Origin of the sequence: Caenimonas sedimenti (genome assembly GCF_007833165.1) — a bacterium.
Lineage (GTDB): Bacteria > Pseudomonadota > Gammaproteobacteria > Burkholderiales > Burkholderiaceae_C > Ramlibacter > Ramlibacter sedimenti.
Window position 1 is genome coordinate 54,615 of record NZ_VOBQ01000019.1, and the last position, 91,795, is coordinate 146,409.

General features: G+C 68.9%; 94 protein-coding genes (1 of these 94 running past the window's edge). 52 read left to right on the forward strand and 42 right to left on the reverse strand.

Annotated features, from left to right (window positions below):
* Positions 1-786: the 5' portion of an IclR family transcriptional regulator gene (locus FN976_RS22695; RefSeq protein WP_255440740.1), read on the reverse strand. Its footprint begins 21 nt before the window's first position; the window shows 786 of its 807 coding nt (coding positions 1-786); its start codon is at positions 784-786; the stop codon falls past the left edge of the window.
* A gap of 98 nt (positions 787-884) precedes the next feature.
* Between FN976_RS22695 and FN976_RS22700 the strand changes: the two genes are divergently transcribed.
* Genes FN976_RS22700 through FN976_RS22735 form a run of 8 tightly spaced genes read left to right on the forward strand, consistent with a single transcriptional unit; the run spans position 885 to position 7,112 of the window.
* The gene (locus FN976_RS22700; protein WP_145895357.1) at positions 885-1,892 is read left to right on the forward strand and encodes a TRAP transporter substrate-binding protein; all 1,008 of its coding nucleotides are present in this window, start codon (positions 885-887) and stop codon (positions 1,890-1,892) included.
* A gap of 16 nt (positions 1,893-1,908) precedes the next feature.
* Positions 1,909-2,355, forward strand: a complete 447-nt coding sequence (locus FN976_RS22705; RefSeq protein WP_145895358.1) for a type II 3-dehydroquinate dehydratase — start codon at positions 1,909-1,911, stop codon at positions 2,353-2,355.
* Between the two features lie 16 nt (positions 2,356-2,371).
* The gene (locus FN976_RS22710; RefSeq protein ID WP_145895359.1) at positions 2,372-3,052 is read left to right on the forward strand and encodes a hypothetical protein; all 681 of its coding nucleotides are present in this window, start codon (positions 2,372-2,374) and stop codon (positions 3,050-3,052) included.
* Positions 3,053-3,068: 16 nt separating this feature from the next.
* Positions 3,069-3,947, forward strand: coding sequence for an SMP-30/gluconolactonase/LRE family protein (locus FN976_RS22715; RefSeq protein ID WP_145895360.1), 879 nt, complete (start codon positions 3,069-3,071; stop codon positions 3,945-3,947).
* 20 nt (positions 3,948-3,967) lie between these two features.
* Positions 3,968-5,188 carry a helix-turn-helix domain-containing protein gene (locus tag FN976_RS22720; protein WP_145895361.1) on the forward strand — a complete coding sequence of 407 codons (1,221 nt, stop codon included), beginning with the start codon at positions 3,968-3,970 and terminating at the stop codon, positions 5,186-5,188.
* A gap of 45 nt (positions 5,189-5,233) precedes the next feature.
* A complete protein-coding gene (locus tag FN976_RS22725) occupies positions 5,234-5,911 on the forward strand; it encodes a Vgb family protein (RefSeq protein WP_145895362.1) in 678 nt (225 codons plus the stop codon).
* 20 nt (positions 5,912-5,931) lie between these two features.
* Positions 5,932-6,678 carry a DUF899 domain-containing protein gene (locus FN976_RS22730; protein ID WP_145895363.1) on the forward strand — a complete coding sequence of 249 codons (747 nt, stop codon included), beginning with the start codon at positions 5,932-5,934 and terminating at the stop codon, positions 6,676-6,678.
* On the forward strand, positions 6,663-7,112 hold the full coding sequence (locus tag FN976_RS22735; protein WP_222432868.1) for a hypothetical protein: 450 nt from the start codon (positions 6,663-6,665) through the stop codon (positions 7,110-7,112). Before FN976_RS22730 ends, FN976_RS22735 begins: the two co-directional genes overlap by 16 nt.
* On the opposite strand, the gene FN976_RS28995 is transcribed toward FN976_RS22735, so the two are convergent.
* The 4 genes from FN976_RS28995 to ltnD form a co-directional block, all read right to left on the reverse strand.
* Positions 7,113-7,283, reverse strand: coding sequence for a hypothetical protein (locus tag FN976_RS28995; protein WP_186511104.1), 171 nt, complete (start codon positions 7,281-7,283; stop codon positions 7,113-7,115).
* An 84-nt stretch (positions 7,284-7,367) separates the two neighbouring features.
* Positions 7,368-8,018 (reverse strand): class II aldolase/adducin family protein, encoded by a 651-nt coding sequence (locus FN976_RS22740; RefSeq protein WP_145895365.1) that lies wholly within the window; start codon positions 8,016-8,018, stop codon positions 7,368-7,370.
* Entirely contained in the window at positions 8,015-9,319 is a 1,305-nt protein-coding gene (gene otnK, locus FN976_RS22745; RefSeq protein WP_145895366.1) for a 3-oxo-tetronate kinase, read from the reverse strand. Before otnK ends, FN976_RS22740 begins: the two co-directional genes overlap by 4 nt.
* A gap of 2 nt (positions 9,320-9,321) precedes the next feature.
* Positions 9,322-10,218 (reverse strand): L-threonate dehydrogenase, encoded by an 897-nt coding sequence (gene ltnD / locus FN976_RS22750; protein ID WP_145895367.1) that lies wholly within the window; start codon positions 10,216-10,218, stop codon positions 9,322-9,324.
* A 36-nt stretch (positions 10,219-10,254) separates the two neighbouring features.
* Between ltnD and FN976_RS22755 the strand changes: the two genes are divergently transcribed.
* Positions 10,255-11,166 carry a glutaminase gene (locus FN976_RS22755; RefSeq protein ID WP_145895368.1) on the forward strand — a complete coding sequence of 304 codons (912 nt, stop codon included), beginning with the start codon at positions 10,255-10,257 and terminating at the stop codon, positions 11,164-11,166.
* Positions 11,167-11,172: 6 nt separating this feature from the next.
* On the opposite strand, the gene FN976_RS22760 is transcribed toward FN976_RS22755, so the two are convergent.
* The 8 genes from FN976_RS22760 to FN976_RS22795 are packed head-to-tail and all read right to left on the reverse strand — an operon-like array spanning position 11,173 to position 20,408.
* Positions 11,173-12,132: a Bug family tripartite tricarboxylate transporter substrate binding protein gene (locus tag FN976_RS22760; RefSeq protein WP_145895369.1), complete on the reverse strand. Its 960-nt coding sequence runs from the start codon at positions 12,130-12,132 to the stop codon at positions 11,173-11,175.
* 28 nt (positions 12,133-12,160) lie between these two features.
* Entirely contained in the window at positions 12,161-12,913 is a 753-nt protein-coding gene (locus FN976_RS22765) for an enoyl-CoA hydratase/isomerase family protein (RefSeq protein ID WP_145895370.1), read from the reverse strand.
* Entirely contained in the window at positions 12,910-13,716 is an 807-nt protein-coding gene (locus tag FN976_RS22770; RefSeq protein WP_145895371.1) for an enoyl-CoA hydratase, read from the reverse strand. Before FN976_RS22770 ends, FN976_RS22765 begins: the two co-directional genes overlap by 4 nt.
* Positions 13,713-14,906, reverse strand: a complete 1,194-nt coding sequence (locus tag FN976_RS22775; protein WP_145895372.1) for a CaiB/BaiF CoA transferase family protein — start codon at positions 14,904-14,906, stop codon at positions 13,713-13,715. The genes FN976_RS22770 and FN976_RS22775 overlap by 4 nt, the downstream gene beginning before the upstream one ends.
* Positions 14,907-14,913: 7 nt before the next feature.
* Positions 14,914-16,572: a carboxylesterase/lipase family protein gene (locus tag FN976_RS22780; protein WP_255440742.1), complete on the reverse strand. Its 1,659-nt coding sequence runs from the start codon at positions 16,570-16,572 to the stop codon at positions 14,914-14,916.
* 1 nt (position 16,573) lies between these two features.
* Positions 16,574-17,632 carry an ABC transporter ATP-binding protein gene (locus tag FN976_RS22785; RefSeq protein WP_145895373.1) on the reverse strand — a complete coding sequence of 353 codons (1,059 nt, stop codon included), beginning with the start codon at positions 17,630-17,632 and terminating at the stop codon, positions 16,574-16,576.
* 18 nt (positions 17,633-17,650) lie between these two features.
* Entirely contained in the window at positions 17,651-19,372 is a 1,722-nt protein-coding gene (locus FN976_RS22790) for an ABC transporter permease (RefSeq protein ID WP_145895374.1), read from the reverse strand.
* Complete coding sequence (locus FN976_RS22795) at positions 19,365-20,408, reverse strand: ABC transporter substrate-binding protein (protein WP_145895375.1); 1,044 nt, start codon at positions 20,406-20,408, stop codon at positions 19,365-19,367. The genes FN976_RS22790 and FN976_RS22795 overlap by 8 nt, the downstream gene beginning before the upstream one ends.
* A gap of 113 nt (positions 20,409-20,521) precedes the next feature.
* On the opposite strand from FN976_RS22795, the gene FN976_RS22800 reads away from it, so the two are divergent.
* From FN976_RS22800 to nhaR, 4 genes are read left to right on the forward strand one after another with little or no spacing between them, the layout of a single operon-like run.
* Positions 20,522-21,502 (forward strand): quinone oxidoreductase family protein, encoded by a 981-nt coding sequence (locus FN976_RS22800; protein WP_145895376.1) that lies wholly within the window; start codon positions 20,522-20,524, stop codon positions 21,500-21,502.
* Between the two features lie 13 nt (positions 21,503-21,515).
* Positions 21,516-22,274, forward strand: a complete 759-nt coding sequence (locus FN976_RS22805; RefSeq protein ID WP_145895377.1) for a glutathione S-transferase family protein — start codon at positions 21,516-21,518, stop codon at positions 22,272-22,274.
* A 17-nt stretch (positions 22,275-22,291) separates the two neighbouring features.
* Positions 22,292-23,008: a GntR family transcriptional regulator gene (locus FN976_RS22810; RefSeq protein WP_145895378.1), complete on the forward strand. Its 717-nt coding sequence runs from the start codon at positions 22,292-22,294 to the stop codon at positions 23,006-23,008.
* A 15-nt stretch (positions 23,009-23,023) separates the two neighbouring features.
* Positions 23,024-23,905 carry a transcriptional activator NhaR gene (gene nhaR, locus FN976_RS22815; RefSeq protein WP_145895379.1) on the forward strand — a complete coding sequence of 294 codons (882 nt, stop codon included), beginning with the start codon at positions 23,024-23,026 and terminating at the stop codon, positions 23,903-23,905.
* Positions 23,906-23,909: 4 nt separating this feature from the next.
* On the opposite strand, the gene FN976_RS22820 is transcribed toward nhaR, so the two are convergent.
* On the reverse strand, positions 23,910-24,830 hold the full coding sequence (locus FN976_RS22820) for a Tim44 domain-containing protein (RefSeq protein WP_145895380.1): 921 nt from the start codon (positions 24,828-24,830) through the stop codon (positions 23,910-23,912).
* Between the two features lie 148 nt (positions 24,831-24,978).
* Between FN976_RS22820 and FN976_RS22825 the strand changes: the two genes are divergently transcribed.
* Entirely contained in the window at positions 24,979-26,199 is a 1,221-nt protein-coding gene (locus tag FN976_RS22825; protein ID WP_145895381.1) for a serine hydrolase domain-containing protein, read from the forward strand.
* A 15-nt stretch (positions 26,200-26,214) separates the two neighbouring features.
* Here the strand turns inward: FN976_RS22825 and FN976_RS22830 are convergent, their stop codons facing one another.
* Positions 26,215-26,490, reverse strand: coding sequence for a YkvA family protein (locus tag FN976_RS22830; RefSeq protein ID WP_145895382.1), 276 nt, complete (start codon positions 26,488-26,490; stop codon positions 26,215-26,217).
* Between the two features lie 161 nt (positions 26,491-26,651).
* On the opposite strand from FN976_RS22830, the gene FN976_RS22835 reads away from it, so the two are divergent.
* Entirely contained in the window at positions 26,652-27,680 is a 1,029-nt protein-coding gene (locus FN976_RS22835; protein ID WP_186511106.1) for a DUF3592 domain-containing protein, read from the forward strand.
* Here the strand turns inward: FN976_RS22835 and FN976_RS22840 are convergent.
* Positions 27,610-28,221, reverse strand: coding sequence for a hemerythrin domain-containing protein (locus tag FN976_RS22840; protein ID WP_145895384.1), 612 nt, complete (start codon positions 28,219-28,221; stop codon positions 27,610-27,612). The genes FN976_RS22835 and FN976_RS22840 overlap by 71 nt on opposite strands.
* A 94-nt stretch (positions 28,222-28,315) precedes the next feature.
* Between FN976_RS22840 and FN976_RS22845 the strand changes: the two genes are divergently transcribed.
* The 8 genes from FN976_RS22845 to FN976_RS22880 are packed head-to-tail and all read left to right on the forward strand — an operon-like array spanning position 28,316 to position 35,713.
* Positions 28,316-28,975: a TetR/AcrR family transcriptional regulator gene (locus FN976_RS22845; RefSeq protein WP_145895385.1), complete on the forward strand. Its 660-nt coding sequence runs from the start codon at positions 28,316-28,318 to the stop codon at positions 28,973-28,975.
* Positions 28,976-29,010: 35 nt separating this feature from the next.
* A complete protein-coding gene (locus FN976_RS22850; protein ID WP_145895386.1) occupies positions 29,011-29,379 on the forward strand; it encodes a PhlB family protein in 369 nt (122 codons plus the stop codon).
* Positions 29,376-30,530 carry a thiolase family protein gene (locus tag FN976_RS22855; protein WP_145895387.1) on the forward strand — a complete coding sequence of 385 codons (1,155 nt, stop codon included), beginning with the start codon at positions 29,376-29,378 and terminating at the stop codon, positions 30,528-30,530. The genes FN976_RS22850 and FN976_RS22855 overlap by 4 nt, the downstream gene beginning before the upstream one ends.
* A gap of 12 nt (positions 30,531-30,542) precedes the next feature.
* Complete coding sequence (locus FN976_RS22860) at positions 30,543-31,334, forward strand: enoyl-CoA hydratase/isomerase family protein (RefSeq protein WP_145895388.1); 792 nt, start codon at positions 30,543-30,545, stop codon at positions 31,332-31,334.
* Between the two features lie 17 nt (positions 31,335-31,351).
* Entirely contained in the window at positions 31,352-32,164 is an 813-nt protein-coding gene (locus FN976_RS22865) for an SDR family NAD(P)-dependent oxidoreductase (protein ID WP_145895389.1), read from the forward strand.
* A 10-nt stretch (positions 32,165-32,174) separates the two neighbouring features.
* Positions 32,175-33,188 (forward strand): NAD(P)H-dependent flavin oxidoreductase, encoded by a 1,014-nt coding sequence (locus tag FN976_RS22870; RefSeq protein WP_145895390.1) that lies wholly within the window; start codon positions 32,175-32,177, stop codon positions 33,186-33,188.
* On the forward strand, positions 33,185-34,720 hold the full coding sequence (locus FN976_RS22875; RefSeq protein WP_145895391.1) for an AMP-binding protein: 1,536 nt from the start codon (positions 33,185-33,187) through the stop codon (positions 34,718-34,720). Before FN976_RS22870 ends, FN976_RS22875 begins: the two co-directional genes overlap by 4 nt.
* Positions 34,721-34,750: 30 nt before the next feature.
* Positions 34,751-35,713, forward strand: a complete 963-nt coding sequence (locus FN976_RS22880; RefSeq protein ID WP_145895392.1) for a Bug family tripartite tricarboxylate transporter substrate binding protein — start codon at positions 34,751-34,753, stop codon at positions 35,711-35,713.
* A gap of 5 nt (positions 35,714-35,718) precedes the next feature.
* Here FN976_RS22880 and FN976_RS22885 read toward each other — a convergent pair whose 3' ends face one another.
* The 3 genes from FN976_RS22885 to FN976_RS22895 are packed head-to-tail and all read right to left on the reverse strand — an operon-like array spanning position 35,719 to position 39,784.
* On the reverse strand, positions 35,719-36,501 hold the full coding sequence (locus FN976_RS22885; RefSeq protein ID WP_145895393.1) for an SDR family oxidoreductase: 783 nt from the start codon (positions 36,499-36,501) through the stop codon (positions 35,719-35,721).
* On the reverse strand, positions 36,501-37,682 hold the full coding sequence (locus FN976_RS22890) for an acetyl-CoA C-acyltransferase (protein WP_145895394.1): 1,182 nt from the start codon (positions 37,680-37,682) through the stop codon (positions 36,501-36,503). Before FN976_RS22890 ends, FN976_RS22885 begins: the two co-directional genes overlap by 1 nt.
* A gap of 17 nt (positions 37,683-37,699) precedes the next feature.
* Positions 37,700-39,784 (reverse strand): 3-hydroxyacyl-CoA dehydrogenase NAD-binding domain-containing protein, encoded by a 2,085-nt coding sequence (locus FN976_RS22895; protein WP_145895395.1) that lies wholly within the window; start codon positions 39,782-39,784, stop codon positions 37,700-37,702.
* Positions 39,785-40,032: 248 nt separating this feature from the next.
* Here FN976_RS22895 and FN976_RS22900 point away from each other — a divergent pair, with 248 nt between their 5' ends.
* Positions 40,033-41,181, forward strand: coding sequence for an MFS transporter (locus tag FN976_RS22900; protein ID WP_186511107.1), 1,149 nt, complete (start codon positions 40,033-40,035; stop codon positions 41,179-41,181).
* Here FN976_RS22900 and FN976_RS22905 read toward each other — a convergent pair.
* Genes FN976_RS22905 through FN976_RS22930 form a run of 6 tightly spaced genes read right to left on the reverse strand, consistent with a single transcriptional unit; the run spans position 41,135 to position 47,994 of the window.
* Positions 41,135-42,385, reverse strand: a complete 1,251-nt coding sequence (locus FN976_RS22905) for a TetR/AcrR family transcriptional regulator (RefSeq protein ID WP_145895397.1) — start codon at positions 42,383-42,385, stop codon at positions 41,135-41,137. The genes FN976_RS22900 and FN976_RS22905 overlap by 47 nt on opposite strands.
* Positions 42,382-43,413, reverse strand: a complete 1,032-nt coding sequence (locus FN976_RS22910) for an ABC transporter ATP-binding protein (RefSeq protein WP_145895398.1) — start codon at positions 43,411-43,413, stop codon at positions 42,382-42,384. Before FN976_RS22910 ends, FN976_RS22905 begins: the two co-directional genes overlap by 4 nt.
* A complete protein-coding gene (locus FN976_RS22915) occupies positions 43,394-44,377 on the reverse strand; it encodes an ABC transporter ATP-binding protein (protein WP_145895399.1) in 984 nt (327 codons plus the stop codon). The genes FN976_RS22910 and FN976_RS22915 overlap by 20 nt, the downstream gene beginning before the upstream one ends.
* 1 nt (position 44,378) lies before the next feature.
* Positions 44,379-46,094 carry an ABC transporter substrate-binding protein gene (locus tag FN976_RS22920; RefSeq protein ID WP_145895400.1) on the reverse strand — a complete coding sequence of 572 codons (1,716 nt, stop codon included), beginning with the start codon at positions 46,092-46,094 and terminating at the stop codon, positions 44,379-44,381.
* Positions 46,095-46,135: 41 nt separating this feature from the next.
* Positions 46,136-47,038, reverse strand: a complete 903-nt coding sequence (locus FN976_RS22925; RefSeq protein WP_145895401.1) for an ABC transporter permease — start codon at positions 47,036-47,038, stop codon at positions 46,136-46,138.
* Complete coding sequence (locus FN976_RS22930) at positions 47,038-47,994, reverse strand: ABC transporter permease (protein WP_145895402.1); 957 nt, start codon at positions 47,992-47,994, stop codon at positions 47,038-47,040. Before FN976_RS22930 ends, FN976_RS22925 begins: the two co-directional genes overlap by 1 nt.
* 233 nt (positions 47,995-48,227) lie before the next feature.
* On the opposite strand from FN976_RS22930, the gene FN976_RS22935 reads away from it, so the two are divergent.
* The 3 genes from FN976_RS22935 to FN976_RS22945 are packed head-to-tail and all read left to right on the forward strand — an operon-like array spanning position 48,228 to position 51,322.
* On the forward strand, positions 48,228-48,992 hold the full coding sequence (locus FN976_RS22935; protein ID WP_145895403.1) for an SDR family NAD(P)-dependent oxidoreductase: 765 nt from the start codon (positions 48,228-48,230) through the stop codon (positions 48,990-48,992).
* Positions 48,993-49,002: 10 nt separating this feature from the next.
* Complete coding sequence (locus tag FN976_RS22940) at positions 49,003-50,187, forward strand: acyl-CoA dehydrogenase family protein (protein ID WP_145895404.1); 1,185 nt, start codon at positions 49,003-49,005, stop codon at positions 50,185-50,187.
* A 13-nt stretch (positions 50,188-50,200) separates the two neighbouring features.
* Positions 50,201-51,322, forward strand: coding sequence for an acyl-CoA dehydrogenase family protein (locus FN976_RS22945; RefSeq protein ID WP_145895405.1), 1,122 nt, complete (start codon positions 50,201-50,203; stop codon positions 51,320-51,322).
* 10 nt (positions 51,323-51,332) lie between these two features.
* On the opposite strand, the gene FN976_RS29000 is transcribed toward FN976_RS22945, so the two are convergent.
* Positions 51,333-51,533 (reverse strand): PsiF family protein, encoded by a 201-nt coding sequence (locus FN976_RS29000; protein WP_186511109.1) that lies wholly within the window; start codon positions 51,531-51,533, stop codon positions 51,333-51,335.
* A 274-nt stretch (positions 51,534-51,807) separates the two neighbouring features.
* Here FN976_RS29000 and FN976_RS22955 point away from each other — a divergent pair, with 274 nt between their 5' ends.
* Genes FN976_RS22955 through FN976_RS22965 form a run of 3 tightly spaced genes read left to right on the forward strand, consistent with a single transcriptional unit; the run spans position 51,808 to position 54,832 of the window.
* Complete coding sequence (locus FN976_RS22955; RefSeq protein ID WP_145895407.1) at positions 51,808-52,089, forward strand: hypothetical protein; 282 nt, start codon at positions 51,808-51,810, stop codon at positions 52,087-52,089.
* 39 nt (positions 52,090-52,128) lie between these two features.
* The gene (locus FN976_RS22960; protein ID WP_145895408.1) at positions 52,129-53,787 is read left to right on the forward strand and encodes an ABC1 kinase family protein; all 1,659 of its coding nucleotides are present in this window, start codon (positions 52,129-52,131) and stop codon (positions 53,785-53,787) included.
* A 40-nt stretch (positions 53,788-53,827) separates the two neighbouring features.
* Positions 53,828-54,832 carry a lysozyme inhibitor LprI family protein gene (locus FN976_RS22965; RefSeq protein ID WP_186511112.1) on the forward strand — a complete coding sequence of 335 codons (1,005 nt, stop codon included), beginning with the start codon at positions 53,828-53,830 and terminating at the stop codon, positions 54,830-54,832.
* Positions 54,833-54,874: 42 nt separating this feature from the next.
* Here the strand turns inward: FN976_RS22965 and FN976_RS22970 are convergent, their stop codons facing one another.
* The 3 genes from FN976_RS22970 to FN976_RS22980 all read right to left on the reverse strand — a co-directional run bounded on the left by FN976_RS22970 (position 54,875) and on the right by FN976_RS22980 (position 58,889).
* On the reverse strand, positions 54,875-56,533 hold the full coding sequence (locus tag FN976_RS22970; RefSeq protein WP_145895410.1) for a long-chain fatty acid--CoA ligase: 1,659 nt from the start codon (positions 56,531-56,533) through the stop codon (positions 54,875-54,877).
* Positions 56,534-56,542: 9 nt separating this feature from the next.
* Positions 56,543-57,769: an acyl-CoA dehydrogenase family protein gene (locus FN976_RS22975; protein ID WP_145895411.1), complete on the reverse strand. Its 1,227-nt coding sequence runs from the start codon at positions 57,767-57,769 to the stop codon at positions 56,543-56,545.
* Positions 57,770-57,899: 130 nt separating this feature from the next.
* On the reverse strand, positions 57,900-58,889 hold the full coding sequence (locus FN976_RS22980) for an LLM class flavin-dependent oxidoreductase (RefSeq protein ID WP_145895412.1): 990 nt from the start codon (positions 58,887-58,889) through the stop codon (positions 57,900-57,902).
* 108 nt (positions 58,890-58,997) lie between these two features.
* Here FN976_RS22980 and FN976_RS22985 point away from each other — a divergent pair, with 108 nt between their 5' ends.
* The 3 genes from FN976_RS22985 to FN976_RS22995 all read left to right on the forward strand — a co-directional run bounded on the left by FN976_RS22985 (position 58,998) and on the right by FN976_RS22995 (position 60,848).
* Positions 58,998-59,285, forward strand: coding sequence for a hypothetical protein (locus FN976_RS22985; protein WP_145895413.1), 288 nt, complete (start codon positions 58,998-59,000; stop codon positions 59,283-59,285).
* A gap of 2 nt (positions 59,286-59,287) precedes the next feature.
* Positions 59,288-59,743: a hypothetical protein gene (locus FN976_RS22990; RefSeq protein ID WP_145895414.1), complete on the forward strand. Its 456-nt coding sequence runs from the start codon at positions 59,288-59,290 to the stop codon at positions 59,741-59,743.
* A gap of 61 nt (positions 59,744-59,804) precedes the next feature.
* A complete protein-coding gene (locus FN976_RS22995; RefSeq protein ID WP_145895415.1) occupies positions 59,805-60,848 on the forward strand; it encodes a VWA domain-containing protein in 1,044 nt (347 codons plus the stop codon).
* Position 60,849: 1 nt separating this feature from the next.
* On the opposite strand, the gene FN976_RS23000 is transcribed toward FN976_RS22995, so the two are convergent.
* Positions 60,850-61,338: a 2,4'-dihydroxyacetophenone dioxygenase family protein gene (locus tag FN976_RS23000; RefSeq protein WP_145895416.1), complete on the reverse strand. Its 489-nt coding sequence runs from the start codon at positions 61,336-61,338 to the stop codon at positions 60,850-60,852.
* Positions 61,339-61,350: 12 nt separating this feature from the next.
* Positions 61,351-62,091, reverse strand: a complete 741-nt coding sequence (locus FN976_RS23005) for an SDR family NAD(P)-dependent oxidoreductase (RefSeq protein WP_145895417.1) — start codon at positions 62,089-62,091, stop codon at positions 61,351-61,353.
* Between the two features lie 228 nt (positions 62,092-62,319).
* Between FN976_RS23005 and katG the strand changes: the two genes are divergently transcribed.
* Positions 62,320-64,518 carry a catalase/peroxidase HPI gene (katG, locus tag FN976_RS23010; protein WP_145895418.1) on the forward strand — a complete coding sequence of 733 codons (2,199 nt, stop codon included), beginning with the start codon at positions 62,320-62,322 and terminating at the stop codon, positions 64,516-64,518.
* 21 nt (positions 64,519-64,539) lie between these two features.
* Here katG and FN976_RS23015 read toward each other — a convergent pair whose 3' ends face one another.
* Together FN976_RS23015 and FN976_RS29005 are read right to left on the reverse strand one after the other, a co-directional pair.
* On the reverse strand, positions 64,540-64,905 hold the full coding sequence (locus FN976_RS23015) for a hypothetical protein (RefSeq protein WP_145895419.1): 366 nt from the start codon (positions 64,903-64,905) through the stop codon (positions 64,540-64,542).
* A gap of 38 nt (positions 64,906-64,943) precedes the next feature.
* Positions 64,944-65,408, reverse strand: coding sequence for a retropepsin-like aspartic protease family protein (locus FN976_RS29005; RefSeq protein WP_222432869.1), 465 nt, complete (start codon positions 65,406-65,408; stop codon positions 64,944-64,946).
* 148 nt (positions 65,409-65,556) lie between these two features.
* On the opposite strand from FN976_RS29005, the gene FN976_RS29010 reads away from it, so the two are divergent.
* The gene (locus tag FN976_RS29010) at positions 65,557-66,135 is read left to right on the forward strand and encodes a hypothetical protein (RefSeq protein ID WP_186511115.1); all 579 of its coding nucleotides are present in this window, start codon (positions 65,557-65,559) and stop codon (positions 66,133-66,135) included.
* Between the two features lie 45 nt (positions 66,136-66,180).
* Positions 66,181-66,408: a hypothetical protein gene (locus FN976_RS23030; protein WP_145895422.1), complete on the forward strand. Its 228-nt coding sequence runs from the start codon at positions 66,181-66,183 to the stop codon at positions 66,406-66,408.
* A 198-nt stretch (positions 66,409-66,606) separates the two neighbouring features.
* Here the strand turns inward: FN976_RS23030 and FN976_RS23035 are convergent, their stop codons facing one another.
* Both FN976_RS23035 and FN976_RS23040 read right to left on the reverse strand, forming a co-directional pair.
* Positions 66,607-67,602, reverse strand: a complete 996-nt coding sequence (locus tag FN976_RS23035; RefSeq protein WP_145895423.1) for a gluzincin family metallopeptidase — start codon at positions 67,600-67,602, stop codon at positions 66,607-66,609.
* 43 nt (positions 67,603-67,645) lie between these two features.
* Positions 67,646-68,140, reverse strand: a complete 495-nt coding sequence (locus tag FN976_RS23040; RefSeq protein ID WP_145895424.1) for a hypothetical protein — start codon at positions 68,138-68,140, stop codon at positions 67,646-67,648.
* A gap of 71 nt (positions 68,141-68,211) precedes the next feature.
* Here FN976_RS23040 and FN976_RS23045 point away from each other — a divergent pair, with 71 nt between their 5' ends.
* From FN976_RS23045 to mnhG, 9 genes are all read left to right on the forward strand, one after another.
* On the forward strand, positions 68,212-68,610 hold the full coding sequence (locus FN976_RS23045) for a hypothetical protein (protein WP_145895425.1): 399 nt from the start codon (positions 68,212-68,214) through the stop codon (positions 68,608-68,610).
* A 291-nt stretch (positions 68,611-68,901) separates the two neighbouring features.
* Complete coding sequence (locus FN976_RS23050) at positions 68,902-69,315, forward strand: GreA/GreB family elongation factor (RefSeq protein WP_145895426.1); 414 nt, start codon at positions 68,902-68,904, stop codon at positions 69,313-69,315.
* A gap of 8 nt (positions 69,316-69,323) precedes the next feature.
* Positions 69,324-70,226, forward strand: coding sequence for a universal stress protein (locus tag FN976_RS23055; protein WP_145895427.1), 903 nt, complete (start codon positions 69,324-69,326; stop codon positions 70,224-70,226).
* 57 nt (positions 70,227-70,283) lie between these two features.
* Positions 70,284-73,172, forward strand: coding sequence for a monovalent cation/H+ antiporter subunit A (locus tag FN976_RS23060; protein ID WP_145895428.1), 2,889 nt, complete (start codon positions 70,284-70,286; stop codon positions 73,170-73,172).
* On the forward strand, positions 73,172-73,516 hold the full coding sequence (locus FN976_RS23065; RefSeq protein WP_145895429.1) for a Na+/H+ antiporter subunit C: 345 nt from the start codon (positions 73,172-73,174) through the stop codon (positions 73,514-73,516). Before FN976_RS23060 ends, FN976_RS23065 begins: the two co-directional genes overlap by 1 nt.
* A complete protein-coding gene (locus tag FN976_RS23070; protein ID WP_145895430.1) occupies positions 73,513-75,153 on the forward strand; it encodes a monovalent cation/H+ antiporter subunit D in 1,641 nt (546 codons plus the stop codon). The genes FN976_RS23065 and FN976_RS23070 overlap by 4 nt, the downstream gene beginning before the upstream one ends.
* Positions 75,150-75,635, forward strand: coding sequence for a Na+/H+ antiporter subunit E (locus FN976_RS23075; protein WP_145895431.1), 486 nt, complete (start codon positions 75,150-75,152; stop codon positions 75,633-75,635). Before FN976_RS23070 ends, FN976_RS23075 begins: the two co-directional genes overlap by 4 nt.
* Entirely contained in the window at positions 75,632-75,907 is a 276-nt protein-coding gene (locus FN976_RS23080) for a K+/H+ antiporter subunit F (RefSeq protein WP_145895432.1), read from the forward strand. Before FN976_RS23075 ends, FN976_RS23080 begins: the two co-directional genes overlap by 4 nt.
* Positions 75,904-76,230, forward strand: coding sequence for a monovalent cation/H(+) antiporter subunit G (mnhG, locus tag FN976_RS23085; protein ID WP_145895433.1), 327 nt, complete (start codon positions 75,904-75,906; stop codon positions 76,228-76,230). Before FN976_RS23080 ends, mnhG begins: the two co-directional genes overlap by 4 nt.
* Positions 76,231-76,254: 24 nt before the next feature.
* Here mnhG and FN976_RS23090 read toward each other — a convergent pair whose 3' ends face one another.
* Entirely contained in the window at positions 76,255-77,115 is an 861-nt protein-coding gene (locus tag FN976_RS23090) for a 2-keto-4-pentenoate hydratase (protein WP_145895434.1), read from the reverse strand.
* Positions 77,116-77,207: 92 nt separating this feature from the next.
* Between FN976_RS23090 and FN976_RS23095 the strand changes: the two genes are divergently transcribed.
* Positions 77,208-77,555, forward strand: a complete 348-nt coding sequence (locus FN976_RS23095; protein ID WP_145895435.1) for a hypothetical protein — start codon at positions 77,208-77,210, stop codon at positions 77,553-77,555.
* A complete protein-coding gene (locus tag FN976_RS23100) occupies positions 77,552-79,690 on the forward strand; it encodes a SulP family inorganic anion transporter (protein ID WP_145895436.1) in 2,139 nt (712 codons plus the stop codon). Before FN976_RS23095 ends, FN976_RS23100 begins: the two co-directional genes overlap by 4 nt.
* Positions 79,691-79,693: 3 nt before the next feature.
* Here the strand turns inward: FN976_RS23100 and FN976_RS23105 are convergent, their stop codons facing one another.
* From FN976_RS23105 to acnA, 3 genes are read right to left on the reverse strand one after another with little or no spacing between them, the layout of a single operon-like run.
* Positions 79,694-80,428, reverse strand: a complete 735-nt coding sequence (locus tag FN976_RS23105) for an ABC transporter substrate-binding protein (protein ID WP_145895437.1) — start codon at positions 80,426-80,428, stop codon at positions 79,694-79,696.
* Entirely contained in the window at positions 80,425-81,339 is a 915-nt protein-coding gene (locus FN976_RS23110) for a GntR family transcriptional regulator (RefSeq protein ID WP_145895438.1), read from the reverse strand. Before FN976_RS23110 ends, FN976_RS23105 begins: the two co-directional genes overlap by 4 nt.
* Entirely contained in the window at positions 81,336-83,954 is a 2,619-nt protein-coding gene (gene acnA / locus FN976_RS23115) for an aconitate hydratase AcnA (protein WP_145895439.1), read from the reverse strand. The genes FN976_RS23110 and acnA overlap by 4 nt, the downstream gene beginning before the upstream one ends.
* Before the next feature lie 81 nt (positions 83,955-84,035).
* Between acnA and FN976_RS23120 the strand changes: the two genes are divergently transcribed.
* From FN976_RS23120 to FN976_RS23130, 3 genes are read left to right on the forward strand one after another with little or no spacing between them, the layout of a single operon-like run.
* Positions 84,036-85,013, forward strand: coding sequence for a tripartite tricarboxylate transporter substrate binding protein (locus FN976_RS23120; protein ID WP_255440756.1), 978 nt, complete (start codon positions 84,036-84,038; stop codon positions 85,011-85,013).
* Positions 85,010-85,504 (forward strand): tripartite tricarboxylate transporter TctB family protein, encoded by a 495-nt coding sequence (locus FN976_RS23125; RefSeq protein WP_186511118.1) that lies wholly within the window; start codon positions 85,010-85,012, stop codon positions 85,502-85,504. Before FN976_RS23120 ends, FN976_RS23125 begins: the two co-directional genes overlap by 4 nt.
* Before the next feature lie 12 nt (positions 85,505-85,516).
* A complete protein-coding gene (locus FN976_RS23130) occupies positions 85,517-87,016 on the forward strand; it encodes a tripartite tricarboxylate transporter permease (RefSeq protein ID WP_145895442.1) in 1,500 nt (499 codons plus the stop codon).
* On the opposite strand, the gene FN976_RS23135 is transcribed toward FN976_RS23130, so the two are convergent.
* From FN976_RS23135 to FN976_RS23145, 3 genes are read right to left on the reverse strand one after another with little or no spacing between them, the layout of a single operon-like run.
* Entirely contained in the window at positions 86,997-87,647 is a 651-nt protein-coding gene (locus FN976_RS23135; RefSeq protein ID WP_145895443.1) for a class I SAM-dependent methyltransferase, read from the reverse strand. The two genes, FN976_RS23130 and FN976_RS23135, sit on opposite strands and share 20 nt — an antisense overlap.
* Before the next feature lie 4 nt (positions 87,648-87,651).
* Positions 87,652-88,374, reverse strand: coding sequence for a sulfite exporter TauE/SafE family protein (locus FN976_RS23140; protein WP_145895444.1), 723 nt, complete (start codon positions 88,372-88,374; stop codon positions 87,652-87,654).
* Between the two features lie 2 nt (positions 88,375-88,376).
* Entirely contained in the window at positions 88,377-89,405 is a 1,029-nt protein-coding gene (locus FN976_RS23145) for an AraC family transcriptional regulator (RefSeq protein ID WP_145895445.1), read from the reverse strand.
* A gap of 66 nt (positions 89,406-89,471) precedes the next feature.
* Here FN976_RS23145 and FN976_RS23150 point away from each other — a divergent pair, with 66 nt between their 5' ends.
* Both FN976_RS23150 and FN976_RS23155 read left to right on the forward strand, forming a co-directional pair.
* Positions 89,472-90,638, forward strand: a complete 1,167-nt coding sequence (locus FN976_RS23150) for a mandelate racemase/muconate lactonizing enzyme family protein (protein ID WP_145895446.1) — start codon at positions 89,472-89,474, stop codon at positions 90,636-90,638.
* Positions 90,635-91,639 (forward strand): M28 family peptidase, encoded by a 1,005-nt coding sequence (locus FN976_RS23155; protein WP_222432872.1) that lies wholly within the window; start codon positions 90,635-90,637, stop codon positions 91,637-91,639. Before FN976_RS23150 ends, FN976_RS23155 begins: the two co-directional genes overlap by 4 nt.
* Positions 91,640-91,795: the final 156 nt, after the last annotated feature.

Here is a 91,795-nt window from a genome sequence, read left to right on the forward strand (position 1 = left end):
GAACAGCGGCGACGTGGCGCTCGCCATCGCCAGTTCGGCGGCGGCGGCCACCAGGGACGGCCCGAGTTCCAGCATCCGTGCTTCCGTGAGCCGCTGCATCGGCCCCGCGATCGTGATCACCGCGATGGCCTCGCGGCCGCGGCGCAGCACGGGCGCCGCCATCGCGGTCATGCCGGGCGCATACATCTCGCTGATCATGCTGAAGCCGCGCTGGCGGTCCTGCTCCAGGATCGCAATCAGGGCCCGGAACGAGACCGGCGCCTTCGGCCCGAAGGTTTTCGCGTCGCCGAACCCCTGCTTCGCCACGAGCTCCGTCGCGCGCTCCTCCGACAGGGTCATCAGCCAGGCGTGGCCGCCCGCGCTGCACGAGAGGCGCACGTCGATGCCCATGTCGGCGTCGTAGCGCAGCCCCGAGCGCGCGCCCTGTGACTTGGCGACGAAGGTCAGGCGGTCGCCGTCCACAAGCGCCAGGCGCACGAGCTCGCCGGAGGCCGCCGCCACGCGATCGATGATCGGCTGCGCGATGTCGACGATGCCCGCGGAGCCGAGGAAACCCAGTCCCACGGCCGCCAGCTTGGTGGTGAGCGCGTAGTCCCCCTGCGCGCGCAGTTGCTGCGCATAGCCGCAGCGCACCAGGTCGGCCAGCAGGCGATGGCAGGCGCTGCGGGGCAGCGCAAGTTCGTCGGCGAGCGCCGCGAGCGGCATGCCCTCGGGCGCGCCGGCCAGCGTTTCGAGGATGCGGAGCACGCGGTCCACCGTGCCGGCCGCCGCCGGAGGATTCATCATTGCGAAACAGGATTCCGGTCTGGAATGGGGTTCTGGGAGCATCCCTATCATGCCCCATCCCGGCTGCCGTGGCCGGACTTTCCTTCGGAGACATCCCCATGCGATTCGCACGACGCAGCCTTGTGGCCACCGCCCTCCTCGCTCTCGCCTTCGGCGTGGGCGCGCAGGACATCCAGGAACGCACGATCAAGTTCGGCCACCTGAACAACCCGGACCACCCGACCAGCCTGGGCGTGCGGAAGTTCGCCGAAATCGTCGCGGCCAAGAGCGGCGGCAAGATCAAGGTGCAGGAGTTTCCCGCCTCGCAGCTGGGCAACGAACTGCAGCAGCAGGCCGCGCTGCAGGGCGGCGTGCAGGAAATGCTGGTCGCATCCACCACGTCGCTGAACGGCATCGTGAAGGAATTCGGCATGCTGGACTTCCCCTTCCTGTTCGCCAATGCCAGGCAGGCCGACGCGATGGTCGATGGCCCGCTCGGCAAGGCACTCTCGGCGAAGCTGCCGGAGAAGGGCGTGGTGGTGCTGGGCTTCTTCGACCTGGGCTTCCGCAATGTCACCAACAGCAAGCGCCCGATCACGAAGGGGTCCGACCTCGAAGGGCTGAAGCTGCGCGTGATCCCCAACCCGGTGTTCCTGGAAACCTTCAAGGCCTTCAACGCGAATCCGCTGCCGATGCCGTTCGCCGAGCTTTACGGCGCCCTCGAGAACAAGGCCGTGGACGGCCAGGAGAACCCGTTTGCGGTGATCGCGTCGAGCAAGTTCTACGAGGTGCAGAAGTTCGTCAGCGGCACCAACCACGTGTACGGGACCAATCCGGTCCAGATCAGCAAGCGCTTCTGGGACCGCCTGTCGCCGGCCGAACAGAAGCTGCTGCAGGACGCCGCCACCGAAGCCACGAACTGGCAGCGCACGACCAGCCGCGAAGTCTCCGGCAAGGCGCTCGGCGAACTGACCGCCAAGGGCATGGTCTACAACGACATCGCGCCCGCTGAACTGGCCAAGATGCGCGCCGCCGTGCGGCCCGTGTACGACAAGTTCTCCGCCGCCTATGACCCGGCCCTCGTGACCCTGTTCAAGGCCGAGCTGGAACGCATTTCCAAGCTCTGATGCGACGGGCGAACCGGTGAAATTCCTTGTCCTGCACGGACCGAACCTGAACCTGTTCGGCCGCCGCGAGCCGCACATCTACGGCCACACCACCCTGGCGCAGATCGATGCGCAGCTCGCCGCGCTCGCCGGCGAGCTGGGCGTGCGGCTCGAGACGATCCAGTCCAACCACGAGGGCGCGCTGATCGACTTCCTGCACCAGCACATCGACTCCGCGCACGGCGCGCTGGTCAACCCGGCCGGCCTCACGCAGCACGGCGTGCCGCTGCACGACGCGATCAAGGCGATGCCTTTCCCGGTGCTCGAAGTGCACATGTCGAACATCGCCGCGCGCGAGCCCTGGCGCAGCCACTCCATCATCTCGCCCGCGGTGAAAGGCACGATCCAGGGGCTGGGCCCGCAGTCGTACCTGCTGGGCTTGCGCGGCATCGCCGCCCTCGCCGCCCAGGCCGTGGCGCGATGAGCGTGGGCGCGTAGCGATGGCGCTCCTTGGCCAAGCGGCACTGGCCATGTGGTGGGACATGGCACCGGACGTCCGGTCCGATTTCGAGGACTGGCATTCGCACGAGCACTTCCCCGAGCGGATGGGCATCCCGGGATTCCGCCGCGGCACGCGCTGGCGCAGCGCGTCCGGTGGCGGGGGCATCTTCGTCATGTACGAACTGGAAGCGCACGAGACCCTGTCTTCCGCGCACTACCTCGCGCGACTGAACCAGCCGACACCGTGGTCGGCGCGGATGATGCCGCACCATCGCAACATGGTGCGCAGCCAGTGCCGCGTGCTGGCCAGCCAGGGCACTGGCCTCGCGGCGAACGCCTTGACCGTGCGGCTCTCGCCGGCTGAAGGCCGGGCGGACGCGCTGCACCAATCCCTGGCCGGGCTGATCGCTGCGTTGCCGATGCGCCCGGGGCTCACGGGCGCGCACCTGCTGCGCCACGAGGCTCCCGCCATCGCGGTGACCACGGAACAGAAGATCCGCGGCGGCGACCAGTTCGCGGACTGGGTCCTGGTCGTGCCCGGATATGACTTGCACGCGCTGCGGAACCTGGCGGAAGCGGAACTGTCCGGGCCGTCGCTGGTGGGGCTGGGCGCGGCGCCTTCCCTGGTCCACGGCCTCTACGCACTCTCGCATTCGGCTGTACCGGCGGACGTGGCCTGAGCGCCAGGCTGGCTCCATGCGCGCGGCCGTGCAATGCATCCTCCCCGGCACGGACTTGCTGGGCGAATCGCCGCTGTGGTGTGAGCGGACCCAGTCGCTGCTGTGGCTGGATATCGACGGTGGCCGCCTGCAAAGGTGGCATCCCGCGAGCGGCCGGCACGACACATTCGCGTTCGACGACCGTTACGTGGGCTCGCTCGCGCTCACGCAGCAAACCGGCCAGGTGCTGCTGGGCATCGACCTTGCCCTGGTGCGGTTCGACCTGGGCACGGGCGAGCGGCGGCTGCTCTGCCAGGTGGAGCCAGCGGAGATCGACAACCGGCTGAACGACGGCCGCTGCGATGCCCGCGGGCGCTTCTGGGTGGGAACCATGGACAACCAGTTGCACCGGCCGCAGGGCGCGTTCTACCGCGTCGACCCGGACGGTGCGGTGCACAAGCAGTTCGGCGACGTGATCGTCTCCAACACGGTGGCGTTCTCGCGGGCGCAGGACAGGCTCTACTTCTCCGACACGCGGCGCTTCACCACCTGGCAGTTCGGCCTGGATGCCGCAGCGGGTACGCTGGGTGAGCGGCGGGTCTTCGTCGACCACACTGCCGCACGCTGGCGGCCCGACGGCGCCTGCGTGGATGCCGAAGGCTTTGTCTGGAACGCGATCTTCGCCGCCGGGCGGGTGGTGCGCTACTCCCCGGCCGGCGAGGTCGACCGCGTGATCGATCTGCCGGTGACGAATCCCACCTGCGTCTGCCTGGGCGGCCCCGAGCTCCAGACGCTCTACATCACCACGGCGCGCAAGTTCCTGGACCGCGCCCAGCTGCGCGCCGAGCCCTGGGCCGGGTCGGTGCTGGCCGTCGAAGTCGACGTGCCGGGGTTGCTGGAGCACCGGTTCGGCTGAAGGCATGTAGCCTTGCGGCCATGGACTCCCTGATCACCGCCTCCGCGCGCGCCCTCGCCGCCGGCGATGCACTCGGCGCGCTCAAGCGCGTGGCCCTGCGCGACGACCCGCCGGCCCTCGCCCTGCGCGGGATCGCGATGGCGCAGCTGGGCGAACACCCACGCGCGCGTGAACTGCTGCGGCAGGCGGCGCGCGCTTTCGGCAGCCACGAGGAGCTGGCGCGCGCGCGCTGCGTGGTCGCCGAGGCCGAGGTGGCACTCGCGATGCGCGACTTCGCCGCTTCGCCCCGCGCGCTGGCGGCGGCTTCGGCCACCCTGGCGATGCACGCCGACCATGCGAACGCGATGCAGGCGCGGCTGGTCGCGGCGCGCAGGAACCTGTTGCTCGGCCGGTTGGCAGATGCGCTGGCGAACCTCGCAGGCATCGAGCCGAAGGCACTGCCGCCCTTGCTGGGGGCGGTGTTCGAGCTGGCCACCGCTGAACTCGCAGTGCGTTCGCTGCGCATCGCCGACGCGCGCGCAGCGCTCGCGCGGGCGCAGGATGCGGCCTTGCGGGCACGCGTTCCGGCACTGCTGACCGAAGTCAGGGAAGCATGCGCCACACTGGACCGGCCAGCCGCCCGACGCATCGCGGCGGGCGGCCAACAACCCCTGCGCCTGGACGAGGTCGCCGCCCTGCTCGCTTCCGGGGCGCTGGTGGTCGACGCCTGCCGGCGTGGACTGGGCACCGGCGCTGTCTGGCAGCCGCTCGCCCGGCGGCCGGTGCTGTTCGCGCTGGCCCGCGCGCTCGCGGGGGCCTGGCCGGGTGACGCCGATCGCGAAACCTTGATCGCGGATGTCTTCCGCACCCGGCGACCCGACGAGACGCACCGGGCGCGCCTGCGGGTGGAGATCGGCCGGCTGCGCGCACTCGTGAAGCCACTGGCGCGCATCGAAGCGACGCCGCGCGGCTTTGCCCTGCGGCCTGGCGGCGACGAACCCGTCGTCGTGCTCGAACCACCCATTGCGGGCGAGCAGGCCTCGCTGGTCGCCCTGCTCGCGGATGGGGCGGCCTGGTCCACGTCGGCGCTGGCGCTGGCGCTGGGCGCGAGTCAGCGGACGGTGCAGCGGGCACTGGCCGAACTCGAGGCCGAAGGACGCGTGCGCGCCATCGGCCGGGCCCGCGCTCAGCGCTGGCTCGCACCGCCGCTGGCGGGATTCACGACGATCTTGTTACTCCCCGCCACGCTGCCGATTGAATAGAGTGGGTTCCACGGCGCCGCTTCCGGCGCGCGACAGGAACCGACGATGACTTCCAAGACCCTCCGGTCCCCGCAGCCGGCCCAGGCACGCGCCGCCGAGATCGTGCGCGAATATGGCCCGTTCCCGGGCTTCGACAAGATTCACGGCGTCACCCACGACGGGCGCCACGTCTGGGCCGCGACCGGCGCGAAGCTGGTGGCGTTCGACCCCGCCAGCGGCGAGGCGGTGCGCACGCTGGACTGCGCCGGAGACGCGGGCACCGCATTCGACGGCACCCACCTCTACCAGATCGCCGAATCGCGCATCGACAAGATCGATCCCGCGACGGGCCAGGTGCTGGCCTCGATTCCCGCGCCCGGCAGTGGCAGCGACTCCGGGCTCACCTGGGCCGAGGGCAGCTTGTGGGTCGGCCAGTACCGCGACCGCAAGATCCACCAGATCGACCCCGCGACGGGAGCCATCCGGCGGACGATCGAGTCGAACCGCTTCGTCACGGGCGTGACCTGGGTCGACGGCGAGCTCTGGCACGGCACCTGGGAAGGTGACGACAGTGACATCCGCCGCATCGACCCGCAAAGCGGCGCCGTGCTCGAACGCCTGCAAATGCCCAGTGGCACCGGCGTCAGCGGGCTCGAGTCCGACGGCGCCGGCCTCTTCTACGCGGGCGGCGGCGGCAGCGGCAAGGTCCGCGCCGTGCGACGCCCGCGCGCCACCAACACCTGACCACCCCAAGGAACATCCACATGACGAACACCAACCCCGCCATCGTTTCCCGCGAGCAATGGATCGCGCAGCGCGAGACGCTGCTGCAATCGGAGAAGGAACTCACCCGCCTGCGCGACCGCATCGCCAGCGAGCGGCGCGCGCTGCCCTGGGTCCGCGTCGAGAAGAACTATGTCTTCGACGGCCTCGGAGGTCCGCGCACGCTGGCCGACCTGTTCGAAGGGCGCAGCCAGCTGCTGGTGCAGCACTTCATGTTCGGCCCCGGCTGGGCGCAGGGCTGCCCGAGTTGCAGCTACATGGCGGATCACACGGACGCGATGAATGTGCACCTGAAGCAGCGGGACATCGCCATCGTCGCCATCTCGCGTGCGCCGCTGGCGGACATCGAGCGCTTCCGCCAGCGCATGGGCTGGAAATTCACGTGGGTCTCGTCGCACGGCACCGACTTCAACCACGACTTCGGCGTCAGCTTCACGCGGGAACAGGTGGAGCGGGGCGAGGTCCCGTACAACTACCAGGTACAGGCCTTCCCGGTCGAGGAAGCCCCGGGCGTCAGTGCGTTCTGCAAAAACGGCGCGGGCGAGGTCTTCCACACCTACTCCACCTACGGCCGCGGCGTGGAAGTGATGATGGGCACGTACAACATGCTGGACCTGGCGCCGAGGGGCCGGGACGAAGGCGATGCACCCAACAGGATGCAATGGGTGCGGCATCACGACCGCTACGAGCAGGCCCGCGCGGCGGCCGGCGCTTGCTGCCATTCCTGATGACGCCCCGCTGGGCCTGGTGGACGGCGCTGTGCCTTGGCCACTCGGTCTACTTTTTCCTGCTGGCCTCGGCGGTTGTGTTCGGGCTTGCGCTGGACGGAGCCTGGATCCAGGTCATGGCAGCCGGGCTGCTGATGGCGGCGATCGTCGCGCAGCTGTCCAGGCGAACACCGGGTGCCGTGCGCGGGCCAGCCGGTCACGCCGGGCTCGCGCTCTGGTCTTTCCTGATGGCGAACTGGCATGGCGCCGGGCTGATGCTGGTCCCCGTGCTGATGCCCTTGTGCGTGGGGGACGGATCACCAGGCGCATTCGCGGGCAACCCCGTGCTGCTCGCGTTCCTGGCCGTCGCGGGTCACGCAGCCGCGATGATCGCCGCCACCGGTGGGCTGGCGCTCGCCGGCCGCGCCGCCCGCTCCCGTCTCCTGCGGCGCTGACTACTCCGACGCGGGCTTCGGCTCCCTGGGATCGGCTTCCAGCTTCTTGCGGCCTTCGCGCGCGAGCCGCGCCGTCTCGTCCAGCACCCGGTCCTCCGAGGCTGCGGGGATGGGTTCATCCTCGCGCAGGGGATTGGGGTTGCTAGCCTCCAGGTTGTCTTCAGTGGGCATGGTTGCTCCTTGGTTGAGCCCGATTGTTGAGGTCCGGGCGGCGCCACCCATCGGCGGCCGCCGCCGCGGGGTGTAGGCGGCGACCTACCAGGCAGCGCCGAAGTGCCGGCGCAGCTCGTCGATCTGGGCCGCGGTCAAGGGAGCCGGCCGCGCCATCAGCCACAGCCGGGCGGTCTCCTCCAACTCTTCCAGCACGGCGCTGGCTTCGGCTGGACTGCGATGCCACACGCAGGGCCCCAGCCTCTCCAGCATCACGGCGCGGATCGGAGTACCAGCCGCCCGAGATGTCTCGATGCGCGCCGCCACGAGTCCGGCAACCGCTGGGTCACCTGGGCGGTGATAGGCGACCAGCGGAACGTGCCCGACCTTCATCACGAAGTAGGGGGTGATCGGCGGCACGATGTCGTTCGGGCTCCAGACGCCCGCCAGGGTCAGGGCCACGAGATGCGTCGCGTGCGTGTGGATGACGCAGTGCGCGTCGGGGTCGGACGCGTAGATTCGCTGGTGCAGCGCCAGCGTCTTGGAGGCCCGGTCGCCCGCCGTCTGGACGCCCTGTGCATCGATCTCGGCCAACCGCCCAGGTTCCAGCGTGCCGAGGCAGGCGTCCGTGGGGGTGATCAGGAAGCCGCCATCCGGGAGGCGCACGCTGATGTTGCCGGCACTGGCGTGGACGTAGCCACGCTGGTACAGCGAGGCACCGACGCGGCAGATCTCGTCACGCAGAGCCCCGGTCACCGCTGTTGCCCCAGCATCGCGAAGGCCTTGCGGAAGAAATCTGGCGCGCCGAAATTGCCGGACTTCAAGGCCATGTGCACCGTCTCGCCTGCACACACGGGCGACTGCACGGCCGTCCACGGCACACCCGGATCGATCTGTGGCCCGATCGCCATGCGTTGCACGCCCAGGGCCTGCACCACGGCGCCCGAAGTTTCGCCGCCCGCCACCACCAGCTGGCGCACGCCGGCCCGTACCAGGCCGATGGCGATGGACGACAAGGCCTGCTCGACGACTTCACCTGCCCGGGCAGCGCCAAGCTGGGCTTGCACAGACTTCACGGCCTCCGGCTCCGCCGTTGCGTAGACCAGCACGGGGCCCTGCGCAAGCCGGGGCCCGGCCCACTCGAGCGCTGCCCCGGCCACATCGGCGCCCGCCGCCAGTTCCAGCGGGTCGATCGCGAAAGCCGCACCACCCGTTGCCTTGAACTGCGCCACCTGTGCGTTGGTCGCCAGCGAACAACTGCCTGAGATCACGGCGCGTGAACCGCTTGCCGACGGCAGGACGTCTGCCGCCACGTCGTCCTTCAGCTGGCCAGCGTTGCGCCAGTTCTGCGGCAACCCGATCGCGATGCCTGAACCGGCGGTGACCAGTGGCATCCCCGCCAAGGCTTCACCGATGCGCAGGAGGTCATCGTTGCCGACGGCGTCGACCACCGCGACGGAGACACCCTCCCCCTGCAGTTCATCGAAGCGAGCACGAATGGCGCCCGCGCCACGCGCAACGACGTGCTGCGCCACCAGGCCCACGCGGCGGCGCGTCTGCGCCTGCATCACGCGCACCAGGTTGGCGTCGGTCATGGGTGTGAGCGGATGGTTGCGCATGCCGCTCTCGCTGAGCAACTGGTCGCCCACGAACAGGTGGCCCTTGAAGACCGTGCGCTGGTTCTCCGGGAACGCGGGACAGGCGATGGTGAAGCCCTGGCCCGGCCCGTGCAGCGCATCGAGCAGCGCGTCCGTGACGGGCCCGATGTTGCCGTCCGGCGTGGAATCGAAGGTGGAGCAGTACTTGAAGTAGACCTGCTGCACGCCCTGCCCTTGCAACCAGCGCAAGGCCGCCAGCGACTGCTGCACGGCATCGGCGGCGGGAATGGTCCGCGACTTCAGCGCGACGACGATGGCGTCGGCGTCCACCGTGGCGGCTTCATCGCCTGGCACCCCGATGGTCTGCACCGTGCGCATGCCGCTGCGCACGAGGTTGTTCGCGAGGTCCGTGGCGCCGGTGAAATCGTCGGCGATGCAGCCGAGCAGTGCCCGCCCCATGCTCAGGCCTTCGCCTCGGGCAGCGTGATGCCCGGGAAGATCTTGATGACCGCGCTGTCGTCCTGCTGCCCGAAGCCGGCCGATGACGCCTGCATGAACATCTGGTGCGCCGTGGCCGAGAGCGGCAGCGGAAACTTCGTCGCGCGCGCCGTGTCCAGCACCAGGCCCAGGTCTTTCACGAAGATGTCCACCGCGGACAGCGGCGTGTAGTCGGCAGCCAGCACATGGGCCATGCGGTTCTCGAACATCCAGCTGTTGCCGGCGCTGTGCGTGATGACTTCATACAGCGCTTCGGCGTCCACGCCCTCGCGCAGTCCGAGCGCCATGGCTTCCGCCGCCGCGGCGATATGCACGCCGGCCAGCAACTGGTTGATGATCTTGACCTTGCTGCCGTTGCCGGCCTGGTCGCCGAGCTTGTAGACCTTGGCGGCCATGGCGTCGAGGATGCCGCCGGCCTTGGCATACGCCGCCGGCGTGCCCGCCGTCATCATGGTCATCTGGCCGGAAGCGGCCTTCGCCGCGCCGCCGGAGATGGGCGCGTCGAGGTACAGCAAGCCCCGCTCGGCCAGCCGCCGTTCCAGCGCGACGGACCAGCCCGGGTCCACGGTCGAACACATCACGAACAGGCTGCCGGGCTTCATGGCGGCCGCGGCGCCCTTCTCGCCGAACAGCACGGCTTCGGTCTGTGCGGCATTCACCACGACGCTGACGACGACGTCGCATCGCGACCCCAGGTCGCCCGGGTCGGCGCAGGCGGTACCGCCTTCGGCCGCGAAGCCGCGCGCGGCCTCCTCGCGCACGTCGCAGACGTGCAAGGCATAACCCGCGCGGCGCAGCGAAGCCGCCATGCCCCGCCCCATGGCGCCCAGGCCGATGACACCGACGTTGATGTTTTCCATGCGGCATCGTAGCGCCTGCCGGGCACAATGTCCGCCATGCAATTCCAAGCGCTGCTCGAAGAGATCGTCGCCACCCTGCGCCCGGAGCTGGGCCGGGAGGGTCAGGTCGCCAGCTACATCCCGGCGCTCGCGCGGGTGCCGGCGGCTCAGTTCGGGATCGCGCTGCGGACCTGCGACGGGCACGAAGCCCAGGCGGGCGACAGCACGACGCCCTTCTCCATCCAGAGCATCTCCAAGCTGTTCACGCTGACCCTCGGCATGCGCGAGATGGGCGAGACGCTGTGGGAACGCATCGGGCGGGAGCCTTCCGGCAATCCATTCAATTCGCTGGTGCAGCTCGAATCGGAGCATGGCGTCCCGCGCAACCCGTTCATCAACGCCGGTGCCATCGCCGTGACCGACCGCCTGGTCAGCCTGTTCGACGCCAAGGCGGAGATGCTGACCCTGCTGTCCAGCCTGTGCGAGGAGCCGATCCGCTACGACGAGGAAGTGGCTGCATCCGAGGCGGCCACTGGTTTCCGCAACGTTGCCATGGCGAATTTCATGAAGAGCTTCGGCCGCATCGACAACGACGTGGCGGCCGTGCTCGACGCGTACTTCCACCACTGCGCGGTACGAATGAGCTGCGCGCAGTTGGCGCGCGCGGTGGGGTTCCTGTGCCGCGATGGCGTGCATCCGGCAACGGGCCAGCAGCTCCTCACGGAGCGCCAGGCGCGGCGCGTCAACTCGCTGATGCTGACCTGTGGAACGTACGACGCGGCGGGTGAATTCGCCTTCCGCATCGGGCTGCCCTGCAAGAGTGGCGTGGGCGGCGGCATCGTGGCCGTGGTGCCGGACCGGCTCACCCTGTGCGTGTGGTCCCCGGCGCTGGAATCGAGCGGCAATTCGCTGCTGGGCATGAAGGCGCTCGAGATGTTCACCGCGAAGACGGGCTTGTCGATCTTCTGAGGCGCCTCACTCGACCTTCACGTTGGCCTTCTTCGCCCGTTCCAGCTGCGCCTGGCCCGCGCTCTCGGCCCAGGCGTTGAATTCGGCGGGCGCCTTGAACGGTGCGGCTTCGTTGCCGGTGGTGAGCAGCTTCTCGCGCACCTGCGGGTCGTTCAAGACCTTGTTCGCGGCGGCCACCAGTTTGTCCGCCACCGGTGGCGGCAGTTTGGCCGGGCCGAACAGGCCGAACCAGAAAGAGACGTCGAACCCCGCCAGCCCCTGCGATGCGATCGTCGGCAGGCCAGGCGTCACGGCCGACGGCTCGGGCGTTGTCACGCCCAGCATCCGGACCACGCCCTGCCGGCCCAGCGGCAGCACCGAAGCGGCGGTGCCGAACGACAGGTCGACGTCCCCCGCCGCCACCGCCTGCAGCGCGGGGGCGCCGCCCTTGAACGGGATGTGCACCATCGAGGCGTCGATGGCCTTCTCGAAGGTCAATGCCGCCATGTGCGGCGAGCCGCCGATGCCCGACGACGAATAATTCAGCTTGCCGGGTTGGGCCTTCGCCTTCGCCACCAGGTCCTTCAGGCTGCCGATGCCGCTCTTCGGGCTGACGGCGAGCACCAGCGGCGCGATGGTCAGGCGATTGATCGGCGTGAAATCCGTGTGCAGGTACTGGACCTTGTACAGGTGCTGGTCGATGCCGTAGAGCGTGCCCGTGGCGAGGCCCAGCGTGTAGCCGTCGGCCGGCGCGCGCCAAAGCAGGGTCGACGCCAGCGTGCTGCCCGCGCCGGGCTTGTTGTCCACCACGATCGTCTGGCCCAACTCCCTGCCCAACGCCTCGCCGACGATGCGCGCGATCACGTCGGCCGCCCCCGAGGGCGAGTAGCCCACGATCAGCCGGACCGGCTTGTTGGGATAGTCGCTGCCTTGCGCGGCGACGGGAAGCGCCAGCAGCAGCGCTGCGGCCATGAACCAGATCTGCATCACGACGATGTCTCCTTGTTCTGAGGTCCTACTTGCCCGTGAACCGGGCCGGCCGCTTCTCCGCCCAGGCCGCCTGCCCTTCGCGCAGGTCCGCCGATTCATAGGCGCGGCGGATGTCCGCCTGCAGTTCGGCCGCGTCGAGCGTGCCGCGGGCGATGCGATTCAGGTGGCGCTTCATGGCCAGCAACGGCAACGGGGCCATCGAGGCACACGCCGCCGCCAGGCCCGCGACCTCGGCGTCGAGCTGCGCCGGGTCCACCAGATGCGTCAGGTACCCCATCTGCTTCATGGTGGCGGCGTCGATCTTCTGCGCGGTGAGGAACAGCAGCTTGGCGTTGTCCAGGCCCAGGCGGGTCACATAGCGCTCGAGCCCCGACCGGTAGTAGTGCAGGCCAAGGCGGGCCGCCGGCATGAACATGTCGATGCCTGCCGCGCCGACGCGGAAATCGCACGACAGCGCCAGGTCGGTCGCGCCGCCATAGACGCCACCCTGCAGCACGGCGATGGTGATGGCACGCGCGTGTTCCATCGAGTCCACCACCTCCTCGAAATTCACCTTGCGCCCGCCGCCGATGCTGGCGATGTCGTAGCCGCTGCAGAAGTACTTGCCGGTGCCGCGCAATTGCAGCACCAGCACCTCGGGCATGGCATTGCACTGCGCGATCAAGCCGCTCAGCACCTCCAGGTCTTCGGCGGTCAGCCGGTTGGCCTGCGCCGGACGGTGCAGGGTGATGGTGGCGACGCCGCCATCGACGGTGAGTTGGGGGTTTCCGGAGTTCATCGGCCTTGGAAGGATGGTGGGCGCTTGGCAAGGAAGGCGCGGCGGCCTTCCTTGTAGTCGTCGCTGTCGAAACACCGCGCCACGAGCGCGGAGACGGATGCCGTGTCGGCGGCGTCAGCATAGCGCTCGAACAGCTGCACGGCGGCCTTGGCGGCATGCACGGTCAGCGGCGCATTGGCCGCGATCCGGGCCGCGTAGTGGTTCACCTTCTCCTCCAGTTGCCCGGCCTCCACCACGAAGTTCACCAGCCCGAGCCGCAGGGCCTCATCCGCCTCGAGCATGCGGGCACTGAACAGGATGTCCTTGGCGGCGGACGGCCCCACCAGGCGCGCCAGGCCCGCGATCCCGCGGTAGTCGTAGCCCAGGCCCAGGCGGGCCGCAGGGATTGCGAAGCGCGCGTTCGCGGACGCGAAGCGGACGTCGGCGGCCAAGGCGATGGCCAGCCCGCCGCCCACGCAATACCCCTCGATCAGCGCGATCAGCGGCTTGCTCAGGTTGGCCAGGCCGGCGTGCCCGCGCGCCGCGATCTCGTCGTAGCTCTTCTTCTGCGCGGCGTCGGCGCGGTGCTGCTCGAACTCCGAGATGTCGGCACCCGAGACGAAGGCTTCGCCGCCGGCGCCGCGCATCACGACCACGCGGACGTTCGCATCCTGTCCGAAGGCTTCGGCCGCGATGCCGAGACCAGTCCACATGTCCAGCGACATCGCGTTGCGGCGCTCGGGCTGGTTGAAGGTGATCCAGCCGATGCCGTCCTGCACGCGGGCGAGGATGCGATCGGTGCCGACCGGGATGAGGTCACTCATGCCACCGCTCCTTCACTGCGCAAGCGCCGGACGGCGTCGGCGTCGTAGCCCAGTTCCTCCAGCACCGAATCGGTGTGCTCGCCCGCATCGGGGGCGGCACGCTCGAAATGCTCAGGGTGGGGACAGGCGGACAGGTTGATCGGCGAGCGCAGCAACTGCAGGTCGCCCAGCGCGGCATGCGGCGCCGGACGCGTCATGCGCAGGTGGCGCGCCTGCTCGTCCTCGAAAGCCTGGCCGATGTCGTACACCGGCCCGCACGGAACACCGGCTTCGTTCAAACGCTCGACCAGCTCGGCCACGGTGTGGTGGCGTGTCAGTTCGTTGATCTCGGCTTCCAGCGCGCGCCGGTGGGCGAGGCGCGTCGCCTGGTCCTTGTACGAGGGATTGGTGGCGAGGTGCGGCGCTTCCAGCGTCTCGCACAGCTTGCCCCACATGGCGGCGCCCGGCCCGCAGATGTTGACCTTGCCATCCTTCGCGTCGAAGGTGCCCATGGGCACCAGCGTGGGATGCGAGTTGCCCTCCTGTTGCGGCACGGCGCCGTCCATGGTGTAGCGCACGCCCTGGAAGTCGAGCTTGTTCAGCATGGCTTCGAGCAAGGAGGTGTGGACCCACTGGCCGCGCCCCGTGCGCTCGCGATGCAGCAGCGCCAGCAGGATGCCCTGCCCCAGGAACATGCCGGAGGTGGTGTCGGAAATCGCGATGCCGGTGCGCCAGGGCCCGCGGCCCGGCTCGCCGGTGACCGAGCTCAGCCCGCTCATGCCTTGCACGATCTGGTCAAGGCCCTGGCGGTTCGCATAGGGGCCGCTCTGGCCGAAGCCGGAGATGCTGGCCAGGATCACGCGCGGGTTCACCGCACTGAGCGCCTCGTACGTCAGGCCCAGCCGCTCTTTCACGGAGGCGCGGAAGTTCTCCACCACCACGTCGCTGCGCTTCACCAGCCGCATCAGCACTTCCTTGCCCGCCGGAGTCTTCAGGTCGACGCTCAGGCTGCGCTTGTTGCGGTGCAGGTTCTGTTCGTCGGAGCCCCGCCGATGCCCCAGCGTCGGCGGCCGGCCCGGCGGGTCGATGCGGACGACGTCGGCGCCCCAATCGGCCAGCAGGCGAACCGCCGTGGGCCCGGCGCGCGCGATGCTGAGGTCCAGCACCCTGCAGCCCGACAGGGGGAGGGGAAAAGTGTTCGTGGCAGTCATGGGCGTTTCAAACGGGCAACCAATAGGTGCGGAAGGCGCGGCGCGGATCGTCCACCGCGCGCGTGGCGCTGGCCGGGCCGTCGAACACGAGTGTCGTGCGCTTCTCGCGCGTGTAGGGGGCCCAAGCCGGCGTGCGCGCGTTGTTCGGGTCGCCGCTGGCCGCGAAGCTCACCCAGGCGCTCGCCAGCTGGTCGGCCAGGCCCATCTGTTCGTCACTGGGGCCGTTGAGCCCCAGGCGGATGTCGTGCAGGCTGGGGCCGATGTCCACGCCGTGCGGCGCGCCATAGCGGCCGCCGAAGGCCGGACTGGGCGTCTTCCAGAGATAGGTCCAGACCGGCGCCGCCTGCTGCGCGGCCTTGCGCTCCGCCTGCAACTGCGCGCCGAGCCGGAAGGTGGTATCGGTGTCGATGCGGGCTTGCAACTGGTAGGGCGTCGCCTTGGGGTCTTCGTCGCGGTACATGGCCACGAGCTTGGGGGCCTCGGCCTTGGCATCGACGCCTGGCCGGCTGGCCAGCTTGGCTTCAGCGAACTTCAGCAGGCCGGCCTGGTCCAGGCCGAAATTGCCCTGGCGGTAGGCGCGGTCCTCGAAGGTGGTGCCGATGATCATGGGCACGGCGGCGGAGACCGCCGGCCCGTCCGGGTCGAAGGGATGACGCGGGAGGTTGACGCCGTCGACCACGGGGGAGAAGGCGCGCGGCGCCTCGCCTTGCGCGCGGTCGGCCTGCTCGAACTGCACCTGCACCGCCAGCAGCTGCTCCATCGGCAATTGGTGCAAGCGGTCCAGTGCGCCCTTGCCGACCTGCAGCGCCGCGAGGTAGCGGCCGGCGATGTCGTGCGACGTCTCCTTGGGCATCAGCCGCAGGCCGGACCCGCTCATCACGCCGGCCCGATGGAACAGGCCCCTGGCCGCGGGCATCGCCATCAGGGCGCCGGCTTTCAAGCCCCCGCCCGACTGGCCGAACACCAGCACGCGCGACGGATCACCGCCAAAGGCCTCGATGTTCTCGCGCACCCACTTCAGGCCGGCCACCACGTCCAGCATGCCGGCCGTGCCGGCGTGCGCATAGCGTTCCCCGCCATGGCCCGCGAGGTTGAGGTAGCCGAACGAACCCAGGCGGTGGTTCAGCGTGACGAACACCGCGTTGCCGAAGCGCGCCAGCATCTCGCCGTCGAACTGCGGAGAATTGCCGGAGCCGGCGTAGAAGCCGCCGCCGTGCAGGTGCACCAGCACCGGCCGTCTGGCGGAGCGCTCGGGCGACGGCGTCCAGAGATTGAGCACCAGGCAGTCCTCGCCCATGCCACCGGGTTGCAGGTCGTAGGCGATCAGGTCGGCATAGGCGCGGCGCCGGTCCGCTGGCATCTGCGGCGCGTAGTTGCCGTAAGCGGTGGCATCGCGCACGCCGGCCCAGCGGGCCACCGGCTGCGGCGGCATGAAGCGGTTCGCCCCGCCGGTGTCGGCGCCATAGCGCAGGCCCTTGAAGACGTGAATCCCGCCCGACTTGAGGCCCCGCACCCGGCCGTCGGCCGTTTCCACCACCGAGAAGACCGGGTCGTCGGCCATGGCACGCACTCCAGGAAGCAGCAGGCCGCCGGCCACCGCGGCCGAGCGCAGCCAGTGGCGGCGGGACGATCCCGCCGCTGGCATCTGCAGGTTGTCGATGTTCATCTCAGGCCACCACCGCGACGCCGCCGGGGTCGACCGACAGCTGCGCCTGTTGCCCCACCTCGAACACGCTGGTGGGCGGTGCGTGCACCTTGAGGGCGGCGCCGCCGGTGGCGGACTGCACGAGGTAGTCCCAGTACTCACCCAGGTAGGTGCGGCCCACCACCGAAACCGTGCCGAGCGCCAGCGCCCCGCCGGCGGCGCTGCCGAGAAACAGCGACTGCGGCCGGATCGACACCTGCTGCTCGCTATGCCCCGCCTCGGCGGCCGCGAGGGGAATGCCCTGCGGCAGGCCTTCCAGGGTGAAGCGGCCGTCGTCCAGACGGCCCGTGACCAGGTTGGTCTTGCCGATGAAGCCCGCCACGAAAGGCGTGCGCGGCCGGTTGTAGAGATTCCAGGGTGTGTCGATCTGCTCCAGCCGGCCCTGGTTCAACACGGCGATGCGGTCGGAGATCGTCATGGCCTCGGCCTGGTCGTGCGTGACATACACCGTGGTGAAGCGGAACTCGTCGTGCAGGCGCCGGATCTCCGCCGCCATCTCCTCGCGCAGGTTGGCATCGAGGTTGGACAGCGGCTCGTCGAGCAGCAGCACCTCCGGCCGGACGATCATCGCCCGCGCCAGCGCGACGCGCTGCTGCTGGCCACCGGAGAGCTCCGCCGGATAGCGCTGCGCGTACGGGCCCAGCTTGACCACGTCGAGCATCTCGGCGATGCGCTTCTGCATTTCGGCGGCCGGCACCTTGCGCACGCTCAGCCCGAAGCCGACGTTCTCGGCCACCGTCATGTTGGGCCAGATGGCGTAGCTCTGGAAGATCATCGACATGCCGCGGTGCTCGGGCGGCACGGAGCGGCGCGGCGAAGAGATCTCGGCGCCATCGACCAGGATGCTGCCCGCGCTCGGATCGATGAAGCCCGCGATCATGCGCAAGGTCGTGGTCTTGCCGCAGCCCGAGGGGCCGAGCAGCGTGACGAGTTCGCCGCGCTCCAGCTGCAGGTTGACGTCATCCACCACGGGGGTTTCGGTGTACGTCTTGCGCAGGTTTCTCAGTTCCAGTTTCGCCATGGCTCCCGTCCTTGTTGCCTACCCGCGGCGCAGCATGAAGTCGCGCCCGGCGAGCTTCATGCCGATCGCCACCACCACCGTCACGATCACCACCAGCACCACGCCCATCGCGGCCAGGATTTCGTAGTTGCCCTGCTCGCTCAGGTCCAGCGTGAGCACCGACACCACGCGCGAAGCCGGCCCGGTCAGGAACACCGCCGTGGAGAGTTCCTTGGTGCAGATCACGAACACCAGCACGAAGGCGCCGACCAGCGTCTTCTTCAGGAGCGGCACGACCACCTTGGCCAGGACGGTGAGGCGGCCGCCGCCGAGGACCCGCACCGCCTCTTCCAGCTCCGGGTTGAGCGCACGCACGCCGGCGGAACTGGCCGCCACCGCGATCGGCAGGAAGCGCGTGGTGAACGCCACGACGATCAGCGCCCCCATGCCGTAGAGCGAAAACGGTGGCCCCGCGTACGCGGAGTAGAGCCCAATGGCCAGCACCAGGCCCGGCACCGCCACCGGCGCCAGCGCCAGGAACTGCACGAACGCCGGGAACGGCGTGATGCGCCGCTGGGTGGCATAGGCCACGCAGATGCCGAGCGTGACGCAGATGATGGCGGTGGTGGCGGAATACAGCACGGTGTTGACCAGGGCCGAGCGCACCGTCAGCTGCTCGAAGAAGATGGCGTGGAAGTTCGCCAGCGTGAGGTTCCCGGGCGACAGGCCCCGCCCCCAGGCTTTGGACAGGGAGGCGAGTATCAGGATCACCAGCGGCATCACCACCGCCAGTGCCGCCACCAGCACCGAGTAGCCCAGCAGCAGCCACTTCCAGAAGCCGATATCGAAGGGCCTGCGCTCACCGCCCTTGCCCGAGACGGAGACGTAGCCCCGGCGGGCCAGCAGGCGGCGCTGCAACGCCAGCATCACGACCGTCAACAGCAGGATCGGCATCGAGAACGCGGCGGCCTGCTCGACCTGCAGCGGGTACTGGAAGAACGACACCAGTTGCGTCGTGGCCAGGTTGATCCGCGCCGGGATCGCGATCAGCGCCGGCGTGCCGTAGAGCGCGATCGCCTCCAGGAAGATCAGGATGGCGGCGCCCAGGATGGAGGGCAGCACCAGCGGCAACGTCACCCGCGCCATGGTCTGGAACTTGCCGGCGCCATGAATGGCCGCGGCGTCTTCCAGCTCGGTCGACACCAGGTCGAGCGCCGACTTGGTGAACACGTAGATCAGCGGGTAGGTGTAGAGCGCGATGACGAAAGCCAGGCCCCAGAAGCTGAAGATGTTGAACGGCCCCTTGTCCGCCCCCGTGACTTCGATGAACAAGCGGTTCAGCCAGCCGGCATTGGGCCCCGCCAGCAGGATCCAGGCGATCGCCCCCAGGAAGTTGGGCATGACGAACGCCGCCAGCACGCTCAGGTGCGTGAAGCCGCGCGCCGGCATGTTGGTGCGCGAAACGGCCAGCGCCAAAGGCACGCCCAGGGCCAGGGCCAGCACGGTGACGGCCGCGCCCAGGTACAACGAGTTCAGCAGCGCCTGCAGGTGGCGCGCGCGGCCCAGCGCCTGCACATAGCTGTCCAGCGACCAGGCGCCATCCGCCGTGTGGAAGCTGTCCCAGACCAGCCGCAGGATCGGGTTCGCGACCAGCAGGACGAGCAGGATCGTCAGTACAGCGAACAGCCAGAGCGCGGGATCCGCCCAGCGGCCCGGCACGCGGCGCACGGCGGCCGCCGGAGCGAGGACGGCCTCAGACACCAAACGCGTCCTTCCACAGGTCGATCACCTTGGGGATGTTCACCACCATCTGCGGTGGCGTCGGCGCCAGCAGCGGCTTGGCGTCACCCAGCCCGAGGACGCCCGGCGCGGGCTTGGCGTTGGCGCGCAGCGGCACGCTGAATTCCTCGACCGAGATGCGCTCGGTGTCTTCGCTGCCCAGCATCCATTCCATGAACAGCTTGGAGGCATTCGGCCGGCGCGTGTTCGCCAGGATGCCCGAGGGCGACAGGATCAGCACCGGGCCTTCCTTCGGCGCCAGCGTGGCGACCGGGTTGCCGCGCTGCGCGGACCGCGCGGCCAGGCTCATGGGGCCGGCGGAGATCGACGCTTCGCCCGAGATGACGGAGGTGACCGCGTCGATGGTCGAACGCCCGACGTGCGCCTTGTTCGCGGCCAGCTTCTTGAAGTAGCCGTCGCCGAAGAGCTTGCGCATCTCGATGCACCAGGCGCCCGCCGCTCCGCTGTAGGCGGGATGCGCCACGACGGTCTGCCCGCTCCACTTGGCATCCACCAGGTCGGTCCAACTGCTCGGGATGGCCGAACCCGTGACCTTCTTGGTGTTGTAGACCAGGCCCATCATGAAACACGTGGACGGGTGGAAATAGGCGTCCGGGTCCATGCCCTGCACCCGCTTGTCCTGCTTGGCGACGGCGGCGGGCAGGTATTTCACCAGCAGGTTGCGGCCCTTCAGGTCCACGAAGTGCGACAGGTCGGTCGACGTGAAGACGTCGCAATTCGGCGTGCCGGCCTTCAAGTCCTGGTTCAGGCGCTGGAAAGCGACCTGCGCCGTGGTGCGCACCACGTTCACTTTGATGCCGGGATAGCGCGCCGTGAACGTGCGGCCCATCTTCTCGGCCACCTCCGAGGTCTGCGGCACCGCGTACCAGGTGAGCTCGCCTTCCTTTTTGGCGGCTTCGTACAAGGCGGCCAGGTTGGCGGTCTGGCCGCGGGCCATCCAGGGCAAGGCCACGGTGGCGGCGGCCAGGGCCCCGAACTGTCGTCTGCGCAAGAACATGGATGTCTCCTGATTTCGAGTCCGACGAGTATGCGCATAGAACTTATAAAAATACACAGAGGGTTTTTCCGTATTTTTATAAACGAAGCCGGCGCTTGTAATCGATCGACGCCATGCAGAGCCGTGCCATCCACATCCACCGCCACGGCGGCCCCGAAGTCCTGGAGCAGGTCGAGGTCGAGGTGCCCCTGCCCGCGCCTGGCGAGGTCACCATCCGCCAGACCGCCATTGGCCTGAACTTTGCGGACATCTACCAGCGGCGCGGCTCGCACGGCCCGCATGCCGCGGCGCCGTGGCCCATCACGCTGGGCGCCCAGGGTGCTGGGGTGATCGAGGCAGTGGGCGAAGGCGTGAGGAACTTGCGCCCTGGCGATCCGGTCGCCTATCTGCAGCCCGGCGGCTATCAGGTGACACGCAACGTGCAGGCGGACCGCGTGGTTTCGCTGCCGACCGGCATCTCCGAGGAAGCAGCGGGCGCCAACCTGCTGCGCGGGCTCACGGCTGAATACCTGCTGCGCCGCCTGTTCGTGGTCCGGCCGGGCGATGCCGTCCTGGTCCACGCGGCCGCGGGCGGCATGGGCGTCCTGCTGTCGCAATGGGCGCGCGCGCTGGGTGCCACGGTCATCGGCACCGTCGGTTCGCCGCAGAAAGCCGAGGTGGCGCGTGCCCACGGTTGCCACCACGTGATCGACTACCGCCAGGAAGACTTCGCCGCCAGGACCCTGGATCTCACCGGCGGCCAGGGCGTCGCCGTCGTGTACGACGCCGTCGGCAAGGACGTCTTCGTGCCGTCGCTGCGGTGTCTGCGCCCGCGCGGCATGGCCATCAACTACGGCACGGCCTCCGGTGACGTCGAAGGCTTCGACCTGCAGCTGCTGCATGCGAAATCACTGAGCGTGTGCCGGCCGACGCTGCGCACCTTCGTGGCCGACCCGCGGGAACTCCGCGCGGCGGCGCAGGCGCTGTTCGACATCGTCGCGCAAGGCCAGGTGCGGCTGGAGGTCGGCCAGCGCTACCCGTTGGCGGAAGTCCGGCGCGCGCATCACGACCTCGAAAACCGGCTGACCACGGGTGCGCCGGTCCTTGTTCCTTGACCACCCCCCGCCCATGAGACTGTTTCACGCCTGGTTGTCCAGTGCCTCGCGCCGCGTGCGCCTGTGCCTGGCCGAGAAGAACCTGCCCTACGAAGGCATCGCCGTCGACCTCAGCCGGCAGGAACAGCACGCGCCCGAGTTCCTCGCGATGAATCCGAATGGCGTGGTTCCGGCGCTCGAACTCGCGCCCGGCCGCTTCCTGCATGAGAGCTCCACGATCTGCGAATACCTGGACGATGTGCAACCACAACCGCCCCTGCGGCCCGCGGACGCGTACGACCGCGCCGTCATGCGCAACTTCGTCCGCTGGACCGACGAGAAGTCACTGCCCAACCTGTTGATCCTCAACTGGAGCCTGATGCTGCAGCCCGCCGCCAGCCAGTGGAGCGATGCGCAACTGCAGGAGAAGCTGGGACGCATCCCCACACCTGAACGCCGGGAGGCCTGGGTCCGTATCGCCCGCAAGCCCTACACCGGCGAAGAAAAAGCGGTGGCCCTGGCGAAACTGCTGGAACTGGTGGACAAGATGGAGGCAATGCTGCTGGCGTCGCCCTGGCTCGTCGGCGGGCAGTATTCGCTAGCCGACATCGCAGCGGCGCCCTTCATCGCGCGGATCGCCGAGCTCGCACCCGAAGCGCTGGCGGAACAGGCGCATCCGCGCGTGCACGCCTGGTGGCAGGCGATGCAGCAGCGTCCCGCCTTCGCGGCGGCGCGCTTCCAGCGGTTCAGCGAGGTGCAGCAGCAGCGCGAGGACGCAGCGCGTACCGGCTAGCTATGATCGCGCAAGCCATGCAGACCTCCCCCCGCATCAATCTCAGCGACCGGATCCGCGAGGCCGTCGAGGCCGAAATCGTGTCCGGGAAGCTGTTCGCCGGCTCGCGCATCGACGAGCAGGAACTGATGGAGCGCTTCAACGTGTCGCGCACGCCCGCCCGCGAAGCGATCCAGCAGCTGATCTCCGCCGGCCTGGTGACGAACGTGCCACGCCATGGCGCCGTGGTGGCGACGCTGTCGCTCACCGAATACATCGCCATGCTGGAGATGCTCACCGAGCTCGAAGGCCTGGCCGCCCGCCTCTCCGCGCGCCGCATGCCCGCGGCCCAGCGGCGCGCGCTGGAAGAAGCGCTCGACGCGTGCGACGCCGCCGCCGCGCGGGACGACTCCGAGGCCTACGACAAGGCGAATCGCTGGTTCCACGAGACCATCTACGACGGCAGCCTGAACGACGTGCTGGCGCGCCAGCTGCGGCTGATGCGCCTGCGCATGCGGCATCCGCAGCGGTCGCTGTTCGACCGGCCGAACCGCATCAGGAATTCGCTGGCCGAGCACCGCGCCATCCTCGACGCCATCCTGGCGGGCGACGAAGTCGCCGCGGCCCGGGCGATGGCCATGCACATCTCGAGCGGCGGCAACGTGTATGTCGACGCCGTCGCGCGGGGCCGGGTCGAGCGTGAAGCGGTTCCACCCGCTGCCGCACCGGCCAGGCTGAAGTCCCGCGTCGCGTGAGGCAAACTGGAGCGCATGGCCGCTCCACTGAACTACCGGCATCTCTACTACTTCTGGGTCGTTGCCAAGGAGGGCGGCATCGCGCGCGCCGCCGAGCGCCTGGAAATGGCGATCCAGACGGTGAGCGCCCAGGTGCGGGCACTCGAACAGTCCCTGGGTTACGCCCTCTTCAAGCCCGCGGGCCGTGCACTGGCACTGACTGAAGCCGGCCAGGCGGCGCTGACCTATGCCGACCAGATTTTCCAGCTGGGCGAGGAATTGCCGGAAGCGGTGCGCGATGCAGCCACAGGCCAGGCCTTGCGCCTGCGCGTGGGCATGTCCGACGGGCTGCCCAAGCTGGTGGTGCGGCAATTGCTGCACCCGGTCGTCGAAACCGGGGCCCGCTTGCTGTGCCACGAGGATGAATTCGACCGGCTGCTCGCCGACCTGGCCCTGCACCGGCTGGACGCGGTCCTGTCCGACCGCGCGGCGCCCGCCAACCCGAACCTGCGGCTCTACAGCCACAAGCTTGGCGAAGCGCCGTTGGCCTGGTTCGCCCCGGCGTCGTTGTTCGCCAAGCGCCGTCCTGGGAAGTTTCCGGCCTGCCTGGCGACGCTGCCCCTGCTGCTGCCCACGGGACACACCGCGGTGCGGCCGCGCATCGATCAATGGCTGGAACGGGAAGGACTGCGCCCGCGCATCGCGGGCGAGTTCGAAGACAGCGCCTTGCTGGCCGCCTTCGGCTTGAGCGGCATGGGGGCTTTCCCCGCATCCAGCTGGTCGCAGGCCGAACTGGTGGCGGACCCGCGGCTCGTGCTGCTGGGCGAGACGCCCCAGCTCGTGGAAGCCTTCTACCTGATCTCCGCGGAGCGCCGCATCCATCACCCCCTGGTGCAGCGGCTCCTCGGAGAGCCCTGAGCCCTTAGGCCTGGGCCTGCTGGATGCCCGCGACGACCCAGCCGCCGAAGCCGGTCCGCGGCTTCGTCAGGTGCCAGATCTCATCGAGGTCTTCCGGCACGGCGCCGTGCTGTTCCCGCACGCTGCCGGTGAAGCGGACGCTGACGATGTACTGGTCGGCTTCCTCGAACACCCCGGTCACCTGCGCCTCCAGGCCGAACACTTCGGTGTTCTGTTTCTCATCGCCGCGTGCCCGGACTTCCTCGCCGATGACCTCGAACATCTCGGGCGTGAGGTAGTCGCGCAGCCGGTCGAGGTCGCGCGCATCGTTGGCCGCCTGCAGTGCCATGAACTGCGTCTTGGCGTTGCGCGAGAACGCGGCGACGTCGAAGTCGGCGGGAATCGCGCCGGCCTGCGGCATGGCTGCGGCGCCGCCCAGGGCGGAGCCGATGCGGGTGCCGCCGCCCAAAGGCGTGCCCCCCAGCGGCGAGCCACCCAGCGAAGAGCGCTGCATGCCAGAGCCCGCCATGGCCGGCGACATGCCGGCGGCGGCGCGCTTGCGCATGATGAACGCGACCACCGCCAGACCCACCATCACGAGCAGACCGATCAGCATCATGTTGGCCATGGCTTCACCGAAGCCGAGGTGCGAGGCGAGCGCCATCAGGCCGATACCGGCGGCCAGGCCGGCCAGCGGGCCCATCCAGCTGCGCTTGGTGGCGGCCGCGGCCGCGGCGGGTGCTGCCGCAGCGGCAGCCGTGCCGGCGGCCGGGGTGGCGGCGCCGGGCGTGTTCGGCGTGGCGGCCGGCGGGGTGGCCGGCTGCGTGGTCTGCTGGCGCTGCATCCCGCTGTTGCGGGCGCCGCCCAGGCGTTTGGCTTCGGCGTCCAGCGCGGCAGTCATGCCGAGCGCCAGGACGACGGCGAAAATGCCCAATGCTTTCTTCATGCGAATCTCCTTCAAGAGTGGCGCCAGGGTACACCCATTGACCTCGGCTGTGAAAGCAGAGTATCGCGACGTTTGACTCAGCAAAAGACGAACCCCGGCCCGGCCGCGGTTTCCGGCTTATCTTCCATGCTTTGCCCCAAGGACTCCGATGAAGTTGAGGCGCATTGGCTGGGCCGCGCTCGGGCTGCTGGCAGCAGCCGCAACCGCGGGCTGGTTCAGCCTGGACAAGGAAACGCGCGGTTGGCTGGCCACGCTGCCGACCAACCGCGACCTGCTGTTCTGGAGCCAGCCCCAGCGGGATGCCGCCTTCCGCGCGCTCGATCGCCTGCCCGTGCTGGCCAAGTCGCGGCCCATCGCGCCAAGTGCCACGCCGATGCCGCTGCCGCCCGGCCCGACGCTGAAGCTGCCGCTGGACATCGACACCTTCATGGCCGGCCAACGCAGCGCGGCGCTGCTGGTGGTGCACGACGGCAAGATGCGGCTCGAACGCTATGGGCTCGACTTCGACGCCAACGGCCGCTGGACGGTCTTTTCGGTGGCGAAGTCCATCACCTCCACCCTGGTCGGGGCCGCCATCCGCGACGGCCACATCCGCTCCATGGACGACAAGGTGACCGACTACATCCCGCAGATGAAAGGCTCCGCGTACGACGACGTGAGCGTGCGCCAGTTGCTGACCATGACCTCCGGCGTGCGCTGGAACGAAGACTACGCCGATCCGAACTCGGACGTCGCGCAGTTCACCAAGCACAAGCCCGAGGAAGGCGTCGACGCGCTCGTCAGCTACCTGCGGCGCCTGCCGCGCGAAGTGCCGGCCGGGACCCGGTGGAACTACAGCACCGGAGAAACCAACCTGGTCGGCATCCTGCTGAGCCAGGCGACCAGGAAACCGCTGGCGACCTACCTGTCGGAAAAGATCTGGGTACCCGCCGGCATGGAGCAGCCGGCCACCTGGATCCTGAACCGGACCGGCCAGGAGATCAGCGGCTGCTGCATCCAGGCCGCGCCGCGTGACATCGCGCGCTTCGGGGTGTTCATCGCCGGCGGCGCCCGTGTCAATGGCCAGAGCATCGTTCCGGAGGGCTGGCTGGCCGAAGCCACCACGGCACGCACCGCCATCGGCCAGCCCGACCGCGGCTATGGCTATCAGTGGTGGACCTACGCCGACGGCACCTTCGCCGGACGCGGCATCTTCGGCCAGGGCCTCTTCATCGACCCGAAGCGCAGGATCGTCGTCGTGACCAACGCCAATTGGGCCGGCGGCGCGCGCGACCCTGCCGCCAGGGATGCGCGGGAAGCTTTCTACCGGACGGTGCAGAAGGCAGTGGACGACGAGGCGGCCAGTGCGGGCGGCGCCGTCAAGCCGTGACGCACCCAGCCGGCATCAGGCGTCGCGGCGCACCGAGGGGGAGTTCGCCACCTCGGCCGGCAAACGCTTGAGCAACCAGCGGATCGCGAAGGGCACGATGATGATGTCGTCCAGCACGCCGATGAACGGCAGGAAGTCAGGGACCACGTCGATCGGCGACACCAGGTAAAGCAAGATCAGCGCCGTGCCGACCTTGAGCCAGCCGGGCGCGGCGGGATGGCGCAGCGCGAACCAGAGCTGGCGCGCATCGCCTCGCACCACCGTCCAGAGCAAGGCAACCCGTTTCCACATGATGCTTCCTTTCGTGCCGGCTTCCGCAGCCGGCGCTTGGCCGCACATGGCACCGGCCGCGCCGGATTCAAGAGGCGCCAGGTGCGACACTGCGCCCAGGAGGATTGGCGATGGAAGGTCAGTGCCGGAGCGGCCGCGGATGGCTCAGCCGTGGCGCGTGCATGCTGCTGGCGTTCGCCGCCGCGGCAGGCGCGGCCGAGCCACCCACCGCCCGTTTCATCGAGCCGCCACGCCAGGTAGTGGCCGGCCAAGCCTTCGACCTTCGCTTCGAACTGCACAACCCCGGGGAGGCGGTCAACTACAGCCGCCTGCAGTTCGACTTGCCGCCGGGCTTCCTGCTCGCCGCCCCGGCCGGGCCGGACTGCGTGGCGCGCTTTTCGCCGCAAGACCGGCAACTGGTCTACGAAGGGCCACTCGAACCGGGCCAGCGCTCGCCCTGCCGCGTGCGCCTGGTGGTGGCGCCGGACACATCCACCCATGCGAGCCTGCAGGTGCGTGTGTTCACGCCGCCGGAGCGTCACGCGGGCGACGTGGTGCCCCTGGAGATCGGCCAGCCGGTGGCGCCGGCCGCGGTGACGCTGGGCGGCTTCGGCATCACGCGCGCCGGCCTGGTGGTGATGGGACTCCTCGCGCTCGGCGGCCTGTGGATGCTGGCGCAGCACTTGCGCGCACGGACGGGGCGCGGCGCGCGGGCCCAACGCGGGTTCGAGCAGGGATTGCCGCTGGTGGTGGTGTTCTGCCTGGGCTTCCTCGCGTACTTCGGCTCCATGGCATGGGACGATGCCCGCACGCTGCAAGCCTGGCAGACGGCGCGCTGCGACGTGCTGGACGCCAACGTCCGGCATGAAAGCGCTGGCGGATCCAGCCGGGCGGCGCCACGCAACCCGGCCACGGAGAAGGTCCACAAGCCGGTGTTCTCGCTGCGCTATGACGTGAACGGCCGCAGCATGCAGTCGATCGGCTTTTCGACAGAGAGCCGGCTCAGCTACACGGCGGGCGAAGTGGCCGAAGTGCTGGACGATTTCCAGCGCGCCGGCAGCGTGCCTTGCTGGTACGACCCCGAGGTGCCCGGCCGCGTGATGGTCCTGCGCGGCTTCGGCGGCGCGTACTTCTTCGCGCTCATCCCGCTGGGTGTGCTGGCGCTGCTGGCTTGGGCGGTTGGGCCGCGGCGCCGCCGGACGCGAACCTGACGTCACGCCGCCGCTTCATGTCGTCACCCATCGCCGCCAGCGCCTGCGCGTCCATCGCCGCGCGTGCCGCCGGATAGGCGACCTGCTCTTCCGCCACGATGTGCGAGGCGTAGAGGTTGGCGAATGCGTCGATCGCAGCGCTTTCGTCCGGCTGCAGCGTGCCCAGCTGGCCTGCCGAGATTGGCGTCAGCAGCCCGCGGACATGCGCCCACTGGCTCTCCATCTCGACGTGCTCCGCCTGCAGCTGCCGCACCGTCCGCGTCACCGCGGGGTCCCCCGCGGCCAGCAGCGGCGGGAACACGTGCAACTCCTCGTCCTGGTGATGCGGCGGCGCCGCCTGGTCGAAGTAGCGCATCACGTCGACGGCAGCCTGCTGAGCCTGCCCGTCCGCGCCGTGCGTGCCAAGGTGCTCGCGCAGGCGCTGCAGCAAGGCCAGCGTGCGGTGCAGCCGTTCATGGCACGCCTCCAGCATGCCGAACGGTTGCTCGAAGCTCGGGCCCGGTGCCGAGCCGGGCGCCTGGATCTGGGTGGGGCGGGTCATGGCGGCCAGTATCGCGCCGGGCAAGCACGCATGGACGCGGCCACCCATTTAACTTACTTGCGAAGCCGCCAACAAGTATCTACACTCGCGCCCCATGCAAACCGCCACGGCGCCCGCCGGCACCGCATCCACCACCAGGCCACCCCGCCGCAAGCAGGCGGAGCGCGTGGCGGAGTCCGACCGGCGGATGATCGACGCGGCCATGCGGCTGATCGCGAGCGGCGGCTACAGCCAGACCACGCTGGCCAACATCGGTGTCGAAGCCGGCTACAGCCGGGGCCTGGTGCAGCACCGCTTCGGCTCCAAGGACAAGTTGCTGGAAGCCTTGATCAACCAGGTGGCCAACGACCACCGCGAACGCCTGCTGCCCAAGCTGCGCGGCCTGGCCGGCATCGAGGCGCTGGAATGCGAGATCGACAGCTACCTGGAGGGTGTCGACCAGCCTTCCGTGAGCTCGCGCGCCTTTTTCGTGCTGATGCTCGAGTCGATCGGACCCGCGCCGCATGTGCGCCAGGTTTTCGCGGAGATCAGCAAGCGCTGGCACGATGCACTGGCCGGGCAGATCCGCAAGGGCCAGAAAGCCGGCGAGATCCGAAAAGACGTGGATGCCGCGATGGAAGCGCAACTGCTCATCGCCGCGGTCCGCGGCCTGCGCATGCAGTCGATGCTGTCGCCCGAAACAAGCCGGATCGCCCTTCCGCTCGCCGCGCTGAAGCGCGACCTGCGGCGGCGCCTGCTCGCGCCGCCCCGCTGAGCGCCCGGCCTTCCGATCCCCATCCCACCCCCGCCATGAATGAACCTTCCCAGGTGATGACGTTGCTGCTGGCGCTCTGCGCACGCTGCGGCGGCCACACGTTCCCGGCCGGCACCTACGGCTGCCGCGTGTGTGGCGCGCCAGCGCAGCAGCTGCGGCCCGTGGCGTGCGAAGCCGCGACGCTGCGCAACGCGGTGACGGTGCACAGCGAGCTCGCGCCGGGGTTGCCCGTGCCCTGCGTCATCGGCGAGGTCGAGCTGGCGCCCGGCCTCATCGAAGAGGCGCTGATCGACGTCGCGTCCGAGGCGCAGCTCACGCTCGGGATGTCGCTGCGGCCCGTCTGCGGCAATGACGCCGCCGGCAAGCCGCTGTGGCGCTTCGTCCCCGCCGGAGCCGCAAGATGAGCGAACTCCTGCAGCGCAACCCGGTCCACGTGATCGGCATCGGGATGCACCCCTACCAGTTCCCGACGGAGACGCCCTACGTGCAACTGGGACTGCATGCGATCCGGGAAGCGCTGGCCGATGCGGGCATCGAATGGAAGCAGCTGCCGCTCGCGGTGGTCGGTACCGCGGCGCTCGGCATGGCCACCGGCCGCGTCATGCTGCGGCATCTCGGCTCCAGCGGCCTGGAAGTGGAACAGGTGGAAAACGCCTCCGCTTCAGGGTCGACCGCCTTCCGCATCGCGTGCCTGCAGGTCGCGGCGGGCGAACGCGACGCCGCCCTCGCCGTCGGTGTGGACAAGTTTGGCGACGGTCGCCGCGCGGTGCTGAAAGACGGCCTGGCGCCGCTCAGTCCGACAGCCAACATCCCGCTGGTCAAGTTCGCGCTGTTGGCCCGGCGCTGCATGCGTGAGTACGGCCTGACGCTGGAAGACCTGGGTCACGTGGCCGTGAAGAACCATGGGAACGCGGCGCTCAATCCCTACGCCCAGTTCCGCAAACCGCGCACGCTGGAGCAGGTGCTGGGCGGCGCCAAGATTGCGGGCGACCTCACGGGCCTGCAATGCACGCCGCGCGGCGAAGGCGCGGCCGCCGTGATCGTCGCCAGTGAAGACGGGTTGCGGCGCCTGGGCGTCGACCGGCGCCGTGCCATCCGCGTGCTTTCGTCGGTCTCCACCAGCGAGCGCCTCGCCGATGAAGCACCGCCCGGCGTGCCGCCGATCGTGGAGATGGTGCGCGAGTCGTCGCAGGCGGCCCTCGACGCGGCCGGCCTCCATGCCAAAGACCTCGACCTCGTCGAGCTGCACGACGCCTTCAGCATCGAGGAGATCGTCTACAGCGAGGCCATCGGCGTCTGCGGCCGCGGCGAGGGCGCGCGCTACCTGCGCAGCGGCGCGTCCGCCATCGGGGGAGACTGCGCCATCAATGCATCGGGCGGTCTGATCGGCATGGGCCACCCGCTCGGCCCGACGGGCATTGGCCAGGTGGCCGAGATCGTGCGGCAGTTGCGCGGCGAAGCCACCGGCCGCCAGCACCCCGGGGCCCGCGTGGGCCTGGCCCACATGATCGGCCTCGGGTCGGTTGCCGTCGCCCACGTTCTCGCCCGCGAATAAGGATTGCGCCGAATGAACTTCGAAACCCTGTTGTACGAGGTCCGCGACGGCGTCGCGCTCGTCACCTTGAACCGGCCCGACCGGATGAACTCGATTGGCGGCCCGATGAAGGACGAGCTGCGAATCGTCTTCACCGACCTCGCCCGCAACGACGACAGCGTGCGCACCGTCGTCATCACCGGCGCGGGCGACAAGGCCTTCTGCGCAGGCGCGGACATCAAGGAGCGCGCCGGTTCCACGCTGCCGTTGCCGGCGTATCACCTGAAGCAGAAGGCGACGCACGAACTCTTCCGGACGATCGAGACGTTCGAGAAGCCCGTGATCGCGGCCATCAACGGCGTCGCGCTCGGCGGCGGGCTGGAGATCGCCCTGTGCGCGGACGTGCGCATCGCGGCGCGGCACGCCAAGCTGGGTTTGCCCGAAGCACGCATCGGCGCCCTGCCCGCGGCCGGGGGCACGCAGCGCCTGCCGCGGCTGGTCGGACCCGGCTGGGCCAAGCAGCTGATGCTGACCTGCGACCACATCGACGCCGAGCAGGCTTTGCGCATCGGCCTGGTGACGGAAGTGACCGACGCCGGCCAGCTGCTGCCCGCCGCGCTGGCCATGGCGGCCCGCATGGCGGCGAATGCGCCGCTCTCCCTGCGCTTCATCAAGCACGCGATCGACCTGGGCCTGCAAGTCGGCATCGAAGCAGGGCTGGAATACGAACGCTACGCCGCGGCCATCGTCGTCAGCAGCGAAGACCGCAAGGAAGGCATGCGCGCCTTCGTCGAGAAGCGCAAGCCCGTGTTTCGCGGCATCTGAAACCAACAGGAACATCGATGGACTTGAATCTGAGGGGCCGCACGGCGTTCATCACCGGCGGCGGCCAGGGCGTCGGGCGTGGCATCGCGCTGCAGCTGGCCGAGGAAGGGGCGCGGGTCGCGGTCAACGACTTCTTCGCCGAGCGCGCCGAAGCCGTGGCCGCGGAGATCCGCGCCGCCGGCGGCCAGGCGCACGCGGCACCCGCCGACATCACCGACAAGGCCGCCATCGAAGCCGCGATCGCCGGTGCCGTCCAGGCGCTCGGTCCCATCGACATCCTGGTGAACAACGCCGGCGTCACGGTGGAGCGCCGCGAGAAGGGCGGCATGGCGCCGCTGTTCCTGGAGACGCAGCCGGACGACTGGGAGAAGATTCTCGCGCTCAACGTGTGGGGCATGCTGCATTGCTGCCATGCCGTGCTGCCCGGCATGCGCGAGCGCCGCTGGGGCAAGATCGTCAACATCATGTCCGAAGCGGGCCGGGCCGGCGAGGCTCGGCTCGCCGTGTATTCCGGCGCCAAGGCCGCCATGCTCGGCTTCGCCAAGGCGATCGCGCAGGAGCATGGGCGCGACTGCATCAACGTGAACACGATCGCGCTGGGTGCCGTGTCGCACGAGGGCATCAAGAAGGGACCGCTGTCCCCGGAAGCCACGCCCGAGACGGACGAGCGGCTGGGCAAGATGCTGGGCGCCTACCCGATCGCGCGCGGGCTGCGGCGCCTCTCGCGGCCGGACGATGTCGCGCCGCTTGTCTGTCTGCTGGCCTCGGACCGCGCTGCCTACATCACGGGGCAGAGCATCGGCGTGAGCGGCGGCTACGTGATGCTTTGAGGGGCGACGCATGACGGCCACTGCCGCCCCCTGGCGCACTCCGCTGACCGCGCTGTTCGGCGTCCGCTATCCGGTCCTGGCGGGCGGCCTCATGTGGCTGTCGGATGCACCGTACGTCGCCGCGCTGGTTCGGGCGGGAGCGATGGGCTTCATGACGCCCCGCTCGTTCGACAGCCTCGCCGTGTTCCGGCAGGAGCTGCGCCGCTGCCGCGAGTTGTGCCAGGGACTGCCCTTCGGCGTGAACCTGACCTTGTCGAACCGCATGGAGGCGAACCACGAAGTTCCGGCACAGGTGGGAGTGGCGATCGAAGAGGGCGTGCGGCATTTCGAGACGGTCGGGCCATCGCCCGGTGTGCTGTTCGAACGCATCCACGCGGCAGGCGGGGTGGTGATCCACAAATGCGCCTTCGTCGAACATGCGCGCAAGGCGGAAGCAGCGGGGGCCGACGCCGTTGCTCTGGTCGGCATGGAAGCCGGCGGCCACCCCGGCATGAACGAGCTGCCGACGTCCGTGCTGTGCGCCCTGGCGCTGGAGACCTTGCAGGTCCCGGTGGTCTGGGGCGGCGGGATCGGGCATGGCCGGCAGATCGCCGCCGCGCTCGCCATGGGCTGCGCCGGGGTGGTCATCGGCACGCGCTTCCTGGTGGGCGATGAAGTGGGGGCGCACCCGGACTACAAGGACCATCTCGCCGGTCAGCCGGCGCAGGCGTCCACGGTCGTCCTGCGCAGCACCGGCAACCCCTGGCGCGTGCTCGACAACGGCACGGCCCGGGAAGTCCGGCGGCGCGAGGATGCGGGCGCCCGCACCTACCCCGAGTTCGGTGCCCTGGCGCTCGGACGCACCGGGCGTGACGGTGCCTATCGCGGCGGCGACATCGACGAGGGCTTGCTCTCGATGGGACCGGCCATCGGCTTCGCGCGGCGGCGGGAGCCGCTCCAGGCGATCGTCGACGGCCTGATGACGGAGGCGGCGCAAGTGCTGGCGAAGGTGCGGCAACTGGTGCCAGCAGGAACACACGCATGAAGCCCGAAGACCAGGTCATCCACTGCGGCAACCGCCGTGTCACCGGCACCGCGCTGCGCGAGCAGGCGGCGCGGGCCGCTACCGGGTTCGCGTCCCTGGGCCTGCGCCAGGGCGACACGGTGGCCGTGATGCTGCGCAACGACATCCCTTACCTCGTGCTCATGCTGGCGCTGGGACGCCTGGGCGTGCACCTGGTGGCGGTGAACTGGCACTTCCGCCGGGAAGAGGCCGAGCATGTGTTGACCGACTGCGGCGCCCGGGTCCTGGTCGTGCATGCGGACCTCTGGCCCGGGCTGGCGCCGGTGGTGCCCGCCGGGATGACGGTGATCGTCGTGCCCACGCCTTCGGAACTGCTGGCAAGCTACGGCGCCGAACCGGCGCGCGTCCCCTTGGGTGCCCACGATTGGCTTTCATGGGTGGACAGTTTCGCGCCCCACGCCGAGGCGCCGCTGCCGGCTGTCGGCAGCATGCTCTACACCTCCGGCACCACCGGCAAGCCCAAGGCCGTGATGCGGCTGCCCGGCACGCCGCGCCAGCACGAGGGCGCCGCGCGCATCCGCTCGCACGCCAGCCAGGCCGCCGAAGGGATGCGCACGGCGATCGTCGCGCCGCTCTATCACGCCGGCCCCAACGCGGCCGCCCGGGTGGCGCTGGAGCTCGCGGCCGTGATCGTCGTGCTCCCGCGGTTCGACGCCGAGGAACTGCTGGTCGCCATCGCCACGCACCGCCTCACGCACCTGTCGATGGTGCCGATCATGTTCGTGCGGCTGCTCAAGCTGCCGCCCGAGGTGCGCGCCCGCCACGCTGTGCAATCGCTGCGCAACGTCACCCATGGTGGAGCGCCGTGCGCACCGGACGTCAAGCGCGCGATGCTGGAATGGTGGGGACCCATCGTCAGCGAGACTTACGGCTCGACCGAGGCCGGCCTCGTCACCTTTGCCCGCGCGGAGGAGTGGCTGGCCAAGCCGGGAACCGTCGGGCGGCCTTTTCCAGGAACCCGGATCCGCGTGCTGGACGAGGCGGGGCGCGAACTGCGTGCCGGCGAAGTGGGCGAGATCGTGGTGGACCCGGGCGAAAACGCCCTGCCCTTCACCTATCGCAACAACCCCGAGGCGCGGGCCGCGGTCGACCGCGACGGCTTCATCGCCAACGGCGATGTCGGCTACCTCGACGAAGAGGGATTCCTGTTCGTCACCGACCGGCGCCGCGACATGATCATTTCCGGCGGCGTGAACATCTACCCCGCCGAGATCGAGCACGTGCTGCTCGCCTCGCCGGAGGTCGCCGACTGCGCCGTCTTCGGCATCCCCGACGCCGAGTACGGGGAGGCGGTTGCGGCCGCCGTCGTTCCGGCAGCGGGCGCGACTCCCACCGCCGAAGGGCTGCGCGCCTGGGTGCGCGAGCGGCTCGCCGGCTACAAGGTGCCCCAGGTCGTGGAACTCCGCGACAGCCTTCCGCGCGAAGGCATGGGCAAGGTTTTCAAGCAGCAGCTGCGCGCGCCCTACTGGGAACGCGCCGGCCGCCGAATCTGAGTTCACGTCATTTCATTTGAGGAGACATCCATGATCACTCGACGTGCCTGCCTGCTGGCCCTGTCCGCGGGCCCCTTCGCCGCACGCGCGCAAGCGTCCTACCCCACCAGGCCGGTGCGACTGCTGGTCGGCTTCGCCGCCGGCGGCATCACCGACATCACCGCCCGGCAGGTGGCGGAAGCGATGGCGCCGTTCCTGGGGCAAGCCCTCGTGGTCGAGAACAAGGCCGGCGCGGGCGGCAACATCGCCAGCGCCGAGCTGGCCCGCACCACGCCGGACGGCTACACGCTGATGGTCGCTTCGCCAGGGCAGTTGGTGGTCAACCCGCTGACGCAGAAATCCGTGGGCTTCGACCCCAAGACGGAGTTCAGCCTGGTCGGGCTGATCAACACCAGCCCCTTCGTGGTGGTGGTCCCGGGGAACTCGCCCTTCAAGTCGGCCGCCGAACTCGTCGCGTGGGGCAAGCAGCATCCGGGCAAGCTCAGCTTTGCTTCGCCCGGCATCGGCACCACCATGCACATCGGCGGGGAGATGCTCAATGCCCTGGCGGGCGTGCAGGCGGTCCACATTCCGTACAAGGGCGGCGCGCAGTCGACGGCCGACCTCGTGGCAGGCCGGGTGGATTTCATGATCGACAGCCTCGGCGCGGTCTCGGGCCAGGTCGAATCGGGCCAGCTGCGCGTGATCGGCGTGACCAGCCCAGGAAAGATGACGCGCTTCCCGGATGCCCAGCCGATGAACACCCTGTACCCCGATTTCGAGCTGTCTTCCTGGCTGGGGCTGGTGGGTCCGCCCCGGATGCCCGCCGACGTGGTGACCCTGCTGGCCAGCGCCCTCGCCAAGGCCGTGAGGACGCCGAAGTTCGTGGAGACCGTGGAGAAGCGCGGCAGTTCGGTGGCCGATACATCCCCCGCCTACTTTGCCGCGCACCTGAAGCGCGAACGTGAACGGATCGAGCGGACAGTGGTGAAGTCGGGCCTGCGGCTCGACTGAAGGGGTCAGGCCGGCTTCCGCGCGGCCTCTGCCTTGCGCCGCAGCTTGCGCATGCCGCCCAGCCAGCGATCCACGTCAGCCGCCTTCCCGCGCACATAGTCCAGCACCTCGGGGTGCGGCAGCACCAGGAAGCGCTCGTCGCGCATCGCGGCAACGACGTCGTCCGCCACCTGCTCGGGCGACACCATGTTGTCCTGCAGGAAGCTCTTGCGGTCGCCATCCTTGCCCATCAGCATCGGCGTTCGCACGCCCTGGGGGCAGAGGCAGCTCACGCGGATGCCCTGGTCGCCGTACTGGATCGAGAGCCACTCGGCCAAGGCGACCGCCGCATGCTTGGTGACGGCGTATGTCGCTGACTCCGGATGCGACAGCAGGCCCGCGGCCGACGCGGTCTGCAGCAGGTAGCCTTCGCCGCGCTCGATCATCTGCGGCACCACCGCGCGGGCCGCGTACACGTGGCCCATCAGGTTGACGTCCCAGGAGCGTTGCCAATCATCGTTCGCGCCCAGGCCACCGCCGGTCGCGATGCCGGCGTTGGAACACAACACATCGACACGGCCGAAATGCGAGGTGGCTTGCGCAACCATCGCCTGGACCTGGGCTTCGACACCGATGTCGACGCGCAGGGCGAGGCCACCCACTTCGGCGGCCACAGCCTGGGCGGGCGTTTCGTCCCGATCCGCGACCACGACCCCCGCCGCGCCCTCCTGCGCGAAGCGCCGCACCAGCGCCGCGCCGATGCCGCTGGCGCCGCCGGTCACCAGAATGACCTTGCCCCTCAGCTCCATCAGGCGACCTCGAACAGCCCGGCGGCTCCCTGCCCGCCACCGATGCACATGGTCACGACCACGTACTTCGCGCCGCGCCGCTTGCCTTCGATCAGTGCGTGGCCGGTCAGGCGCGAGCCGCTGACGCCGTAGGGGTGGCCCACCGCGATGGCGCCGCCGTTCACGTTCAAGAGCTCGTCCGGGATGCCCAGCTTGTCGCGGCAATACAGCACCTGCACGGCGAAGGCTTCGTTCAGTTCCCACAGGCCGATGTCCGAGACCTTGAGCCCGGTGCGTTCCAGCAGCCGCGGGATGGCGTAGACGGGGCCGATGCCCATTTCGTCCGGCTCGCAACCCGCGACCGCGAAGCCGCGGAAGATGCCGAGCGGCTGCAGGCCGCGTTTCTCCGCCAGCTTGGCGTTCATCAGCAGGCACACGGAAGAGCCGTCGCTGAACTGGCTGGCGTTGCCGGCGGTGATGACCCCTCCCGGCATGGCCGATCGGATCTTGCTCACGCCTTCCAGCGTGGTGTCGGGGCGGATGCCCTCGTCGGAGGAGATCGTCACTTCCTTGCGCGTCAGGCGGCCCGTGGCCTTGTCGACCACACCCATCACCGTGGTCATGGGGACGATCTCGTCATTGAATTTGCCGGCCGCCTGCGCCGCCGCGGCGCGCAGCTGGCTGCGCACGCCGTACTCGTCCTGCGCGTCCTTCGGGACGCCGTAGCGCTTGGCGACCTGTTCGGCCGTCTGCAGCATGCTCCAGTAGATCTCGGGCTTCTGCGCCATCATGGCCGGGTCGACGCGCATGTGGCGGTTGGTCTCGTTCTGCACGCACGAGATGCTTTCGACACCGCCCGCGACCATCACCGGCACCTGGTCCACGATGATGCGCTGCGCCGCCATGGCGATGGCCTGCAGGCCCGAGGAACAGAAGCGGTTGATGGACACACCGGCGGTGGTCACCGGCAGCCCGGCGCGCAACGCGGCGACACGCGCGATGTTGCCGCCCGTGGTGCCTTCCATCAGCGACATGCCGAGGATCACGTCCTCGACCTCGCCCGGGTCGACTTTGGCACGCTGCACGGCATGCTGGATCGAATGCGCGGCGAGCGACGCGCCGTAAGTCATGTTGAATGCGCCCTTCCAGCTCTTGGCCAGGCCGGTGCGCGCGGTGGAGACGATGGCGACTTCGGTGCTCATGGGGATGGTCCTTGCGATCAGGAGAAGGTCTTGCCTTCTTCGGCCAGTTTCAACAGCAGTGGCGCCGGCTGCCACGACGGGTCGGCACCCGGCGCGGCGGCGAAGCGCTTCAGCGCCCGCACGACATTCGGCAGGCCGACGGTGTCGGCATACAGCATCGGGCCGCCGCGGTGCGCCGGGAAGCCGTAGCCGTTCAGGTAGACGAGGTCGATGTCGCTGGCGCGCGCCGCGATGCCTTCTTCCAGGATGCGGGCGCCCTCGTTCACCAGCGCGAAGATGCAGCGCTGCACCACCTCCTCGTCGCTCACCGCGCGCGGCGTGATGCCGTTGGCCGCGCGGTACTCGGTGATCAGCTGCTCAGTCACCGGATCCGGGATCGGGTCGCGCTTGGCCGCCTCATAGCGGTACCAGCCGGCGCCCGTCTTCTGGCCGAAGCGGCCGGCTTCGCACAGCTTGTCGGCGACGATGGGCTTCATCTCCACGCCGGCCTCGGCCGCCTTGCGCTTGCGCGTCGCCCAGCCGATGTCGAGCCCGGCCAGATCGCCCATGCGGAACGGACCCATCGCCAGACCGAACTTCTGCAACGCGCCGTCCACCTGCTGCGGCAGCGCGCCGGCGTTGATCAAGCCCTGCGCGGCGGCGCCGTAGCGCGCGATCATCCGGTTGCCGATGAAGCCGTCGCACACCCCGGACACGACGGCAATCTTCTTGATCTTCTTCGCCAGCGCCATGCTGGTGGCCAGCACGTCGGGGGCGGTCTTCGCGCCACGAACCACCTCCAGCAGGCGCATCACATTGGCCGGGCTGAAGAAGTGCAGGCCCAGCACGTCGGCCGGCCGCTTCGTGAACGACGCGATCTTGTCGATGTTCAGGTACGAGGTGTTCGACGCGAGGATGGCACCGGGCTTGCAGACTTCGTCGAGCTTGCGGAAGACCTGCTCCTTCACGTCCATGTGTTCGAACACGGCTTCCACCACGAGGTCGACATCGGCGAAAGGTGCGTAGTCCAGCGTCGGAGTGATCAGCGCCATGCGCTGCTCGACCTGCTCCGCGGTCAGCTTGCCCTTCTTGGCCGAGTTCTCGTAGTTCTTGCGGATGATGCCCAGGCCCTTGTCCAGCGCCTCCTGCTTCGTCTCCAGCAGCACGACGGGAATGCCCGCGTTCAGGAAATTCATCGTGATGCCGCCGCCCATCGTCCCGGCGCCGATCACGCCCACCTTCCTGATTTCACGCAAGGGCGCGCCTTCCGGCAGGCCGGCGATCTTGCCGGCGGCGCGTTCGGCGGCAAACACGTGGCGCAGCGCGCGCGACTCGGGCGTGTTCATCAGTCCCATGAAGGTCTCGCGCTCGATGCGCAGTGCCTCGTCGATCGGCTTGCTGATGGACAGCGCCACCATCTCCAGGCATTTCAGGGGTGCCGGGTACGGGCCGGCCATGGCACCCACCGTGTTGCGGGCGAACTGCAGGAAGGCTTCGGCCTGCGGGTCTTTCACCTTCAGGTCGCGCAGGCGCTTGAGTGGCAGCTTCTCCGCGACCACCCGCTCGGCGAACGCGACCGCGGCCGCCACCGGATCGCCTTCCGTCACTTCATCGAAGAGCGCCGTGCCCTTGAGCTTCGCCGCGGGCACCGTCGCGCCCGAGACGATCATGTTCAATGCCGCTTCCAGGCCGATGGCGCGCGGCAGGCGCTGCGTGCCCCCCGCGCCGGGCAACAGGCCCAGCTTCACTTCCGGCAGCGCGATCTGCGCGTCGGCCTTGGCGACACGATAGTGGGCACCCAGCGCGAGTTCGAGGCCGCCGCCCATGCACACACCAGCGATCGCCGCGACCACGGGCTTGGTGGCGTCTTCGAGCGCGGCGATGAGGACCGGCAGGCGAGGCTCTTGCGCTGCCTTGGCGGTGCCGAACTCCTTGACGTCGGCGCCGCCGGAGAACGCCCGGGCGGTGCCGGTCAGCACAATGGATTGCGCGTCGTTGTCCGCCAGCGCGCGATCGAGCGCGGCCAGCAAGTCGGTGCGCAACGTGGCACCAAGCCCGTTGATCGGCGGGTAGTCGAGGGTGATGACGGCGGTGCGGCCGCGGACTTCGTAATGGCTGCTCATGCAAGCGTCTCCTGGTGATGCGGGACCGGGCTTCTGCAGCGCAGAACCTGGCTTCAATTTCGCGTCTGGATGCTAGCATCGGCCCCTCTTTCCGCGAGTCGCATGCATGACGAAGCCCGGCGCTTGTTCGCGCTCCCACGAGACCGAGGCAGGGCAGTCGCTGCGCTCGAACGCGGTGCCCGCGCTGGCCCCGCCACCGGAGCGTGCCTCTGCCTGATCCAGACACTGCGTCGCCGCCGCCTTCGCGCGTGGCTGGGCTGCTCTCCCTGACACTGTTGACGGGCACGGTGAACGGCGTCTCGCGTGTGGCCCTGCCGCTGTATGCGGCGTCGCTCGGCGCCGAGGCCTGGCAGGTGGGGCTCACCGGCGGCATGGGTTACACCGGGATGCTGCTGCTGGCTTTGCCGATGGGCGCGTGGATCGACCGCCATGGCAGCCGCCCGCTCTTCCTGCGCGGCATCGCGCTCGCGGCCACGCTCTACCTGCTGCTCGCGGGCAGCCACGCGGTGTGGCAGGCGGTGCTGCTCACCGCGTTGCTGGGGCTGGTGGTGCCCTTGCGGGCGATTCCCATCCACACCGAATTCCTGGCGATCCTGCCGAGCTTGAGTCCTTCGCGAGCCGGCTGGAACCGCGCGGCCAACATGACAGGCATGTTCTTCCTGGGCCCTGCGATCTCCGCCGCGGCGATCGCTGCCGTCGGGTTCTCGCGCGTGTTCGCCGGGGTGGCCTGCGGCTTGCTGGTGGCGGGCCTGGTGGGAAGGCGCGTGCTGGGCTCCGTCACCGCCGGACCGGCCGGCGTCGACGCGCCACTGGCGGAACGCGTTCGCTTGCAGTTCGAGCTGTTGCGCGGGCACGCGGACCTGCGCCGCACCATGGCCATCGATTTCCTCACGCAGATGGCGGTGGCCTACTTCGTGGTGTTCGGGATCGTACTGGCCGTGCGCGTCGCGGGCATGCCGCTCCAGCTGGCGGCGGGATTGGTCACGTTCCAGGGCGCGGTCTACGTGGTGACGCTGCTGGCAGCGGGCAAGCTGGTGGCCCGGCTGCCGGCGGGCCGCTGCTACCGCGTGGCGCTGGCGCTGCTCGCCGCCGAATGCCTGCTGTACGGACTCGCGCCGCAGCCGATGATGCTCTGGATCGGCGCGGGGCTGATGGGGGTGGGCGTCGGTGTGCAGGGTTTGCTGAGCACCGCGCGCTTCGCCGACATGATGCGGCAGTATGGGCGCGGCCGCATCGGCGGACTGACGGCGGTCGCGCCTCCGGCAGGCGGCGTGCTCGGCGCGATCGGTGGCGGCGTGCTCAGCCAGCACCTGGGCATCGCGGCGGGCTTCCTCGCACTCGGCGTTGCGTTCACGCTGGCCGCGCTGCTTCCCCGCTTTGCCGCGCCAGCCCGGTGAACACCGGCATCGCGTAGAGCTCGAAGGCATTGCCCGCGTGGACGCCGCGCACCCAGCGTTCGAGCTCCGCGGCCGCGTTCAACATGCCGTTGACCAGCTGCGCCGCAACGAACGGGTCCACCACGCGCAACGACCCGTCCTGCATGCCTTCCAGCACCAGCGTCGCGAAGCGCTCGCCCAATCGGCCGAGCGTGCGTCGCATGTCGGTGCGGATGGCTTCGGGCAGGCCCGTCCAGGCCGTCACCCGCAACAGCGGTCCGTGCGCCGAGAGCTGGAACTCCAGCAGCGCGCGGCACGCGATCGCCAGGCGGTCCGCGCCGCTGCCCGGCGCTGCTGCCGCCCCTTGCTGCGCCGCCCGGATGACGGCGAAAGTGCGCTCGAAGCACGCGACGATCAGCTCTTCCTTGGTCGGGTGGTGGTGGTAGAACGAGCCCTTGGTGAGCTTCAGCTCCGCGGCGATGCGGTCGACTGACGCACCGCGATACCCGTGCTCGTTGACCAGCCGCGTGGCCGCCTTCAGGTAGGACGTGCGGGTCGTGTCCCCATCCGCCCCGGTGCCGTCCAGCTCGGCCCAGGGCAGATCGATCTGCGGCGCCTCGGGCAGGCGGCGAGCCGCTGCGATCCCGTGCAGCAGCACGTCGGCGACCCGCTCGCCGACCAGGGCATAGTCGTCGGGTTCATGGCGCGCGATCCAGCCGCGCGTCCAGGACGTCGTCGACAGCAGCAGGTGCGCCCTGGCATTGCGCGCGTCCGCGGCCAGGGCCGGCGCATCGGGCGCGTCGAGCAGCGCGCGCACGCGCCGGAACAGCTGGTTGTAGCTGGACCCCATCGCGGCGCTGTGCGGCGGCGAGATCGTGAGGATCTCGTTGAAGAGAATCAGCTCGGGATGCAGCCCGCGCGCAATCTGCGCCAGCAGGGCCAGGTAGCCGGTGACGAAACCGCGCACGCGCTCTTCGAGCCGGCCGGCACGTGCTGCCGCGTCGGCGCAGGCGCCCATCGCTTCCATCGCGCGTTCGAGGCAGGCGCAGGCCAGGTCTTCCTTGCGGCGGTAGTAGTAGGTCAGGCTGTTCGGTGCCAGCCCCACGTTGCGGGCGACTTCCGACAGCATCCCGCCGTTGATGCCCTGCTGGTTGAAGAGGCGCGCCGCGCCGTCCAGGATGGTTTCGCGCTTGTCCTGGAAGCGGGCGGTGCTTGCCTGGCTCATGCCGCCACAGCTTCCGGGCGGATCGGGATCACGGCCGGATGCAGGTGGCAGGCCGTCGCTCGGCCGGGGCCGAGCTCCACCAGCGGCGGGCTCTCGCGCTTGCACACCTCCATCGCCCGCGGGCAGCGCGTGTGGAAAGTGCAGCCCGAAGGCGGGTTCATCACGCTGGGCACTTCGCCGGTGATCACCTGCCGCGGCCGGGCGGCTTCGGCCTCCGGGTCAGCCACGGGCACCGCCGACAGCAGCGCCTGCGTGTAGGGATGCAGCGGCCGGTCGAACAGCTCGTCGCGGCTGGCGATCTCGACCACGCGCCCGAGGTACATCACCGCCACGCGATGGCTGATGTGCCGCACCACCGCGAGATCGTGGGCGACGAAGAGGTAGGACAGGCCGAGCCGTTGCTGCAGTTCCATCAGCACATTCACCACCTGGGCCTGGATCGACACATCGAGAGCGGACACCGGCTCGTCGCAGATCACCAGGCTGGGTTGCAGCGACAGGGCGCGTGCGATGGCGATGCGCTGCCGTTGGCCGCCGGAAAACTCGTGCGGGTAGCGTTCCGCCATGGCCGGCAGCAGGCCGACGGTGGCGAGCAGCTCGGCGACACGCTCACGATATTCGGCCTTGCTCGCGCACACGCGATGCACCACGAGCGGCTCGCCGACGATGTCGGCGACCTTCATCCGCGGGTCGAGCGAGCCGTACGGATCCTGGTAGACCATCTGCATGCGACGCCGGAAGCTGCCCGTGCTGCGGTCCTGCGCCGTGATGTCCTGGCCTTCGAAGTGGATGCGGCCCGCGGTCACCGGCTGCATGCGCAGCACCGCCAGGGCCGTGGTCGACTTGCCGCAGCCGCTTTCACCGACCAGCCCCAGCGTCTCGCCGCGCCGCACGGAGAACGAGACGCCGTCGACCGCCTTGACCACCCCCACCTGCTTGCGGCGCACGATGCCGCGCTCGATGGGGAAGTGGACCTTCAGGTCTTCGACGCGCAGCAGCTCGGCGGCGTCAGGCGGGGGAGAGTTCATCGCGCAGGCAGGCATGCAGGTGGTCGGCGGAACGATTGTGCAGCAGCGGCCTCTCGCTCCGGCAGGCGGCTCCCGCGTAGGAGCAGCGTGGTGCGAAAGCGCAGCCGGGCGGCAGCGCCGCCAGGTCCGGCGGCGAGCCTTCGATGGGCACCAGGCGCTCGCCGGCGCGGCCGTCGAGCCTGGGCACCGAAGCCAGCAGGCCGCGTGTATAGGGGTGGCTGGGCTCGCGATACAACTTGCGCGCAGGCGCCTGCTCGATCACCCGGCCGCCGTACATCACCACCACCTTGTCGGCGTAGCGGGCCACCACACCGAGGTCGTGCGTGATGAGGATGAGAGAGGCGCCGGTCTCGCGCGTCAGGTCTTTCAGCAGGTCGAGGATCTGCGCCTGCACCGTGACGTCGAGCGCGGTGGTCGGCTCGTCCGCGATGATCAGCCGCGGCTGGCAGGCCAGCGCCATGGCGATCATGGCGCGCTGGCGCATGCCGCCGGAGTACTGGTGCGGCCAGGTGTGGAGGCGCTTGGCCGCGTCGGGAATGCGCACCTTCTCCAGCAGCCCGCGGGCTGCTTCCAGCGCCGCGGGCCACGAGGCCTTGCGGTGCTGCCGCACCGGTTCACCCACCTGCAGGCCGATGGTGAGCGACGGGTTCAGCGAGTTCATCGGCTCCTGGAAGATCATGGCGATGCGGTCACCGCGCACCGACTGCATCTGCCTTTCGGACATCTGGAGGAGGTCCTGGCCCTCGAACAGGATCCGCCCCGCGGCGATGCGGCCGGGCGGCTTCGGGATCAGGCCCAGGATCGACAGCGCCGTGACGCTCTTGCCGGAACCGGACTCGCCGACGATGGCGACCGTCTCGCCCGGCGCCACGTCGAACGAGACGTCGTCCACGGCCGTCACCTCCCCGCGGTCCGTGCGGAACCGCGTGGTCAGCCCGCGTACCGACAAGAGCGGCTCGGTCACCTCAAAAGCCCATCTTCTTTTTCATGTCCTGATCGACCCACATGCGCGCATGGATGGGGCCGGGCCGTTCCGCGCCGGCACGCAGTTCGCCACCGTAGTTCTGCACCCAGGGCCACCAGCCGGTGTACACATAGGGCGTGGGCAGGACGATCACCGGCACTTTCTCCATGATCTGGCGCGACATCAGGCGGACCTTCACCTGGCGCACGCGCTCGTCACTTTCCGCCAGCACCTCGCCCATTTTCTTGTCGATGTCGGGGTCACTGAACTGCATCGGGTTCCACACCTGGCCCTTGACGAAGCTTTTCCGGATGGCCGTGGTCGGGTTGGTGTTGCCCAGCCGCATGTAGTAGCCCGGTGCATTGGTCTTCGTCATCATCGCGGAGAAGTAGGCACCGTATTCCAGCACCTGGATCTCCATCTTGATGCCGACCTTGGCCAGGTAGGAAGCCACCATCTGCAACAGGTCGCCCTCGACGCTCGACGAGTTGGTCTGCACCTTGAAGGTGAAGCCGTTGGGGAAGCCCGCCTCGGACAGCAGCTGCTTCGCCTTGGCCGGGTTGTAGCCGTAGATCTCCTTGACGCCTTCGGGCAGGAAATCGAGCGACTCGTAGTACCCCGTGTAGGTGGGATGCATCGGATAGGCCACCATCTCGGCGTTGCCGCCGTAGTAGGACTTGACGATCTCCTGCTTGTTCACCGCCAGGTTGAGCGCGCGCCGGACCCGGATGTCGTCGAAAGGCTTCTGGTCCATGCGCATCGCGATGAAATAGCCGGCGTTGTCGAGATAGCGGTTCCACTGCAGCTTGGGCACCGTCTTCTTCATGTGGTCGGCGTGGCTCCAGCGCACCATTTCCATCACGTCGAGCTTGGCCGTGCGCAGCGCCGTGATCAGGCTCTGTTCGTCACGGATGATGCGGTAGGTCACCTTGTCGACGAAGGGCAGCTTGTACTGCTGGCCGCCGATCGTCTCGCTGTCCCAGTACACGGGGTTCTTCGTGTAGACGAGCGAATTGCCCTGCACATAGTCGGCCAGCTGGAAGGGGCCGGTGCCGGTGACGTTCTTCCAGTTCGCGGCGCCCGCGGTGACGACTTCCTTGGGAACGATGCCGGAGTAGTAGCCCCAGCCGAAGCGATAGTCCCATTCGGCGTTGTAGCTTTTCAGGAAGAAGGTGACCTGGTGCTTGCCATTCGCCTCGACCTTCTCGACGTGGTCGAAGTAGCCCGGGATCTTCTTCGGGCTCTTGTTCAGGTAGTCGAAGCTGAACACCACGTCGTCGGCGGTGAACTCACGCGACTCCATCACGCCGGCCTTGGCCGGGAACATCACCCCTTTGCGCAATTGGACCTCGACCCGCAGCGGGCTCTGCTTCATCTCCCATTTCTCGGCCAGCTCGCCACGCATGCCGTCGGTGGGCAGCCAGGCGTCGGCCGTGAATGTGTAGGCGCCGCCGTTGCGGCGCGACTTCTTCAGGTCGGCCGTGAACAGCTGCTCGAAGGCCAGGCCGGTGTCCTGCGAGTGTTTCCAGGCCCACGCCGCGGGATCCGGCGACATCGGCGACACCGTGGCGAACACGTTGCCGATGTTGAGTTCGCCGCCGTACTGCGGCTTGGCGCCCTGGGCGGACGCAGCGGGTGCGGCCGCGACAAGCGCGGCGGCCACCGCGGAATGAACGAGCAGCGCACGGCGACCTCGCGCGGCAGGGAAAGCTTTCATCGGTCGTGTCTCCTGGTGGTGATGGACTTCGCGCGGCCGCTTCAGCGGCTGCCGCGCATGCGGGGATCGAGCAGGTCGCGCAGGGCGTCGCCGAACACGTTGGTGGCGTAGACGACGGCGGTGAGGCACAGGCCCGGCGCGAGCGCCAGCCAGGGCCCCTGGAACATGTAGGTGCGGCCGCCCCCGGAGAGCATCGAGCCCCAGGTCGGCGCGGGCGGCGGCACGCCCAGGCCCAGGAACGACAGGCCCGATTCGGCCAGGATCACCGTGCCCACGCGGGTGGTGAACAGCACGATGATGGGCGGCAGCACGTTGGGCAGGATGTGCCGCAGCAGGATGCGCAGCGACGAAGCGCCGGTGGACTGCGCCGCATGGACGTACATCTGCTCGCGCGCGCCGATCACCGAACTGCGGACGATGCGTGAGCCGCCGATGCCCAGCAGCAGCGCCAGCGTTCCGATGATCTGCGGCATCCCGGGGCCGATGACGGACACCACCACGATCAGGATGATCAGGTCCGGGAAGCTCATCCACGCGTCGACAAAGCGCTGCGTCAGCATGTCGAGCTTGCCGCCGAAATAGCCGCTGACGATGCCGACGACCGCGGAGATCAACGTGGCGAGTGCCGCCGCGCTGCAGCCGATGATGACGGACAGCTGCGCCCCGTGGATGCAGCGGGACAGGACGTCGCGGCCCAGGTTGTCGGTGCCGAACCAATGCTCCCATGAGGGCGCGAGCAGGCGCTCGGCCGGAGCGATGTCGTTGAAGCCGTAGGGCGAAATCCAGGGAGCGAAGATGCCCACGAACAGGAAGACCAGCATCAGCACCCCGCCGGCCGCGCCCAGCGGCTTGTCGCGGAACAAGCGGCGCAGGAACCCGGGCGCGCGCCTCGGCAGGTCGGGCGCGGAGGCGACGGGCCCCGCCTCGGAAACGACGGCGGCCATCAGCGGTACCTCACCTTGGGATCGAGCAGGCCATAGCTCAGGTCGACCAGCAGGTTGATCAGCATCACCGCGACGCCGACCACCAGGAACACACCGGTGATGATCGGGTAGTCGCGCTGGTTCACCGCATCCAGCAGCAGCAGGCCCATGCCCGGGATCACGAAGATCTGCTCGATGATGACGGCCCCGCCGATCAGCAGGGGCGCCTGCAGGCCCACCAGCGTGATCACCGGCACCATGGCATTGCGCAGCGCGTGCCGGTTCACCACCAGCCGCTGCGGCAGCCCCTTGGCCCACGCGGTGCGGATGTAGTCCTGCCGCAGCACCTCGAGCATCATCGTGCGGGTGAGCCGCATCGTGATGGCCGACAGCGATGCGCCCAGCACCACGGCCGGCAGCAGCATCTGCTTCAGGTTCTGCAGCGGCGCGTCGGAGAAGCGCACGAAGTTCACCTCGGGCGACCAGCCCCACCAGACGGCGGGGAACACGATCACCATGGTCGCCAGCCAGAAGCTGGGGATCGCCAGCAGCAGGATCGAGAAGGAACGCGCGATGTAGTCGCCGGCCGTGTCCTGGCGGAGCGCCGAATAGGCGCCGATCGGCAGTGCGATGAGCAACGCGACGACCAGCGCGAGCAGGCCCAGCTCGAAGGTGACGGGGAGGCGCGCGAGCAGCAGCTGCGTCACCGGGGCGTCCTGCCAGAGCGACTTGCCCAGGTCCCCGCGCAAGAGGATGTCGCCCACCCAGCGCAGGTACTGGACGGCGAGGGGGCGGTCGAGCCCCAGCGCCTGCTCGATCTGTTCGCGGTTCTTGCGGTCGGCCGAGACGTCGTTCTGGCTGAGCATCAGGTCGATCACATCCCCCGGGATCAACCGGATCGTCATGAAGACGATCAGCGACGCCAGCACCATCGTGGGCAGCAGCGCGAGCAGCCGGCGGGCGAGATAGGCGCCCATCTCAGCAGGCCGCGCGCAATGGGCAGCCGGCGCGGCGAAGGCGCGGATTTCTGGACATGCAGCTTGTCTCCTGCGTGACGTTTTAGAGTTCGCGGTATGGCCGCGAAACGGGTTATAGACCAGAATGCCGGCAGGGAACAGACCCTGCATTCGAATACCAACCCTGCTCAGGGAAAGCACCGATGCCGCCGCCCGCAGGGCGGGCCGCGGCATCCAAGGAAGGACGTGGAGACATGAATTTGTTCGACTTGTCGGGCAAGGTGGCCGTCGTCACCGGCTCGTCGCGCGGCATCGGCCGCGCCATCGCCGAGCGGCTCGCGGAGCACGGTGCGCGCGTGGTCATCTCATCGCGCAAGGAGGACGCCTGCGAGACGGTGGCCGCCGCGATCAATGAGAAGTTCGGCGAGGGGCGCGCGACCGCCATCGCAGCCAGCATCTCTTCCAAGGACGCGCTGCAGCAACTGGTGCAACGCACCAACGACGCTTTCGGCCGCATCGACGTGCTGGTATGCAACGCCGCCAGCAATCCCTACTACGGCCCGATGGCAGGCATCACCGACGACCAGTTCCGCAAGATCCTGGAGAACAACGTCATCAGCAACCACTGGCTGATCGGCATGTGCGCGCCGCAGATGGCCGAGCGCAAGGACGGCTCGGTGATCATCGTGTCCTCGGTCGGTGGCCTGCGCGGCAGCACCACGATCGGCGCGTACAACGTTTCGAAGGCCGCCGACTTCCAACTCGCCCGCAACCTCGCGCATGAATGGGGCCCGCACAATGTTCGCATCAACTGCATCGCCCCCGGGCTGGTGAAAACCGATTTCGCCAAGGCCTTGTGGGAGGATCCGGTGCGGCTGGAGCGTGTCACGAAGCATGTCCCCCTGCGCCGCATCGGCGAGCCCGACGAGATCGCCGGTGCGGCTGTGTTCCTGGCATCCCGCGCCTCCAGCTTCGTCACCGGCACGACCATCGTGTGCGACGGCGGCGACACCATTTGAGGAACAATCCATGAACGACACCTTGACCGGCTTCCGCCAGGAAGCCCGTGCCTGGCTCGAAGCCAATTGCCCGCCCGAGATGCGGCAACCAGCCAAAAGCGAAGCCGATGTCTGCTGGGGCGGCAAGCGCTTCCGCTTCCAGAGCGACGCCCAGCGCGAGTGGATGCAGCGCATGGGCGAGCGCGGCTGGACCGTGCCCACCTGGCCGCGCGAGTACGGCGGTGGCGGGCTGACCCATGCCGAGGCGGCGGTCCTGCGCGAGGAGATGGCCGCGCTCAAGTGCCGCACGCCGCTGCAAAGCTTCGGCATCTGGATGCTGGGCCCCGCGCTTCTCAAGTACGGCAGCGAAGAGCAGAAGCGGCATGACCTGCGGCAGATCGCGCGTGGCGAAATCCGCTGGTGCCAGGGCTATTCCGAACCGAACGCCGGCTCCGACCTGGCGTTGCTCGCGACCAAGGCCGAAGTCCGGGACGATCACTTCATCGTGAACGGCCAGAAGATCTGGACTTCCTACGCCGACGAGGCCGACTGGATCTTCTGCCTGGTGCGCACGGACACCGCGAAGAAGCATACCGGCATCAGCTTCGTGCTGATCGACATGACGACGCCTGGCGTCAGTACCCGGCCGATCAAGCTGATCTCGGGCAAGTCGCCCTTCTGCGAGACCTTCTTCGACGACGTGAAGGTGCCGCTGGCCAACCTGGTCGGCGAGCTGAACGCCGGCTGGACGATCGCCAAGTACCTGCTCACGCATGAGCGCGAGATGATCAGCGCGATCGGCGAGCGCTCCGCCCCGCCCGCACTGGGCAAGTTCGCGGCGGAACGCGTCGGCCGCGACGCTGCCGGGCGGCTCGACGATCCGGTGCTGCGCGCCGAGATCGCGCGCTTCGAGGTGGACGAAGCCGCATTCCGCGCCTGGCTGCAGATGTTCGGGCAGCAGATGCGCGCCGGGCAGGCCAACCCGGCGATGTCGTCCGCGCTCAAGTACTACGGCGCGGAGCTGAACAAGCGCCGGCTGGAGCTGATGATGGCCGCGGGTGGTGCGCTGGCGCTCGAATGGGAAGGCGCCGCCTCGCAGGAAGGAACGCTCGCCCGCAGCTGGCTGCGCAGCAAGGGCAACTCGATCGAAGGCGGCACGAGCGAAGTCCAGCTGAACGTGGTGGCCAAGCGGTTGCTGGGCCTGCCCGGCGCATGAGAAGGAGCAAGCGATGACCTGGATTCCCAATGAAGAGCGCACGATGCTGCGCGACAGCGCGCAGACCTTCCTGCGCGAACGCGCACCGGTGACGCACCTGCGCCGGTTGCGCGATTCGAACGATGAGCGTGGCTACGCGCCTGGCCTCTGGCGCGCCTTTGCGGAGCAGGGCTACAGCGCGACGCTGGTGCCCGAGGCCCACGGCGGGCTCGGGCTCGGCATCGTCGAAGCCGGCCTGCTCGCGGAGCAGATCGGGCACACGCTGGCCCCCACGCCCTTCTTCTCCACCGCGGTCCTGGCGGCGTGGCTGTTGAAGACGGCCGGCAGCGAGGCGCAGCAGCAAGCCTGGCTGCCCCGCATCGCCTCCGCGGAGGCGATCCTCGCGCTCGCCGTGGACGAGCAGCCGCGGCACAAACCGTCGCGCATCGACGCGAGCGCCGTGCTGTCGGACGGCCGCTGGCGGGTCGACGGCCAGAAGCTCCTGGTCGTCGATGGCCATGTCGCCGATGCGTTGATCGTGGCGGCGCGCAGTGCGCAGGGCATCGTGCTGTTGCTGGTGCCTGCGGACGCCGGCGGCCTGGTGATCGAGCGCACGGTGATGGCGGACGCGCACAACGCGGCCCGCGTGACGCTCAAGGGTGTGCAACTCGCCGAAAGCGCGTTGGTCGGCACGGTCGATAGCGGCGGCGGCTTGCTGGAGCAAGTGCTGGACGTCGGCCGTGCCATCGCCGCGGCCGAGCTGCTGGGCATCGCCGACGAAGTGTTCGAGCGCACCACGACCTACCTCAAGGAGCGCCGGCAGTTCGACAGGATCATCGGCGAGTTCCAGGCCCTGCAGCACCGCGCGGCGGAGCTGTTCTGCGACCTGGAGCTGACGCGGGCGATCGTGCGGCAGGCGCTGCAAGCGCTCGACGACGGTTCAGCGACAGCGCCGCTGCGCGTGGCGCAAGCCAAGGCCCGCGCCAGCCTCACCGCCAATCGCGCGGTGCAGGAAGGCGTGCAGCTGCATGGCGGCATCGGCATGACCGATGAGCTCGACATGGGCCTGTTCATGAAGCGGGCCCGGGTGCTGCAGGAACTGTTCGGGGATGCGTTCGCGCAGATGGACCGGGCCGCGGTGTTGTCAGGCTACTGACTCAAGCGGGCTACGCATCCTTCCCGCTCTTCTTGCCCGCGGAAAGACAACCGCGGAGCACCTCGGAGCGCTCCTTGCCTGTCTTTCCCGAGGCAGTGGCCTCCTTCTGGCAAAGCGCCATGCGGTTGGGCTGCGGCGTTTTCGCAGCTTCGGCGGCCTGGGCGAGCGAGCAGCCAACAGCGAGGAGGACGAGGGTGATGAGTTGCTTCATGGGGTTCTCCGAAGCGCGGGATTGCGCAGCCGGATCTTCGGCCGTCCGGCGCGCGATCTCCAGCGACAAAATCGCCGTCCGCGTGTGATGGATTGACAGGCCCCCCGCAGGTCGTGCCGTGCAGGCTCGGATGCACAAGGTCGCGATCGGCGCGCGCGTCGCCAGAGGCGGTGTTCCCTGAGCGGTTCCGGCCGACTCGCTTGTCGTCATTGGGCCTACGCCGACGTCCCGTCACCGCGCGATCATGGAGGCTCGATCCTGCAAGGAGAGCACCATGCGCAAATTCGTCTGCATTCTCGCGAGTGGCCTGATGGCTGCGTCGTTCGGCCTCCACGCCGAAGGCAAATCCACTTCGGGGGGCGTGCACGCCGGCAACGGAAGCGGCGCCGACTGGGGCGGGTCCCCCACGGTGATCTGCCCCGAAGGCCTGGCAGCCAAGAACAACGAGTGCAGCCCTCCAGGCAAGCGCAAAGCGCTGACCGCTGCGAGCACCAGCACCACGAAGAAGCCGGCGAAGAAGTCAGCCACCACGACGCTGGGCGCCGCGGCGCGATAGGCGAGCCCCCCCCCGGATCCCCGACCGCACGACGCGAAGATGACGCCGCCGAACACGCAGTTGAAGCGCTGGAGGCAGATTGCCGCATTGATGTGGAAGCACGGCCGCTCTGTCCAGGCGCCAACGATCGCCGGCACGGTGCTCCCTGGTGCCGTCGTACCGGGCGCCGCATCGACGCCGCGGCAACTGGCCGACGACCTGGAAGCGATGGGGCCCGCGTACGTCAAGCTCGGCCAGGTGCTGTCGAGCAGGCCCGACTTGCTGCCGCCCGAACAGCTGCAGTCGCTCGCGCGCCTGCAGGACGATGTGAAGCCCTTCGCCTTCGAAGAGGTGCGCCAGATCGTCGAGGAAGAGCTCGGCGCGCGGCTGTCGAAGGCGTTCGGTTCCTTCGACCCCGAACCGCTGGCAGCGGCCTCGCTCGGGCAGGTGCATCGCGCCACGTTGCGCGATGGGTCCGAGGTGGTCGTGAAGGTGCAGCGGCCCGGCGTGGCCAGGCAGGTGGCCGAGGAGTTCGACGTGCTGACGCGGATCACCCAGTTCCTCGATTCGCACACGGAGGTCGGCCGGCGCCACCGGCTGCAAAGGATGCTGGAGGAATTCCGCGCTTCGATCGCCGAGGAGCTGGACTATGAGCGCGAGGCCGAAAACCTGGTCGCGATGGGCCGCAACCTGGCCGAATTCGGGCGCATCGCGGTGCCCCAGCCCGTGCCGGACTTCTGCACCCATCGGGTGCTCACGATGGAGCGCGTCCACGGCACCAAGATCACCGGGGTTTCGGCGCTGGCGCGCCTGGAGATCGACGGCAGCGCGCTGATTGATGAACTGTTCCACGCGTACCTGAAACAAGTCCTCGTCGATGGTCTCTTCCACGCCGACCCGCACCCCGGCAACGTGTTCATCACCCGCGACGGACGGCTGGCGCTGCTGGATCTCGGCATGGTGGGACGCACTTCGCCGGACATGCAGGAGAACCTGCTGAAAGTCCTGATTGCGGTGAGCGACGGCCGCAGTGAGCAGGCCGCCGATGTGATCGTGCAGATGAGCGAACGCGGTGAAGAGGCGGAAGTAGCCCAGTTCCGCCGGCGCCTGGGCGCCCAGGTCGCGGCGCAGCAAGGCCGCGGCCTGAAGCACATCAACGTGGGGCAGACGCTGCTCGGCGTCTCCAGCACCGCCGCGGACTGCGGCCTCTTCGTGCCCAGCGAACTGACGCTCCTGGCCAAGACGCTCCTGCAGCTCGACGAGATCGCCCGGGTGCTCGACCCGGAATTCGACCCGAACGCCGCAGTCCGCCGCCACGCGGCGGCACTGACGACCAGACGCATGAAGCGCGAATCGACCGAAGGCAGCCTGCTGACGGCCGCGATCGAGTTCAAGAACTTCGCGACGGGCCTCCCCCATCGCGTGAACCGGATTCTCGATGCGGTCAGCAACCGCGAGCTCGAGCTCAAGGTGCGCGCAGTCGATGCGGGCGATGTGATCCAGGGGATGCAGAAGATCGCGAACCGCGTCACGTCCGGCCTCATCCTGGCCGCCCTGATCATCGGCGCGGCGCTCCTCATGCGCGTGAACACGGATTTCCGGATCCTGGGCTACCCAGGCTTCGCCATCGCGTGCTTCATCACCGCCGCATTGGGCGGCGTCACCTTGCTCGTCAACATCTTCCTGCAGGACCGGACGCACCGGAAGCCGCCGGGCTGACGTGGCACGCAGCGAGCCTCACCCCATCATGACGGACCGGATGCCTGCCTCGCCGCGATCGCGGCTTCCGTTGTTCCTCGGTGGCTTGGCGCTCGGCGCCGCGCTGGCGACGGCGGTCTCGTTCGCCCTGCGGACTGGTGACGGGGACGTGAAGGCACCTCCTGAAGAGCGCCAGGCGGCGCAGTTGCCAGTGGCGGTCGCCTGTCCGCCGTCCGCGGTGGTCCCGGCCGCTGACGCCAAGGACGGCCAAGCACGCTTCGACGGCGCCACCGATGCGTCGAAGTCCATCGTGAGCGGCAAGGAAGCCGCGGCCAGCGGGCGCGACCGCGACGCCGAGGCTGCGTTTCTCGCGGCTTGCCGCGTTCCGGTTCAACCAGGCAATCCCAAGGCGACCTTGCTTCGCGCCGACGCGATGTACAACCTGGCCCGGCACTACGCGAGCCTCGCCGAGGAAGGTGCCTCCGGATCGCAGGACATGCTGAAGCGGGCAGGATCGATGCTGGACTACGCGCTGGCGGTCTATCAATCCCAGCTGGGGCAGTCGGACGAAAAGGTCCAGTTCGCCTTGCGGGCCATCGCGACGATTCGCGAGCACCCGAAACAGGCGGAGCAACGGCCGCGCGCCGACGCCGTGTCGCGCCCGACGGAAGCCGTGGTGGGCGAGCTCCCGCGCCCCGCAGTGCCGAAATCGCAGACCAGGACTGCAGCGATCGAGAAGCGGCCCGCCGCCGCCACCGGGGGCGGCGCACCCTCGCCGGAGCCGAAGCAGGCGGTCACCATCACCGCGCCCACCGCGAAGCCGAGCTTCGACTGCGCCAAGGCGCGTTCGACACCGGAGCGGCTGATCTGCAGCGATGAAGAGCTGGCGAACCAGGACCGCGAGCTGGGCCGGATCTACGCGCGGGCCAAACGCGAAGCGCCGGACCCGGCGGCCTTCCAGCGCCTGAGCGATCGCGAGTGGCGGCGGCGCGAAGCCGAATGCCGCACCCGCGACTGCCTGCTCGACTGGTACGCGGAGCGGCGCAGGCAGCTGCTCGGGCAGTGAGCGTTCGAACAGGCCGCGCGCCAGACCCTTAGTTTCGAGGGTTCAGCCCGCCTCCTGCTCCTGCAGCGTCCGCCACATCACCTTCCCACTGCCCGACTTCGGCAAGGCCTGCACAAACTCCACGACACGCGGCGCCTTGTAGGCCGCCATGTTCTCGCGTGACCAGTCGACGATCTGCTGCTCGCTCACCTGCCCCACGTGCGACGCCCGCAGCACGATCACGGCTTTCACCGTCTCGCCGCGCCGCTCGTCCTTGGCCGCGATGACGCAGGCCTCCTGGATCGCCGGGTGCTGGTACAGCATGGCTTCCACTTCCGCGGGCCACACCTTGAAGCCGGCCGCGTTGATCATCCGCTTCAGCCGGTCGACGAAGAAGAAATAGCCCTCCTCGTCGACGTAAGCCAGGTCCCCCGTGCGCAGGAAGCGCTTGCCGCCGATCTCGATGAAGGCCTGGGCCGTCGCTTCCGGCTGGTTCCAGTAGCCCCGCATCACCTGCGGGCCGTGGACGACGATCTCGCCGGTCTGCCCCTGCGGCAGCTCGCGCAGGGTCGCCGGGTCGACGATGCGCGCATCGACGTCGAAGATGGGGATGCCCAGGCACTGCGGCTTCGCCTTGTCGGGCGGATTCATGTGCGTGGCGGCCATCGTCTCCGACATGCCATAGCCTTCGCCGTACTTCAGGCCCAGCTTCTGCTCCATCGCATTGGCCACGGCTTTCGGCATGGCCGCACCGCCACCCGCGATGCGGCGCAGGCTGGAGAGGTCGTACTCGCCGAGCTTGGGATTCGCCATGAAATCGACCACCATGGCGGTGATGAGGCCCATGCCGGTGATGCCGTAGCGCTGCACGCACAGCGCCGCCGCGTCGCGGTCCCAGCGGGGCAGCAACACTGTCGTCGTCCCGTGGAAGATGGCACCGTTCAGGTTGGCCTGCATGCCGGTCACGTGGAACAACGGCAGCACGCCGATGCCGACACTGCCCTGGTTCACCTGCCCCCAGACGCCGCCCGCGACCGCGTTGACCATGGTGCTGCGGTGCGTGTGCATGCAGCCCTTCGGATGGCCCGTGGTGCCCGAGGTGTAGGGCATCACGGCCAGGTCGTCCGGCCCGGCCTCCATGGGTGCGGGCACGTGCCCGGCCTGCATGGCATCGGACCAGTGGACCGCACCCGGATCGGTCAGCGCGACCTTGGCGGCACCGACGAACTCCGGCACCTTCAGGTCGGTCGGCACCTCCAGGTAGTCGCGATAGGTGGCCACGACGATGGTGGCCAGGCCGTCGCCGCCCAGCAGCGGTTGCATGTTGGGGTACAGGTCCTGTGCAACGAAGGCCACCTTCGCACCGCTGTCACTCACGTAGTGCCGCAGCTCGCCGGTGAGGTTCATCGGGTTCACCGGCACCACCACCGCGCCGGTGCGCAGGATGGCGTAGAAGGCGATCACGAACTGCGGGCTGTTCTGCATGTACAGCAGCACGCGGTCGCCCTTCGTCACGCCGCATGCATGCTGCAGGTAGCCGGCCATGCGCTCGCACTCTTCCCGGTAGCGGCGGTAGGTGATGACCGTGTCGTAGAAGATCAGGAAGGGCTTGTCCGGAAAGCGCGCGGCCGACACCTCCACGTTGTGCCAGAGGCTGGTCTCCGGCACCCAGAGATGCCTGGGTGCATGGGAGGGCCAGGAGGAAAAATGCAGGTCGGACATCGCTCGTTCTCAGGCCTTCGCCGTCATGTATTGCTCGATCTCCATCTTGCCGATCTGGTTGCGGTGCACCTCGTCCGGGCCATCGGCGAAGCGCACGGTGCGCGCGCTGGCGTACATGGAGGCCAGCGGCGTGTCCTCGCAGACCGCGGCGCCGCCATGGACCTGCATGGCCCAGTCGATCACCTGGCAGGCCATGGTGGGCGCCGCCACCTTGATCATCGCGATGTCCTTCTTCGCCGCCTTGTTGCCGACCGTGTCCATGCGGTACGCCGCGTGCAGCACCAGGAAGCGCGCCTGGTCGATCATGATGCGGGCATTGGCCACGCGCTCGCGCGTGACGCCCTGGTCCGAAAGCAGCTTGCCGAAGGGTTTGCGCGCCAGCGAACGGCGGCACATCAGTTCCAGCGCGCGCTCGGCCATGCCGATCAGGCGCATGCAGTGATGGATGCGCCCTGGCCCCAGTCGGGCCTGCGCGATCTCGAAGCCCCGGCCTTCACCCAGCAGCACGTTCGTCACCGGCACCCGCACGTTCGTGAAGTTCACTTCGGCATGGCCGTGCGGCGCGTGGTCGTAGCCGAACACGGTGAGCGGGCGAACGACGTCGACGCCCGGCGTGTCCTTGGGCACCAGCACCATCGACTGCTGGCGGTAGGTCGAGGCCGAGGGGTCGGTCTTGCCCATGAAGATCAGGATCTCGCAACGCGGGTCGGGCGCGCCGGAAGTCCACCACTTCCGGCCGTTGATCACGTACTGGTCGCCGTCCCGCTCGATGCGGCTTTCGATCGCCGTCGCGTCCGACGAGGCCACCGCGGGTTCGGTCATCGCGAAGCCGGACCGGATCGTGCCCGCCAGCAGCGGCTTCAGCCAGCGCTGCTTCTGCTCCGGCGTGCCGAAGCGTTCCAGGATTTCCATGTTGCCGGTGTCGGGCGCCGAGCAGTTCATGGCTTCGCCCGTCAGCGGGTAGCGGCCCATGATCTCGCAGATGGGTGCGTACTCCAGGTTGCTCAAGCCGGCGCCTTCCTGCGACTCCGGCAGGAACAGGTTCCACAGCCCGGCGGCGCGCGCCGCCGCCTTGAGCCGTTCCATCGTCTGCGTGCCCTGCCAGGGATTGCCGGCGGCGCGGAAGGCCGCCATCTCGCGCTTGAATTCCGCTTCGGCGGGTTGCACGTGTTCACGTACGAATGCCAGCACGCGCTGCTGCAGTTCCACCGTCTTGGGCGAGTAGGAAAAGTCCATCGGTTGAGTCTCCGTGAATGTGCTTGTTCTCCTGTGCAGAACAGCGATTTCTCTCGAAGACCCATCGTAGGTGTGCCGTTCGCGCGGCCTCGATCACCTGCGCGACAAATGCCGTCCCCTGGTCACGACCTCAGCCCGGCGCCATCGCCTTCGCCGTGAGCTCGTACGAACGCAGCCGCGCCTGGTGATCGAAGATGTTCGACGTGATCATCAGCTCGTCGGCGCCCGTCCGCGCGATGAACGCGTCTAGTCCGTTCCGCACGGTCTCCGGCGAACCGATGGCGGCGCAGGACAGCACCTCTTCGAGCATGGCGCGCGCATTCGCCGGCAAGCTCTCCCGGTAACCCGGCAGCGGCGGCTGCAACCGCGACGGCCGGCCGGTGCGCAGATTGACGAAAGCCTGCTGCATCGAGGTCGCCAGCACCGCGGCTTCTTCGTCGGTATCCGCGGCGAAGACATTGAAGCCGAGCATCACGTACGGCTTGTCCAGCTGCGCGGACGGCTTGAAGGTGGCGCGATAGATGTCGATGGCCTGCATCATCTGCCCGGGTGCGAAATGCGAGGCGAAGGCATAGGGCAGGCCCAGCATCGCGGCAAGCTGGGCGCCGAACAGGCTAGACCCCAGGATCCACACGGGCACCTTGGCGCCCCGGCCTGGCACCGCCCGGATGGCCTGCCGGGGCTCGTCGGACATGAAGTCCATGAGTTCGACCACGTCCTGCGGGAAGGCATCCGGGTTGGAACTGAGGTCGCGCCGCAAGGCCCGGGACGTCGCCTGGTCGGAACCGGGCGCGCGGCCCAGGCCGAGGTCGATGCGGCCCGGATACAAGGCTTCCAGCGTCCCGAACTGCTCCGCGATCACCAGCGGCGAGTGGTTGGGCAGCATGATGCCGCCCGCGCCCACCCGGATGGTGCGGGTGCCACCGGCGATGTGCCCGATCAACACGGCCGTGGCGGCACTCGCGATGCCGGGCATGCCGTGGTGCTCGGCCAGCCAGAAGCGGCGGAAACCCAAGCGTTCGGCGTGCTGCGCGAGCTCGAGCGAGTTGCGGAAGGACCGGCCGGCATCGCTGCCTTCGGTGATGGGAGCGAGGTCGAGTACGGACAGGGCGGTGGGCATCCTGGGCAGATGGGGGCGGTCCGGCGGGTGGCAAGGCCATGACTTTGGTCATTGGAGCCGCGCCGCCCACCTGCCTAGGATGCCCCCGTTCCTGCCATGGAGCCTTCAATGAACTCTTTCCACTTCGCCGCGGCGGCCGCCTTCCTCGCCCTCCAGCCGGCCCACGGCGCGCCCTTCGGTTCCGCCCCGGTCCAGGCGCCCTTCCTGTCCTATACGGGGAAGAGCGAGGTGACGTTGATCTTGCCCGTCACGACGCAGCCCCTCGCGTACGCCGGCAAACAGGCGCCGCCGCTGCCCGGCGTGACGACCGTCGCGCTCGCCTACCAGGGCCGCGGCGACCCGAAGGGGATCGCCACCGTGAATGCCACCCCCCTCTCCTACAAAGGAAAGCAATGACCATGCAACACCTTCGACTGACCCTGGGCGCCCTGGCGCTGGGTCCCGCTTTCGCGCTCGCGCAAGTCCAGATCAACCTGCCCATGGTGCCCAAGGAGGCGGTCTTCAACGTCCCGCTCAACTTCAACAACCTGCCGCCGGCCGTGGTGAAGCAGATCCAGGTGGGCTGCGCGGTCTATGCCTCCGTCAACCCGCCCGTCAACGACAACGAGGCGCCGCTCGCCGGCGGCGGCGAAACCGTCAACCTGGCCAACGGCGCCTACAACGGCACGGTCAAGGTCAGCTTCACGGTGCCCGCCACCGACGTGGCCAAGGTGAAGTCCTGGCGCTGCCGCACCTTCGCCATCGGCCCGACCCTGAACCAGTTCAACCTGGACCTCTGGCAGAACCTGCCGGACGCGGCCAAGCCGGCGCCGGGCACCTCGCCGAAGACCTCCGCCAGCGGCAAGTACGACTAACGGCGGTGTTTCACGGCGGGGCGGTTGCGGAGCGGCCGCTTCCCGGGCACGATAGGGGCGCATGTTCTTCCTGTGGCCCGAATACCTCTGGCTGTTGCTGGCGCTGCCGCTGCTGCCAGCGGCGTACCTGTGGCTGTTGAGCAGGCGGCGCAAGGAAGCCGTGCGCTACAGCAGCCTCGGCGTGGTCCGCGCGGCCGCCGCCGGCCGCAGCTGGCGCCGCCACGTGCCCCCGGTCCTGCTGCTGCTGGCCTGTTCGGTCCTCCTGCTCGCCACGGCGCGGCCGGTGGCGCGCGTTCCGCTGCCGTGGGCCCGCACGACCATCATGATGGCCATCGACGTGTCGCTCAGCATGCGCGTCAACGACGTCAAGCCGACCCGCATGGTGGCCGCCCAGGAGGCCGCGAAGCTGTTCCTGAAAGACCTGCCGCGCGACATCGAGGTCGGGCTGGTCACGTTCGCCGGCAGCAGCCAGGTGGCGCAGTCCGCGACGCTGGAGCGGGGCTCCCTGGTGACCGCCATCGACAACCTGCAGATGCAAAGGGGCACGGCCATCGGCAACGCCATCGTGGTGTGCCTGTCGGAGCTGTTCCCGGACCATGGCATCGACGTCGGCGACATGACCTTCGGCAGCAGCCGGAAGCCGCAGGCGCGCAGCCTGGATGACAAGGACAAGAAGCAGCCCAAGCAGTTCACCCCGGTGAAGCCGGGCTCGCACACCTCCGCCGCCATCATCCTGCTGAGCGACGGGCGCCGCACCACGGGCGTCGACACGCTGGAAGCCGCGAAGATGGCCGCCGACCGCGGCATCCGCATCCACGTGGTCGGGCTCGGCACGCTGGGTGGCGACGCCGTCATGCCCGAAGGCATGTCGATCTATCTCCAGCTCGACGAGCCGACCCTGCGCGAAGTGGCGCGCATGACCGGCGGCGAATACCACCATGCGGGCACGGCGGAGAAGCTGCGCAGCGTCTACGAGACGCTCGGCTCGCAGGTGCAGGTGCAGTCGCGCGAAACCGAGGTGACCGCCCTGCTCGCGCTGGCGTCGGCCCTGCTCGCGCTGGCAGCGGCGGGGTTCTCGCTGGTCTGGTTCGGCCGCTTCGGCTGAACTAACGAATGTACTGATCGATGAACGCTTCCCCGAGGCCGCACTGCGCATAGTGCTTGCGGCACATGTCGATCTTGCTGAAGACGTCTTCGTAGCCTGTCACCGCGCCCTTCTCGTCCAGGTAGACCATGGCACCGTGGATGTTGAAGAAGGTGATCATCTCGGGCGCATCGGCCACTTCGTCGACGACCAGCGTGTGGATCTCGCCGGGCGGCTCGTAGACGAAGCTGCCCTCGCGCGCGACCCAGTCGTGCTCCAGGTAGCGCCACGCACCCTTCAGCACCAGACCGGTGACCCAAGAGGGATGGATGTGGCGCGAGAGCACGCCGGATTTGCGCACGCGCAGCAGGTTGCACCAGCTGCCGGTCACGGTGTTGAGCAGCAAGGGACGGAACCACACGTCCTTCGCCTGCGGCACCCAGACCCGTTCGTCGTCGGGGATGGCCTGCTCGGCGATTTCGGGGCGGATGCCTGGGAGCTGGAAGATCATCGTTCGGTCATTTCAGGTGATGAGGTAGCCGCCATCGACCGGCAGGATGACCCCGGTCACGAATGAAGCCGCCGGCGAAGCCAGGAACAGCACGGCGCCCGCCACGTCCTCCGGCCGGCCCCAGCGCTTGAGCGGCGTGCGCGCCAGGATGGCGCCGCTGCGCGCTGGGTCTTCCTGCAGCGCACCGGTGAGGCGGGTGGCGATCCAGCCTGGCGCCACCGCATTCACCCGGATGCCGTCATCGGCATAGGCGATGGCGAGCGACTTGGTCAACTGGGCCACGCCACCCTTGCTGGCGGAGTAGCCCGGCACCAGGCCGCCACCGAAGAAGCTGAGCATCGACGCGGTGTTGACGATGCTGCCGCCGCTGGCGCGCAGCAGCGCACGTGCGGCGGCGCAGGTGCGCATGGTGCCGTTGAGGTTGATGTCCAGCACGTCGGCGAACACCTTGGGGTCCAGCTCCTCGCCGCGCCGCAGGATGCCGGCGCAGTTGACCAGGACGTCGAGGCTGGAGAGCGATGCGATGAAGTTCGGCACCGCCGCGTCGTCCCGCACGTCCAGCACCGACCGCTGTGCCCCCTCGAGTTGCGCATCGGCCGCCGCGGCCTCCACGTCCGCGGGAGTCGCGCCCGTCATATGGACGCGGGCCCCCTGCTTCAGGAACGCCGCGGCGATGCCGGCGCCGATCCCGGAGGTGCCCCCGACGACCAGCACATGGCGCCCGGCGAACAGGCCGGTCGCGAATGTCGTCATGGCGCTCAAGGAAGCTTGACCACCACAAGCGCCGCCAGCGCCGGGATTCGTTTCACGTGATTCATGCGGTCTCCGCTGTTGGATGCCGCATTTCACCGGTCCGCGGCACCGGCGTCAACGCCAGGAACCCGGGGGCGGCGTGGCCGCCGGCTATCGCCGCCTTGTGAATCGCCAATCGCGCGCCGCCGTATCCATGCCTATCCTTCGGGTTCCCAACAGGAGCCCCCCATGAGCACCGAAGCCAAGTGTCCCGTCGCCCACGACAAGCCGAAGCAGACGCGCACCAACGCGCACTGGTGGCCCGACCAGCTGAACCTGGGCGTGCTGCACCAGCATTCCGCCCTCTCGGACCCGATGGTCGAGGACTTCGACTACGCGAAGGAATTCCAGACGCTGGACCTGAACGCCGTCCTCGCCGACCTGCATGCGCTGATGACCGATTCGCAGGACTGGTGGCCCGCCGACTACGGGCACTACGGTCCCTTCTTCATCCGCATGGCCTGGCACTCGGCCGGCACCTACCGCATCTTCGACGGCCGCGGCGGCGCCCGGTCCGGTGAACAGCGCTTCGCTCCGCTGAACAGCTGGCCCGACAACGGAAACCTCGACAAGGCGCGCCGCCTGCTCTGGCCGATCAAGCAGAAGTACGGCCGCAAGCTGTCGTGGGCCGACCTCATGATCCTGGCCGGCAACGTGTCGCTGGAGTCCATGGGCTTCAAGACCTTCGGCTTCGGTGGCGGCCGCGAGGACATCTGGGAGCCGCTCCCCATCGACTGGGGACCGGAGTCCACCTGGCTGGGCGACGAACGCTACAGCGGCGAGCGCGAGCTGGCCAAGCCGCTCGCGGCCGTGCAGATGGGCCTGATCTACGTCAACCCGGAAGGCCCCAACGGAAAGCCCGACCCGGTGGGCTCGGCGCGTGACATCCGCGACACCTTCGGCCGCATGGCGATGGATGACGAGGAGACCGTGGCGCTGGTGGCCGGCGGCCACACGTTCGGCAAGGCGCACGGCGCGGGCGACACCAAGCACGTGGGCGCGGAGCCGGAAGGCTCCAACATCGAGGAGCTGGGCTTCGGCTGGAAGAACGCCTTCGAATCCGGCGTTGGCGCGCACACCACCACCAGCGGCATCGAGGGCGCCTGGACGCCCACGCCGACGACGTGGGACATGAGCTACTTCGAAACGCTGTTCGGGCACGAGTGGGAATTGACGAAGAGCCCGGCCGGCGCCCAGCAATGGAAGCCCAAGGGCGATGCCGGCCGCAACGTGCCCGACGCCCACGTCCCCGGCAAGCTGCACCAGCCCATGATGACGACCGCCGACATGGCGTTGCGCGCCGACCCGGCCTACGAAAAGATCTCGCGCGACTTCATGGCGAATCCGCAGAAATTTGCCGATGCCTTCGCCCGCGCATGGTTCAAGCTCACGCACCGCGACATGGGACCCAAGGTGCGCTATCTCGGCCCGCTGGTGCCGCAGGAAGACCTGCTCTGGCAGGACCCGATCCCGGCGGTGGACCACCCGCTGGTCAACGACGCCGACATCGCGTCCCTCAAGGCCACGCTGCTCGCCTCCGGCCTGTCCATCCAGCAACTGGTGAAGACCGCATGGGCCTCGGCTTCCTCGTTCCGCGGTTCCGACATGCGCGGCGGCGCCAACGGCGCGCGCATCCGCCTGGCGCCGCAAAAGGACTTCGAAGCCAACGACCCGGCCGATCTGGCGCAGGTGCTGGCGAAGCTCGAGCGCATCCAGCAGGACTTCAACGCCGCGCAGGCCGGCCAGAAGAAGGTGTCGCTGGCCGACCTGATCGTGCTGGGCGGCTGCGCGGCGGTGGAAGCCGCGGCGGCCAAGGCCGGCCACAAGCTGACGGTCCCGTTCACGCCGGGGCGCACCGATGCATCGCTGGAACAGACCGACGTCAACTCCTTCCTGGTGCTGGAGCCGGCGGTCGATGGCTTCCGCAACTACATCCGCAAGGGCGCCGAAGGCAAGGTTGCCAACGCGATGATCGACCGTGCCCAGTTGCTCACGCTGACTGCGCCCGAGATGACGGCGCTGGTCGGCGGCCTGCGGGCACTCGATGCCAACACCGGGCACACGCCGCACGGCGTGTTCACCCAGCGGCCCGGGACCTTGACGCCTGACTTCTTCGTGAACCTGCTCGACATGCGCACGGCCTGGAAGAAATCCGAAACGTCACCCAGCGTGTTCGAAGGCACGGACCGCAAGACCGGCGCGCTCCGCTGGACCGCGACGCTGTGCGACCTGATCTTCGGCTCCAACGCGCAGCTGCGCGCCTTGTCCGAGGTGTATGCGGCGGCCGATGGCGAGGCGCACTTCGTCCAGGACTTCGTGGCTGCGTGGAACAAGGTCATGAACCTGGACCGGTTCGACCTGGTGGCCCGCCGCCGCGGGGCAGCCTGAGCGAAGCGCGGCGGCGCGGCGCTATTGCGCCCGCGCCTTCATGTCGCGCAGCAGCTCCCGCTTGGCCTTGGCATTGGCGTTGCGCCAGGCGTGCCGGGCGGCGGCCAGGAATGCTTCCTCGCGTTCGTCCGCCGCCGCGGCTTCCTCATGCTCCAGGTCCAGCCACCCGGGCGGGCGGCCGGTGTGCGTTTCCACCTGGCGCGCCAGCTTGTCGCCGATCGGCCTGGAGCTCTTGATCTGCGAGAGCATCGAGGCGGAGATCTGCAGTTGCTGGGCGAACGCCATCTCGAGCCCCTTGGGCGGTGCTCCCCCTGCCAGCATGCCCTGCATGAATTCCTTGTGGAGGTGCACCAGGTTGCGGCGTCGGGTCTGCGCGAGGTCTGACATCTGGCCGGCACTATAGCGAGGCGGCGCGAGGGAGTCGCTCAGGGCGATGGCGGCGCGAGCACGAGCTCCTTGTCGGACACCCGCATCGAGAACCTGCCGAGGAAGTTCTGTCCCAGCAACCCGTGATCGGCGGGCCCGCCGACCAGCCCGATGCCGATCCGCACCGATGAAACCGAGAACGGACCCGCCGAGACGGCGACGCCTCGCAAGGTGCGCCCGGGCATCGCTCCGTTGGCGGTCTGGAACGTCGTCGGCTCACCGCCTTGCAGGCCGGCCTGGCTGGCGAAGGCCTCGCTGACGACGACGGTCGACGCGCCGGTGTCCACCAGGAAGGTGATGGGGCGGCCATTGACCGTCCCTTCCACATAGAAGTGGCCATTGCGGGCGCGCGGGATGCGGAGCTCCCCCGCCGCCGTGACGACCGCCGCCTTCGGCTTCATGGTGTGGTCGAGTGCGAGGTACACGACGCCCATCACGGCCAGCCAGAACGCGAGCACGCCCACGTGACCCCATCTGCGAACACCACCACCAGCGGCCGCCCGCTCCTGCTCGCCCATGCGGGCCCTCCATTGCGGCAGTTTGCCTGCACCCATCATAGAGACGCGCGCGGCACATCGTCGGCCAGCTCGGCAGTAGTAGAGTAGCTCTCCCATGCCGCCCGCCCGAACCGCCACCGCTCCGGCTCGCCGATGGCTCGCCGCGCTGCTGCTGGCCAGTGCGGCCGCCACGCCCGGGCACGCGGAGGATTTCAAGGAATTCAGCAGCCAGGGGCTGCCGCGGTCGCAAGGCATCGTCGTGCGGGTCAGCCACCCGCCGCAATGGCGAAAGGTGCCGCTCGACGACGAGATGGCCATCGCGGAACTGCGCGGGCCGCATGGCGGGCTCACCGGCATCCTGCAGATCGGCAGGGGCCGGCAGCGCAACGACATCGAAACCCTTTGCAAGCCGGACCGCGCGCGGACGATGCTGGCGCAGGTTTCCGCCAACAACCAGGATGCGCGCGTCACCGATGTCATGGCGCGCACGCACCAGGGCCGGCCGGCCTATGAGATCCGGTACGAGCGCAACGATGCACCCGACCACATGGTGGTGCGCAGCATGGTCGTCTGCCTGAAGGACAGCCAGCTGGTGGTCAGTTGCGCCGGGGCGGGCGGAGCGAAGGCCGCTGTGACCGGGATCGAGCCGGTGTGCAGCCGCATCCTCGAGAGCTTGTCGATCACCGAGGATTGATGCTGAAAGATGGCGCCAGGTGCCGACTGCGGCCAGAATAGCCGCATGGCCCCCACCTCCACCTGGCGCGACAAGATCCTGGCGCTGCTGCGCTCCGGCAACGCGGCGGCCGCCATCGCCCAGATCAAGGTGGCGCCCAGCGTCCGCGACCTGCGGGCCCTCGAAAAGGCCCTGGCCGCGCCCGCGTTGAAAGGCAAGTGGCCCGGCGTCGATGCCGCCGTCACCGAAAACCTGCAGGCCTTGTCCGCGCCACGGCTGCACCGGTCGCCATGAACTGAAGGTGGCCGCACCATGTGCCCTTCAGGGCCATGGGCAGGCATCCGTCCCGCCCCCGTGGCACTGTCCTACCTGCGATGGCCGGCCGTTTGGGGCATCATTCATTCGTTCCCGGTGACCCCGGGGGCAACCTCCAGTTAAACAGCGCTTCGGCGCGTTTCGCGCCCGGTCCGTCCGGGCGTTTTCTTTGGTGCGTCACGCCAGCCGGAACTGCCCCTTCTCCGTCCCGTCCGCCCAAGTGCCGGGTTCCGCCTTCCAGGACCCAGGCCCCAGCACGACGGCGGCCAACTCGTCCAGCCCCACACCCAGCACCTCGATGGCTGCGGCGGCGCCGCCGTCCTCATACCGCGCCGCTTCGCAGAAGCGCGCGAGCAACTCGTAGTCCTTGTCCAGCAGCTGAACCAGCAGTTTCGCGAGCTCATAGCTGAGGGGCTGGCCGTCGTCGGGCCGCAAGAAGGATTTGCCGCTCCAGAACTCCTGGATCGTCGACGCATCCCAGAAGCGGCCCATCAGGTATTGCAGTTCCTGCGGCTGGTAGCGCGGACGGGCGGGAACGAACCGGTGCTCGGTGTTGACAGCCAAACCTTCGTTCAACCAGGCCGGGATCGGCAGGTGGCGCACCAGGCAATGCGTGAGTTCATGCACCACCACCGGCTCCATCGTTTCGAACGGCCCCTGCGCGAAGACGAAGTGGCCGTAGCCCGCGTCGACGAACATGCCGCCACTGGTCGCCTCGGGCTGCGAGGATTCGCTTCCGTAGTGCGCGATGTACTGGTAGTACGTCTCCTCGTCACCGAACACCATCACCACCGTCTTGCCGTGCCCGTGGTCGGCGGCGATGCCGCGCAGCGTGGCGAGCACGCGCTTGCGCGAACGCTCCAGGTAGTCGAGCAACACGGTCGTGGCACGCGGGGCCAGCGCCGACAGGAGCATGAAGTTCGGCGATTCAACGCGGCCGTAGCCGGTGGGCAGGGCTGCTGAAGTCGCATCCAGCCAGGCGGCCGCCCAGCCGTTGGCTTGGCGATGCAGCGCGGCATCGTCCCCCTCATCGGGCCAGGTCTGCTGCCGCCAGTCCGGAATGGGCAGCCGGGTGCCGGCGCGCCAAACGATGCCCTCCTCCATCGCCTCGCTGGTGACCGCCGGCGTGGGCGCCGGGTCCGGCTCACGCTTTCTCTTCAGCCATTGCAGCATGCCGAATCCCTCCTCGCGGGATTCTAGGCAACGGGCAGCGGGGTCAGCGGAAGTTGAACAACCGGTCCCGCACCTCCATGCCCGGATGCGCGCGCCGCACGATGCCCTGCGGATCGAGGTAGACCCAATAGAACATGTCGGCGCCCTGCACGTCGCGCCAGCGGTAGGTCATGACCGGCCCGTTCCAGCTGGCGACCCCATCGACCCGCGCGGGCGGGCCGAATTCGCGTTCGATGTCGGCGCGCGTCCATTGACCCGGCACGATGCGGTGGAAGTCGCGCTCGTTGAGCACTTGCCGGCTGCTGACGACCTTGCCCGCGGCGTCGAGATCGACCATCCAGGCATCCTGCCCGGCCGGCTGCAGCGAGTACTGCAGGCGTTGCCCGCGGCCGGGCAGTTCCACCACGCGCGTCGGCTGGCCCAGCCGGGCCAGGACTTCCTCGCGGGGCGTTCCGGGGGCGACGCCGGTGGCGGCGTAAGGGGAGGCGCAGGCGGCCAGGAAAAACGCGGCCGCGAACGGGAAAAGACGTTGGATCATGGAACGTTGGAGTGGAAATGGCGCTTCAGGTTCGCTGCTGAGCACGAGTGGTTCACCGCTATCATTTCTGGATGGCCCACAAGATGCACCGCCTGCTGCTCGCCGCGGTGTGCCTCGTCCCGCACCTCTGCTTGGGCCAGGAAGGCACCAGGTCCGTGCCGCCGGAGTGCGCCAGGTTTCTCGGCTTGTGGTCCGGGACTTTGTCGCTGGGCTTCTACGGCAAGCAGCGCATCCACGTGACGCAGGTCTCCGATCAATGCGTGGCAACGCTGGCGTACAGCCCGACCGAGGCGATGCCCGAATCGTCTTCGCAAATTCCGATCCAGGCGGGCGTGATGACGTTTGCCTGCAGCGTGCCCGGAAGCACCTGCCGCCTGGAGGTGAAGGAGGATGCCCTCCACCTCACCGTCACCACGCCTTCCGGATTCGTCAACACGGGCGTTTTCCGCAAGGCGCCGCCCGGACAGTAGATACGCTCACATCGCGCGCCGCGGGCCATTCTGGCAAGACTTCTGGGGGCATCGCCACCAACGCTGGCGCCCCGGCAGGGTCTGGCCTAGACTGAGCCCATGAACCGCCGGCTCCCGACGCCCCAGCTGCCGCACATCGTGCGGCGCTGCCGTGCGCTCGCACTTTCCTGAGCCCGGCGATTCACCTCCTCCCCTTGTAGCGCAACATCGAATCGCCGGGCCTCGCAAGCGCAGAGTCCCCGCACACGCGTGCTTCACGCACGCGGTGCCCTGCTTGCCAAGGAGCCCCGCATGGCCGCCGTCCTCGCGCCCGAGCGCACCCTCACCCAGATCGACTACGTCCGCCTCACGCGGCTGCTGACCGAGCAGCCGGCGTCGTTGAATGCCGGCACCCTCGACGAACTGCTCGCCGTCAGCGAGCTGGTGGCGTCACCCTCCGTGGCGCCCGATGTGGTCACCATGTACAGCCAGATCGTCGTGGCCGACGAGACGGATGGCGCGCGCATGAAGATCGCGCTGTGCTACCCCGACCATGCGGAGCCGGCCGCCGGCTTCATCTCCGTGCTGGCGCCGCTCGGCACGGCCCTCCTGGGCCTGCGCGTCGGCGACGTCGCGCGCTGGGCCGGGCCCGGCGGTCAGCTGCATGCCACCCGCGTGGTCGAGATGCTGTTCCAGCCGGAAGCCACCGGCGACTACACGACGTGAGGCCCACGATGTCGACGGACCAATCCTTCCATCGATGGGTCACGCCGCGCCACATCCTGGTGCTGCATGACCTCACGGCGCAAGCCGACCAAGCCGCCTGGCGCGCGGGCATGATCGCCCGCGACCAGGGTGCCGACCTGTGCCTGCTGCACGCCGCACGCGAGCCGGCCAATGCGGGACGTGCGCGCATCGCCCTGCAGCGGCTCGCGGGTGAACTCGCCGAACGCCTCGGTATGACGGCCGACGTGCGCGTGGTGCATGGCGACCCGGTCGATGCGGTCATGCGCGCGCGTGCGGACACCAGCATGGTGGTCCTGGGCGCGCGGCGCCGGAACGTGCTGCGCGACTGGATCTTCGGCACCCCCGCCGAGCGGCTGATCCGCATGGCCGGCCGCCCCGTGCTGGTGGTGAAGAAGCCGGCCACCGCGGGCTACCGCCGCGTGCTGGTACCGGTGGACCTGGGGCCGGGTGCTACGTCCGCGATCACGGCCGCGACGGCCTTGACGCGCGGCACGCGCATCGACGTGTTCCATTCGCTGGCCGTGCGCCACGAGGTGACGATGCGCGCGGCCGACGTGCCCGAAGCAGTGGTGCGCGAATACCGGCAACGCAGCGCGGACCGCGCCCGCCAGCGCATCGGCGAACTGATCGGGACGGTGCCGGACGCCGGCTTCTCCGCCGTGCCATCCATCGGCTTCGGCTACGCGTCGAGCATGGTGCTGGCCAAGGAACAGGCGATGCGCGCGGACCTCGTCGTCATCGGCAAGCGCCGGCGCGGGATGCTGGCCGACTTCTTCCTGGGCAGCGTGACGCAGCGCGTGCTGGCCGGCGCGCGTTCCGACGTGCTGGTGCTGCCGGTCGTGGCGAAGGAGGCCGGCGCCCCGCTGCCTCTCAGTGGCCTCCCGGCTTGAGCAAGCCAACGTGCCGCTCTGTCCCGGCGGCCTGGGACATGCCTCTACACTCGGTTCATGTCCCTCTGGTGGGTGATCGCAGCTCCGTTCCTCGCCAGCGCCGTGGCCGCGGGCATCCCCACGCGGCTGCGCAACCTGCAGGCGGCGCTGGCTGGTGCCGTGGCGCTCGGCAACGTGGCGGCGCTGGCGGCGTTGTTCCCCGCCGTCGCCGAGGGCAGCGTCATCGAAACGCACTGGGCCTGGCTGCCCAGCCTTGGTGTCGAGCTGATCCTGCGAATCGATGGGTTCGCATGGCTCTTCGGCATGCTCGTCAGCGGCATCGGCGCGCTGGTGGTGCTGTATGCGCGGTACTACCTGTCGGCTGACGATCCGGCCGCGCGCTTCTACTCCCTGCTGCTGGCCTTCATGGGCGCGATGCTGGGCATCGTGCTGTCGGGCAACCTGGTGCAGCTCGCGGTCTTCTGGGAACTCACCAGCGTCCTGTCGTTCCTGCTGATCGGCTACTGGACGCACCGCAAGGATGCGCGGCGCGGCGCGCGCATGGCGCTCGTCGTGACGGCGGCCGGCGGCCTCTGCCTGCTGGGCGGCGTGGTCCTGCTCGGGCACATCGCCGGCAGTTTCGAATTGAGCGCGGTGCTCGCGGCCGGCGACCGCGTGCGCGCGCACCCGCTCTACCTGCCCGCCCTGGTGCTGGTGCTGCTGGGCGCGCTGACCAAGAGCGCGCAGTTCCCGTTCCACTTCTGGCTGCCGCACGCGATGGCCGCGCCGACGCCGGTGTCGGCCTACCTGCACTCGGCGACCATGGTCAAGGCGGGGGTTTTCCTGCTGGCACGCCTGTGGCCCGTGCTCTCCGGCACGGACGCCTGGTTCTGGATCGTCGGCGGCGCGGGTCTGACGACCCTGCTCATCGGCGCCTATGCCGCGATGTTCCAGAACGACCTCAAGTCGCTGCTGGCGTATTCGACCATCAGCCACCTGGGCCTGATCACCCTGCTGCTCGGCATGAACAGCCCGCTGGCTGCCGTCGCCGCCGTCTTCCACATGATGAACCACGCCACGTTCAAGGCTTCCCTGTTCATGGCGGTGGGGATCATCGACCACGAAACCGGCACGCGGGACATGCGCCGGCTCGACGGCCTGTACCCGTTCATGCCGGGCACCGCCAAGCTGGCGATGGTGGCCTGCGCCGCGATGGCGGGCGTGCCTTTGCTGAACGGCTTCCTGTCGAAGGAGATGTTCTTCGCGGAAACGCTCTACGTTCAATCGAGCCCGTGGATCGGGTACGGCCTGCCGTTCGCCGCCACCGTGGCAGGTGTGTTCGCGGTCGTCTATTCATTGCGCTTCGGGCACGACGTCTTCTTCGGCGACCCGCCGCGCGACTGCCCGCGCGTGCCGCATGAGCCCGCGCGCTGGATGCGCGTGCCGATCGAGCTGCTGGTGGTGACCTGCCTGGTCGTCGGGATCCTGCCCGAGTGGTCCGTCGGGCCTTTCCTCGCCGCCGCTTCGCGGCCGGTGGTCGGCGGCGACCTGCCGGCCTACAGCCTGGCCATCTGGCACGGCTTCAATGCGCCATTGCTGATGAGCCTGGTTGCGCTGGCCGCCGGCCTGTCCATCTATGTCGCTTTCGCCGGACGTTTCAAACAGCGCGGGCTGCGGCAGACACCCATCATGAACCGGTTCGACGGCAAGCGGATCTTCGAGCGCTGCCTCGCCGTGGCGAGCCTCTCCGCGCGCGCGATTCTCCAGCGTACCAGCAGCCGGCACCTGCAGGTGCAGATGCTTTGGATGTTCGTCGTGGCCGGCGCGGTCGCCCTCGCTTCGGCGCTCGTCGTGCCGCTCGAATGGGGCGACCGTGCGCGGGTCCCGGCCACCGTCGAGTTCGTGCTGCTCTGGACCGTCGGCGGCGCGGCGGCGATCGGTGCGGCGTGGCAGGCCAAGTTCCACCGGCTCATGGCCCTGACGCTGCTGGGCGTGGTCGGCACCATCGTCTGCCTCACCTTCGCCTGGTTCTCGGCGCCGGACCTGGCCCTGACCCAGCTCGCGGTCGAGGCCGTGACGATGGTGCTGTTCCTGCTCGGGCTGCGCTGGTTGCCGAAGCGGATCCCGGTCGAGGAAGCGGGGCCGGCGCGGCGGGCGCGCTGGCGGCGCCGCCGCGACTTCCTGCTGGCCGCCGTCGCCGGCACCGGCATCGCGGCCCTTTCGTACGCGATGCTGACCCGCACCGGCTACCAGAGCATCTCGCCGTACTTCATCCAGAACGCGCTCCCGCTGGGCGGCGGCACGAACGTCGTGAACGTGATGCTGGTGGACTTCCGCGCGTTCGACACCTTCGGCGAGATCACGGTCCTCGGCACCGTGGCCCTCACCATCTACGCGCTGCTGCGGCGGTTCCGGCCGCCGCGCGAAGTCTCGACGCTGCCGCCGCAGCAACAGGCGGTGCCGGCGGACGGCACCACGGACCTCGTCAAGCCCCAGGAACAGGCGTACAAGGATCCGGCCCAAGGCTACCTGCTGGTGCCGTCGGTGCTGGTGCGCCTGCTGCTGCCCATCGCCATGGTGGTCGCGCTCCACCTCTTCCTGCGCGGCCACAACCAGCCGGGCGGTGGCTTCGTTGCGGGGCTGGTGCTCGCCACCGCCTTCATCGCCCAGTACCTCGTCGGCGGCACCGACTGGGTCGAGGACCGCCTGGACCTGAACCCGCCGTGGTGGATCGCCGCCGGCCTGCTGCTGGTCGTCGCCACCGGCCTGGGCTCGCTCGCCTGGGGCTACCCCTTTCTCACCACGCACACGGCGCACGTCACGCTGCCGTGGTTCGGCCAGCTGCACCTGCCCAGCGCGGCGCTGTTCGATGCCGGCGTGTTCGCCGTCGTGCTGGGCGCGACGCTGCTGATGCTGACCCCGCTGGCCCACCAGTCGCTGCGGGCTCGCCGCCGGGAGCGCCGCTGATGGAAGTGATCCTCTCGGTGGCCATCGGCGTCCTGGTCGCGGCGGGCGTCTGGCTGGTGCTGCGCCCGCGGACTTTCCAGGTGCTGGTGGGACTTTCGCTGCTTTCGTACGCGACCAACCTGTTCATCTTCAGCGTGGGCAGCCTCTCGATCGACAAGGAGCCGATCGTGCGCGCCGGCGTCGCGGCCAACCTGCTGAACTACACGGACCCGATGCCCCAGGCGCTGGTGCTCACCGCGATCGTGATCGGCTTCGCCACCACCGCCTTGTTCCTGGTGGTGCTGCTGGCGCTGCGCGGGCTCACGGACAGCGACCACGTGGACGGCAGCGAGGAAGGCATGTGAACCTCTCCACGCACGCCGTCCTGCTGCCGGTGCTGCTGCCGCTGGTGAGCGCCGCGCTGCTGGTGGTGCTGCCGGACCGTTTCCGCCTGTTGAAGGCCGGGCTGCACCTGCTGACGATGCTCGCGAGCCTGGCGGTGGCCGTCGTCCTGCTGCTGGGCCTGGACAGCGGCACCACGAACGGCACGAAGGTCTATCTCCCCGGCAATTGGCCGGTGCCGTTCGGCATCGTGCTCGTGCTGGACCGGCTGTCGGCCATGATGCTGGTGATGGCCGCGCTGGCCGGCGTCGGGTCGCTCTTGTTCGCGCTCGCGCGCTGGCACCGCGCGAGCGTGCACTTCCACCCGCTGCTGCAGTTGCAGCTCGCGGGCCTCAACGGCGCCTTCCTCACCGGCGACCTGTTCAACCTGTTCGTGTTCTTCGAGGTGCTGCTTGCGGCCTCCTACGGCCTCCTGCTGCACGGCGGCGGCTCCCTGCGCGTGCGCGCGGGACTGCACTACATCGCGATCAACCTGCTGGCATCACTGCTGTTCCTGATCGGCGCGGCGCTGCTCTACGGCGTGACCGGCACGTTGACGATGGCGGACATCGCACAGAAGCTGCCGCTGGTCCCACCCGCCGACCGCGGGCTGCTGCACGCCGCCGCCGCGTTGCTGGCCGTCGCGTTCCTGGCCAAGGCGGCGTTCTGGCCCTTGAATTTCTGGTTGCCCTCGGCCTATGCGGCGGCCAGCGCACCGGCCGCGGCCATGTTCGCGATCCTGACCAAGGTGGGGGTCTACGCCATCCTGCGCTTGTGGACGCTCTGCTTCCCGGCGACGGCCGGCGACTCTGCGCTGTTCGGCAGCGGCGTGCTGGTCTGGGGCGGCCTCGCCACCATCACCTTCGGCTCCCTCGGCATGCTGCGGTCGCTGCAGCTCTCCCGCGTGGCCGGCTACAGCGTCATCACTTCCTCCGGCACGGTGATCGCGGCCGCGGGCTTCGACCAGCCCGCCCTCACGACCGGTGCGTTGTTCTATCTCGCGAGTTCCACGCTCGGCGCCGCGGCGCTGTTCCTGCTGGTGGAGCTGGTCGAGCGGCAGCGCCAGGTGGAGGTCGACCCGCCGGCGCCCGACGACGTGGTCGGCCGGCTTCCGGCCTTCACCGAAGAGAAGGCCGCCGCTGATGCCAACCTCGACGACGAGCAGGGCTTGCTGGTGGGACGCGCCCTGCCCGGCGCGCTGGCCTTCCTGGGCGTCGCGTTCTTCACCTGCATGCTGGTGATTGCCGGCCTGCCGCCACTTTCCGGCTTCGTGGGCAAGCTCGCGATGCTGCAAGCACTGGCGGCCGGGGCCGCGACCGGTACGTCCGGCAGCGCGGCATGGGTCATGTTCGGCTTGCTGCTGTTCTCGGGCCTGCTTTCCACTGTGGCCTTGTCACGCGCTTTCATCACGCACTTCTGGGCGACGCAGGACCGCGCGGCGCCCCGCCTGCGCGTGATCGAAGGCGTCCCGATCGTGCTGCTGCTCGGTGCCTCGATCGCGCTGGCGGTCGGCGGCGAGCGCGCACTCGGCTACGCGCGCGCCGCCGCGGACGGCCTGCACGCGCCGCAAGGCTACATCGACGCGGTGATGACGACGCAGCCCAGGGCGGCACCACGATGAAGCGACGGCCCTCCCTCATCCTCGCGCTCAGTCTCGGCGTGTTCTGGCTGGTGTTGAACGACTCGCTCGCGCCGGCGGACCTGCTGGTGGCCCTGCTCGTCGCGCTGGTCGTCCCCTGGCTGGCTTCCCCCCTCAAACCCCCGGGTGGGCCGATGCGCAAGCCGCTCGTGCTGGCGCGGCTGGTCCTGCGGGTCGGTGGCGACGTGATCCTCTCCGCCCTGCAGGTGGCGCGCGGCGCGCTGCAGCCGGTGTCGCGGCCGCCGAGTGGCATGTTCATTCGCGTCCCGCTGGAGCTGCGGGATTCGCATGCGCTCACGGCGCTGGCCGTGATCACCACGGTGGTGCCCGGCTCACTCTGGTCCGAGCTGGCGCCGGACCGCAGCGCCGTGCTGCTGCACGTCTTCGGGGTCGACGACGAAGCGGCCTATGTCCTCGAATTCAAGTCGCGCTACGAGCGACCGTTGAAGGAGATCTTCGAATGAACCTGCTCGCGCATGCCGTGACGATCACCCTGCTCCTGTACGGCGCCGCCATGGTGCTGGCGCTCCTGCGCCTGTTCCGCGGGCCGCGGGCGCAGGACCGCGTGGTCGCGCTGGACTTCATCTTCGTGGTGGCCATGCTGGCGATGCTGACGCTGGCGATCCGCTACGACAGCAGCATGTACTTCGAAGCCGCGCTGCTGATGGCGCTGTTCGGTTTCATGAGCTCCGCGGCCATGGCCAAATTCCTGCTGCGCGGCGAGGTGATCGAATGATCGCGGAGGCGGTGGTGGCGCTGCTGCTGCTGGCCAGTGGTGCGGCTGCACTGGTGGCGGCGCTCGGTCTCTGGCGCCTGCCGGATTTCTTCCTGCGCATGCATGCACCGGCCGTCTGCTACACGCTGGGCAGCTGGACGCTGGCACTCGCGTCCGTCATCCACTTCACCGCCGGCACGGGGCAACTGGCGCTGCATGTCTGGCTGATCATCGTGATCCAGGCCATCACGGCGCCGGTGACGACGGTGCTGCTCAGCCGGGCTGGCCTGTTCCGCGCGAGGCAGGCGCGCGAAGCGGTTCCGGGCCCGCTCGGCGGCGACTGAGAGCGAATCTCGCTGTTGCGCGCCTCAGTCGGTGAACTCCACCCACACCGGCTGCGCCCCCGTCAGTCCTTCGTAGGTCACGCGCAAGACCAGCCCTGGGCTCGGCACCACCACCGGCGGGAACGACCCCAGGCTCAGGAGATCGCCGGCCTTCAGCACGATGCCCGCCTTCGCCAGCGCCTGCACCAGCCACAGCGCCGACGCCATGGGATGCCCGAGCAGGTCGGCGCCCGTGCCAGTGCCCATCCGGCGGCCGCTGCCATCGGCCACCTGCACCTTCATTTGACCGAGGGCGTCGAAGAAGATGCCCTGCCCGGCGCTGTCCTCCGGAATCGCGATCGACGTTCCAGTGATGCCGCCGCGCGCAGCCATGTTGATCGCCGTCATGCCCCTCGCATCGAGCTTGTTCGGATTCGCGACCAGCATGTCGGGCAGCTCGATGAAGGGGATGACCTGGTCCAGGGCGGCCAGCACCTGCTGGGGCGTGGTCGCCCGCTGGATGTCGCTGCTTCGAACGCGCACCAGCAGGTCGGCCTCGACCGTGGGCCGCGCGGCGAACTTCACACTGACCTTGGCGCCGCTCGGGACGAAGTCCCCGCCGTACAACGTGCCCCAGGCCGGGCCGGTGCCCTTGACCATGCGGCGGATCGCCTCGTTGGTCAGGCCGACCTTGTACCCGATGGGCGCGCCCAGGCGCACTGCCAGCACCGCGGCCAGCTTCGCGCGGCTGCAGGAAGCGTCCTCCTCGGACATGACGGCCAGGTCCGGCGCGGGTGCGCGCGCGGTGTAGCTCGCCGCGAGGTTGGCCACCTGCGCATCACCCAGGCATTCCGCGCGCGCCGTTGCGGCACACAGCAGCGCCGCCAGAACAACATGTGTGCGCATAACGCCTCCTGCCGCAGTCTTGCGCAACGCCCGCCGTTGTCAAACAGAGAAGACCCGGGTGTCGCACGCGCCCGAAAGGTGAAAATGCTCCCATGGGAAGCCGCCACGCCATCCACTGCCTGCCACTCCTGCTCCTGGCCGCATCCACCGCCGCACAAGGCGGGATGTCCCAGGCGCGGCTGGAGGACGATTGCCTGCAGCGGCTGCGGCCCATCGTTCCGCGAGACGTGAAAGTGAGCGGCGTGGACTTCTCGGCGCTCGGCGCGTATGCCACCTACTTCGTCGTCTCCTACAAGTTCGCTGGCGAGCTCGAGAACGGGAAGCGCGTGGCCGCCTGCACCTACCGCCGCGAAGGGCAATGGGTGCGGGACGATGCCGCCAGCCATCAATTGCTGCGCGACCTCGAGAGTTCGCGCCGGCGGAGCGCGGCGGCACCATGATGAACGGCACCTTCGTCGGCCTGGCCGACCAGCTCGCTTCGGTACGCCGCTCGCATGGCTTGACGGCCGCGGTTTCGGCCGCATCCATCACCGTGCCCCACGCGTTGGGCCTGGGCCTGATCGCCTTCGCCCCGCTGGCCGGCGACGTGCCGGTGGCCGCGCTGGCGCTCTGGTCGGCGGCGCTGCCCGGGGCCCTGCTCACGCTGCTCGCGCCGCGCCGCGGCGTGATCTACGCGCCCACGACCGTGGTGGCCCTGCTGTTCGCGGCGGTCGTCGCCACCGTCGCCGGTTCCGCCGCCAGCATGCGGCTGACGCCGACCCAGGTGCTGGCGGTCTGCGGCGCCACGGTGGCACTCGGCTTCACCTTCCAGTGGTTGTTCGGGCTGTTGCGGCTGGCGTCGCTCGCGCGGTTCCTGCCGATCTCCGTGACACACGGGTTCGCCGCGGGCGTTGGCCTGGCGATGGTGCTCGGCCAGATGTCGGCGGGCTTCGGCGCCGGCTTTCTCGCACTCGATGCGCGCACCTTGCGGCATCTGCTGCTGGCATTGGCCGTGGTGGCCGTCGCGCGGGCCGTGCAGCATCGCTGGCCGCGTTGGCCGGGGTTGCTGCCGGCCGTGGGTGGCGTGGCGCTGCTGGTCGGTGTCACCGGGCTGCTGCCGCTGTTCGAGCCGGCCATGACGGCCGCATCCTTCGCGTGGCCGCCCATCCCGGACTGGACCGGCGTGCCCTGGGTACCGGTGATGCAAGGCCTGGGCGCGAAGCTCGTCTCGCTGGCGATGCTGATGGCCATCGTGAACAGCCTCGACGTCGTGGTGTTCAACCAGGAGCTCGAGCTGGAGCACGGCCTGCACGCCGAGCCCAACCAGGCGCTGCGGCGCGAGAGCCTGATCGGCGCGGCGTGCGGCCTGTGCGGCCTGATCCCGGCGTCGACCAGCGCATCACGCTCGCGGGCGGCGCTGGCGCAAGCCGGGCCATCGGGCGTGGTCGCGCCCGCGCATGCGATCCTCCTCGTCCTGGTGGCCGCCACCGGCCACCTGTGGCTGCCCTGGGTTCCGATGGCTTGCCTGGCCGGCGGCCTGCTGCTCTCCGGGTACATGCAGGTGCCGCAGGTGATGTGGTCGCGCGCCTATGCCAAGGCGGCGGCGGCGACGTGGAGCCAGAGTTGGCTGGTGGCCTTGGTCTTCGCGGTGGCCGGCGGCGTCGGCGCGCTGGTGGCCGGGCTGGTGGTGGCGACGTTCGTGCTGCTGCATGCCTCGGCCAGCACGGTGTTGCGGCGCGCCCTGCTCGACGGCGAGCGGCGCTCGCGGCGCCTGCGCCGCGCCGCGTCGGAAGCCTGGATCGCGCCGCGCATGAACCAGGTGGCCGTGTTCGAACTGCAGGGCGTCGTCTCCTTCGGCGTGGCGGCGCACCTCGCCGAACAGGTCAACGGCCTGCTGCAGCCGCGCCATCGCTGGGCCATCATCGAAGCGTCCCGCGTGCCCGCGTGGGACGCCACCGCGCTGGTGCGACTGGCTGCCTTGGCCCGTGACCGCGAAGCGCACGGCGTGCAGGTGGTGGTCTGCGGCCTCGATCCGCGCGCGGCCGCCGCCATGCCCGCAACGGTGCACCAGGCCGCGGACCTGGACCGCGCGCTCGAATGGGCGGAGGACGCGATCCTGGCCCAGAGCACACCGCAGGACGTTCCCCCGCACGGTGCGGACGATGCGCTGGGCGAGCTGGCCCATGGGATGTCACCAGAGGCTCGACTCTCGCTCGAAGCGGTGCTCGACTGGCGCAACGTCGGCGCCGGCGAGCAGGTGTTCGCGTCCGGGGAGGCCGGCGACGAGATGTGGATCGTGCAGGCCGGGCGCATCACGCTCTCCACCACGTGGCCGCCGGCCGATGGCATGCGCCTGGCGACGGTGGGCTACGGCATGGCCTTCGGCGAGATGGCCTTCCTGGCCGGGCAGCCGCGCACGGCCTGCGCCGGCAGTGAAGCCGCCCCAGCGGTGTTGATGGGGCTGCGGCGGCCGGTGTTCGATGCGTGGGCCGCGGAACATCCGGCCGACGCGCTGGTGTTCATGTCGAACCTGGCGCAGATCGGCACGCGGCGGCTGGCCGCGACGACTCGGCAGTTGCGGGCGGTGCTCGAGTAGGAGCTAAGCGGCCGGAGCGACGGCCGCGCCCTGGATGCCGTGCCGCTGCAGGGCCTGCGCCACGAACCCGCTCGCCTTCATCTCTTCGACGTAGGCCGACAGGAAGCTTGCGGCTTCCTCGCCGCGGCCGCGCGGGCAACCCATGGCCTGCTGGATGACCATGAAGCGGCCGGGCAGCATGCGAAGGCCTCCGGCGCGTTGCACTTCGGCCTCCAGCTGTTGCTTGACGCCAGCCGCCACTTCGCAGCCGTGTTGCAGGAAGTGCTCCATCACCGCCGGAGAAGTGGGCGCGCGCTCGATGGTGGCCTGCTTCAGCTCGCGCGTGAGGAACAGGTCGTAGGCGCTGCCCTGGCCCACCACCACGCGGTTGCCGGGCCGATCCACCTGTTCCGTTTCAGTCAGAGGAGAGTCGTTGCGCACCGCATAACAACCTTCGATCAGCACGTAGGCGGCGGTGAAGCGGATCCCCTCACCGCGCTTGGGATCGATGGCGAAGAAGCCGATGTCCGCCTGCTCCTGGGTGACCGCATCCACCGACTTGCCGGCCGCGTCGAACACCACGAGTTCCAGCGGGACACCGAGCCGTTCAGCGAATCCACGGGCGAGGTCCACCGACACGCCATGGGCCGAGCCCGGCTCTGGCCCTGGGGAAGCAAGGATCGGATTGCCGGTGTTGATGGAGGCGCGCAGCCGGCCGGTGGGCGCGAAGGCCTGGACGATGGAGGATGGAACGCTCATGCTTTCTGCTCGGGTTGCTGGAGGATGTCTCGAATACGGGCGAGGTTGCGCAAGGTGCTGCCCAGGTGCTCCCGCATGACTTCGGCCGCTTCCTCGTTGCGCTCGCGCTCCAGCAGGTCCAGCAACATCAGATGCTGATCGCAATGCTCCCGGTAGCGTGAGCGGTCGCGCATGGACCGGTAGGAAAGCAGGCGGCGCACGCGATTGACGCGGCGCATGGTGTCGATGAAGAACGGGTTGCCCGAGCCCTCGATCAGCGATTCGTGAAAGCGCACGCCGCGATCGTGCAGCTGGTCGGCTGTGTCGGTGTCGATCCCGCCGTTCAACAGATGATGTTCCGCGGCACGGCAGCGCGCGATCACCTGCTTGTCCAGCCGATATGCCGGCTCCAGCAGCGCGGCAGGCTCGATCGCAACGCGCAGGCGATACGACTGCAGCAGGCTCTCGGGTGTGGTCAGCATGTTCGAGAACTCCCAGCCATAGCCGGGCTTCTTGCGGGCCCAGCCCTCGTCGCCGATCCGCGTGAGCACCGCCTGCAACTGGGCCGCTGTGAGGCCGTAGCGACGCTTCAGCATGGATTCGGTGAACTGGTCCGGCAGGTCACCGCGCAAGCGGTCTTCGGCGATGCGGAAGTAGGTCTCCGCCACCGAGTCCCGCGGCGCCCCATTCGAATCGACCGCGAAGCCTGCTGGGACCGACGCGGCTTCCTGCGTCGCCAGGAAGTAGCCGCGATTGGGCTCACGCCGCACGATTCCCTGTGTCTGCAGGAGTTCGAGTGCTTCGTTCACCGGCGATCGGGAGACGCGCAGCCGGTCCGCCAACCATTGCGCCGGCAAATGCGAACCGACGGGCAATTCTTCGGACCGGACCAGCTCGACGATCTGGGACGGCAGGGCGGGAACCAGGCTCATGATGCCCCGATAGTCTGCCGCAGGATGGCCGGCAGGACGCCGCCCTCCCGCAAAAGATTTGCTTCGAGCTGGGTTTCGACAGCGGCGCGGGCATTGAACGGCATACGTGACCCATCGGCACGAACAATCGCCGCCGGGACCTCGGCACCAGGCGCAATGCAATCCGCCGGCGCATCCACGTGCAGCTGGTCCCCCGGCCGCAGATTCAACGATTGCGGCGTCAGGCCCTGCGGAAGCAACAAGGGCAACACGCCCATGCCGATGAGATTCGAGCGGTGAATGCGCTCGAAACTCACCGCCAGCACGGCGCGGATGCCCAGCAGCCGCTGGCCCTTGGCGGCCCAATCGCGTGACGAGCCCATTCCGTACCGTTCGCCGGCCACCACCACCACCGGCCGATGCTCGTCCCGGTAGCGCTGGGCGGCCTCCCAGATGGGGAGCATCTCACCGCTGGGGACGTGCAGCGTGTGCCCGACCGGAGCTTCAGGCGCGAGCAGGTTGCGCAGGGAGCGGTTGTAGAAGACCGCGCGCACCATCACTTCCCAGTTGCCGCGGCGGGAGGCGAAGACATTCAAGTCGTCACGCTGCTCGCCGCGCTCCACCAGGAAGTCGGCCACAAAGCTGTCGCGGGGAATTGCGCTGGCGGGCGAAATGTGGTCTGTGGTGATGTCGTCACCCAGCACCAGCAGCGGATAGGCGTCGTAGCTGCCGAGAACCGAGCCTTCCTTCAAGGAAGCGAAGGGCGGCCTGCGCAGCGCTGTCGATTGTGGGTCCCACGGGAATTGCGGCGTGGACGGCGCCTTCAACCCCAACCACAACGGGTTGAGGCTGGCGCGCGCGAAGTCGCGCTGGAAGTCAAGGGGATCGCGTGAATGCGCGAGATGCGCCTGGACCTCGGCGGGCGTCGGCCAGAGCTCGCGCAAATACACCGGTCGCCCATCCGCATCGACCTGCACCGGCTCGCGGCTCAGGTCACGGTCGGCATCGCCGGCGAGCCCGAAGGCCACCACCAGCGGCGGCGACATGATGAAGCTGAGCTCCAGTTCCGGATGCACGCGCCCCGGAAAGTTGCGGTTGCCCGAGAGGATGGCGACGCCCTTGGCCGCGCCCTGTTCCTGCGCCGACCGGACTTGCTGCGTCAATGGCCCGGTGTTGCCGATGCACGTGGTGCAGCCAAAGCCCACGACGCCAAAGCCAACGGCCTCCAGATCCGCCATCAGTCCGGCACGCTCCAGGTACGACACCGCAGCCGGGGATCCTGGAGCGAGCGAGGTCTTGACCCAGTCCGGGCGCTTCAGGCCCCGGGCTCGTGCCTTCCTGGCCACCAGGCCCGCGGCCACCAGCAGCGCGGGGTCGGACGTGTTGGTGCAGCTGGTGATCGCCGCGACCGCCACCGGATGCCGCGGCAGCGTGGCGCTGGCCACCGGATGCTGGAATTTTTCGGCCGCCAGCACCTGCGGCATCTCGGTGTAGCTGTGCAGGTCCTGCGGCCGCCTCGGCCCCGCGACATGCATGCCGACGGCGGCCAGGTCGATGACCAGCGTGCGGGTGTACCGGGGCTGCGCCTGCGGGTCGAACCACAGGCCGTTGTGCCGGCAATAGGCCTCCACCAGCCCGACCGCCTCTTCCTTGCGGCCCGTGTCACGCAAGTAGCGCAACGTCTGGTCGTCGACCGGGAAGAAGCCCGTGGTGGCCCCGTACTCGGGCGCCATGTTGGCGACGACACTGCGGTCTCCCGCCGTCAAGGTGCTGACGCCGGGCCCGTAGAACTCCACGAAGTCGCCGGTCACATCAAGCTCCCGCAAGCGGTGCGTGACCACCAGCGCGAGGTCGGTCGCGAGCACCCCGGGCTGCAGTTGCCCCGTGAGGCGCACACCCACGACGTCCGGCACTTGCAGCATGGTCGGCATGCCGAACATCACAGTCTGCGCTTCCAGGCCGCCGACACCCCAGCCCAGCACGCCGATGCCGTTGATCATGGGCGTGTGGCTGTCGGTGCCGATCATCGTGTCCGGCACGACCCAATCCACGCCGTCGCGCTGCTCGATGCTGACTACAGTGGCCAGCTGCTCCAGGTTGATCGTGTGCATGATCCCCGTGCCAGGCGGATGGATGCGCACGCCCGGCAGCGCCTTCGACGCCCAGCGCAGGAAGCGATAACGTTCGGCATTGCGCCGGATCTCGTGCTGCATGTTGGCCTCGACAGCGCCGGGTTGCGCGAACGCTTCCACGGCCAGCGAGTGATCCACCGACACGTCCACCGGAAGCCGGGGGCGCAGGACCGACGGATCCACGCCCGCTTCCGCGAGTTCGTCGCGCATGGCGGCGATGTCCACCAGCGCCGGCGTGCTGGTGGTGTCGTGCATCAGCACCCGGCTCGGCTGGAATGGAATCTCCAATTCGCTGGATCCCGTCTGAAGCCAGTCCAGCAAGGCGCGAGCAGCACCAGGTGTTTCGGATGCAGCCGCGCAGCGCAGGACGTTTTCGAGTAGCAGGCGATGGACCCACGGCATTGCCACGAGCCGGGCGCCGGCGAACTGCGGCAGATCAATAGAACGAAAGGTCTTGCCCTGGTACTCGAATTGGCTCATGCACCCGGCATAAGTGTTTTCCATGACGCTAGTTTGCATATTTCAAATGCAAAATGCAATGCACGTAAACGCTGAGGCCATTTTGGCGGCCGCCCAACCTGAAGGATGAATATGCAACCGACGCTCTTTTCCCGCCGCGGCGCCCTCGCCACGCTGCTGGCCGTCGCCTTCGTCGCGCCTGTCGCGGCCCAAGCTCCGCTCGAATTGAAGATCACGGCACCGGCCGGTGCCGGCGGCGGCTGGGACGGTGCCGCGCGTTCGCTGCAACAGGTGATGACCTCAACCGGTGCAGCCAAGAGCGTGCAGGTCGTCAACGTGCCCGGCGCCGGAGGGACCGTGGGCCTGGCCCAGTTCGTGAACGGCGCCAAGGGCGACGGCAACCAGATGATGGTGATGGGCATCACCATGGTGGGGGCGGTGCTCACGAACAAGTCGCCGGTGACGCTCGAATCCGTGACGCCGATCGCGCGCCTCACGGCCGACCAGCTGGTGATCGTGGTGCCGGCCAACTCGCCGCACAAGACGACCAGGGATCTCGCGGCGGCGCTCAAGGCCGACACGTCCAAGGTGGTGTGGGCTGGCGGCTCGGCCGGCGGTGCCGACCACATCCTGGCGGGCCTGGTCGCCAAGGCGGCGGGCGGCGATGCCACCAAGCTGAACTACGTGCCGTTCTCGGGCGGCGGTGAAGCGCTGGCGGAAATGCTCGGCGGCCGCGTGACGGCGGGGATCTCGGGCTACAACGAATTCGAAAGCCAGATCAAGGCCGGCAAGCTGCGCGCGCTGGCGATCTCTGGCGGCAAGCGCATGGCCGGCATTGACGTGCCCACGCTGAAGGAACAAGGCATGGACGTCGAACTGCTCAACTGGCGCGGCATCGTCGCGCCGCCCGGCATCACCGCTGCACAGAAGACCGCTCTGGCCGCAGCAGTGACCAAGGCCGTCAAGTCCGAAGACTGGAACAAGGTGCTGAAGGCCCGCGGCTGGGACGACGCCTACCTCGATGCCGACGGCTACGCCGCCTTCCTGAAGGCCGACCAGGTCCGCGTCAAGGATGTTCTCACGTCTGTTGGCCTGGTGAAGTGAGCGAGCCCGGCGCACCCGCCGGGCCGCGTTGGCAAACGCAGTGCGGCATCGGTGTCGCACTGCTGCTGACCGCCGCCGCGCTGTGGTTCGACATCCGGAACCTGCCGGTCTCGCCAGCCGTTGGCGTCGGCCCTTCGGCGGCGCTCAAGCTCGTCGGCGCCATTGTCGCAATCCTAGGGCTCTGCCACTTCATCGGCGCGTGGCGGGCGCGCAAGGTGAGGCACTCCCAAGCTGTCGATCATGGCAACCGCGCGTCGCTGGCGATCGTCCTCGCTGCTCTCGTGGGGCAAATCCTCCTGCTGGAAGTGGGCGCCGGTTTCATCTTCAGTTCACTGTGGCTCTTCGCGCTGACGGCGCGTGGATTCGGCGAGCGTGTCGGCCCCAAGTCGGTGGCCATCGGCGCGACGCTCGCCATCCTCGTCTACCTCTTTTTCACCAAGGCGCTTTCGCTCGCCCTGCCTGCCGGTCCGCTTGAGCGGCTGTTCGGCTGAACGCGTCACCCCATGGAAGTCTTCCAATCGCTGCTGCACGGGCTTTCCGTCGCGGTCCAGCCCACCAACCTCATGTTCGCCGGTATCGGCGTTCTGCTCGGCACGCTGGTCGGCATCCTGCCCGGCATCAGCCCATCGCTCACCGTTGCCCTGCTGCTGCCCGTCACGTTCAAACTCGACCCGACCGGGTCCATCATCATGTTCGCCGGCATCTACTTCGGCGGGATGTACGGCAGTTCGACGACCGCCATCCTGCTCAACACGCCGGGTGAAGCGGCCTCCATCGCCACCGCGATCGAAGGCCACAAGATGGCCAAGGCCGGCCGAGGCGGCCCGGCGCTGGCCACGGCGGCCATCGGCTCCTTTGTCGCCGGAACGATCGCGACCATCTTGCTGGCCGTGTTGGCTCCGACCATCGTGGAACTTGCGGTGGCCTTCGGGCCCTGGGACTACTTCGGGTTGATGGTGCTGGCATTCGTGACAGTGTCGGCCACTTTCGGAACCTCGGTACTGCGCGGGCTGACCAGCCTCGCGCTGGGGCTGGTCCTCGGTCTGGTCGGCATCGACAAGCTCACCGGGCAGTCGCGGCTGGCGTACGGCGTCCCATCCTTGATGGACGGCGTCTCGATCACGACCTTGGCCGTCGGCCTCTTCGCGATGGGCGAAGCGCTCTATACCGCGTCGCGCTACCGCGGCATTGCGGAGACGATGGAAGCGGTGCGCGGCTCGCTGTGGATGACATGGGACGACTGGCGGCGCAGCTGGAAGCCCTGGCTGCGCGGTGTGGCGCTCGGCTTCCCCATCGGCGCGCTACCGGCGGGCGGCGCGGAAGTGCCGACGTTGCTGTCGTACACCATCGAACGCAAGCTCGCGAAGCAGCCCAACCAGTTCGGCGAAGGCGCCATCGAGGGCGTGGCCGGACCGGAGGCCGCCAACAACGCTGCCGCCACCGGCACGCTGGTGCCCTTGCTGGCACTTGGACTGCCCACCTCCGCCACCGCGGCGATGCTGTTGGCGGGGTTCCAGCAGTATGGCCTCGTGCCCGGTCCGCTGCTGTTCATCACCAACACCGACCTGGTCTGGGGCCTGATAGCGAGTTTCTTCATCGGCAACCTGATGCTGCTGGTGCTGAACCTGCCGCTGGTGGGCCTGTGGGTCAAGCTGCTGGAAGTGCCGCAGCCTTACCTGTACGCCGGCATCCTGGTGTTCGCGGCCATGGGCACGCTTGCGGCCAATCCGTCCACGTTCGAACTCGGCATGCTCGTCGCGTTCGGCATCTGCGGCTACCTGATGCGCTGCTGGGACTACCCGTTGGCACCGATGATCGTCGGGTTGATCCTTGGGCCGATGGCGGAAAGCCAGTTCCGCCGGGCGCTGCAGATCAGCCTCGGCGATCCCTGGGTGTTCTTCAAGCACGGTGGATCCGCCACGCTGCTGGCGCTTGCCGTCATAGCGCTGATCGCGCCGCTCATTTTCAAACGCTTGAGCCGATTCAAGGGCGAGGACGCTTGAGGATCCATTGAAAGCCGTCAGAGCGATGGCCGTTCATGGTCACCACTTCCATCTTGCGGCTCTCCGTCCTTTCGAACGCGCCGAACAGCCCGGCCAGCCACTCGGGCGTGTGATGCCTTACACGCGCGCCATCCTCGGTCATGAAGACCCCAAACGGCTCCCCTGCGGCCGCGTGCTTCGCGTAGCGGTCGGCATTCCTGGTATCGACCTGCAACGGATAGTCGCTGAGATAGAGGATGCCGTCGGGCTTCAGCAGCCGGTGCAATTGGACGGACAGTGCGCGTTGCGACGTGTCGTCCGGGATGCAGGTCAGGACGGCGAACAAGAGCACGCAGTCGACCGTGCCATCAGGCAGCGTGGGGCCGGCTTCGCCGATCACTTCGAACCGGATTCCGGGGTGCGCCTCCCGCGCCCGCGCGATCATCGCGGGGGAGAAATCCAGGCCAATGACGTTGTCGTAGCCCGCATTCCGCAGCTCGGCGCACAGGCGGCCTTGGCCACAGCCGTAGTCGACCACCAGCGCATCGGGCGCCACATTCCGCGCCAGCAACGCGATGTCCAGCGGATGCGTGAACACCTTGGAAGCCGCGGCGCCATCCCAATAGTTCCGCCGGCTGAGGTCGATCGTCATGGCTCTACCGAACGGCGGCCCATAGCAGCGAAAGTCCCGAGACCAGCATCAAGCTGTCGATGAGCGAGCGATACGCCGCCGCCGAAAGCTTCAACACCACGAAGCGGCCCACGAACGAACCCGCCATCAGGGTCGAACCCACGATGACGCCCTGCACCACCACCTCCGGCGTCAAGGCGCCGAAGAGCTGGAACGTCGCCACCTTGGCCACGTACATGCCGATGGAACTGGCGGCTTCCGTGCCCAGGAAGGCCCCGCGTTCCAGACCGTAGAAGGTGAAGAGCGGCACCGTGAGCGGGCCGGTGGAAGCGACGACACCGGTCAGTAGGCCCAGCGGCCCGCCCAACAACATCAGGTGCGTCGTCGTGATGCGGAACTCGCGCCGCGCCAGCCAGCGGCGCGCGGGGATCAATGACAGGAAGAACAGGCCCAGCGCGGTCTCGGCCACGCCCGGCGCAATCTCCAGCAGCAGCCGCGCGCCCAGCATCGCGCCGGGGATCGCGGTGGAACAGTAGGCGCCGCAGGCGCGCCAGTCGATGTCGCGCCACCAGGCCAGCACCCGCCCCAGGTTGCCCAGGATGGCGGCGACGGCCATGATGGGGATCGCCTGGCGCGGGCCGAACATCACGACCAGCACCGGCATCATCACGAGGGACGAGCCGGTGCCGACGATGCCACCCAGCGTGCCGGCGAACAGGCCGAACGCGAGCAGGAGGGCGTAGTCCACGGTCAGGCGGTGGCCTGCGCGGCCGGCTGCAGCTGCGCGCGCCGCCAGGCCGCCGGCGGCAGCCCGGTGGCGCGCTTGAAGGCGCGCGCGAACGACGCCTCCGATTCGTAACCGACGTCGAGCGCGACGGCCGCGACACTGGACCCCCCTTCGCGCAGCAGCCGGGCGCCGCACTGCATCCGCCAGTTGGCCAGGTACTGCATCGGCGCCAGTCCGGTGAGTGCGACGAAGCGCTCGTGCAGCGCCGACCGAGACAGGTTCACGCGCTGACCGAGGTTCTCCAACGTCCAGGCCGCGCTCGGGTCCGCGTGCATCAGCGCGATCGCGCGCCCCACCTGGCGGTCGCGCAGCGCGCCGAGCCACCCCTGGGCTTCCTGCGGAAGCGTGTCCAGGTAGCGCCGCGCGCCGTCGACGAACACCATCTCGCTGACCCGCTCCAGCAAAGCCGCCGTGCCGGCCCGCCGGTCGCCGGACTCGGACACCGCGTGCTCCAGCATCGGCGCCACCCAGGCGCCGACGCCCTCGGCCGGCAGGTGCAGAAGCCGCGGCAGGGCCGCGATCAGCGGGTTGAACGGCCGCAGGTCGCAGGCGATGAAGCCGCACACGATGACGGTGCTGGCATCCCCGGCCGGCAGCCGCGAACCCGGCTCGAACATGGTGCCGCGGTAGGTGATGGGGATGGGCTTCGGCGCGTCCCGCATGCGGAACAGCCAATCGCCCTCTTCCGCCGGGGCGAGGCCCGGTTCGCTCGAGATCGTGTGCGCATCACCATGGGGCAGCATCACGATGTCACCCTGGCGCAACCTGAGCGGCGGCTCTCCGTCCAGCTTCACCCAGCCCTCGCCTTTGGCGAACAGGTGGTATTCGATGACGTGCTCGGCGCCGGGCATGACCGCCGGCGCCACCATGCTCGACGGCGGCGCGAAAGCCGCCCACTGGTCGCGGCAGCTCACGTGGAAGAACACCGAGCCCCGCAGCCGCACGCTGCGCAGCACGTCGGACAAGGGGTCGAGCTGGCTGGATGGAAGCACGGGCGCATGCTAGCCGAAGCGCGGCCGGGCGATCCAGTACAGTGGATCGTCCCCTGGAGACCGCCCGTGAAGATCGTCGAAATCCGCGAGAAGACGCTGCCCATCAGCTCGCCCATCCGCAACGCCTACATCGACTTCAGCAAGATGACGCTGAGCCTGGTGGCCGTGATCACCGACGTGGTCCGCGATGGCAAGCCGGTGGTCGGCTACGGCTTCAACTCGAACGGCCGCTATGGCCAAGGCCAGTTGATGCGCGAGCGCTTCCTGCCGCGCATCGCCGAAGCCGCGCCCGAATCGCTGCTGGACGAGAGCGGCAACAATCTGGACCCGCACAAGATCTGGGCCACCCTGTTCAAGAACGAGAAGCCGGGCGGCCACGGCGAGCGCTCGGTCGCCATCGGCACCATCGACATGGCGGTGTGGGACGCGGTCGCCAAGATCGCCGGCGTGCCGCTGTTCCAGCTGCTGGCCGACCGCTACGGCAAGGGCCAGCCGAACCGCAAGGTGTTCGTGTACGCGGCCGGCGGTTACTACTACCCGGGCAAGGACGACGCGCAACTGAAGGACGAGATGCGCAGCTACCTGGACCGCGGCTACAGCGTGGTGAAGATGAAGATCGGCGGCGCTTCGCTCGACGACGACCTGCGGCGCATCGACTCCGTGCTCTCCATCCTGCAGGACGGCCAGCGCCTGTGCGTGGACGCCAACGGCCGCTTCGACCTGGACACCGCCATCGCCTATGCCAAGGCGATGGCGCCCTACAACCTGTTCTGGTACGAGGAGGCTGGCGATCCGCTCGACTACGAACTGCAGGCCACGCTGCGCAACTACTACAAGAACCCCATGGCGACCGGCGAAAACCTGTTCTCCATGCAGGATGCGCGCAACCTGATCCGCCACGGCGGCATGCGGCCCGACCGCGACTGGCTGCAGTTCGACTGCGCGCTGAGCTATGGCCTGGTCGAGTACCTGCGCACGCTGGACATGCTGAAGGAACACGGCTGGTCCGCCAGCCGCTGCATCCCGCACGGCGGGCACCAGATGTCACTGAACATCGCCGCCGGGCTGGGCCTGGGCGGCAACGAGTCCTACCCTGACCTGTTCCAGCCGTTCGGCGGGTTCCCCGACGGCGTGAAGGTGGAGAACAGCTACGTAACGATGCCGGACCTGCCGGGCATCGGGTTCGAAGGCAAGGCCGATCTGTATCGCGAGATGCAGGCGTTGTCGGCGTGAGCGCCAGGTTCCGCTGGCGCAGCGTCGGCATCGCGCTGGTGGTCATCACGCTGCTGGCTGTGGTGCCGGCCGCCTATCTGGTGTGGCGGGTCGCTCAGCCGTGGACGGACGGAGTCGCGCACCCGGCCACACCACGGGCAGATGCCACGCAGCTGCAGCGCGACGTGCGCGAACTGTCCACCCGCTTCGACTCGCGCAGCGTCAACCGGCCCGAAGTGCTGGACGGAGCCGCCAGCTACATCGAAAAGCGGCTGACCGAAGCCGGCTTGCAGGTCGTCAGCCAGCGCTTCGACGCGCGCGGCCAGACGTACCGCAACCTCGTCGTCCGGCTCGGCCCTGACACGCCGGAGGTCGTCGTGGTCGGCGCGCACTACGACGTGTTCGGCGAACTGCCAGGTGCGGACGACAACGCCAGTGGCGTCGCGGGCCTGATCGAACTCGCAAGGCTGCTGCGGACGCAGCCGTTGACGAAGCGGGTGGAACTGGTGGCGTACACCAACGAGGAGCCGCCCTTCTTCCGCACGCCGCACATGGGCAGCGCCATCCATGCCGCGGGGCTGCGAGCGAATGACAAACGCGTCTCGCTGATGCTGTCGCTGGAATGCATCGGCTACTTCTCCGACGCACCCGGCAGCCAGGACCATCCGGCTCGGCTGATGGAAGCCATCTACCCCACCACCGGCAACTTCATCGCACTGGTCGGCTTCTACGAGGACGGTGCAGTGGCGCGCCGGGCCAAGGCGGCGATGAAGGGTGCGACGGATTTGCCGGTGCACTCGATCAATGCGCCCGGCTTCGTCACCGGCATCGACTTCTCCGATCACCTGAACTACGCGCGCGAGGGCTTCGTGGGGATGATGGTGACCGATACGGCGTTCTACCGGAACAAGGCGTATCACACGCGCGCGGACACCTGGGAGCGGCTGGACTATGGGCGCATGGCCAAGGTCGTCACCGGGGTGGCGGCCGTCGTGCTGTCGCAGGCCAATCGGCCCATGTAAGGTTCAGGCGCCTTGGTCTGTTCTCGGCCGATTCTGTTGAAAAACTCTCCGGTGCCGCCTAGATTTGCGCGAACCAAATGCGGGGGTGCTGACGATGATGGGAAGCCAAGGCGGAGCGCAGGATCGGCTGTTCTACTCGTTCAACCTTGAAGACCA

Excerpts from the sequence above, each read along its gene's own strand:
- FN976_RS22700 (WP_145895357.1), top strand. The coding sequence starts at position 885 with ATGCGATTCGCACGACGCAGCCTTGTGGCCACCGCCCTCCTCGCTCTC.
- FN976_RS22710 (WP_145895359.1), top strand. The coding sequence starts at position 2,372 with ATGGCGCTCCTTGGCCAAGCGGCACTGGCCATGTGGTGGGACATGGCA.
- FN976_RS22715 (WP_145895360.1), top strand. The coding sequence starts at position 3,069 with ATGCGCGCGGCCGTGCAATGCATCCTCCCCGGCACGGACTTGCTGGGC.
- FN976_RS22720 (WP_145895361.1), top strand. The coding sequence starts at position 3,968 with ATGGACTCCCTGATCACCGCCTCCGCGCGCGCCCTCGCCGCCGGCGAT.
- FN976_RS22725 (WP_145895362.1), top strand. The coding sequence starts at position 5,234 with ATGACTTCCAAGACCCTCCGGTCCCCGCAGCCGGCCCAGGCACGCGCC.
- FN976_RS22730 (WP_145895363.1), top strand. The coding sequence starts at position 5,932 with ATGACGAACACCAACCCCGCCATCGTTTCCCGCGAGCAATGGATCGCG.
- FN976_RS28995 (WP_186511104.1), bottom strand. The coding sequence starts at position 7,283 with ATGCCCACTGAAGACAACCTGGAGGCTAGCAACCCCAATCCCCTGCGC.
- otnK (WP_145895366.1), bottom strand. The coding sequence starts at position 9,319 with ATGGGGCGGGCACTGCTCGGCTGCATCGCCGACGATTTCACCGGCGCC.
- ltnD (WP_145895367.1), bottom strand. The coding sequence starts at position 10,218 with ATGGAAAACATCAACGTCGGTGTCATCGGCCTGGGCGCCATGGGGCGG.
- FN976_RS22755 (WP_145895368.1), top strand. The coding sequence starts at position 10,255 with ATGCAATTCCAAGCGCTGCTCGAAGAGATCGTCGCCACCCTGCGCCCG.
- FN976_RS22760 (WP_145895369.1), bottom strand. The coding sequence starts at position 12,132 with ATGCAGATCTGGTTCATGGCCGCAGCGCTGCTGCTGGCGCTTCCCGTC.
- FN976_RS22765 (WP_145895370.1), bottom strand. The coding sequence starts at position 12,913 with ATGAACTCCGGAAACCCCCAACTCACCGTCGATGGCGGCGTCGCCACC.
- FN976_RS22770 (WP_145895371.1), bottom strand. The coding sequence starts at position 13,716 with ATGAGTGACCTCATCCCGGTCGGCACCGATCGCATCCTCGCCCGCGTG.
- FN976_RS22775 (WP_145895372.1), bottom strand. The coding sequence starts at position 14,906 with ATGACTGCCACGAACACTTTTCCCCTCCCCCTGTCGGGCTGCAGGGTG.
- FN976_RS22780 (WP_255440742.1), bottom strand. The coding sequence starts at position 16,572 with ATGAACATCGACAACCTGCAGATGCCAGCGGCGGGATCGTCCCGCCGC.
- FN976_RS22785 (WP_145895373.1), bottom strand. The coding sequence starts at position 17,632 with ATGGCGAAACTGGAACTGAGAAACCTGCGCAAGACGTACACCGAAACC.
- FN976_RS22795 (WP_145895375.1), bottom strand. The coding sequence starts at position 20,408 with ATGTTCTTGCGCAGACGACAGTTCGGGGCCCTGGCCGCCGCCACCGTG.
- FN976_RS22800 (WP_145895376.1), top strand. The coding sequence starts at position 20,522 with ATGCAGAGCCGTGCCATCCACATCCACCGCCACGGCGGCCCCGAAGTC.
- FN976_RS22805 (WP_145895377.1), top strand. The coding sequence starts at position 21,516 with ATGAGACTGTTTCACGCCTGGTTGTCCAGTGCCTCGCGCCGCGTGCGC.
- FN976_RS22810 (WP_145895378.1), top strand. The coding sequence starts at position 22,292 with ATGCAGACCTCCCCCCGCATCAATCTCAGCGACCGGATCCGCGAGGCC.
- nhaR (WP_145895379.1), top strand. The coding sequence starts at position 23,024 with ATGGCCGCTCCACTGAACTACCGGCATCTCTACTACTTCTGGGTCGTT.
- FN976_RS22820 (WP_145895380.1), bottom strand. The coding sequence starts at position 24,830 with ATGAAGAAAGCATTGGGCATTTTCGCCGTCGTCCTGGCGCTCGGCATG.
- FN976_RS22825 (WP_145895381.1), top strand. The coding sequence starts at position 24,979 with ATGAAGTTGAGGCGCATTGGCTGGGCCGCGCTCGGGCTGCTGGCAGCA.
- FN976_RS22830 (WP_145895382.1), bottom strand. The coding sequence starts at position 26,490 with ATGTGGAAACGGGTTGCCTTGCTCTGGACGGTGGTGCGAGGCGATGCG.
- FN976_RS22835 (WP_186511106.1), top strand. The coding sequence starts at position 26,652 with ATGCTGCTGGCGTTCGCCGCCGCGGCAGGCGCGGCCGAGCCACCCACC.
- FN976_RS22840 (WP_145895384.1), bottom strand. The coding sequence starts at position 28,221 with ATGACCCGCCCCACCCAGATCCAGGCGCCCGGCTCGGCACCGGGCCCG.
- FN976_RS22845 (WP_145895385.1), top strand. The coding sequence starts at position 28,316 with ATGCAAACCGCCACGGCGCCCGCCGGCACCGCATCCACCACCAGGCCA.
- FN976_RS22850 (WP_145895386.1), top strand. The coding sequence starts at position 29,011 with ATGAATGAACCTTCCCAGGTGATGACGTTGCTGCTGGCGCTCTGCGCA.
- FN976_RS22855 (WP_145895387.1), top strand. The coding sequence starts at position 29,376 with ATGAGCGAACTCCTGCAGCGCAACCCGGTCCACGTGATCGGCATCGGG.
- FN976_RS22860 (WP_145895388.1), top strand. The coding sequence starts at position 30,543 with ATGAACTTCGAAACCCTGTTGTACGAGGTCCGCGACGGCGTCGCGCTC.
- FN976_RS22865 (WP_145895389.1), top strand. The coding sequence starts at position 31,352 with ATGGACTTGAATCTGAGGGGCCGCACGGCGTTCATCACCGGCGGCGGC.
- FN976_RS22870 (WP_145895390.1), top strand. The coding sequence starts at position 32,175 with ATGACGGCCACTGCCGCCCCCTGGCGCACTCCGCTGACCGCGCTGTTC.
- FN976_RS22875 (WP_145895391.1), top strand. The coding sequence starts at position 33,185 with ATGAAGCCCGAAGACCAGGTCATCCACTGCGGCAACCGCCGTGTCACC.
- FN976_RS22880 (WP_145895392.1), top strand. The coding sequence starts at position 34,751 with ATGATCACTCGACGTGCCTGCCTGCTGGCCCTGTCCGCGGGCCCCTTC.
- FN976_RS22885 (WP_145895393.1), bottom strand. The coding sequence starts at position 36,501 with ATGGAGCTGAGGGGCAAGGTCATTCTGGTGACCGGCGGCGCCAGCGGC.
- FN976_RS22890 (WP_145895394.1), bottom strand. The coding sequence starts at position 37,682 with ATGAGCACCGAAGTCGCCATCGTCTCCACCGCGCGCACCGGCCTGGCC.
- FN976_RS22895 (WP_145895395.1), bottom strand. The coding sequence starts at position 39,784 with ATGAGCAGCCATTACGAAGTCCGCGGCCGCACCGCCGTCATCACCCTC.
- FN976_RS22905 (WP_145895397.1), bottom strand. The coding sequence starts at position 42,385 with ATGAGCCAGGCAAGCACCGCCCGCTTCCAGGACAAGCGCGAAACCATC.
- FN976_RS22910 (WP_145895398.1), bottom strand. The coding sequence starts at position 43,413 with ATGAACTCTCCCCCGCCTGACGCCGCCGAGCTGCTGCGCGTCGAAGAC.
- FN976_RS22920 (WP_145895400.1), bottom strand. The coding sequence starts at position 46,094 with ATGAAAGCTTTCCCTGCCGCGCGAGGTCGCCGTGCGCTGCTCGTTCAT.
- FN976_RS22925 (WP_145895401.1), bottom strand. The coding sequence starts at position 47,038 with ATGGCCGCCGTCGTTTCCGAGGCGGGGCCCGTCGCCTCCGCGCCCGAC.
- FN976_RS22930 (WP_145895402.1), bottom strand. The coding sequence starts at position 47,994 with ATGGGCGCCTATCTCGCCCGCCGGCTGCTCGCGCTGCTGCCCACGATG.
- FN976_RS22935 (WP_145895403.1), top strand. The coding sequence starts at position 48,228 with ATGAATTTGTTCGACTTGTCGGGCAAGGTGGCCGTCGTCACCGGCTCG.
- FN976_RS22940 (WP_145895404.1), top strand. The coding sequence starts at position 49,003 with ATGAACGACACCTTGACCGGCTTCCGCCAGGAAGCCCGTGCCTGGCTC.
- FN976_RS22945 (WP_145895405.1), top strand. The coding sequence starts at position 50,201 with ATGACCTGGATTCCCAATGAAGAGCGCACGATGCTGCGCGACAGCGCG.
- FN976_RS29000 (WP_186511109.1), bottom strand. The coding sequence starts at position 51,533 with ATGAAGCAACTCATCACCCTCGTCCTCCTCGCTGTTGGCTGCTCGCTC.
- FN976_RS22955 (WP_145895407.1), top strand. The coding sequence starts at position 51,808 with ATGCGCAAATTCGTCTGCATTCTCGCGAGTGGCCTGATGGCTGCGTCG.
- FN976_RS22960 (WP_145895408.1), top strand. The coding sequence starts at position 52,129 with ATGACGCCGCCGAACACGCAGTTGAAGCGCTGGAGGCAGATTGCCGCA.
- FN976_RS22965 (WP_186511112.1), top strand. The coding sequence starts at position 53,828 with ATGCCTGCCTCGCCGCGATCGCGGCTTCCGTTGTTCCTCGGTGGCTTG.
- FN976_RS22970 (WP_145895410.1), bottom strand. The coding sequence starts at position 56,533 with ATGTCCGACCTGCATTTTTCCTCCTGGCCCTCCCATGCACCCAGGCAT.
- FN976_RS22975 (WP_145895411.1), bottom strand. The coding sequence starts at position 57,769 with ATGGACTTTTCCTACTCGCCCAAGACGGTGGAACTGCAGCAGCGCGTG.
- FN976_RS22980 (WP_145895412.1), bottom strand. The coding sequence starts at position 58,889 with ATGCCCACCGCCCTGTCCGTACTCGACCTCGCTCCCATCACCGAAGGC.
- FN976_RS22985 (WP_145895413.1), top strand. The coding sequence starts at position 58,998 with ATGAACTCTTTCCACTTCGCCGCGGCGGCCGCCTTCCTCGCCCTCCAG.
- FN976_RS22990 (WP_145895414.1), top strand. The coding sequence starts at position 59,288 with ATGCAACACCTTCGACTGACCCTGGGCGCCCTGGCGCTGGGTCCCGCT.
- FN976_RS22995 (WP_145895415.1), top strand. The coding sequence starts at position 59,805 with ATGTTCTTCCTGTGGCCCGAATACCTCTGGCTGTTGCTGGCGCTGCCG.
- FN976_RS23000 (WP_145895416.1), bottom strand. The coding sequence starts at position 61,338 with ATGATCTTCCAGCTCCCAGGCATCCGCCCCGAAATCGCCGAGCAGGCC.
- FN976_RS23005 (WP_145895417.1), bottom strand. The coding sequence starts at position 62,091 with ATGACGACATTCGCGACCGGCCTGTTCGCCGGGCGCCATGTGCTGGTC.
- katG (WP_145895418.1), top strand. The coding sequence starts at position 62,320 with ATGAGCACCGAAGCCAAGTGTCCCGTCGCCCACGACAAGCCGAAGCAG.
- FN976_RS23015 (WP_145895419.1), bottom strand. The coding sequence starts at position 64,905 with ATGTCAGACCTCGCGCAGACCCGACGCCGCAACCTGGTGCACCTCCAC.
- FN976_RS29010 (WP_186511115.1), top strand. The coding sequence starts at position 65,557 with ATGCCGCCCGCCCGAACCGCCACCGCTCCGGCTCGCCGATGGCTCGCC.
- FN976_RS23030 (WP_145895422.1), top strand. The coding sequence starts at position 66,181 with ATGGCCCCCACCTCCACCTGGCGCGACAAGATCCTGGCGCTGCTGCGC.
- FN976_RS23035 (WP_145895423.1), bottom strand. The coding sequence starts at position 67,602 with ATGCTGCAATGGCTGAAGAGAAAGCGTGAGCCGGACCCGGCGCCCACG.
- FN976_RS23040 (WP_145895424.1), bottom strand. The coding sequence starts at position 68,140 with ATGATCCAACGTCTTTTCCCGTTCGCGGCCGCGTTTTTCCTGGCCGCC.
- FN976_RS23045 (WP_145895425.1), top strand. The coding sequence starts at position 68,212 with ATGGCCCACAAGATGCACCGCCTGCTGCTCGCCGCGGTGTGCCTCGTC.
- FN976_RS23050 (WP_145895426.1), top strand. The coding sequence starts at position 68,902 with ATGGCCGCCGTCCTCGCGCCCGAGCGCACCCTCACCCAGATCGACTAC.
- FN976_RS23055 (WP_145895427.1), top strand. The coding sequence starts at position 69,324 with ATGTCGACGGACCAATCCTTCCATCGATGGGTCACGCCGCGCCACATC.
- FN976_RS23060 (WP_145895428.1), top strand. The coding sequence starts at position 70,284 with ATGTCCCTCTGGTGGGTGATCGCAGCTCCGTTCCTCGCCAGCGCCGTG.
- FN976_RS23065 (WP_145895429.1), top strand. The coding sequence starts at position 73,172 with ATGGAAGTGATCCTCTCGGTGGCCATCGGCGTCCTGGTCGCGGCGGGC.
- FN976_RS23075 (WP_145895431.1), top strand. The coding sequence starts at position 75,150 with ATGAAGCGACGGCCCTCCCTCATCCTCGCGCTCAGTCTCGGCGTGTTC.
- FN976_RS23080 (WP_145895432.1), top strand. The coding sequence starts at position 75,632 with ATGAACCTGCTCGCGCATGCCGTGACGATCACCCTGCTCCTGTACGGC.
- mnhG (WP_145895433.1), top strand. The coding sequence starts at position 75,904 with ATGATCGCGGAGGCGGTGGTGGCGCTGCTGCTGCTGGCCAGTGGTGCG.
- FN976_RS23090 (WP_145895434.1), bottom strand. The coding sequence starts at position 77,115 with ATGCGCACACATGTTGTTCTGGCGGCGCTGCTGTGTGCCGCAACGGCG.
- FN976_RS23095 (WP_145895435.1), top strand. The coding sequence starts at position 77,208 with ATGGGAAGCCGCCACGCCATCCACTGCCTGCCACTCCTGCTCCTGGCC.
- FN976_RS23100 (WP_145895436.1), top strand. The coding sequence starts at position 77,552 with ATGATGAACGGCACCTTCGTCGGCCTGGCCGACCAGCTCGCTTCGGTA.
- FN976_RS23105 (WP_145895437.1), bottom strand. The coding sequence starts at position 80,428 with ATGAGCGTTCCATCCTCCATCGTCCAGGCCTTCGCGCCCACCGGCCGG.
- FN976_RS23110 (WP_145895438.1), bottom strand. The coding sequence starts at position 81,339 with ATGAGCCTGGTTCCCGCCCTGCCGTCCCAGATCGTCGAGCTGGTCCGG.
- acnA (WP_145895439.1), bottom strand. The coding sequence starts at position 83,954 with ATGGAAAACACTTATGCCGGGTGCATGAGCCAATTCGAGTACCAGGGC.
- FN976_RS23120 (WP_255440756.1), top strand. The coding sequence starts at position 84,036 with ATGAATATGCAACCGACGCTCTTTTCCCGCCGCGGCGCCCTCGCCACG.
- FN976_RS23130 (WP_145895442.1), top strand. The coding sequence starts at position 85,517 with ATGGAAGTCTTCCAATCGCTGCTGCACGGGCTTTCCGTCGCGGTCCAG.
- FN976_RS23135 (WP_145895443.1), bottom strand. The coding sequence starts at position 87,647 with ATGACGATCGACCTCAGCCGGCGGAACTATTGGGATGGCGCCGCGGCT.